Annotated in this window: 88 protein-coding genes, 1 tRNA gene and 1 pseudogene (2 of these 90 running past the window's edge); 45 read left to right on the forward strand and 45 right to left on the reverse strand. The window is 54.5% G+C overall.

Going from position 1 to position 115343, the window contains the following annotated elements; all coding sequences use genetic code 11:
* Positions 1-469, reverse strand: the 5' portion of a protein-coding gene (locus tag N655_RS0100505; RefSeq protein WP_044933729.1) for an efflux RND transporter periplasmic adaptor subunit. It extends 812 nt beyond the left edge of the window; only the first 469 of its 1281 coding nucleotides appear in the window; it begins with the start codon at positions 467-469; its stop codon lies beyond the left edge, outside the window.
* A 9-nt stretch (positions 470-478) separates the two neighbouring features.
* The gene (locus N655_RS0100510; RefSeq protein ID WP_238324406.1) at positions 479-1786 is read right to left on the reverse strand and encodes a TolC family protein; all 1308 of its coding nucleotides are present in this window, start codon (positions 1784-1786) and stop codon (positions 479-481) included.
* A 252-nt stretch (positions 1787-2038) separates the two neighbouring features.
* Between N655_RS0100510 and N655_RS0100515 the strand changes: the two genes are divergently transcribed.
* From N655_RS0100515 to N655_RS0100530, 4 genes are all read left to right on the forward strand, one after another.
* Positions 2039-3205: a Re/Si-specific NAD(P)(+) transhydrogenase subunit alpha gene (locus N655_RS0100515; RefSeq protein WP_026441419.1), complete on the forward strand. Its 1167-nt coding sequence runs from the start codon at positions 2039-2041 to the stop codon at positions 3203-3205.
* 21 nt (positions 3206-3226) lie between these two features.
* A complete protein-coding gene (locus tag N655_RS0100520) occupies positions 3227-3523 on the forward strand; it encodes an NAD(P) transhydrogenase subunit alpha part 2 (RefSeq protein WP_026441420.1) in 297 nt (98 codons plus the stop codon).
* The gene (locus tag N655_RS0100525; protein ID WP_026441421.1) at positions 3520-4914 is read left to right on the forward strand and encodes an NAD(P)(+) transhydrogenase (Re/Si-specific) subunit beta; all 1395 of its coding nucleotides are present in this window, start codon (positions 3520-3522) and stop codon (positions 4912-4914) included. Before N655_RS0100520 ends, N655_RS0100525 begins: the two co-directional genes overlap by 4 nt.
* A gap of 208 nt (positions 4915-5122) precedes the next feature.
* Complete coding sequence (locus N655_RS0100530; protein WP_026441422.1) at positions 5123-6469, forward strand: nucleotide sugar dehydrogenase; 1347 nt, start codon at positions 5123-5125, stop codon at positions 6467-6469.
* Between the two features lie 124 nt (positions 6470-6593).
* Here N655_RS0100530 and dinB read toward each other — a convergent pair whose 3' ends face one another.
* A complete protein-coding gene (gene dinB, locus N655_RS0100535; protein WP_026441423.1) occupies positions 6594-7664 on the reverse strand; it encodes a DNA polymerase IV in 1071 nt (356 codons plus the stop codon).
* Between the two features lie 339 nt (positions 7665-8003).
* On the opposite strand from dinB, the gene N655_RS16535 reads away from it, so the two are divergent.
* Positions 8004-8960 carry an OmpA family protein gene (locus N655_RS16535; protein WP_081823770.1) on the forward strand — a complete coding sequence of 319 codons (957 nt, stop codon included), beginning with the start codon at positions 8004-8006 and terminating at the stop codon, positions 8958-8960.
* Between the two features lie 253 nt (positions 8961-9213).
* Here the strand turns inward: N655_RS16535 and N655_RS20815 are convergent, their stop codons facing one another.
* Positions 9214-9351, reverse strand: a complete 138-nt coding sequence (locus N655_RS20815) for a hypothetical protein (protein WP_238324839.1) — start codon at positions 9349-9351, stop codon at positions 9214-9216.
* On the opposite strand from N655_RS20815, the gene N655_RS16540 reads away from it, so the two are divergent.
* Positions 9295-10434, forward strand: a complete 1140-nt coding sequence (locus tag N655_RS16540; protein WP_238324808.1) for a glycosyltransferase — start codon at positions 9295-9297, stop codon at positions 10432-10434. The two genes, N655_RS20815 and N655_RS16540, sit on opposite strands and share 57 nt — an antisense overlap.
* Here the strand turns inward: N655_RS16540 and N655_RS0100550 are convergent.
* On the reverse strand, positions 10354-10959 hold the full coding sequence (locus tag N655_RS0100550; RefSeq protein WP_026441424.1) for a haloacid dehalogenase: 606 nt from the start codon (positions 10957-10959) through the stop codon (positions 10354-10356). The two genes, N655_RS16540 and N655_RS0100550, sit on opposite strands and share 81 nt — an antisense overlap.
* Before the next feature lie 180 nt (positions 10960-11139).
* Here N655_RS0100550 and N655_RS0100555 point away from each other — a divergent pair, with 180 nt between their 5' ends.
* The 3 genes from N655_RS0100555 (at position 11140) to uppS (ending at position 14224) form a co-directional block, all read left to right on the forward strand.
* Complete coding sequence (locus N655_RS0100555) at positions 11140-11670, forward strand: helix-turn-helix domain-containing protein (protein WP_026441425.1); 531 nt, start codon at positions 11140-11142, stop codon at positions 11668-11670.
* A gap of 209 nt (positions 11671-11879) precedes the next feature.
* Complete coding sequence (locus tag N655_RS19575) at positions 11880-13328, forward strand: DUF3300 domain-containing protein (protein WP_162173460.1); 1449 nt, start codon at positions 11880-11882, stop codon at positions 13326-13328.
* 74 nt (positions 13329-13402) lie between these two features.
* On the forward strand, positions 13403-14224 hold the full coding sequence (uppS, locus tag N655_RS0100565) for an undecaprenyl pyrophosphate synthase (protein ID WP_238324409.1): 822 nt from the start codon (positions 13403-13405) through the stop codon (positions 14222-14224).
* On the opposite strand, the gene N655_RS0100570 is transcribed toward uppS, so the two are convergent.
* The 4 genes from N655_RS0100570 to N655_RS0100585 form a co-directional block, all read right to left on the reverse strand.
* Complete coding sequence (locus N655_RS0100570) at positions 14221-14718, reverse strand: cobalamin B12-binding domain-containing protein (RefSeq protein WP_238324410.1); 498 nt, start codon at positions 14716-14718, stop codon at positions 14221-14223. The genes uppS and N655_RS0100570 overlap by 4 nt on opposite strands.
* Positions 14719-14750: 32 nt before the next feature.
* Positions 14751-15329: a recombination mediator RecR gene (gene recR, locus N655_RS0100575; protein ID WP_081823491.1), complete on the reverse strand. Its 579-nt coding sequence runs from the start codon at positions 15327-15329 to the stop codon at positions 14751-14753.
* 130 nt (positions 15330-15459) lie between these two features.
* Complete coding sequence (locus N655_RS0100580; RefSeq protein ID WP_044933731.1) at positions 15460-16413, reverse strand: MBL fold metallo-hydrolase; 954 nt, start codon at positions 16411-16413, stop codon at positions 15460-15462.
* A 37-nt stretch (positions 16414-16450) separates the two neighbouring features.
* The gene (locus tag N655_RS0100585) at positions 16451-16780 is read right to left on the reverse strand and encodes a YbaB/EbfC family nucleoid-associated protein (RefSeq protein ID WP_026441430.1); all 330 of its coding nucleotides are present in this window, start codon (positions 16778-16780) and stop codon (positions 16451-16453) included.
* A 31-nt stretch (positions 16781-16811) separates the two neighbouring features.
* Between N655_RS0100585 and N655_RS0100590 the strand changes: the two genes are divergently transcribed.
* Complete coding sequence (locus tag N655_RS0100590) at positions 16812-18314, forward strand: leucyl aminopeptidase (RefSeq protein ID WP_026441431.1); 1503 nt, start codon at positions 16812-16814, stop codon at positions 18312-18314.
* Positions 18315-18356: 42 nt separating this feature from the next.
* On the opposite strand, the gene N655_RS0100595 is transcribed toward N655_RS0100590, so the two are convergent.
* Entirely contained in the window at positions 18357-18917 is a 561-nt protein-coding gene (locus tag N655_RS0100595; RefSeq protein ID WP_026441432.1) for a type 1 glutamine amidotransferase domain-containing protein, read from the reverse strand.
* Between the two features lie 166 nt (positions 18918-19083).
* Between N655_RS0100595 and pstS the strand changes: the two genes are divergently transcribed.
* Positions 19084-20160, forward strand: coding sequence for a phosphate ABC transporter substrate-binding protein PstS (gene pstS / locus N655_RS0100600; RefSeq protein WP_026441433.1), 1077 nt, complete (start codon positions 19084-19086; stop codon positions 20158-20160).
* 73 nt (positions 20161-20233) lie between these two features.
* Here pstS and N655_RS0100605 read toward each other — a convergent pair whose 3' ends face one another.
* Together N655_RS0100605 and N655_RS0100610 are read right to left on the reverse strand one after the other, a co-directional pair.
* Entirely contained in the window at positions 20234-21973 is a 1740-nt protein-coding gene (locus tag N655_RS0100605; protein ID WP_026441434.1) for an ABC transporter permease, read from the reverse strand.
* Positions 21970-23316 carry an ABC transporter ATP-binding protein gene (locus N655_RS0100610; protein WP_026441435.1) on the reverse strand — a complete coding sequence of 449 codons (1347 nt, stop codon included), beginning with the start codon at positions 23314-23316 and terminating at the stop codon, positions 21970-21972. Before N655_RS0100610 ends, N655_RS0100605 begins: the two co-directional genes overlap by 4 nt.
* Positions 23317-23651: 335 nt before the next feature.
* Here N655_RS0100610 and N655_RS0100620 point away from each other — a divergent pair, with 335 nt between their 5' ends.
* Positions 23652-24026 (forward strand): response regulator, encoded by a 375-nt coding sequence (locus N655_RS0100620; RefSeq protein WP_026441436.1) that lies wholly within the window; start codon positions 23652-23654, stop codon positions 24024-24026.
* Positions 24027-24044: 18 nt separating this feature from the next.
* Here N655_RS0100620 and N655_RS0100625 read toward each other — a convergent pair whose 3' ends face one another.
* The 4 genes from N655_RS0100625 to metG all read right to left on the reverse strand — a co-directional run bounded on the left by N655_RS0100625 (position 24045) and on the right by metG (position 28594).
* Positions 24045-25034 carry a polyprenyl synthetase family protein gene (locus tag N655_RS0100625; RefSeq protein WP_026441437.1) on the reverse strand — a complete coding sequence of 330 codons (990 nt, stop codon included), beginning with the start codon at positions 25032-25034 and terminating at the stop codon, positions 24045-24047.
* An 11-nt stretch (positions 25035-25045) separates the two neighbouring features.
* The gene (locus N655_RS0100630) at positions 25046-25546 is read right to left on the reverse strand and encodes a YajQ family cyclic di-GMP-binding protein (RefSeq protein WP_026441438.1); all 501 of its coding nucleotides are present in this window, start codon (positions 25544-25546) and stop codon (positions 25046-25048) included.
* Between the two features lie 40 nt (positions 25547-25586).
* Entirely contained in the window at positions 25587-26414 is an 828-nt protein-coding gene (locus N655_RS0100635) for a TatD family hydrolase (protein ID WP_026441439.1), read from the reverse strand.
* A gap of 170 nt (positions 26415-26584) precedes the next feature.
* Positions 26585-28594: a methionine--tRNA ligase gene (gene metG / locus N655_RS0100640; protein ID WP_026441440.1), complete on the reverse strand. Its 2010-nt coding sequence runs from the start codon at positions 28592-28594 to the stop codon at positions 26585-26587.
* Positions 28595-28732: 138 nt separating this feature from the next.
* On the opposite strand from metG, the gene N655_RS0100645 reads away from it, so the two are divergent.
* Both N655_RS0100645 and N655_RS0100650 read left to right on the forward strand, forming a co-directional pair.
* Positions 28733-30751 carry an arginine--tRNA ligase gene (locus N655_RS0100645; RefSeq protein WP_026441441.1) on the forward strand — a complete coding sequence of 673 codons (2019 nt, stop codon included), beginning with the start codon at positions 28733-28735 and terminating at the stop codon, positions 30749-30751.
* 57 nt (positions 30752-30808) lie between these two features.
* Complete coding sequence (locus N655_RS0100650) at positions 30809-32881, forward strand: S9 family peptidase (protein WP_026441442.1); 2073 nt, start codon at positions 30809-30811, stop codon at positions 32879-32881.
* Positions 32882-33067: 186 nt separating this feature from the next.
* Here the strand turns inward: N655_RS0100650 and N655_RS16550 are convergent, their stop codons facing one another.
* The 5 genes from N655_RS16550 to N655_RS16555 all read right to left on the reverse strand — a co-directional run bounded on the left by N655_RS16550 (position 33068) and on the right by N655_RS16555 (position 42786).
* A complete protein-coding gene (locus N655_RS16550; RefSeq protein WP_044933735.1) occupies positions 33068-35194 on the reverse strand; it encodes a glutaminase family protein in 2127 nt (708 codons plus the stop codon).
* Between the two features lie 269 nt (positions 35195-35463).
* Positions 35464-36150, reverse strand: a complete 687-nt coding sequence (locus N655_RS0100660) for a M48 family metalloprotease (protein WP_026441443.1) — start codon at positions 36148-36150, stop codon at positions 35464-35466.
* A 31-nt stretch (positions 36151-36181) separates the two neighbouring features.
* Positions 36182-37996, reverse strand: a complete 1815-nt coding sequence (locus tag N655_RS0100665) for a beta-L-arabinofuranosidase domain-containing protein (protein ID WP_238324413.1) — start codon at positions 37994-37996, stop codon at positions 36182-36184.
* A 53-nt stretch (positions 37997-38049) separates the two neighbouring features.
* The gene (locus N655_RS0100670; RefSeq protein WP_162173461.1) at positions 38050-39513 is read right to left on the reverse strand and encodes a tetratricopeptide repeat protein; all 1464 of its coding nucleotides are present in this window, start codon (positions 39511-39513) and stop codon (positions 38050-38052) included.
* A gap of 3 nt (positions 39514-39516) precedes the next feature.
* The gene (locus N655_RS16555; RefSeq protein WP_044933737.1) at positions 39517-42786 is read right to left on the reverse strand and encodes a TonB-dependent receptor; all 3270 of its coding nucleotides are present in this window, start codon (positions 42784-42786) and stop codon (positions 39517-39519) included.
* Positions 42787-42997: 211 nt separating this feature from the next.
* On the opposite strand from N655_RS16555, the gene N655_RS16560 reads away from it, so the two are divergent.
* The 3 genes from N655_RS16560 (at position 42998) to N655_RS0100690 (ending at position 46902) form a co-directional block, all read left to right on the forward strand.
* Entirely contained in the window at positions 42998-43231 is a 234-nt protein-coding gene (locus N655_RS16560; protein WP_238324415.1) for a FeoA family protein, read from the forward strand.
* On the forward strand, positions 43228-45117 hold the full coding sequence (gene feoB / locus N655_RS0100685; protein WP_026441446.1) for a ferrous iron transport protein B: 1890 nt from the start codon (positions 43228-43230) through the stop codon (positions 45115-45117). The genes N655_RS16560 and feoB overlap by 4 nt, the downstream gene beginning before the upstream one ends.
* Before the next feature lie 174 nt (positions 45118-45291).
* Positions 45292-46902 carry an ABC-F family ATP-binding cassette domain-containing protein gene (locus N655_RS0100690; RefSeq protein WP_026441447.1) on the forward strand — a complete coding sequence of 537 codons (1611 nt, stop codon included), beginning with the start codon at positions 45292-45294 and terminating at the stop codon, positions 46900-46902.
* Between the two features lie 77 nt (positions 46903-46979).
* Here the strand turns inward: N655_RS0100690 and N655_RS0100695 are convergent, their stop codons facing one another.
* From N655_RS0100695 to N655_RS0100750, 13 genes and pseudogenes are all read right to left on the reverse strand, one after another.
* Entirely contained in the window at positions 46980-47414 is a 435-nt protein-coding gene (locus tag N655_RS0100695; protein ID WP_044933743.1) for a DUF6526 family protein, read from the reverse strand.
* Positions 47415-47463: 49 nt separating this feature from the next.
* On the reverse strand, positions 47464-47790 hold the full coding sequence (locus tag N655_RS0100700; protein WP_026441449.1) for a hypothetical protein: 327 nt from the start codon (positions 47788-47790) through the stop codon (positions 47464-47466).
* A gap of 3 nt (positions 47791-47793) precedes the next feature.
* The gene (locus N655_RS0100705; RefSeq protein WP_081823492.1) at positions 47794-48249 is read right to left on the reverse strand and encodes a lipocalin-like domain-containing protein; all 456 of its coding nucleotides are present in this window, start codon (positions 48247-48249) and stop codon (positions 47794-47796) included.
* A 35-nt stretch (positions 48250-48284) separates the two neighbouring features.
* A complete protein-coding gene (locus N655_RS0100710; protein WP_162173462.1) occupies positions 48285-48527 on the reverse strand; it encodes an aldo/keto reductase in 243 nt (80 codons plus the stop codon).
* 69 nt (positions 48528-48596) lie between these two features.
* Positions 48597-49274, reverse strand: a complete 678-nt coding sequence (locus tag N655_RS16565; protein WP_049961162.1) for a tyrosine-type recombinase/integrase — start codon at positions 49272-49274, stop codon at positions 48597-48599.
* A gap of 47 nt (positions 49275-49321) precedes the next feature.
* Positions 49322-49441 (reverse strand): annotated as a pseudogene (locus N655_RS21130) (Arm DNA-binding domain-containing protein); the annotation flags it as partial.
* 304 nt (positions 49442-49745) lie between these two features.
* A tRNA-Gln gene (locus N655_RS0100720) sits at positions 49746-49819 on the reverse strand.
* A 118-nt stretch (positions 49820-49937) separates the two neighbouring features.
* On the reverse strand, positions 49938-50984 hold the full coding sequence (locus N655_RS0100725) for a 2-oxoacid:ferredoxin oxidoreductase subunit beta (protein ID WP_026441452.1): 1047 nt from the start codon (positions 50982-50984) through the stop codon (positions 49938-49940).
* A 4-nt stretch (positions 50985-50988) separates the two neighbouring features.
* Positions 50989-52839, reverse strand: a complete 1851-nt coding sequence (locus tag N655_RS0100730; RefSeq protein WP_026441453.1) for a 2-oxoacid:acceptor oxidoreductase subunit alpha — start codon at positions 52837-52839, stop codon at positions 50989-50991.
* 150 nt (positions 52840-52989) lie between these two features.
* Complete coding sequence (locus N655_RS0100735) at positions 52990-55374, reverse strand: DNA translocase FtsK (RefSeq protein ID WP_026441454.1); 2385 nt, start codon at positions 55372-55374, stop codon at positions 52990-52992.
* Between the two features lie 172 nt (positions 55375-55546).
* Positions 55547-56416 carry an undecaprenyl-diphosphate phosphatase gene (locus tag N655_RS0100740; protein WP_026441455.1) on the reverse strand — a complete coding sequence of 290 codons (870 nt, stop codon included), beginning with the start codon at positions 56414-56416 and terminating at the stop codon, positions 55547-55549.
* A gap of 129 nt (positions 56417-56545) precedes the next feature.
* Positions 56546-57541 carry a tetratricopeptide repeat protein gene (locus N655_RS0100745; protein WP_049961163.1) on the reverse strand — a complete coding sequence of 332 codons (996 nt, stop codon included), beginning with the start codon at positions 57539-57541 and terminating at the stop codon, positions 56546-56548.
* 72 nt (positions 57542-57613) lie between these two features.
* Positions 57614-59413, reverse strand: coding sequence for a DUF2339 domain-containing protein (locus N655_RS0100750; RefSeq protein ID WP_026441457.1), 1800 nt, complete (start codon positions 59411-59413; stop codon positions 57614-57616).
* 139 nt (positions 59414-59552) lie between these two features.
* Here N655_RS0100750 and N655_RS0100755 point away from each other — a divergent pair, with 139 nt between their 5' ends.
* Positions 59553-60110 carry a hypothetical protein gene (locus N655_RS0100755; RefSeq protein ID WP_026441458.1) on the forward strand — a complete coding sequence of 186 codons (558 nt, stop codon included), beginning with the start codon at positions 59553-59555 and terminating at the stop codon, positions 60108-60110.
* A gap of 33 nt (positions 60111-60143) precedes the next feature.
* Here N655_RS0100755 and N655_RS16570 read toward each other — a convergent pair whose 3' ends face one another.
* Positions 60144-60968: a hypothetical protein gene (locus tag N655_RS16570; RefSeq protein WP_044933746.1), complete on the reverse strand. Its 825-nt coding sequence runs from the start codon at positions 60966-60968 to the stop codon at positions 60144-60146.
* A gap of 100 nt (positions 60969-61068) precedes the next feature.
* Here N655_RS16570 and N655_RS0100765 point away from each other — a divergent pair, with 100 nt between their 5' ends.
* A complete protein-coding gene (locus tag N655_RS0100765; RefSeq protein WP_026441459.1) occupies positions 61069-62106 on the forward strand; it encodes an NAD(P)/FAD-dependent oxidoreductase in 1038 nt (345 codons plus the stop codon).
* Between the two features lie 31 nt (positions 62107-62137).
* On the opposite strand, the gene N655_RS16575 is transcribed toward N655_RS0100765, so the two are convergent.
* Positions 62138-63430 carry an MFS transporter gene (locus N655_RS16575; protein WP_049961164.1) on the reverse strand — a complete coding sequence of 431 codons (1293 nt, stop codon included), beginning with the start codon at positions 63428-63430 and terminating at the stop codon, positions 62138-62140.
* A gap of 219 nt (positions 63431-63649) precedes the next feature.
* On the opposite strand from N655_RS16575, the gene N655_RS0100775 reads away from it, so the two are divergent.
* From N655_RS0100775 to N655_RS19595, 19 genes are all read left to right on the forward strand, one after another.
* Positions 63650-65794 carry a M28 family metallopeptidase gene (locus tag N655_RS0100775; protein WP_026441460.1) on the forward strand — a complete coding sequence of 715 codons (2145 nt, stop codon included), beginning with the start codon at positions 63650-63652 and terminating at the stop codon, positions 65792-65794.
* A gap of 387 nt (positions 65795-66181) precedes the next feature.
* On the forward strand, positions 66182-68380 hold the full coding sequence (locus N655_RS19580) for a phage tail sheath family protein (protein ID WP_049961165.1): 2199 nt from the start codon (positions 66182-66184) through the stop codon (positions 68378-68380).
* Between the two features lie 36 nt (positions 68381-68416).
* Positions 68417-68944 carry a phage tail protein gene (locus tag N655_RS0100785; protein WP_026441461.1) on the forward strand — a complete coding sequence of 176 codons (528 nt, stop codon included), beginning with the start codon at positions 68417-68419 and terminating at the stop codon, positions 68942-68944.
* A gap of 42 nt (positions 68945-68986) precedes the next feature.
* Entirely contained in the window at positions 68987-69673 is a 687-nt protein-coding gene (locus N655_RS0100790; RefSeq protein ID WP_026441462.1) for a T4 family baseplate hub assembly chaperone, read from the forward strand.
* Positions 69670-70419: a hypothetical protein gene (locus tag N655_RS0100795; RefSeq protein ID WP_026441463.1), complete on the forward strand. Its 750-nt coding sequence runs from the start codon at positions 69670-69672 to the stop codon at positions 70417-70419. Before N655_RS0100790 ends, N655_RS0100795 begins: the two co-directional genes overlap by 4 nt.
* Positions 70416-71663 (forward strand): Pvc16 family protein, encoded by a 1248-nt coding sequence (locus tag N655_RS19585; protein ID WP_049961166.1) that lies wholly within the window; start codon positions 70416-70418, stop codon positions 71661-71663. Before N655_RS0100795 ends, N655_RS19585 begins: the two co-directional genes overlap by 4 nt.
* Positions 71660-73591 (forward strand): ATP-binding protein, encoded by a 1932-nt coding sequence (locus tag N655_RS16595; RefSeq protein ID WP_081823495.1) that lies wholly within the window; start codon positions 71660-71662, stop codon positions 73589-73591. Before N655_RS19585 ends, N655_RS16595 begins: the two co-directional genes overlap by 4 nt.
* A gap of 360 nt (positions 73592-73951) precedes the next feature.
* A complete protein-coding gene (locus tag N655_RS16600; RefSeq protein WP_044933748.1) occupies positions 73952-74554 on the forward strand; it encodes a hypothetical protein in 603 nt (200 codons plus the stop codon).
* A gap of 16 nt (positions 74555-74570) precedes the next feature.
* Positions 74571-74936, forward strand: coding sequence for a LysM peptidoglycan-binding domain-containing protein (locus N655_RS0100815; RefSeq protein ID WP_026441464.1), 366 nt, complete (start codon positions 74571-74573; stop codon positions 74934-74936).
* Positions 74929-76065 carry a hypothetical protein gene (locus N655_RS0100820; RefSeq protein ID WP_026441465.1) on the forward strand — a complete coding sequence of 379 codons (1137 nt, stop codon included), beginning with the start codon at positions 74929-74931 and terminating at the stop codon, positions 76063-76065. Before N655_RS0100815 ends, N655_RS0100820 begins: the two co-directional genes overlap by 8 nt.
* Before the next feature lie 9 nt (positions 76066-76074).
* Positions 76075-76581 (forward strand): phage baseplate assembly protein V, encoded by a 507-nt coding sequence (locus tag N655_RS0100825; protein ID WP_026441466.1) that lies wholly within the window; start codon positions 76075-76077, stop codon positions 76579-76581.
* 14 nt (positions 76582-76595) lie between these two features.
* Entirely contained in the window at positions 76596-76913 is a 318-nt protein-coding gene (locus N655_RS20150; RefSeq protein WP_081823496.1) for a hypothetical protein, read from the forward strand.
* Positions 76914-76921: 8 nt separating this feature from the next.
* Entirely contained in the window at positions 76922-77287 is a 366-nt protein-coding gene (locus tag N655_RS0100830) for a GPW/gp25 family protein (RefSeq protein ID WP_026441467.1), read from the forward strand.
* A complete protein-coding gene (locus N655_RS0100835; protein WP_026441468.1) occupies positions 77284-79746 on the forward strand; it encodes a putative baseplate assembly protein in 2463 nt (820 codons plus the stop codon). Before N655_RS0100830 ends, N655_RS0100835 begins: the two co-directional genes overlap by 4 nt.
* Positions 79743-82646 (forward strand): putative baseplate assembly protein, encoded by a 2904-nt coding sequence (locus tag N655_RS0100840; protein ID WP_026441469.1) that lies wholly within the window; start codon positions 79743-79745, stop codon positions 82644-82646. Before N655_RS0100835 ends, N655_RS0100840 begins: the two co-directional genes overlap by 4 nt.
* A complete protein-coding gene (locus N655_RS0100845) occupies positions 82643-84877 on the forward strand; it encodes a hypothetical protein (RefSeq protein WP_026441470.1) in 2235 nt (744 codons plus the stop codon). The genes N655_RS0100840 and N655_RS0100845 overlap by 4 nt, the downstream gene beginning before the upstream one ends.
* Positions 84878-84891: 14 nt before the next feature.
* On the forward strand, positions 84892-87405 hold the full coding sequence (locus tag N655_RS0100850) for a DUF6519 domain-containing protein (protein ID WP_026441471.1): 2514 nt from the start codon (positions 84892-84894) through the stop codon (positions 87403-87405).
* An 18-nt stretch (positions 87406-87423) separates the two neighbouring features.
* Entirely contained in the window at positions 87424-88344 is a 921-nt protein-coding gene (locus N655_RS19590) for a DUF6734 family protein (protein ID WP_049961168.1), read from the forward strand.
* A 92-nt stretch (positions 88345-88436) separates the two neighbouring features.
* The gene (locus tag N655_RS19595) at positions 88437-90800 is read left to right on the forward strand and encodes an eCIS core domain-containing protein (RefSeq protein ID WP_049961169.1); all 2364 of its coding nucleotides are present in this window, start codon (positions 88437-88439) and stop codon (positions 90798-90800) included.
* 7 nt (positions 90801-90807) lie between these two features.
* On the opposite strand, the gene N655_RS0100870 is transcribed toward N655_RS19595, so the two are convergent.
* Complete coding sequence (locus N655_RS0100870; RefSeq protein WP_026441472.1) at positions 90808-92853, reverse strand: phosphocholine-specific phospholipase C; 2046 nt, start codon at positions 92851-92853, stop codon at positions 90808-90810.
* Between the two features lie 182 nt (positions 92854-93035).
* Between N655_RS0100870 and N655_RS0100875 the strand changes: the two genes are divergently transcribed.
* On the forward strand, positions 93036-95441 hold the full coding sequence (locus N655_RS0100875) for a phosphoketolase family protein (protein ID WP_026441473.1): 2406 nt from the start codon (positions 93036-93038) through the stop codon (positions 95439-95441).
* Complete coding sequence (locus tag N655_RS0100880; protein ID WP_202900301.1) at positions 95438-96583, forward strand: acetate/propionate family kinase; 1146 nt, start codon at positions 95438-95440, stop codon at positions 96581-96583. Before N655_RS0100875 ends, N655_RS0100880 begins: the two co-directional genes overlap by 4 nt.
* Before the next feature lie 38 nt (positions 96584-96621).
* On the opposite strand, the gene N655_RS0100885 is transcribed toward N655_RS0100880, so the two are convergent.
* Complete coding sequence (locus tag N655_RS0100885; protein WP_026441475.1) at positions 96622-97077, reverse strand: GatB/YqeY domain-containing protein; 456 nt, start codon at positions 97075-97077, stop codon at positions 96622-96624.
* A gap of 106 nt (positions 97078-97183) precedes the next feature.
* Here N655_RS0100885 and N655_RS0100890 point away from each other — a divergent pair, with 106 nt between their 5' ends.
* Together N655_RS0100890 and serA are read left to right on the forward strand one after the other, a co-directional pair.
* Positions 97184-98398, forward strand: a complete 1215-nt coding sequence (locus tag N655_RS0100890; protein ID WP_026441476.1) for a pyridoxal-phosphate-dependent aminotransferase family protein — start codon at positions 97184-97186, stop codon at positions 98396-98398.
* Between the two features lie 119 nt (positions 98399-98517).
* Positions 98518-100116 (forward strand): phosphoglycerate dehydrogenase, encoded by a 1599-nt coding sequence (gene serA / locus N655_RS0100895; RefSeq protein WP_044933752.1) that lies wholly within the window; start codon positions 98518-98520, stop codon positions 100114-100116.
* Between the two features lie 78 nt (positions 100117-100194).
* Here the strand turns inward: serA and N655_RS0100900 are convergent, their stop codons facing one another.
* Positions 100195-100797, reverse strand: a complete 603-nt coding sequence (locus N655_RS0100900) for a nuclear transport factor 2 family protein (RefSeq protein WP_026441478.1) — start codon at positions 100795-100797, stop codon at positions 100195-100197.
* Positions 100798-100989: 192 nt separating this feature from the next.
* Between N655_RS0100900 and N655_RS0100905 the strand changes: the two genes are divergently transcribed.
* Together N655_RS0100905 and N655_RS16615 are read left to right on the forward strand one after the other, a co-directional pair.
* Positions 100990-101826, forward strand: coding sequence for an IclR family transcriptional regulator (locus N655_RS0100905; protein ID WP_026441479.1), 837 nt, complete (start codon positions 100990-100992; stop codon positions 101824-101826).
* Positions 101827-102059: 233 nt separating this feature from the next.
* Positions 102060-103109 (forward strand): sialidase family protein, encoded by a 1050-nt coding sequence (locus tag N655_RS16615; RefSeq protein ID WP_044933755.1) that lies wholly within the window; start codon positions 102060-102062, stop codon positions 103107-103109.
* Between the two features lie 86 nt (positions 103110-103195).
* On the opposite strand, the gene N655_RS0100915 is transcribed toward N655_RS16615, so the two are convergent.
* Positions 103196-106609: a TonB-dependent receptor domain-containing protein gene (locus N655_RS0100915; RefSeq protein ID WP_026441480.1), complete on the reverse strand. Its 3414-nt coding sequence runs from the start codon at positions 106607-106609 to the stop codon at positions 103196-103198.
* Positions 106610-106931: 322 nt separating this feature from the next.
* Between N655_RS0100915 and N655_RS0100920 the strand changes: the two genes are divergently transcribed.
* Positions 106932-108323: an APC family permease gene (locus N655_RS0100920; protein ID WP_044933756.1), complete on the forward strand. Its 1392-nt coding sequence runs from the start codon at positions 106932-106934 to the stop codon at positions 108321-108323.
* Between the two features lie 8 nt (positions 108324-108331).
* Here the strand turns inward: N655_RS0100920 and N655_RS16620 are convergent, their stop codons facing one another.
* The 5 genes from N655_RS16620 to N655_RS0100950 all read right to left on the reverse strand — a co-directional run.
* Complete coding sequence (locus tag N655_RS16620) at positions 108332-109486, reverse strand: DUF2845 domain-containing protein (RefSeq protein ID WP_049961171.1); 1155 nt, start codon at positions 109484-109486, stop codon at positions 108332-108334.
* Positions 109487-109591: 105 nt separating this feature from the next.
* Positions 109592-110656, reverse strand: a complete 1065-nt coding sequence (locus N655_RS16625; protein ID WP_049961172.1) for a CPBP family intramembrane glutamic endopeptidase — start codon at positions 110654-110656, stop codon at positions 109592-109594.
* Entirely contained in the window at positions 110653-111501 is an 849-nt protein-coding gene (locus N655_RS0100935; protein ID WP_026441482.1) for an acetyl-CoA carboxylase carboxyltransferase subunit alpha, read from the reverse strand. Before N655_RS0100935 ends, N655_RS16625 begins: the two co-directional genes overlap by 4 nt.
* A gap of 91 nt (positions 111502-111592) precedes the next feature.
* Positions 111593-115111 carry a DNA polymerase III subunit alpha gene (dnaE, locus tag N655_RS0100940; RefSeq protein WP_026441483.1) on the reverse strand — a complete coding sequence of 1173 codons (3519 nt, stop codon included), beginning with the start codon at positions 115109-115111 and terminating at the stop codon, positions 111593-111595.
* A 172-nt stretch (positions 115112-115283) separates the two neighbouring features.
* Positions 115284-115343, reverse strand: partial view of an inositol-3-phosphate synthase gene (locus N655_RS0100950; RefSeq protein WP_026441484.1) — the final stretch only. Its footprint extends 1269 nt past the window's final position; 60 of the gene's 1329 nt are visible here — the last part of the coding sequence; its start codon lies off the right edge, out of view — the gene reads right to left on this strand; the stop codon is at positions 115284-115286.

Below are 115343 nucleotides of genomic sequence, written 5' to 3' on the forward strand. Positions count from 1 at the left end.
CCGCAAAAAGCTGTTTACGACTCTTCACAATGCTCTGGTTGAGTTCCAGATTGGCTTTTGCCTGTGCGAAATCCAACTCGGCCTTCTGATAGTCTTCCGGGACCTGTGCTTTCGTCGCTGTCGCGTACGCTGCCTCGGCCGCGGTATAGCTGCCCTGATTGTCCAGGGCTGCAGCTTCCAGATCGCGGTTTTCGAGCACCGCAAGCAACTGCCCGGCCTTCACGTGTGATCCGCGCTGCACATAAAACTTCTTCACCGGCGCGCTGATCTTCGGTGCAATTGCAGCCTGCGCCAACGGAGCCAGCACAGCATCGGCCGTAATGTGCGCCGCCATCGGTCCAACTTCCGGATGCTCAGCCTGCACTTCAACCTCTACCTGAAGTGCGGCCTCTTTTTTTGCACAGCCGGCAAACGCCAGCGCGGCAACCAGAGTGACTGAGCAATATGTTTTTCCTGAGATTCTCAGCATCGTTTTCTCTTACAAGGTCCCTGTTAATGTCTGCAAATTCGCCAACGCCATCTCGTAGCGGACGCGCCCATCCTCGCGCGCATTTTCTGCCAGAGTCAGCGCATTCTGTGCATCCACCACTTCCAGCACCGTGGCCTCACCGCCTGTGTAGCGCATTTTGGTCAGCCGCAGACTGTCCGCAGCTGTCTGCACACTCTGGTCCAGTGAAGCAAGCTGGTTGTGTGCAGCCACCGCTTCGGAATAATACTCATCAAGTTCCGCAATCAGCCTGCGCTGCGCGGCCGTCAAAGCCACACGCGCTGCATCGCGGCGTATCTCGCTCTGCCGGACTTTGTGCTGCGTCGAAAGCCAGTCCCATACCGGAATGTCCACCGTCACCATCGCGGAGTAGCCCAGGTTATGCAGCCCATCCGGCCCGCGGACCGCAAACTGCGGCGCATCGATTCCATACATCGCGCTCACTCCCAGGTCCGGCAGATACGCAGCGCGCGCAGCCAATACCTCCGCATCACTCTGCCGCAACGCCGCAAACGCGCTCTTGATGTCAGGATTGTTTGCCGACGCTGCAGCTTCCACCTCGGCGCGCGTCGGTAAACCATCGCGGATCGGGGCCTCCTGGAGCACATACTGCGTGCGCGGGTCGGGAAAAAGCAGTACCCCCAGCTCCAGACGCGCTCTTTCTGCTGCAACTTTGGCATCTTCCAGGTCACGACGACGCTGCTGCTGCTCTAGCTGGGCCTTGATGACATCGGCATGGGCCGCCTCGCGCGCCGCCTCGCGCTTCTGCGTCAGGTCCACAAAGGCATCGGCCTCGCCAGCCGCCCGGGTGGCAACCTGCAATTTCTGGTCGGCGGAAAGAAGCCCATAGTAAAGACCCACCACTGTCGCCACCAGTCCTCTTCTTGCCACTTCCAATTGCGCTTCTGCAAATGCGGCGGCAGCATCGGCCCGCTTGATCTCAGCCACTCCGGCAAGCCCGACTGTCTCATTCACCACGCCCTGGCTTGTATATTCGTGGACTGCATTATTGGCAATAAAACGCGGAGTCGTAGTCCCCGTGCCGCCTTGAGTGTAAAGATACTGGTTGTGATAGACCGCATTCGGCAAAAGTGCCGCACGCGCAATCGAGCGGTCCAGCGCTGCTACTTTGCTGTCTGCCACGCTTGCGGCAAACGCAGGCTCATTGGCCTCGGCCCTTCGGATGGCCTCATCCAGGGTGATGGTGACCGGAGCAGTCACGGCCGTTTGCTGGGCATACAGCCCACATACAGACAAAAGCCCCGCCATCACCGCCACAAATCCTGCTCTGTAATTCACGCCCATCACCTTTTACCTTAATGTTCATAACCTTAATGCTTCGTGAAGGATATAAGACGAAAACAGCCTGTCGAATACCACTCCTTTTGAGGACGGTCTTTCCTTGTCTACCATGCGATGAAGAGGGGGAAACCTTTCGCCCAGTCATTCCATTGCTTTATTCCCCATAAAGATTTTTCTAATCTCATCAACGAAAACCTTGCCAAACGATAAATAAATTGAATACCTTGGCTGCCCAAGGAGAATTTTGGATTGCCTGGGACCCTTGGGATTCTGCTGGAGACCTTCCCTCAGGAACGCCGGGTAGCGCTCGTACCCCGCCAGTGCGAAGCGCTCAAAAAAGCCGGACTTGAGGTCATCATGGAACAGTCTGCTGGCGCTTCAGCAGGCTTTCCCGACGAACTATACGTAGCACGTGGTGCGCGCATCGCCAGCCGCGAAGATGTCTTTGAGCAGGCCGACATCATCGCCCAGGTGCGCTGTCTTGGCGCCAATCCTGAAGCAGGCCGTGCCGATCTCAGGAATTTCCGCCCCGGTCAGGTGCTCATTGGTTTCGCTGAACCACTCACGGCGATTCAGGAATGCTCCAGCCTGGCCAGTGCCGGAGTTTCCCTGCTTGCACTCGAGTTGATTCCGCGCATCACGCGCGCCCAGAGTATGGACGCTCTTTCCTCGATGGCCACCATCGCCGGTTACCGTGCCGTTCTTCTCGCAGCAATGCATCTGCCCAAAATCTTTCCATTGCTCATGACGGCCGCCGGAACCATCACTCCGGCCAAGGTCTTTGTTCTTGGAGCAGGCGTCGCCGGACTCCAGGCCATCGCCACCGCCCGCCGTCTGGGGGCCGTCGTCAGCGCATATGACGTGCGCTCTGCCGTCAAGGAACAAGTGGAAAGCGTCGGGGCAAAATTCGTCGTGCTGGCCGTGGAAGCGGAAGCTGCGGAAGACAAGGGCGGATACGCCAAAGCCCTCGGGGAAGACTTTTACCGCAAACAGCGCGAGCAACTCACTGAGGTGCTTCGCGAACAGGACGTTGTCATCACTACGGCGGCCGTGCCCGGGCGCAAAGCCCCCGTGCTGATTACCGCCGAGATGGTTTCTGCCATGCAGCCCGGCTCCGTAATCGTGGACATCGCCGCCGAACGCGGCGGTAACTGTGAACTCACCAGGGCAGGCGAAACCATCGTCCACCATGATGTGACGATCCTCGGCCCGGTCAACCTGCCATCAAGCGTCCCCAACCATGCCAGCCAGATGTTTTCGGCCAATATTGCCGCAGTAACCAAATTGCTGATACAGAACGGCAGTATCTCGCTCAATCTTGAGGACGAGATCATCCGCGAGGCCCTGGTCACACACCAGGGCCGCATCGTGCATCCGCGCGTCGCAGAGCTTGCAGCTTCAGGTGCTCCTGCTTAGCACGGACTTGAGGAGAAAGAAATGCCAGCAGATTTTATCTCAAATCTTTATGTCTTCATCCTTGCTGGATTTGTCGGCTTTGAGCTGATCAAGCGGGTATCACCGCTTTTGCATACGCCGCTGATGTCACTGACCAATGCCCTGGACGCCATCGTCGTCGTCGCGGCCATCATCATCACCGGGAGACACGGAACGCCTTTGACCACCACACTTGGGGCCATTGCGATCGCTGCCTCGTTCAGCAATATGGTCGGCGGCTTCTTCATCACAGACCGAATGGTGCGCATGTTCAAGTCCGGCGGAGCAAAAAGACCATGAACGCAGTGGCTATCGAGCAATATCTTCACTTCGCATACATCACCGCAATTGTTCTCTTCATCCTCGCGCTGAAATGGCTGAGCTCGCCTGTCAGCGCCCGCCGGGGCGTGCTCGCCGGCGAAATCGCAGCCGCTTTGGCCGTCCTTGCCACGCTGAACAACCCGGAAGTCGTGGCCTACAAGTGGATCCTCATCGCGCTGATGATCGGCGCCGGAATCGGCATTCCCCTCGGCATGGTGAAAATCACGGCGGTCCCGCAGCGGACGGCCTTGAGCCACGCTTTCGGCGCATTGTCGGCAGCCATGATCGGCATCGCTGAGTACTACGAGGGGCTTGACCATCTGACCCGCTTTGGTATGGGCGAGATTGCACTGGAAGTCATCATCGGCTCGCTCACCTTCACCGGAAGCCTCATCGCCGCAGGAAAGCTACAGGAAATCCTGCCCCAGCGTCCGATTGTCTATAAGGGACAAAACATTGTCAGCCTCTCTGTGCTCGCCGCGGCCCTGGTCCTTGCCATTGCGCTGGTCATCCATCCGCAGCATACCGCCCTGTTCGTCGCCATGGTCATCGTGGCACTGGTCTTCGGCGTCCTTCTGGTCACCCCCATCGGTGGCGCAGACATGCCAACTGTCATCTCTCTGTTGAACTCTTATGCGGGCTTCTCCGCTGCACTCCTGGGCTTTGTGCTGAACAGCAAGATGCTCATCGTTGCCGGGGCCCTTGACGGTTCCTCAGGATTCATCCTTTCGGTCATTATGTGCCGCGCTATGAACCGGTCATTCACCAACGTCCTCTTCGGAGCGTTCGGAACTGTCCAGACGACCGCAGTGAAAACCGAAGCGCGCCCCATCCGCTCCGCCAGTGCGGAGGAAGCAGCGCAAATCCTCGATGCTGCCCGCAAGGTCGTCATCATCCCCGGTTACGGGATGGCCGTGGCCCAGGCCCAGCACAAGCTTCGTGAGCTTTACGATGTCCTGAGCAAACGCGGTGTCGAAGTCAGCTTTGCCATTCATCCCGTCGCGGGGCGTATGCCTGGACACATGAACGTCCTTCTCGCCGAGGCCGATGTCCCCTACGACCGCCTGATTGAAATGGACGAGATCAACCCTGAATTCCCGCGAACAGACGTCGCCCTGGTCATCGGCGCCAATGACGTTGTGAATCCGGCAGCGCGGTTCACCAAAGGCAGCCCTATCTCCGGAATGCCTATCCTCAATGCCTATGAAGCCCGTACCGTCATGGTCATTAAGCGCAGCATGAGTCCCGGTTTTGCCGGAATTGATAATGACCTTTACTACCTGGACAAGACCCTGATGCTCTTCGGAGATGCAAAGGCCTTCGTCGGCAGTTTAATCAAGGAGCTGAATGCAGTGGCCGCAGGCGTTTGAAGCCCAAGACTCCCAGCCAGTGCAGGCTAGTGAGGTAAGTACCTGAAAATAAATTCTTTCCTATCCTAGTGGCAACAGGCCTCCACTCTCAGAGGCCCAGACATTTTTCTGCGAGCAGCTTGGCCATGATGGCATTCAAATTGCATCATGCACCGATATCCATGCCAGTCTGGCATGATATTTTGTGTGGTCTAAAGGAGTGGATTTCATGGCGACCGTACTTGCCGGCAGCGCCCGTCAACTGAAGGACAAAATTGCATCACGTAGCGCCCGTATCGGCGTCGTAGGCATGGGATATGTGGGTCTTCCCCTGGCTCTGCTGTTTAGCGAGGAACGTTTTCGCGTCACCGGGTTTGATATCGACCCTCAGAAGGTCCAGACCCTGAACAACGGTGGTTCCTATATTGTCCGTATTCCGGCAACGGAAATTCAGGCAGCGCAGGAAAAAGGTTTCCATGCGACCTCGGAATATTCCCAGATCCGGGAGATGGACGTCGTCATTATCTGCGTACCCACTCCCCTGAATGAATTTCACGAGCCGGACCTGAGCTTTATCCGCAATACGGCCCTGGCCATCGCCCCTGAGGTCCACGAAGGCCAGCTCATTATTCTGGAAAGCACGACCTATCCTGGCACTACAGAGGAGTTGCTTGTTCCCATCCTCGAAAAGGAAAACTGCCTGGGACTGAGTGTGGCGCGCAAACCCGGAGACAGCGGCTTTTACGTCGCTTTTTCTCCGGAGCGTGAAGACCCGGGCAATGACACCGTGGCCCGCCGTGATATCCCGAAAGTTGTTGGCGGTGTCGGTCCAGAAGCCCAGGAGCTGGCTTCGGCTGTATACTCAAGCATCTTCAACCGTACCGTTTCGGTTTCGTCCCCGGCGGCGGCCGAAATGACGAAACTGCTTGAAAATATCTATCGCTGTGTCAACATCGCCCTGGTCAATGAACTCAAGCAGCTTTGCCATCGCATGGGCATTGATATCTTTGAGGTCATCGATGCCGCCAAGACCAAACCCTTCGGATTCCAGGCCTTTTATCCCGGTCCGGGACTCGGCGGACACTGCATCCCGATTGACCCGTTCTATCTTTCCTGGAAAGCCAAACAATACGACTTCCAGACCAAATTCATCGAGCTGGCCGGCGAAGTCAACCTGGCCATGCCTTATTATGTCGTGGAACAAACCGCTGAGGCCCTTAACCGCCATAGGAAGCCTCTGAATGGCTCCAGGGTGCTCATCCTCGGAATGGCCTATAAAAAAGACATCGATGATCTGCGAGAATCGCCCTCACTGACCATCATTGAGCTGCTCCGGCAGAAAGGCGCAATCGTTGCTTACAACGATCCTTTCTTCCCCTATGTTGGCAAAGGCCGCCACTATCATCTGGACATGCACTGCACTCCTCTCGACGATCTCTCACAGTTTGATTGCGTCCTGATCGTGACTGACCATTCGGATTACGACTATCAGCGCATTGTCCGCGAATCTCAGCTTGTAGTCGATACACGCAATGCCACCAAAGGGATTTCTTCACCCAAAATCGTCCGGTGCTGAGAATACAGCGCAGGGGCATGGCAGGAATCATCCTATGGTTTCCATGCCTCTGCAGCCCGGAAAAGTCCAACCCTCTCTGCGGAAAGCTCCGGGCCTCCCCCAGCGTTTCCCTTGCTTCCCGTGGTCAGGCCCCGAAAAGTGCTGGCTGCTCCGGCATTTCCTCCGGCCCTCGGAAATTACTCAGGCCCACACCTGCCAACCGAAACCGCTGCCTGTCCCCCAGGCCGACGCGCTCCCTTAAACGAAGCGCAATCCGCGCCAGTTCGTCGCACGTGGCCAGAGGCCATGCCAGGGTATAACTGCGGGTGAGGATTTTGAACTCCGGGGTCTTCAGCTTCAAGACAACTGTGCGTGCCTGGCGAGGGTCCTTGCACGCCGCTGCCCAGACCTTTTCTGCCAGCCGGCGGACGACTGGTTCCATTTCATCAAGTGTCATGTCTCGCTCAAAGGTGTCCTCGGCGGAAATCGATTTGGTGGGCTGGTCAGTCATCACCGGACGATTGTCGATTCCGCGCGCCAGATCATAGAGACGCACGCCGTAGCGCCCGAAGCGATCTTCGAGGAAAGAAAGCTCTAGGCCCCTTAAATGACCAACCGTCCTCACCCCAACTTCTTCCAGACGCTTTTGCATGACTTTGCCCACCCCCGGGATGCGCCCAACTGGCAGAGGAAGGAGAAACTCGTCCACCTCCTCTGGCTGAATGACAAAAAGCCCGTCCGGCTTCTTCCAGTCCGAGGCAATTTTGGCCAGAAATTTGTTTGGGGCCACGCCGGCAGAGGCCGTCAACTGCAATTCCTCGCGGATCTGTTGCCGGATGACCTTGGCAACGCGCGTCGCCGTCGGCAGACCGGTTTTGTTCTCAGTGACGTCCAGATAAGCCTCATCTAAGGACAAAGGCTCGATTCTGTCTGTATGCCGCAGAAGGATGTCGCGCACCTGACGCGACACATTCCGGTAGCGATGGAAGTCCGGAGGAATGAAGATGGCCTCCGGACAGAGTCGCTCGGCCCTTGAGGAGGGCATGGCAGAGTGTATCCCGAATTTGCGCGCCTCATAGGATGCTGCACAAACCACGGAGCGGCTTCCTCGCCATGCAACAACGACGGGCCTTCCTCGCAGCCGAGGGTTGTCCCGCTGTTCTACGGAAGCATAGAAGGCATCCATGTCCACGTGGATGATCTTGCGGCGCTCCACTCCCCTATTTTCGCATTACTTTCGCCTAAGGCCATCTAGTTTTCTTGGCAATTGACACTTTCATGCGGTCGGCAAAGCAAGGGACCGTCGAGCAAAAATTTCCGGTAAGAGGGAAAAGTGACCATGTAAAAGTGCCGTAGTGGCCAAATGATGCGCCTGTGCCTGGCTGGACAAACTCGCCGGATGGAACTGCAAGTTACTCAAAATAAAGAGTAAAAGATTTCTTATCTCGATTTTCCTTACTTTGGCATCCGAACTGCTATTTGTTTCAGCGTAACGGGCGCTGCGCAGCATCCGGAGTGTGTTCGAGTAAATACGGTGACAGATATGGACAACAAAATGAAAGCAAGTTCGAGACTCGACCTCAGGGCATTTGCTGCGTTGCTTCTGGCTGCCAGCCTGGGCCTCCCTGCTTATGCTCAATCCAGCCAGCAGACCACTCCTGCTTCCAGCGCTCAGGTCCAGACGGGTACATCCGCAAATGGGATGAACCCCAGCGACAGCAGTACATACGCAACGGGCCAGCCCCTTTCGACAAAATCGAATGAAGGATTTTGGGGGCACCTGAATCCTTTTGCCCGTAAGAAATGGGTAAATCGCCAGTTGAATCCTGTAAAAGACCGCTTGAATGAGCTCGACCAGCTGACGGCAAAGAATGCCAACGACATCAAAGATGTAGACAGCAGAGCACAGGCAGGAATCCGACAGGCGCAAAGCACCGCCGATCAGGCCAATCAAACTGCACAGCAGGCCAATTCCACGGCGACACAAGCGCAAACTATGGCCCAACAGGCCAGCGATCAGTCCAGCAAGCTGAATACTACGGTTGCCGGTCTGGACCAGTACCAAAAGGTCAATGACACCATTATCCGCTTTCATCCTGGGCAAACCGTATTGAATGCCAGGGCCAAAGAGGCCCTGGACCAAATTGCCGAACAGGCGCAGGGTCAAAAGGGTTACATCATCGAGGTAGAGGGCCATTCGCCGGTGCGTGGGCAAAGCGGAATCCAGAGCTCACAGCGCATGGCGGATGCGGTCGTGCGCTACCTCGTCACCGAAAAGCAGATCCCGGTTTATCGCATTCATCAAGTTGCGATGGGCAACGCAAAAATGGAAACCGACAGTGGCGAAGCTATTTCTGGCAGCGCCGTGCGGGTTTCTACCATGCAAAACAGTTTAGCGGCCTTGAACTCGACATCATCGAATGCGGGTTCGCCGATTGGTGCGACGCAGCAGACTTCCGCGCAGCCCTCCCCTCAGGGTGCTGCGTCGCAGCCAGCGGTTCCACAACAATAAAGACCAGAAAAGGTCCGCAACCAAGCTCTCACACAACGAGAGAACCAAGGCAGATTGGCCCCTCCCCCGAGGGGCCCTTTTTTTTGCAAGATTTTTAAAATTTAAGCCCTTTATTCCTACCACTTTTGCCATCTTACTTTTTGAAGATTTCAAAAGTAACAACTTTTGATTCTCGAAGGTAATCAGATTATGTATCTTAAGGTAAGTCTGTGCGTTGTTTAACCAAGCAGACTGGGGACCCCCCGTGAGGACACTACATCTCATCCGCAGCATGAACCCCCAGGACGGCGGCCCGCCAGAAGTAGTCCGTCAGCTCTCGCAAAAGGTCGTTGACTTGGGAGATTCCGTTGAAATTGCCTGTCTTGACCATCCATCGGAAAGATTTTTGCAATCCCTTCCTTGCCCGGTGCATGCCTTGGGGCCAGCATCGGGGATCTATGGATATTCCGCCAAATTACCAGGTTGGTTGGAGCGCAACATCTTGCGTTTTGATCATTTGATTATTCACGGTGTCTGGCAATTCGTGACGATGGCAGGAAGCCGGGCCGCGTATGGCCGCATTCCCTATTTTGTCTTTGTCCATGGCGCAATGGATCCTTGGTTTAAGCGACAATACCCGCTGAAGCACCTGAAAAAATGTCTCTACTGGCCTCTGCTTTACCCAGCGCTCCACCGGGCAAATGCGCTGCTTTTTACCGGAACTCAGGAGAAAAATCTGACGACTGAAAGTTTCTGGCCTCATGCATGGCGCTCCCGGGTACTCACACTGGGAATCGACCCTCCGGAGGAAAAGATTGCTTCTCAGGTTGAGGCCTTTTCCTTGCATGTCCCAGAGGTCCGTGACCGCCGCTTTTTCCTTTTTATGGCCCGGATACACGAGAAAAAAGGCTGCGATCTGCTCATCCGCGCATTTGCACGTCTGGGAGCAGAGCATCCTGATGTGGACCTGGTCATGGCTGGTCCGGACCAGTCTGGATACAAAGCACAACTCCAGGAAATCGTGAGGCTGTGCGGCCTGGAACATCGCGTACACTGGCCAGGAATGCTTACAGGCGAGGCAAAGTACGGCGCCTATCGCAGTTGTGAAGCCTTTGTCCTTCCCTCTCACCAGGAGAATTTTGGCGTTGCCGTGGCTGAAGCGCTCGCTTGTGGACGGCCTGTTCTGATTTCCAACAAGGTAGAAATCTGGAAGCAGATTACCGATGAAGGGGCCGGGCTGGTGGACGATGACTCCCTGGAGGGAACGGAGCGGCTTCTGACCAGATGGCTAAGAATGGACACCGAAGAACAGCATCGCATCGCCAATCGGGCGCGCCCCTGCTTCGAGAAGTATTTTTCCCTTACAAATAGTGCGCGGATGCTTCAGGAAATCCTTGTCTCAGAGGCAAACCCGTCACCCAAGTCCCAGCAGCTGGGCATTTCTTTGCATGGCCTGGATACAAAAAGCGATGTGCGCTTCGAGCGGAACACCTAGTTCTTCCGCACCCTGGATGATGTCTGCACGGCTGACCGAGCGGGCAAAGGCCTTGTCCTTCAGCTTTTTACGGACCCCGGCCACTTCCACTTCATGAATGGACCGGGAAGGTTTCACCAGGGCGCAGGCGGTAAGAAATCCGGCCAGCTCATCGCAGGCAAAAAGCGCTTTTGCTAAATGTGTTCCACGTGGAACATTTGTATAGCTGGCATGTGCCAGAATGGCAGTTCGTATCTCCTCTGGCCATCCCTGCTCGGTTAGAATACGATGTCCTGTCCACGGGTGGTCTTCCGGAGAAGGCCACTTCTCATAGTCGAAATCATGCAGAAGACCCGTGACAGCGTATGTTTCTACCAGAGACTCCCGGGCCTCTTCTGTAAGCCCCAGAGCATCGGCTTGGCGCTCACCATAGGCCCGGACGCACGTCTCAACAGCCAGGGCATGTTTGAGCAGGCTGGGGGACTGGGTATATTCGTTCAGCAGCGTCCAGGCACGCTCTCGGCCATAAGGGTTTTTCTGGGTCATAGCATCTTTCTTCCTGTTTTTATACCGGAATTTTGGTTTTTTTCAGGCTTGACTCACATTTTTCACTTGACAATGCTGGTACATTGCCTGCATGGTAAACATGAGCCGTAAAGATTTTCAGTATAATGCCTGAATTTCACGGCCCGGACGCGCAATGCTCTGGCGCTCCGTAAAACGATTATGGCAACTACCTTAGCAACCGTTGAGGCACGCGAGGTACTCCGTTGCGAACACTGCGGTCTGGTGCAGTTCCGCACCTCGAATTCGATGTGCCGTCGGTGTCACAAACCCCTTGAAATTGAAGAGCCGGAAGCACTTGTCCCTCCCTTTTCCCATGACGCGCCCGATTGCGAAGAAGAAGGCATCCAGGTGGCGCGTGCCGTGCGGAATATCCGCCGTGAGCGGAAGCTGAGCCAGCGTCAACTTGCGGGAAGGATGCAGGTCCCGCGCACATACATCTCAAAGATTGAGAATGGCAAGGCAGTACCTACACTGTCCTCTTTGGAACGGCTTGCCCAGGCGCTGGAAGTGGACATCTGCGCCCTGTTGCGGGATGCGCGGAGTCGCCGTTATGAAGAAACGACAGCCATTCTGGCTGACCCCTTCCTTAAAGAAATTGCTCCTTACGTCAGCCGCATGGACGCTTATCAGCGGTCTATTTTTCTGAACCAGGTACGCGATATGGCCATGGGCCGGAGAAAGACTGCGTGACTTTGTAGAGATTTCAGGCCCCTTGGGCTTGGGGAAGCGCCCCGCAATTCCCGCCGCTTGACCGCATGGACAAAATGTGGACCTGTTCATGTTGTCTGTAAGCGGATTCCAGGGCCTTGATCGGCTCAAGATTCGGTTTCCTTAAGGGGAAACTATAGACCGGGATTAGTGTTCTAATGATTGAATGGCAGGGTCTTTGGGGACCTGTCATGAAGGTGAGAACAATGGTCCTGAAATGGAACGACCGGAAAGATTCTGGAAGCACGCACCGGTGGCTGGCGTTCATGCTTGCTTCTGCGATGTTGCTTACTGGAAACATGAAGCTTTTCGCGCAGGACGTACCTCCGCCACCTCCGGATGCACAGGACCAGCAGCAGCCACAAAGCAGCACCGACAGTAACCAGCAAATTCCTCAGTACGGAGCGCCGCTGCCGTCCGATAGTGAACAGCAGCAGCCACAAGAACAGGACCAGCAGACGGCCACTCAAGATCCGCAACAAGCAACGGCACAGCCGCTCTCTCCAGACCAACTGGACCAGCTCGTGGCCCCGATTGCTCTTTATCCCGACGCGCTTGTGGCCCAGATTCTGGCAGCCTCCACCTACCCGACGCAGGTGGTTGAGGCCTATCAATGGATACAGTCGCAAGGCAACGCATCGCCCGACCAGATTGCCTCCGCAGCCAACGCGCAGCCTTGGGACCCGAGTGTGAAAGCATTGACAGCATTTCCCTCTGTTCTGAAGCAAATGAACGACAATCTGCAGTGGACGACGGACCTGGGAAATGCGTACTACAACCAGCCGCAGGATGTCATGGATGCCGTCCAGCAGATGCGGCAGCGTGCGCAACAGGCTGGGACACTCACAGACACTCCGCAGGAGACGGTTGCGGAGGATGATGGAAATATTGAGATTGAGCCGGCAAACCCGGATGTAGTGTATGTGCCGGTCTATGATCCGTGGGTGGTCTACGGAACGCCACTGGTTGCATGGCCGGGTTACTACTACGCCCCTGCACCTGCATACATCGTTGGCGTTGGGTTTGGATGGGGCTTCCGGATGGGCTTTGCATGGGGTGTCCCATTGCGTCCCTGGGCGCCGTGGGGATGGGGATGGAACCGCTGGGGCTGCGGCTGGTATAACCGCACCGTGATCTATAACCGCACGACCTACATCACGCGCAGCACAACCGTCATCAACCGTGGTGTGAACCGTCCAGGATCGCCTCCGCTGCAGCTTGCCGGAATGCGCGGGTCCTTCATCAACCGCCCGCAGTTTGCAAACTATGCGCGTAACGTGGCCATGGGTGCACGTCCGGCCCCAGCAGCCATGGGAACAGGACGGCCAGGAATGCTGACGCAGCCAGCCAACCGTGTCAATCCGGGTGGAGTGATGCGGCCCGCTGCACCGGCAAACGGGTTCATGAACCAAAATCGGCCGGCCACTCAGAACATGCCACGGCCCGCATATCCTTCCCCGGACATGTACCGGCCATTGGCGCCGCAAGCGCCGGCGTATAACCGGCCCATGCCCGTCTACCGGGCACCACAAGGGAATGCACCCACATATCGTGCACCGGAATACCACGCTGCTCCTCCGCATGTGAGCGCGCCACCGGCACCCCATTTCAGCGGAGGCGGCGAACCTCATCACCGTTGATCTCTGTGGGAGAGGCGGCCGTGCCTGATTGCAGCAGCCACGGCCATGTGCTACGGTCGGATGAGAGGACAATCTTGAGCCGCATTCACGAGTTACTGCCGGAAGAGCTGGCCATATACCGCCGTCTTGACCCGGAACGCCTTCCGAAGCATGTAGCCATCATTATGGATGGAAATGGGCGCTGGGCGGGCAGACGCAGCCTCAAACGCTTTCTGGGACACCAGCAAGGTGCAGAGGCAGTGCAGTTTGTTGTGGAAACGGCTTCTCGGATTGATCTGCCATGGCTTACCCTCTACGCCTTTTCCCTGGAAAACAATCTCCGTCGGCCCAAAACTGAAGTGAATTTTCTGATGCGCTTGTTGAGCACATACCTCAACAACAATGTAAAACGCATGAACGACAACAACGTGCGCATCCAGTACATCGGCCGAATCCATGAATTGCCTGCTGAGGTGCAGGAACGGATGCAGTGGGCGGCCGAAGCCACCCAGCAGAACACGGGCACCGTTTTGACGCTGGCGCTGAATTACGGGGCCAGGTCAGAGTTATTGGATGCCTTCAAGGGCCTTTATCAGGAGATTGCACAGAGACACATCGGAATTGAAGACCTGACCGAACAGGACATCCAGAGGCACCTGTACACTGCTCATATGCCGGACCCGGACCTGTTGATCCGGACCTCAGGTGAGATGCGCATCTCTAACTATCTGCTCTGGCAAATCGCCTACACGGAAATCTTTGTGACGGCGCGGCTTTGGCCTGATTTTCGCGGCGTTCATATGCTGGAAGCCATTGAGGACTATCAAAGACGGGAGCGTCGCTACGGAGGACTGGGCGACGGCAGCGAGTCGGATGATGTGGCCTCCTTACCCGCCAATCAACTGGTGAACCGTTAGCTTCCTGCCTGCCTGGCAGCCGAGAAGAGGCCCCTCGGGCGAACATTGCTGCGAATAAAATCGACAATGGTTTCCAGCGAGGTCCCCGGGCCAAAGATGGCGCTGACTCCATGTTCTCTTAGAAAAGCAGTGTCCTGGGCCGGGATGGTTCCGCCGAGGACGACGAGGATGTCTTCGGCGCCGCGCTCTTTCAGCAAAGCCGTGATGCGCGGAACAAGAACATTGTGGGCGCCGGAAAGAATGCTCAGTCCGATGCAATCCACATCTTCCTGAATCGCAGCATTAACAATCCGCTCTGGCGTCTGGCGCAGGCCGGTGTAGATGACCTCCATGCCCGCATCCCGAAGCGCCCGGGCAATGACCTTTGCACCGCGGTCGTGACCATCGAGTCCGGGCTTGGCAACAAGGACGCGAATTGGAGCAGCACGCTCATCCATAGGAACGGAAAAGAATAACACATGGGCATGACCCAAGGCTGAGGCCCGGAGAACCATGCCCCCGCCATAGCAAGTTTCAGACTACGGACCTACATTTCGCGTCTTCCCTCAATGGCGCGGGACATGGTCACCTCATCGGCGTATTCGATGTCGCTTCCGGCTGGCACCCCAGTAGCGATGCGGGTCACGCGCACTCCGGCAGGGCGCAGAATACCGGCAAGATAGACTGCGGTGGCCTCGCCTTCTACTGTGGGAGAGGTCGCCAGAATGACCTCATCCACATTCCCCTGCTGCACACGGATAAGAAGATTCGCTGTACGCAGATGCTCCGGCCCAACACCATGGAGCGGAGACAGCGTTCCATGCAGGACGTGATAGACACCGTTATAGCTGCGCGTCTTCTCCACTGTTGCGATATTAGTCGGTTCTTCCACCACGCAAACCAGACGCTGATTGCGTGTCGGACTGGAGCAATAGACGCAGGGATCCGTATCGGTAATATTGTTGCAAATCGAGCAGAGCTGTAGTTTCGCCTTCAGGTCCCGAATGGCGCTGGCCAATGCCTCTGCATCTTCACTGCTTGCACGCAGGATGTGAAATGCCAGCCGCTGGGCATTTTTTGAGCCAATTCCAGGGAGTTTGCGCAGCTCTTCAATGAGCCGTGCCATAGGTTCTGCGAATCGTGACAAGGCAATCCCTCACCGCTGTTTTAACAGGATTCGGCTTGCTTTGCCACGACCTGAAACAAGATCACAAGCTTTCTCTTCCTGCACAAAGAAGAATCCCTCGTGAGGGAGTTCAGAGTGTCTGGTAGGCCAAAGCAGCAAACTGGTCAGGAGAAAGAAGGCCCTTGCCCCATTCCGCGTCGTATTTCGACGTAGGTCTGGCCGCTACCACTTCTTCTCTGCTCTTCCCGGAGGCCTTCAGCTTTTCTACTTTGTCGGCCACATCGGAGAGCATGGCTTGATATCTCTGCAAAGATGCCTTATCACCCAGCGGACCATGCCCGGGAACAATCTTAGTTTCATTGTCCGCCAAGGCCAGGCAAGTCTCAGCGGCGCGAACCATCCCGCGAAGGTTCCCGCCGGTACTGCCATCAATGAATGGATAAAACCCGTTGAAGAACGTATCTCCGGCATGAAGGACGTTTGCGTTCACAAAATGAATGTAAATGTCTGTATCCGTGTGCGCGGGCGGGAAGTGAACCAGGTGCAGCTCATCGTTGTTCAGGAAGATTTTCTGATGATCGGTAAATGTCTGCTGGGGGAGTGCAGCCGGAGGGTCAGGGGCAAAGTGCATCTGCATAAAAGCGATTTCCTGCGGAGTGGAGAGGCGTCTGCGCGTGTTTTCATGCGCAATGATGAAGACACCCGTGCTGTCATGCAGCGCTGCATTGCCATCGGTATGGTCATAGTGCCAGTGGGTATTGACCAGCAATTTCAGCGGGGGCGCATTCAGCCCTTGCAATGCTTCCCGGATATGCGGCGCAGCCGTGGAAGCACTTGAATCAATCAATAAAGTTCCGTCCGGGCCGGTCTGCGCCAGCATGTTGCCGCCGACGCCTTGCAGCAAAAAGAGATTTTCGCGAAGCTTGGTTACTTTGATTGGCGTGTTCGCTCCATCGTTACGGAACTGTCGTACCCTGTCAGGAACAGTCGTTGCAGCTTGTTGCGCCATGACGAAACGAGGGGCCGTGATCAGGCCCGCTCCTGCCAGGCCAGCCTGCTTGAGAAAGATTCTGCGCGTCACCATCCTTTGGGTCCCTTTCGAAATCAAGTTGTTTGCAAGTTTACAGCAACCCTGGGGGCAGATTCAGTCCACCCAGCATGGAGGAGGCCGCAGACTTGATGGCCTCGTCTGCACGGCGTCCGGCTTCGTTGAATGCAGCGGCGATCAGGTCTTCCAGCATCTCCACGTCGGCCGAACTGCCGCTAAGGCCGATGACGGCGCTGGGATCAATCGTTACCTTGAGGACCTGCTTCTGTCCGTTCATCTTTACTGTGACTGCTCCGCCACCTGAGGATGCTTCGACGATGGTCTGGCCCAGTTTTTCCTGTATCTGTTCCTGCATCTGCTTTGCCTGGGACAGCATTTCCTGAAGTTTCAAAGGATTGAACATTGCACGACTCCCCCTCCCTTAAACTAAAACCATGAGAACAGTACTGCAATGCGGCAATGCAGCCGGGACAGAAACTGAACTGCTGATCGTCTTCACTACAGACACCACAACAGAAAAAGATGCAAAGCCGGAAGTCACACTTCTGACTGAAGAACCCTCTCTCCGGCAGGCAGCGGCCCCTTTTCTGAACACGGGCGAATTTTCCAGTAATCCCAACGAAACCCTCCTGCTTCACGCGCCGCAGGGACTGCAAGCCAGGCGCCTGCTACTGGTCGGACTCGGGAAGGCTTCCAAGACAACCCTAAACCATGTACGCCGGGCTGCGGGAACAGCCGTCCGCTTCGCAAAAGCGCGGAGGCTGCGGAACCTGTGTATGGTTGCACCCGTTTCTGCCGCTTTTCAGGAAGGGGCCGAGAGGGCCATCGCTGAGGGTGCAATTCTTGCGGATTTTGATCCGGACACCTATCGCAGCGACCGCAAGGACCTGAGTATCGAGTCACTTACTGTCATTCTTGCTGAAGGCGCTGAACAACATGCCGCGGAAGAGAGACTACGTCATGGAGTGGTCCTTGCTGAGTCGCAAAACTTCACTCGCTCCCTGGTCAATGAACCCGGCAACCGGCTCACTCCGACGGTCCTGGGCCGGAAAGCCGCAGAGATGGCCAGCGAATGCGGCCTGAAGTGTGAAGTTTATGGTGCAGAAAAGCTGCATGAACTGAAGATGGGGGCGTTCTGGAGTGTGGCCCAAGGGTCGGATGAGCCTCCGGCGCTGATTGTGCTTACTTATGAGCCGGAAGGTGCTCAGCCAGGTCCTGTGCTGGGCCTGGTAGGCAAAGGCATCACCTTCGATACAGGAGGCATCTCTCTGAAGCCCGCAGACAACATGGAAAAGATGAAGTATGACATGGCAGGGGGCGCGGCGATGATCGGCGCCATGCGGGCCATCGCGCAATTGAAGCCAAAGGTAAAGGTCGTTGCCATTGTCTGCGCTACGGAGAACATGCCGTCAGGCAAGGCACAGAAGCCGGGCGATGTGCAGATTGCTATGTCTGGCAAGAGCATTGAGATCATCAATACCGATGCAGAAGGACGGCTGGTCCTCGCTGATGGTCTGGCCTATGCCAAACAGCTTGGAGCCACACATCTGATTGATGCGGCCACTCTTACCGGCGCTGTTGCGGTTGCTCTGGGCCAGATCAACGCCGGAGCATTTTCCAATGACGAAGAAACCTATCAGCGGTTTAGCAATGCGGCCAACAGAACAGGAGAAAAATTCTGGAGACTTCCGCTGGATGAAGAATACCGCGACCTGATCCGCTCCGACATTGCCGATATCAAGAACACAGGAGGCCGTTACGGCGGGGCCATCACAGCAGCCATGTTCCTGAAAGAGTTTGCAGAGGACACACCGTGGATCCATCTGGACATTGCCAGCATGGCATGGCTGGAGGAGGCAAAACCCTGGACGGCAAAAGGCCCGACCGGCGTCGGAGTACGCAGTATTGTCGAGTGGGTACGAAGCTACGCCAGATGAGGAGGTCGAGGGCCTCCCTCAGTAAGGCAGGCCCTGGTCCCTTTATGCTGCCGCGTGGGCACGGTTCTGGGTAAGAATTTCCATCACCGCTTTGCAAAAAGCAGGAATATCGTCCGGCTTTCGGCTGGTAATCAGATTCCCATCCACGGCCACCTGCTGGTCTACCCAATGAGCCCCGGCATTCTCTAGGTCTGTTTTCACCGAAGGCCAGGAGGTAACCGTTCGTCCTTTTACCACTCCGGCTTCAACCAGAAGCCATGGCCCGTGACAGATGGCCGCGATTGGTTTCCCAGAGGCTTCAAAGTCTTTCACAAATGCGACGGCCTTCTGGTCGGTACGCAGATGGTCCGGATTCATGACGCCTCCTGGAAGCAGGAGCAAATCATAATCCGAGGCCTTGGCTTCCGTGAGTGGCTTGTCTACCCTGACGGACCTGCCCCAGTCTTTGAGGTCCCATCCCCGAATTTCCCCTGCTTTTGGTGATATCACCTCAGTATGCGCACCTGCGGATTCAAGCGTCTCCTTGGGCCCGGTCAATTCCACCTGCTCGAATCCGTCCGTGGCCAGGATCGCGATTTTCTTTCCATGCAGAGTATCTGCCATCCTTCTCTTCCCTCCTGCGATTTTTCTTCGTGCTTTCTGAATAGGAAGAGCGCGGCCTGGAGATGAGTTGCCGCAAAGGTGCAAGCTTTGTGTAAAGAATGTAAATTTCTGTCAGGAAAGCATCCCGTCTGAGGCAAATAACAACAGATTGAACAGGAGGAAGCACGTGGACCCACATTCTTGCCGCAAACTGACCGCTGCGCTTGTAGCTGCAGCCATTTTCAGCATCACCGGATGCAAATCAAATACAGGAGACACGGGACAGGAAAGCGTCATGCTGTCCGGTGCCGGCAGCACCTTCGTTTATCCGGTGATGACGCGCTGGATCCAGGATTATTCCCAGCAGCATCCTAATGTGCGCATTAACTATCAGTCCATCGGCTCTGGCGGTGGAATCCAGCAGGTGAAGATGGGGACGGTGGACTTTGGCGCATCGGATGCGGCACTCAGCGATGAGCAATTAAAGGAAATGAAACCTGTGATCCAGATTCCGGAGTCGGCAGGACCTGTCTGCATCACCTATAACCTGCCGGACCTGAAGCAGCCTCTCCAGCTCTCGCCCCAGGCACTGGCCGCAATTTTTCTGGGAACCATTAAGAGCTGGCAGGACCCGGCCATCACAAAAGACAATCCAGGGGTGCAGATGCCGAAGCTGCCCGTCATTGTGGCGCATCGGGCCGATGGCAGCGGTACTACAAACATCTTTACGACGTATCTGGCCGCTGTGAGTCCGGAATGGCAATCGAAAGTGGGTAAAGGAAGCTCAGTGAGCTGGCCAGTAGGAGTGGGCGGAAAAGGCAGCGAGGGCGTGACAGGAAACATTCGCAACGCACCCGGGGCAATCGGTTATGTTGAGCTGACCTATGCGGAACAGAACCACCTGCCGGTGGCCAGGATCAAAAACCAGGCAGGAGCCTACATCGCGCCCACGGCACAGGCCACAACGGCTGCCATCAATGCCTTTACGAGTCAATTAGCGCAGGACCCGCGGACCCCGATCGTCAATCCGCCTGCTTCGGCAAAAGATGCCTACCCCATTTCCGGCCTGACGTTCCTCATTCTTCCCAAGGATGGTCAGGACAAGGAAAAACGGTCTGCACTCAAGAGCTTTGTGCAATATGTCATTACCGATGGTCAGTCCACGGCAGGATCTTTGAGCTATGCGCCTTTGCCCGACGGCGTAAAGCAATATGATCAGCAACAGTTACAACAATTGACTGCAAACGGCCTGCCGCTGCAATAAACGCAGATCTGCCGAGCGGAGGAAAGGAATGAGGGTCTTCATCCGATGCCTCCGCTCCCTCCTATTTACTTCTTTAGTCCAGACGGTATTTTGTTTCTGCCAGATGATATAACGGCCGCCAGACAAGTCGGTTGATGGTGACCACCATGAGGGCCATGATGATGGTGGCCAGCAACAGAACGGGGAAATTTCCGGCATCGCTTGCCGCACTGATTTGTGCTCCCAGCCCTGTGGTGCGCAAGGTCTGGTCTTTGAGGTGGAAATACTCGGCAATGATCGACGCATTCCAGGCGCCACCCGAGGCGGTGACCAATCCGGTAATGAGATAAGGAAAGATTCCGGGAAGGATGACCGTCGTCCAGCGCTGCCAGTTGGGAAAGCGGAAAAGTGTGGCCACTTCACGCATTTCTGAGGGGATGGCCATGGCGCCGGCAATCACATTGAAGAGGATGTACCACTGCGTCCCCAGCATCATGAGGGCCACTGACCCGATGCTGAGGCCCGCGCCAAGCTTCATCAAGCCGATAAGAATCACCGGAAAAAGGGCGGTGGCCGGAAAAGAAGCTGCAATTTGCGCCAGAGGCTGCGCAATACGCGCCAGCCTGGGATTGAAACCGATGGCGACGCCAACCGGGATCGTCCAGGCAGCCGCCAGCAGCAGCGAGATGTTGACGCGGAAAAACGTAGCAACAGCTCCCAGAAGAATCGTACCGACTTCACTGCGGGGGACTTGTTTGAGGAGCAGAATTGCCTTAAAGGCAGCAAAACAAACAACTCCCAGAACAACAATCAGCAGAAGCCAGGAGAGAAAGGCAGCGACCCTGGACCGCGGCTTTTGCTCAGAGGATGCTAACCGCTTTGCATTCCTGCGGGCCAGGCTGCGATAGATGCTCTCACTGAGCGGAACAAGAGTATGCCTTTGGATGGCTGCCAGCATGTTGGAGTGCCGTAAAGCGGCAAGCACAGGCGACTTGACCCGGTCGGCCGCTTCGACATTTTCAAATTTGAATTTGTCGGACCAGTCAATAACCGGACGCCAGACCAACTGGTCAGTGAGAACAATAATGGCGACCATGGTCAAAAGACCATAGGTCATGGCGAGTGAATTTCCTGTAGAAGCGGCAGTCTGTAAATAGGAGCCAAGTCCGGGCAGACGGAACTGGCGGTCTCCTACGGGGAACATCTCACAAACCATGAGGAAAAACCAGCCGCCCGCGACGGAAACCATCGAGTTCCAAACCAGTCCGATGGCCGCATAGGGCAATTCAAGCTGCCACAGGCGCTGCCAGCGCGAAAAACGGTTAATGGTGCAGGCCTCATGCAGTTCACGGGGGATGCTCTTCAGTGAGGAGTAGAAGCTGAAGGCCATGTTCCAGACCTGCCCGGTGAAGATGAGCAGAATCGCACCAAATTCAATCCCAAGCTGCCGACTAGGGACAAGCGACATCATGGCCAGCATCACTCCAGGAAGGAAGCTGAGCACTGGTATGGACTGCAGAATGTCGAGCGTAGCAATCATCAGCGCTTCCAGCCGCCGATGATAGGCAGCGATGTAGCCATAGACAACGGCAAACAACAGACTCAGCAGATAGGCCACGCCGATGCGCACCACCGAATAAAAGGCATACAAGGGCAGCATGCGTGGAGACTGCGAAATCTGCACTTCCGGAACTGCGCCGCTCATCCAGTAGTGAGCAATCTGAAGAACAGCATAAAAGCCGGCAAGCAGGCCGAAGGCCACGGTAAGGTCAAGAAAGAACGGCCAGGACCGCTCGACCACCAGCGAGCGTGAAAGCGTATAACGGACCTTCATGCACCCTCGCTTCCGTCTACAGTGGCTGCGGTCTCTTCGACCTCAGGCAGGACAAAACGCCGCCGGGTGGCGTCAAAATCAAACAGTTCGGCGTAGCGCCCCCAGTTAATGGCAGTCTCAAGCTGACGCTGGGTCTCTTCTTCGCTGAACTGCTCATCCAGCATGTCGAGGAAGAACTCTTCGGGTACGGTATGGTCGGATTTATTGTTGAGGGCGCGCGTGATCTGGCGCAACAGCAAAACATGGCCCAATGCTGCCTCCCGAAAAAGCTCCTTCTGGCGCAGGATTTCTGATTCGGCAAATTCGCGCCCCTCCGTCGTGATGGAAACATCGCCTTCTTCAACCTTGAGGAAACCAAGGAGCTGGGCAGCATCCACAATGGGCAGCAGGTCATCCAGTTCAAAAGCAAGCTCGTCAGCCAGACGGTAGACATCGGCCCGTCCACCAAAATCGATGATGATTTCGAGCAGTCCGGCAATGCCTCCGGGTCGAGCATGGGGCAGCATCTCATAGCGCATCTCACGCTGGTCCCGGATGCGGCGACCATCAACATGCAGACGCGGAACATCGGGAGTCACATCAGGCCGGGTAAGGACCGTGTAGATATAGTCCACCAGGCGAGTGAAGGCCGGGGTCTTTTTGTCTCGGGGATGCGGCAGGGCGACCTTGAAGTCGGTGCGCACATGCCCTGGGTTGCGTCCGAGCACAATGATGCGGTCTGCAAGCAGCACAGCCTCTTCAATATTGTGCGTCACGATGAAGATGGCTTGCGTGGGAATGGTCTTTTTCTGCCATAGCTCCAGAAGCTCGCTGCGGAGGTTTTCTGCCGTGAGCACGTCGAGGGCCGAAAATGGCTCGTCCATAAACAGGACCTCTGGCTCAACGACCAGGGCGCGAGCAAAACCCACACGTTGGCGCATCCCACCGGAAAGCTCTTTCGGATATGCGGACTGGAAACCGTCAAGTCCAACCGTGTCCAGAATCTTCAGGCTGCGCTCCCGGCGGACTTCGGGGTCAATCCCCCGGGCCTTCAGAGGTGCTTCGACGTTTTCCAGAACGGTAAGCCAGGGAAAGAGCGCGAAGCTCTGAAAGACGATAGAGACATTGATTTCTACTGAACCAATCGGCTTTTCGTGCCAGAAGACCTCCCCTCCCGAAGGTCTGGACAAACCGGAGAGCATCCTCAGCAGGGTGGATTTTCCGGACCCAGAGGGTCCCAGAAGGGCCACAATCTCGCCTGGCCAAATGGCAAGATCCGTTGGGGCAATGACCTGAATGCGGTTTTCGCTCGGCTGAGCGTAAAATTTCTCGACTTGCTGCGCTCGAATAATCGCTTCCGCCATTGCCAGGACCCCATTTACATTGGTGTAAACCTCTGAACGGGAGAATGCGCCCGCTCTCGCAGCGAAATCAGATTTCCACACAAGCAAAACTGGCATGAAATCTGTATGCTTTCATGATGCCTTTCGGCCGGGTGCCTGTGAGGATTTCCTCTGCTCTAAGTGGATAGAAATTCAGGAAGATGAAGCATCCTCCTGTCCTCAGCGTATCATCTTATGAGAAGGTTTTTATCCAGAAAGTTTCTTATTTTTCTGGCCAGTGGTGGCGGGAGATGTTTTTTTAACCGTCCGTAACAATTGCTTCCAACTTCTACCCAATCTTAGAGAGAGTCGGAGAGATGCACGACAACAAGCAGGCTAAACCTAAAGTCCTTGTGGCTGATGATGAACGTGTAATTGCTGATACTCTGGCCATCATTCTGAACCAGAGTGGATTTGAGGCCATTGCTGTCTACAGCGGAGAGAAGGCAGTAGAGATGGCAGAATCCATAAAGCCGGACATGCTGATCAGTGACGTCATCATGACGGACCTGAATGGGATTGATGCAGCCATCAAGATCCGCGCGATGCTGCCCTCCTGCAAGATTCTGCTCTTTTCCGGACAGGCAGCGACCGCCGACCTGCTGGATCGCGCCCGCAATCAAGGCCATGAGTTTGAGATCCTGGCAAAACCCGTGCACCCGCAGGACCTGCTGGCAAAGCTGAGGGCCTAAATAACAGCCTGGAGCCTGTTATTTCTCGCGGGCCAGGACAAAGTCTGGCACCCAAAGCAGCGCCCGTTTATAGTCGGAATCCGGAAGGCCGGAGAGGGCGGCCCTGGCCCTTTCCGCATAATGGAAGGCCACGTTCATGGCATGGTCCAGAGATCCGTTTCGGACGAGAATGGCCAGAATCTCATCATGTCTGACCCGGTTGAAACTGCGATCGGACAGCACCTTCAGGATGGCCTCGCGGTCCTGCGCCGTGCCATGTTCCAGGGAATGAATCACGGCCAGTGTGGCCTTCCCTTCGCGCAGGTCACTGGCAACCGGTTTGCCGAGGACTTCTTCGGTTGCCGTCAGGTCCAGGACATCATCTACGATCTGAAAAGCCATGCCGAGGGAATGCCCATATTCACCCATCTGTGCTTCGGCATCCCCGTTTTGGTTGGCCAGCACCGAACCGAGGCGCATGGAGACCTCAAATAGACAGGCCGTCTTACGGTAGATGAGATCGTTATATTCCTGTTCGGTGACGGGGCGGCCCAGTGTTTCCATCTGAAGCAGTTCCCCTTCCACCATTTGCTGTGTCAGGTTGATGAGCAGGTCGAGCACCTTGAAGTTACGCTCTTCCAAGGCCACGCGGAAGGCCTGCATGTAAAGCCAGTCCCCGGCAAGGACGCATTTGGCGTTGCCCCATGTAGTGTTGGCTGAGGGGCGGCCGCGGCGGGTATCGGCTGAATCAATAATGTCGTCGTGGACCAGCGTGGCCGTATGCACCATTTCGACGACAGCGCCCAGGCGCACCATGCCTGGTCCGGAATAGCCCTGCGACCGGGCCGAGAGCAAAAGAAGCGATGGGCGAATGCGTTTGCCACCGCCCTCACGCAGATATTCGGAAATTTCCGTAATGGCCTTGACAGAGGAGATGGCGTCCTCGCCAAACTCGCGCTCAATGGAGCACAGGTCATCATGTAGAAGATCGAAGACCTCTTTGGCCGTGGCAATGGTTGTCGTGCTCACTCGCTCTCCGTCTAGTTCGACCGGTAATTCGTAAACTGCATGTCAATACCGAGGTCCTTTGATTTCAGCAGGGCGATGATCTCCTGCAGAGTATCGCGGTCCTTGCTGGAAACACGCACCGTGTCCCCCTGTATTGAGGCCTGGGCCTTTTTTTTCGAGTCTTTAATGATGCGAACAATCTCCTTTGCCTTCTCGGTTGGAATGCCCTGCTGAAGGCTGATTTTCTGGCGTACGGTAGAACCCGCCGCAGGCTCTACTTTTCCATAAGTGAGCGCTTTGAGTGAGATGCCGCGTTTGACCAGCTTCTGACGCAAAATTTCATTGACTGCCTCCAGTTTGTACTCATCAGCAGAGGCAAGCTGGATCGTCTGGTCGCCTTCAAGATGGACCTCTGAGTGGGAGTCCTTTAGATCAAAGCGCGTGCGGACCTCCTTGACCGCCTGCTCGATGGCATTGCGTACCTCCTGAAGGTCTACTTTGCTCACGATGTCAAAAGAATTTTCCCCGGCCATGACCTCAGCTCTCTTTTCTTTGGATAAACTACGCCTGATTTCAGTGTGCCATGTATTGCGCAATATTGAAAAACCGATGAAAGTTTTCCGCCGTGCGAAAAGCAACTTCCTGGGAAGCAAGATGTCGGATTTCCGCCAGTTTCTCCGCTACGCCCACGACCCAGGCCGGCTCGTTGCGCTTGCCGCGGTTCGGGACAGGGGCAAGAAAGGGGGCATCTGTTTCAACGAGCATCCAGTCCAGCGGTACCTTTGCGGCCACATCCCGGAGAGGCTGGGCCTTCGGAAAGGTAATGTTTCCGGCAAAGGAAATAAGAAAACCGCAGTCCATGGCCCGTTTTGCGTGCTGCCACTCTCCGGTAAAGCAATGCAGAATGCCACCAAGTCCTTTGGGTGCCCACTCCTGCTCGATGATGGTCAAAGTGTCGTCCCAGGCATTGGTACTGTTCTCCGATGGACGGCAGTGGATGATGATGGGTCTTCTGCGCACGGCGGCAATTTCCATCTGCTGAAGGAAAACTTCTTTCTGTGTGTCGCGTGGCGAATGATCGTAGAAATAATCAAGACCGATTTCGCCACAGGCGATGACTTCTGGCTGTTGCAGCAGTCCATCAAGCCTGGAAAGAGCGGCCGCATCCGCAAGCTGGGCCTCATGAGGATGGACCCCAGCAGACGCAAAAATGCGCGGGGTATCCGGGCGTCCAGCGTAGGCCCGGCTGATTTCAAGCGCACGATGCATCGTATCTGGCCCGTCGCCTATGCCAATGGAGAGGACCGTGCGCACTCCCGCAGCCCAGGCGCGCGAAAGCATGGTATCGCGGTCCTCGTCGTAACGTGGGCTGTCGAGATGGGCGTGGGAATCTATAAACACTTGGACCTCTGCTGATGTTTCTACCGATTTTTCATTCCGGGCGAAAAGACCGGCTTTTCTTTGTCCAGCAAATTTCTCTGGGAACCATCACAAAAGCAGGTCTTGCCTCTTCACTATGCTCCGGGTCAGTATCGAAAAATCCGTTGTGACAATAAAAAATCACAGGACATCTACTTCAACCGTGCGCCCACCTCTACATCCTCCAGAAACCCGGCGAGCACGGGCCTTCCTTTTTCACCGAGCGAAGCTGCAACAATCATGCCATTTGATTCAAGGCCGCGCAGCTTGCGCGGAGCCAGATTGGCGACAATCACGACCTTACGTCCAATGAGCGATTCCGGCTCGTAGGCTTCGGCGATTCCGGCCAGAATCTGACGCTGCTCGTAGCCGAGGTCTACTTCTAGGCGTAAAAGCTTGTCGGCCTTGGGAACGCGCTCGGCGACCTTGATCTGCGCGACACGCAACTCGACCTTCATGAAGTCATCAATGCTGATTTTTTCATTCGTCTGAGCGTGGGTCGCGACCTGCCCTGCCGCCGCCTCTGCCCCTTTTGATTCTGCAGGGGCCGGCGCCACAGAAGGCTGCTCTTCGGGTTTGGGTGCGTTGTTTTTTTGTTCGATTTCCTGCATGTGTGTGATTGCGTCCTTTTCTGCGCGTGGGAAGACGGGGGAAAGTTCGCCCAGCCTTGTGCCGGGCTTGAGCCCTCCCCATTCGATGTTTTTTAGATCAGCTTGCTTGATGTCACCCAGGCCGAGTTGTGCCCAGACTTTTGCGGCCGCGTCGGGAATGATGGGATAGACCAGCGCCGTGATGATGCGGAGGGCTTCGGCTGCCGTATAGAGCACGTCTGCACGATATTGCTGCTGCTCTCGGTCGCTGATGTCCGTGCGGGCCTTCCAGGGCGCCCGAGACGTAAGAAAGCCGTCCACAGCGCCAATGAAGCTCCATAGTGTTTCCAGAGCACGAGAAAAATTCAGCGAGTCACATTCTTTGCCAAAATTTGCAATGTATGCCGCCGTTTCTTTGCAAAGACCAGCTTCGCATGGGGCCGCATCTGGGATGGTGCCTTCAAAATACCGCTGGACCATGGCCAGCGTGCGGCTAGCAAGGTTCCCATATCCGTTGGCCAAATCGCTGTTGTACCGCTGCACGAGCGCGTCGAAAGAGAAGCCGCCGTCCTGCCCGAAGACGATCTCACGCAGCAGGAAGTAACGCAGCGCGTCGGCCCCCAGGACTTCAAGAATCGTTTCGGCGCGGACGATGTTTCCGCGCGACTTCGACATTTTGCTCTCTTCAAAAAGCAGCCATCCGTGGGCGACGATGCTCTTGGGCAGAGGCAGTCCGGCTGCCATGAGAAACGCAGGCCAATAGACACAGTGGAAGCGGCTGATTTCCTTGCCGATGATGTGCAGGTCAGCAGGCCAGAACTTCTTAAACCTTTCCTGCTCTTTCGGGTCTTCGCTGCCCCATCCGAGGGCGGTGATGTAGTTGGCGAGCGCATCCAGCCAGACGTAGATGACATGCTTTTCATCGCCAGGGACCGGAATGCCCCACTTGAAGCTGGTGCGGCTTACGGAGAGGTCCTTAAGGCCGCTGCGCACGAAAGAGATGACCTCATTGCGGCGTGTTTCCGGACGGACAAAATCCGGGTTTGCATCATAAAATTCCAGTAGCTTACGCTCAAAGGCCGAAAGTTTAAAGAAGTAGTTCTCCTCGCTCACGGTTTCCGTCGTGCGCCCGCAGTCGGGACAAGGCGAGCCGGGAGGCGCGTCTACATAAAGCTCGTCGAAGACGCAGTACTGACCTGTGTAAGTGCCTTTGTAGATGTATCCGCTGTCTTTGAGCAGTGCAAAGAACTTCTGTACGGCGCGTTTGTGACGCGGCTCGGTGGTGCGGATGAAATCGTCATAGCTGAGGCCCATGCGGTCCCATAGGCCTTTGAACTCGGCAGCGACTCTATCGGTAAATTCCTGGGGTGCAATTCCGGCCTGGCGCGCTGAGCGTTCGATCTTCTGACCATGCTCATCGGTCCCGGTCAAAAACCAGGTATCGAAGCCGAGGGCACGTTTACGGCGGGCAATGACATCGGCAACGATGGTGGTATAGGCGTGTCCGATATGCGGACGCGCGTTGACATAGTAAATCGGGGTCGTCAGGTAATACTTGCCGGGGTTCGACATGCGCAGAATTCTGGATTTCGCTACTCTTTTCATCTTAGAACATACGGGTGCATTCCGTGTGTCCTGCCCGGAATGGGGGCGCATGGCTGATAGAATCAAGCAGGATACCGAACTTCTGAACTGGTCGATTCTTTCCACGTGTACCTGAGAGAACAAAAAAAACTGCTTGCCCGCCTGCGCGAGATTTTGCGCTTGAAATTTCAGATTGAACTGGACACAATCGCCATCGAGCAGCCGCCAGAGATACGGTTTGGTGAATATGCTCTGCCGATTGCCTTTGAGCTGGCGCGCAGGCTCAAAAAAGCTCCCCGCAAAATTGCCGAGGAGATTGTGGGGGAGCTGTCTCCGCTGGAAGGCTTTGCCGGATTCGAGGTTGCAGGCGCCGGGTACATCAACGCAAAGCTGGATCGTAGCCTTGCAGCACAGCAAATTGCTTCAGGAACCGAGGTCGAAACTCCGGAAGCTGCGCTACATGCGCTGGTAGAGCACACCAGCATTAACCCGAACAAGGCCGCCCATGTGGGGCACTTGCGCAATGCCATCCTGGGTGACACATTTGTGCGACTGCTGCGCGCGGCAGGACACAAGGTAGACGTGCAGAACTACATTGACAACACCGGAGTACAGGTGGCCGATGTGGTCGTGGGTTTGATGCATCTCGAAAAACTTTCGCTGGATGGTGTCAAAGCGCTGATGGCTGAGCTCGAACAGCGCGGCGAGAAAATTGATTACTATTGCTGGGACCTTTATGCACGCGTCTCACAATGGTACGAGGCAGAGGAAGGCGAAATACAAACCCGCAAACAAATCCGCCTGAACACGCTCCACGCCATTGAAGAAGGGTCCGGCGAGACGGCACAGATCGCCGACCTCATCTCTACTGCCATTTTGAGGCGGCACCTGGAAACCATGCTGCGGCTGGGCATTGAATATGACCTGCTGCCGCGCGAGAGCGAGATCCTTCATCTGCATTTCTGGAACCTGGCCTTCGCGCAACTCAAAGAAAGTGGCGTTCTCTACTACGAGAATGCGGGCAAGAACAAGGGATGTTGGGTGATGAAACGGGCAGGGAGTGCTGGCCGTACGGGCGGAGATGACGCAGAGAACCAAGCGGGACCTGGAGAAGAAAACGGTCCGGATGAAGATGCGAAAGTCATCGTCCGCTCGAATGGCACGGTAACGTATGTTGGCAAGGACATTGCCTATCATCTCTGGAAATTTGGTCTGCTGGGACGCGACTTCGCATATCGCAAGTTTTTCGAGTATCCGAGCCATACGTGTTGGATTTCTGCCGAACAGGGCGAAGCGGACCATCCGCACTTCGGCGGAGCGCAGGCCATTTACAACGTGATTGATTCGCGCCAGGCAGATCCGCAGGCCAACGTCATCGAGGCGCTGCGCGGACTGGGATACACGGAGCAGGCCAGCCGTTATACGCATTTTTCCTATGAGATGGTCGCGCTGACCCCGCGATGCGCCGAAGAACTGGGATACGAGATTCCTGAAGAAGACCGGGCACGGCCTTATATCGAAGTCTCAGGCCGCAAAGGCTTTGGCGTAAAAGCCGATGACCTGATCGACAAGCTCGTTGCCGCAACAAGGAAGGAAGTAGACGGCCGTCATCCGGAACTGAGCGCTACAGAACGCGAGCAGATTGCTCATGAAATTGCCGTGGGCGCACTGCGCTACTTCATGCTGAAGTACACGCGCAATACCGTGATTGCCTTTGACTTTCATGAGGCGCTGAGCTTTGAAGGAGAGACCGGACCCTATTTGCAGTATGCCGTGGTGCGCACACGCAGCATCTTCCGCAAGGCCGGCACCACACCCGAACAGGCACTGGCAGATTTCGCCGGCGTCGACACGTCTGGTTATCTCAGCGGCGAGGACGGCGACGGAATCTGGCAAGTGTGGCTGCGCGCCGCTAAAACATCACTGCTTCTTGATCAGTGCATCGCCACAGCGGAGCCTGCGTATCTGGCCAAGCACGCCTTTCAGCTTGCCCAAGAGTTCAGCAACTTCTATCGCAAACACCATATTCTGACGGAGCCAGATCCGCAGCGGAAGAAGTTTCTTCTGGCCACGGCTGCCGTTACGCAGCGCGAGCTCGTACGCTCCCTCGCCTGGCTCGGCATCAGCGCGCCAGAAGTCATGTAAAACTCATCGGTTTTCCTCTGGACCAGACTGTGCTCATCATCCGCTATCCTGAGAGTGATGAGCACGATCCCTTCGATAACCCCTCCTCGCGCACGCGCCAGCCGTAAGGAAACGACTGTGCACGGCCATGTTCTGGTAGATGATTTTGCCTGGCTGCGGGAAAAGGACAATCCGGAGACCATTGCCTATCTGGAGGCAGAAAATGCCTATACGGCTGCTGTGATGGAGCCAACGGCCGGGCTTCAGGAAAAGCTCTACCGCGAAATGCTCAGCCACATCCAAGAGACGGATGTCTCTGTTCCCTATCGTGATGGCGATTACCGGTATTACTCGCGCACCGAGGAGGGCCTGCAATATCCCATCTATTGCCGCAAACACCTGGACCTTGACGCACCGGAGATCGTCATCCTCGACGTGAACGAGCTCGCAAAGGGTGAGAGTTTTATGGCCATTGGCGCTTTTGCCGTCTCGGATGATGGCAACCTGCTCGCCTTTTCCAAGGACATAAAGGGCTTTCGCCAGTACACGCTGCAGGTGAAAGATCTGCGCACGGGAGAGCTTCTGCCGGAGCGGGTGGAACGTGTTGGCTCCATCGTTTGGGCGTCCGACAGTCGAACGCTCTTTTACACCGTTGAAGATGAAGTCCAGAAGCGCCAATACCAGCTCTTCCGGCATGTTCTGGGAACGCCGCACGAGCAGGATGTGCTCGTCTATGAGGAAATGGACGAGCGCTTCAATCTGGGAGCAGGCCGCACACGCGACCGCAAATACATCATTCTTGAATCTGGAAGTCATACCACCAGCGAAGCCCGCTTTGTCCCCTCAGATGGGCCGGAGGGAGAGTTTCGCCTGATTGCTCCTCGCCGGGAGAACATAGAGTATTCCCCTGAGCACCGCAACGGGCACTGGTTTCTTCGGATTAATGACACCGGGCGCAACTTTCGTCTGGTGACCACACCGGTGGAGAACTCTGCTCCCGAGGGCTGGCCAGAGCTGATCCCGCACAGACCTGATGTGATGCTTGAAGATGTTGAGTTATTCTCAGGATTTTATGTTACCTGTGAGCGAGAGAACGGTCTCCAACGTCTGCATGTCCATCGCTTTTCAGGAGCCGGAACGAACACGCTGCCTGCCCAGGAAATTGCCTTTCCGGAGCCGGTCTATCTTGTGTATTCTCATGTGAATCGTATCTTTGAGACCACGGTCTTTCGTTATGGCTATCAGTCGCTGGTAACACCCAGTTCCGTCTACGAATATGACGTGATGACTGGCGAGTCGAAGCTACTCAAGCAGCAGGAGGTACCCGGCGGCTTCGACCGGACCAATTATGCATCGGAACGCATCTTCGCTCCAGCGCAGGATGGAGTCAAAGTCCCGGTCTCGCTCGTATATCGAAAAGACATGTTCGAGCGTGGCAGGAATCCGCTTTACGTTTATGGATATGGATCTTATGGCTATTCGCTGCCGGTCGGCTTTAATTCAAACCGTCTCTGCCTGCTAGACCGCGGCTTTGTGATGGCCTACGCGCACATTCGCGGTGGCGGTGACCTCGGCAAACCCTGGCACGACGCCGGACGCCTGCTTAACAAACGCAATACTTTTACCGATTTCATCGCCGTGGTCGAACATCTGACGACGAACGGCTATGGCGACTCCACTCGTGTTGCAATTGAAGGCGGAAGCGCAGGGGGGCTGCTGATGGGCGCAGTGACCAATATGCGTCCGGAGCTGTTCCGCGCCGTCATCTCGCATGTGCCTTTTGTAGATGTCATGAACACGATGCTCGATGCTTCGCTGCCGCTCACGGTGCCGGAGTATGAGGAATGGGGCAATCCCAATGAGAGAGAATTCTTCGAGTACATGCTGAGCTACTCGCCTTATGACAACCTGGAAGCCAAGCCCTACCCTGCAATGCTGGTGAAGACCTCCCTCTATGACAGCCAGGTGATGTACTGGGAGCCAGCCAAATACGTGGCAAAGCTGCGTACGCTCAAGACTGACAACAATCACCTGCTACTGCACATAAACATGACCGCAGGACACGGTGGCGCATCAGGCCGCTACGATTATCTGCGTGAAATTGCCATGGACTATGCTTTTCTTCTGCGGGAGATGGGGATTGCAGCATAGGCTTCAGGGCGCAGGGTGCGTGTTTGGGCACAGTCCCGGAAGGTCCTGCTACTTGACGCTTTCGCGTGCAACCGACGCCAGAAGCACCGGGCTTTGTGCCCGCTGCTTCTGCGCGATGGACCAAGAGGATTCAGCCTGAACTCGACTGGTCGGGATAAAGCGGTCGGACCTGCATTGAAACAGGTCCTAGTGATTGGCCCCAGAAGGCGCCGCTTCGCCCGCTGCTTGCACCCATTTCTTCCACATTGCTGGATCGGCCAGCATTTTCATGTAAACGCCGCCAACAACGGATCGCGCTTGGAAGCCCACCTGCGTCCCGTCGGTGGTCTCAAACCAGTCACTCAGAGGCACGCGTGAGGGCGACTCGGTCATGTATTTATAGAGAGGGTCCGTAAGCGCGATAAAGTTTTTCTCGCTGCCACTCATGGTTGCTGTCCAGACGATCCAGTCGAGTTTGGTATAGGTTTTGCGATTGTCCAGCGGCAAACCAAAGCTATTCTGGTGCTTCAGATAGAAGGCAGTCTCCTGCTCGATAATCTGCGGCGCAAAAAGGTGCAGCCCAAGCACGCTGTCCCACACGAGATTGTATTTCTGGCTCCAGCTCCCAGGTTGATCAAAAGCGAGCTTGTAGTGGTCACCATCAAGGGCCATGTCTTTCCATTTTGCCGCCATCTGTGCGGCCAGTTTGTGGTATTGCTCCGCCTCCCGTTCTTTGCCCAGCATTTGCGCCAGTTGAGCATAGCTGCCCAGCGCTTCAATGGCCTTAATCGACAGATTCGTATTGTGAGGGAGATGTCCGGCGAAATCGTCCGTACTCAGTTGGTTTTCCGGATCCATGCCTTTTTCTTTGAGGTATTTGGCCCATTTCGTGAGAAGCGGCCAATATTTCTGGGCAAAGGCGGCTGAATTCTCCGCGTGGGCCAGGGCATTGGTCAGAATAATGAGGTTTCCACTCTCTTCCACCGGCATCTGGTCTTCTTCGGTGCGCTCGCCACCTCCATAGACCTGCCCGTTGGCCAGCGGATAGGTGCCCAGATCATGCGGAGCAAAGGGCCAGCGCCAGCGCGGAAGACTGGCATATTGCATCATGGGCTCAAGCTGTGCTTGCAGCAGCTTCGGATTCAGCAGCAGAAAAAACGGAGACGAAGGATACGTCACATCCACCGTATCAATACAACCATTGCTGAAGTTTTCTTTCGAGAAAAGGAAGGGAGTGCCATCCACATCGGCGACCAGCTTGTGGGCAGCGATTGTCTGGCGATAGGCAAGGGTGGCCAATTGCGCATAGTGTGTACCGCCCTCCTTTTCCAGATCCGACGTCAATTCCCTGTCAAACGCTTCAGCCTTTCTGCGCAGCTCCGACTCGTCGGCTTCAGCTTTTTCCAGCATCTCTGCGGTGGTCATTCCATTGCGACGCCAGTAGGCACGCAGACGGCGATTCAGATATTCGATGGAAAAACGATCATCATAAGCAATCATTAGATGGCGGGAAACGGAAGCGCTTCCAACGCTGCCCAAATCAAAGCGCACGGCAAGCAGCGGCAGGCCATGCTTTACCTGGCGCGGCATGTCGAGGTCATCATTCTGCGGAAGTGCTCCATTTTTTGCAAATTGCTCTCTGGCGCCTGCATCGGTTGCCGCCATGTCGAGTCCCTGCTGTGGAGGCACAGCAATGTAGAGCCATCCCCAGTCAATGCGCAGGTTGTCTCCAGACTTTTCAAGCACAGGTTGTGTGTTCGTCCCTATGCGCAGCGCCTGCATATCACCAATCCGCTCGCGCCCCCACACGACGGTATCGTCACCGGTGTTTGTGGCAAGCTGCGCGCTCGCATCAAAGTAGATCATGACTGCATGTTGCTGACTGTCCGTGGACCGGACATCCCAGCCCACATACGTGACAGGTCGCGACAACACATCCAAATCCTGCGGAAGGGCCGGTGTGAAGAAAGTCAAAGTAAGGTGAATCCCTGCATCTTCAAAATCATAGATTGTGCGCGTCGGCCAGATGGTGCGGGAAAGCTGCTTTAAGGCCGGCACACCGTCATCTCCGCGTTCTCCGCCCATAAAACGGTACGTCTTGCCATCGATGCGGACGAGTCCTGCCATCTGCTGTGGAGTACCTGTCCAGTGTCGGGTAGGACCGCCTGCCAGGTCATCATGAAACGACCACACGCTGAAGTAAGGATCATGCATCACCAGCGGTGTGGCAGGGGTCCGCACAGTAAGGGGTTCCTGTGCCGATGCGATATGGAAAGAAAGGCCCAGCAGGAAACCGGCAAGGACAGAAGCAAAGAAAGACCGTCGTAAAGTCATCCTTTTTTTATTACAGGATTTCCTGCATTGTGTAAACGCTAACATTCACCAGTCGCATGCTTTCCGTGTCGGGAGAGAGGAACATGGGGCATTTTTTGCCTTCCACGGGCAAGGGCTAAGCACTCGACCTAATTGTGCTCTTACCACATCCTGAACGTCCGGGGACGGCCTGTGTATCATGTGACCCAATACTGTAACGAATTTCGTCGAGTACTGAATGGCTGTCGGTGTAGCCAAGCTATCGGGTGAGCGAACGTGACAATGGGCTTTCACAGCCGTTTCAGATAGTTCAGGGCATCCTCTAGTTGAGGGAACAGTTTCTCATCTTCCTGAAACTCTCGCGAATGCACGCAACGTCTACCGCCGCGTACCTTTACTGGGTGTTTCAGATGCAGCATCTCGTGATACATCAGGTATTCGATGGCGTAGCGAGGTGTATTCTTTCGGTCAAAGACACGGCTAATCATGATGGTGTTATGGGCCGCGTCATAATGGCCCAGCAGACGGCGGGCCTTGTGTTCGCTCCAGGTAAGCAGAGGGCGTCCCATTAATCCATGAAAGAACCGCTGGTTAAGAGATTCAAAGACCTCTTCCAGGTCGTAGTATTCACCCTTGGCCGTGGAAATTTTCTTCCGTCCGCGCATTTGGCGAATGCGCTCGGTTTGCCGCATCACGTGTTCACTGGATGCGAAACGCCGATAGCGGGCTACATGCATCGGATCCAGCGGCTTGCGGTATAGCTTGGCCAGCAAGATATGAGCAATCGCCCGTAAGACTGACTCTGGCGCGCCCTCCAGCAGATCGGAAAGGCGCACCTTCAACTCGCCATTCCGCAGTCGGATCGTCGTATTCAGACCAGCAAAATGATAAAAATGCACATGAATTGGAGGAATAGGAGCCCGCGGCCGTAGCGCGCGGTACTCCTCATAAAACAATGGCAAAAGCTCAGAGCACACTCAAGCTGAGCGTAGCATAAAGGCTGCACCCTCAGGCAGAGACATCATGGTACAGCCTGTACCTCTCTGTGGAGATTGAGGCAAAAGGTTTCAGCGTCATGCGTTCCCCGCTGGTTTCCACCGTCCAGGCATCTGATCCGCGCGAAACCTGGGAAGCAGCCAGCAACTGTGCACGAGTAAGGCGGCGGTTTGCATCGCCGATGGCAAACAGGGCCAGTGGTCCATGGACAAGGGCAACCGTGTCCGGATGCTTGGTATCCACCTGTTCCAACACATTTGGCATGTCAAAGGAAACCTCAATCCGGTCTTCCTTCTTCCACTCTCGGTCCAACGGCAGAAACGCTCCCGGTTTCAATTCAGACGCCACGCGTTTACCGTTTACAGTCACAGATGTGTTTTTGCCTGCCCAGGCGGGAATGCGGAGTGCAACAACAAAGCGCGCCGCCCGGTCCGGATTGATTTCCAAGGTCGTTTCTGGAACGAGGGGATAGGAGGTTTGCTGGCGAAGCTGTATGCGGACCCCATTTTGTACCCAAGTTACGGTAGAAGGAACATATAAGTTGACGTAAATTCCCTGCCGATGCCGGAAGTAAGAGCTGATGCCATAATCAGCGGTAATCTGCGGAAAAGTGCCCGAGCAACACGGCCATTTGTCATGGTGATAGAACTTTGATCCGGAGTTGTTGTAGTCCGAATAGTAAAAACTGCTGCCATCTTCCAAAAGCGGTTTGGCCCCGAGGATCGTGTTATAGAGGACCCTCTCCATGCTGTCGCCGTATCTGCTGTCTCCGGTTACCCGCAGCAAATAGCGGGTAATCTTGAAGTGTCCGTAAGCTCCGCAAGGAGTTTCAAAGCTGGCATGAGTCCGTGTCAGGCTTTCGCCCATTTCTCCGCTGTCAGGGGGACGAAAGGTCTCGTCCGGGCCCCACCCGCCGGTGGCAAAGCTCTGCGTGCTGCGTACAAATTCAAATCCATTACGCGCGGCCCGCAGATATTTTTCGTTTCCGGTCACCAGGTAGGCCTGCATAGCAGAAGAAAAAGCATTTACATGGCTGTATGCGTGCTCGCCGGGCAGGACGTTCCGTCCCTCTGCCAGCGGATCGAAGTAGGTGTCGTCCTCAAGGAAACGCGCCGCCAGTTGTTTGTATCGCGCACCGGCACCGCGTTTATAGGCAAGATAGAAATTTTCCGGCAGGGTATAAGTCTCGTCCCAGGTAAAAGCAATGTTTTTGTGGGGCCTTTCCGCCTGCTCGCGACGATTAAGCGCCTTCTCCGGCAGAAAAGGCAGGACCGCATCCGTTGCTTTGTTGAGGACCGAGAGGGCCATTGGATCTGCGGCAAACTGGTGCGCGTCAATGAGTCCGCAGTTAGTTTTGTCAAAGGTATAGGCTGGCAGCGGATAATCCACATAGAACTTTTCGCTGACTGTTGCAGCATAACCTTGCACAAGACGATGTACTTTTTCTTGGGTCGGTTTTGAACCGGTCACGGCATAAGCACGGGCCAGAGCGGAAAGATACTGCCCAAAACTGTGACCGGGTACAAAGCCGGTCATATTTCGGGGTGGATCAAAGTCTTGTGAAAAGTTATACCACCCTCCCATGTCCTCACCGGGTGCTGGCAGTCCTGCCCGCTGGCGGAAGGGCTTAAGCAGTTTGTCCTCGTCCAGGGCCAGGAAGAAGGCGTGATTTGCTTGGAACTGCTCCAGCATGGGGCCCTCAAGCAGTTGAACCTCGGAGTAGTCAAACTGAGTAAGCTGCGGCGCAATGACGTCCTGGTTCGCGGCGCTGGCCAGGCTGAATGCGCGGGACTGCAGCATGGCTGATCCTGCTGCGGCTGCGCTCATCTGGAGAAAGATCCTTCTGGAAGGTCTGTACATGATGCACCTCGTAAATTCACCTAAGGTTGTGCTTCCTGCAGCAGATATTTTGTTCTTGCATTCTGCTGCGCGGTCTTGATTTGTTTTAGCCTGGCCACCAGTGCGTCTACCTGCTCTTTTTTCCCAAGACGTCGGTATGCCATCAGCTCCTGATACACGGCCGTGTCATCTTCGGGGTCCAGTTTCAGCGCGATTTCGGCATGATGGATTGCAGACGGCAGATTGTTGGAGCGCAGGTACAGCACGCTCAGCAGATCATGCGCCGGACGGTAGTCTGGTTCTATCGCGATGGCACGTTTCAATGCGGCGATGGCCTCTTCTATTTGCTGCGTTCCGGCATTGTCCTGCTGCGAGAGTGCTTCTGCATACAGATATTGGAGCAGAGGATCATCTTGGTGCTGCAATGCATGCTGCCGAAAGATCGTGAGCGCGGCCCCGTTCTGGTGCTTTTCGCTCTGCATCATGCCGATCGCGTCCTCTGCAAGAGAGAGATTGGGGTTGAGACGGTGTGCGCTTTCAAAATCAGCAATGGCGCCGTCAAACTGGCTAAGCTGTACGAGCAGTACGCCCCGCGCCAGATGAAGGCGTGCATCATTCGGTAACTGGGTAAGTCCTGCCGTCAGCATATCGATCCCTACCTGAAAAGACTGGTGGTTAAAAGAAATGGAGGCAAAGAGCAGATAGTTCTCCGGCTCTTTCGGGTTGGCAAGAATGGCCTGCCGCAACCATTGCACCGCGTCCGGAGTATCGCCCTTGTCTTCCGCGATTTGTGCAGCAAGTCGGAGGGCGGTGGCATCTCCGCCGGTTGAAGACAACAACGGTGAGAGGGCGTGGAGTGCGCCGTCGTAGTCCTTGTTCTTCCATGCGGCGTAAGCAAAGCGCATTCGGTCCTGTGCTGTATCGCTTTGTTCCAGCACGCGGTGGAAGAGGTCTTCCGCCTGCTGAGTATTTCCTGTTTGCAGCAAACAAAAAGCGTACTCCGTTTCCGCCAGCGGATTGACTTCGACCTGCCTGCCTCCTCTGGCAAAGTGTTCTACCGCATGGGGGCAGTCACCCTTTTTCCAGTCCAGGACACCCAGCATGGCATGTGTGGTTTCGTCCTCGGGACGCAGGGCAAGAATGGAGTCCAGCGTTTGCACGGCCTGGGGAGAATGTTCTGCATACTGGATCTGTGCCATCCCTTCAAGTGCCGGTAGAAAGCGCGGGCAGTATCCTAGGGCCTGCTGGAACGATGCCAGTGCCTGCTGCCTTTGCCCCAGATTGTCCTGTGCCATGCCTTTCACCGTGAGCCATCGGCAATCGTGCGGCGCAGCTTTCAGGGCCTGGTCGGCTGAAGCCAGCGCCGCAGAGAAATGATGCTGTTGAAGGTCTTGCATTGCGGAAGCAAAACGACTGTCTGCTCCCTGCGGCATGGCTGGGACCGCAGTCCAGAGCCATGCCGCGATCATAAGAGCAAAGCGTTTGTATAGAGGAAGCACTGTCACATTCTAGAAAACAATGTTCCCCCCAATCTGCAAAAATCTGGGAGTGTATTGGCTGGTGGCCTTTCCAAAATTGGCATCCGGCAAGTTGGTGTCCATTCCGGTCAGGTTCGGCCGGTTGAAAAGGTTATAGAACTCAAAGCGTAGCTGGAACGATACGGCCTCTGTGATGGCGGTATTTTTCAGAAGCGCAGTGTCCCACTGAGCAAACCCTGGACCACGGAAGGCGCTGTAACGCTCATTGCCCTCTGCTCCGAAGGTTGAGGGTGCAGTAAAGTTTCCAGCTGCAAAAAGTCCCTGAAGATAGTTGTGCCGTCCGGTCGAATAGTGATAGCTCACTACATCCGGGAAATCATAGTTGTCGCCATCTGCGTTGTAGTCGCCACTACCAGGGGCATATCCGATGAATTTTCCGCTGCTGTCCGTCAGAGCCTTAAATGCTGCATTGGTAGAGACTGTGAACGGATTTCCAGACTGAAGTATCGTTGTACCGCTTAACTGCCAGCCACTTCCAATCCGGCCCAAAGCTCCATGACCGCTGTTCAAAGAGGGGAATTCATAATTCCATGCCAGCGAAAAGCGATTGGGAGCATCCCAGATCGAGGGTCCGTACCACTGGTGTGGATTGATGTATGTCGGATACACCTGCGTGTCATCCTTTGAAGAAGAGTAAGTATATGCCGCCGTAAAGAATGCACGGGAAAAGCGCCCGCGCAGCGACAAGATCATGGCGTTATAGTCCGAGACCCGATCATTCTGCGTGTAGGAAATTGTGCCAAAGCTGGTATTTAGGCGGGTAGGGGCGGTGCTGTTGTGGATGATAAGGTCTCCCGGCAGTTCGTTAATGTCCTGGCCATAGCTCACGTTGTAGACCTGACCGCCGCCGGAAAGCAGGTCACGCCCATTGGCCCCGGAGTAAGAAATGCCGGCCACAAGGTGATTGGAAAGCTCATGCTCCAGCGATGCAGAGTAAATGTAGCTGACTGGGGAGCGCAGGTTCGGATCAATCCCGCCCACACCAAATTGCAGTCCGCTGATTCCCCCCTTTGCATCCAGTGTGTAGGCGGAGATGGAGGGAGCAGGGAAATTGAAAGGTTTTTCATTCGATGTCCCGAACCCAAAGACCGGTGCCGGTGTTTGGCCGCCATAAAAGGTGGGGAAGATGTCGCCAGGAGGATTACCACGGAATTCTTCCTGAACGTTCGCCAGTGTGGGCCAGTTATGATAAAAACCAGCACCTGCTTTGATAAGCCACTTGCCGTCCCCCGCCAGGTCCCATGCGAAACCACCCCTGGGGCTGAAGACATCTGTAATCGAGCGGTTCAAAGCGTGATGATGGCGGACGAGAACTCCATTGGCAATCTGTTCCTGCAAGGTCTGTCCGGGTCCGTAGTAGAAATTTGAGAAAGCCGTGTTTTGGCTGCGTGACCAGGGGTTGCCGAAATCGTCCCAGCGGAGACCATAATTAATCGTAAGGCGGGGCGATGCCTTCCAGGTGTCTTCCGCGAAGGCCCCATGCGTTATGCCCGCGGCATTCCAGTTCCATTGGTCTCTCTGTCCCGTCAATGGGTTGTAGGCCAATCCTGTTTCTGTGTAGACATTGTCCTGCGCCAGATCTAAGAGGCCATTGAACTGAAAAGTAGGTTGATCATACGGGCCATTAAAGATTTCTACGTCATCGCCAAATAGTCCCTCATAGCCAAACTTCAGCACATGAGATTTGAATGTATGCGTCAGCACGTCACGCCAGTGATAGTTGTGCTGAATAAAATCTCCCTGGGCAAACCCTGCACCAAATCCTGATCCGATGCCTGTCACATTGACCACAGGAACACTAAACAGGCCCTTTTGCGGCTCTATCCCTTCGACGCGCATCATGGCAAAGGCCGCTTCATTCAGGGTCGTGGGATTGAAAGTGTGCGTTTCATTGACTTGAATGGCATATTGGCTGAAGGTGCTGGTTGTATCAAAGGCCGCCCGTGGACTCACGCCATTCGTATTGAGGGTGGTGCGATAGAAGGTCCCATAAAGGCGGTCGTTTGCAAGGTCTTTGTCAAGCCGGAAGTTATATTGCGTGCCATTGCGATATGACGAAGATGTGAAATTTCCAGTATCAATCATTGCTGTGCTGCACGGCAGATTGTTGGTGGCCGCTGTACCGCAGGTGCCGGGGTATAACGAGCTCGCAGTTGCCGCTACTGTCACATTCGAAACGTTGCTTACTGGATAGCTGGCCAATAGCTTGGTCCCCACCGAATTGGGATAGGCTGCCTGCGCATAGGCAGTAAAGGCCGGGTCTTCAAACGACGTGGTATAACTGGTCGCTGCTGATGAGCGCAACGGTTCTATAGCAAAGAAGAAGAAGCCGGCTTTGTGGTGAGGCACGATCGGCCCGCCGATGGTGGCCGAGATGTTATTGCTGTGGAAGGGCGCATATTTGTGCGTAAATTCCGTTCCGGCAAAGAAGTTCTGGTAAGTGAAGTAGTCGCTGGCGTTTCCGTGATAAGTATTGCCACCGGATTTGGTCGTCATCGTCATCTGGATCGAGCTGGCACGGCCATAATCCACGTTATAGGTATTGGTCTGGATGCTGGTTTCGGCAATGGAATCGGGATTTGGCGTCATGTTCAGTACACCCGGTCGGATCGAGCTCGTCACATCCAGTCCGTCTACGACGTACATATTCCCTACGGCACCTTGCCCATTTGCGCTGGCATCTACCTGGGTTTCTGTGGAATAGTTGTCGCGGCCAGACCCCGGGCTACCATTACTGGTGACTCCGGTGCCCGTAACGCCCGGTGCAATCGTGACCAGTGAGATCATGTTGCGTCCGGCCAAAGGCAGTGTGGAAAGAGTTTGAGTAGACAACGTTTCCTGGAGGCGAGTGTCGGCCGTGTCTAGAACGGGTGTTTCCGTGGTGACCTGAATCGTTTGGGTCGCTCCTGCTACGGCAAGGCGAACGGGAAAATTCAGCACCTGGCCCGTTTGCAGCAGTAGAGTATTGTGGGTCTCTCCAAAGCCGGAGGCGCTTGCCGTAAGCTCATAACTTCCCGGAGCCAAACTGACAAACAGATAGACACCGGATGCATTGGAAACGGCCGTATGTCTTTCTCCTGTATCTGTTTTTGTCAGGACCAGAGTCGCATTGGGAACAAGTGAACCGGAGGGGTCCTGCACTTCTCCGGTAATGGACCCGCTGAACTGAGCAAAAGTGAATTTCGCAGAACTGAAGAGGGTAAGAATGGCAAGAAGACAGCCCCACGCTGTGCGTCTCATAGTGGTTCCTCCTGAAGAAATTACAATACTTTGGAAAACGTTTTCTAAATCGCTAAAAACTTTATTGGGATAAATTCACCCTTGTCAACCCCTTTTTTCATCAACAAGGGTTTTCCCTCTTTTTTAACAAAATCGAACTCGGATTGATTAAGTCCGATTTGCTGTATGATGAAAAAGGAGTCTTTAGTTTCGGGTTAAGCCATTGACTGCATTGAGTGAACTGCAAATCGGCGCAAGCGGTATCATCGAAACGCTGCATCTGCCCGATGAGATCCAGCACCACCTGATGCACATGGGTTTTATGCCGGAAGCGCGGGTGAGGGCGGTGCGCCGTGCTCCGGCCGGTGACCCAACGGTCTATGCCATTGATGGGATGGAAGTTGCTTTACGGCGCGACACGGCACGATGGATCCGTGTCCGGGAACTTGAGGAAGGGCAAGCATGAGCAGTTGCTGTACGCCAGCTACGGTAGAAGTGGATACCAGACCTCGGGTGGCCGGAAAGATCCACACGGTTGCTCTGGTTGGTCCACCCAATTCCGGAAAGTCCACACTCTTTAACCGCCTTACGGGCCTTCGTCAGAAAGTGGCGAATTATCCCGGAGTCACCGTTGAGCAGCACTATGGCAGGATGACCGGAATTGACCGCGGAGACCTGACCCTCATTGATCTGCCAGGAATTTATAGCCTCAACTCTCACAGTGAAGATGCGCGGGTCGCAGTAGAAGTGCTGCATGGTCGCATGCCAGGAGCGCCTGTTCCGGATGCTGTGCTGCTGGTGCTCGACTCGCTGCATCTGCAGCGGCAGCTCATGCTGGCTGCGCCTGTTCTTTCTCTGGGACTTCCCACCTTGGTTTTGCTCAACATGAGCGACCTGATGGAAACACGTGGAGGAGAAGTAGACACTCTTGCGCTTGCGCGGGAGCTGGGAGTTCCTGTAGCGAAGATCAGTGCGGCCCGTGGCACCGGACTGGACGCGATCCGGCATTTTCTCGATCAGAAGAGTGACTCGATGAAGGCAGCGGCCCCGCGGCTTGAATTGCCTGTGATGGGGAATCCACGTTCCTATCGGCAGTGGGCCACGGGAATCAGCACACGGACCAAATACAAGGCCCCTTTGTCCTCCGATTGGACGCGCAAGCTGGATGCCGTGCTGCTGGGCCGCGTGACCGGCCCGCTGTTTTTCATGGCCGTAGTCTTTGCGGTCTTTCAGGTGGTGTTTTCGATTGGGCGTCCGATGAGTGATGCGCTCCAGGACCTGCTGAACACCTCAGGCGACAAAGTGGGTGTTTTGCTGGGCAACGGCTGGTTGCAGTCGCTGTTGATTGATGGTCTCTGGAAGGGTGTGGCCTCTGTGCTTGTCTTCCTGCCTCAGATCCTGCTGCTCTTTCTCTTTATCGGGATCCTCGAAGACTCCGGCTATCTGGCCCGGGCCGCTCTGATTGCCGACCGGGTCATGCGTGCGATTGGATTGAACGGCAAAGCATTCATTCCCCTTCTTTCCGCCTATGCCTGCGCAGTCCCGGCCATTATGGCCACACGCACGATAGAAAATAAGCGCGATCGCTTTGCCACAATTCTGGTTACGCCGTTTATGACATGCTCTGCGCGGTTGCCCGTGTATCTGCTCATGATCGCGGCTTTTGTTCCGAACAAGCCGTTGCTGGGGGATTTCTTGGGATTGCAGGCAGCAGTCATGGTAGGGCTTTATGTGCTGGGGTTCCTGGCTGCGTTGTTTACTGCGCGCTTGCTGAAGTCTTCTATTTTGAAGGCGTCATCGGCGCCCTTCATTCTGGAACTCCCGCAGTATCGTGTGCCCACTCTGCGCTCTTTGGGGCTGCGGCTGCTGGACCGGGGCACAGTCTTTGTAAAGCAGGCCGGGACCGTCATTTTGAGCGTCATGCTGGTACTCTGGGTACTCAGCCACCTTCCTTTCCATGCCGATCTTTCCCAGAGTGTCATTGGTCGTCTGGGACAGTTCATCGAACCCGCCATCAGGCCGTTGGGCTTCAACTGGAAAATTGGCATCGGTCTGTTGAGCTCCGTGGTTGCCCGCGAGGTCATTGTGGGGACGCTGGGCAATCTGTACGGGGCCGATCCGGCAACACAGTCGCTGACTCTACAGGCCGCGCTGCGTCACGATCTTTCTCTTGGTGGGGCGATGGCGCTGGTGGTCTTCTTTGCCTTTGCCATGCAATGCACTTCTACGCTTGCTGTTGTAAAGCGCGAAACCAATAGCTGGAAATGGCCCGCTCTGCAATTCGCATACATGAGCGTGCTGGCCTATCTGGCGGCACTGGCCACCAATCTTCTGGTGACGCATTTCTTTTAGCAGTAGGGGCATTTTCAGTAAAATAGAAGTCAGGCTGAAGCGGGCGGACCGCTTTCCGGGATCATTCCACACGGCGGCGCAATTCTACTCACCTTCAAAATCAAGTGGAGGGTCAGGAGCACGTCTTGGACGCGAAGGTGATTTGCGCGCTCTTTCTTGAAACAGGAACATACGATGATTTCAGTCAACAATGTGACGATGCGCTATGGGTCGAAGGTCCTCTTTGAGGATGTGACCACAACCTTTACCCCAGGGCGGCGCTATGGACTTACTGGGCCCAATGGTGCAGGCAAGTCCACTTTTATGAAGATTCTGTCAGGTGAACTGGAGCCGCAAAAGGGCACAGTGGTACGCCCCAAGAAGATTGGCGTGCTGCGCCAGGACCAATACGCCTTTGATGCCTATCGGGTGATTGACACAGTCATCATGGGCAATCAGGCCCTTTGGGCAGCAATGGAAGAGCGTGATGCCATCTATTCCAAGCCAGAATTGACCGACGAAGACGGCATGCGCCTCGGCGAGCTTGAAGGAATTGTTGGAGAAGAGGACGGATACACTGCCGAAAGCGATGCGGCCATTCTGCTTCAAGGGCTGGACATCCCGGATAATCTGCATGAGCGCAAAATGGGCGAATTGCAAGGCGGGCAGAAGGTCCGAGTGTTGCTGGCGCAGGCCCTGTTTGGCCATCCGCAGGCGCTGCTGCTGGACGAGCCAACAAACCATCTGGACCTGGACTCTATCCACTGGCTGGTGGATTTCCTGCAAAAATTTGAAGGCACGCTGATTACAATTTCGCACGACCGCCATTTCCTGAACAGCGTCTGCACGCACACGGCAGATATTGATTACCAGACCATCATTACGTATACCGGCGGATACGATGACATGGTTCTGGCCAAGACGCAGGTCCGGGCCCGCCTTGAGGCGCAGAATGAGCAACGTGAAAAGAAAATCGCTCAGTTGAACGAGTTTATTGCGCGCTTCTCTGCAGGAACCCGCTCAAGCCAGGTGACCAGCCGTAAGAAGGAAGTGGAGCGGCTGCAAACAACGGAATTGGCAAAATCGAATATTCAGCGTCCCTATATCCGCTTTGATCAGGCCCGACCCTCTGGCAAGCATGTACTGGAGATTGAAGGGCTGAGCAAGAGTTATGGTAGCCAGACAGTCTTTACCGGATTCAGCAGTGCTGTCATGCGGGGTGAGAAGATCTGCCTGATTGGTCGCAACGGTCAGGGGAAGACGACCATGCTCAAGTCGCTGCTGGCAAGCGTTCCTGAACTTGCAGAAAAAGACTTCTCTCCTGATGCGGGTGCAGTGAAGTGGGGACACGAGGCGCAGATTGGATATTTCCCTCAGGACCATGCCGGCGTCATCGAGCATGGTATGACCGTGAACGAATGGCTCCATCAATTCGATCCTAAAGCCACGACGGAAGACATCCGTGGGATTCTTGGCCAGATGCTCTTTCGCGGTGAGGAGGGGTTGAAGCCCACAGCAGCACTTTCCGGAGGTGAAGCGGCACGGCTTATCTTCTGTAAACTGATGCTGCAAAAGCCGAACATCCTGGTTCTGGATGAGCCGACGAACCACCTTGACTTGGAATCCATCAATGCATTGAACATTGCCTTGCAGCGCTATGAAGGAACTGTCCTGCTGGTGACGCACGATCAGGACCTGATCGAGGAAGTAGGCACACGCATATGGCACTTCGAGAACGGAGCGATTGACGACTTCAAAGGACCATATGAAGAGTATGTGGCCTCGGCTGCGTCTGCGCGAGGATAGGACAAAGCGGTCCCTGCAAGGAAGGGACCATACCTCTTTCCCTCAGGGCGGGTAGGAAAGTCAGGCGCTTACACAGATCAGACGCGCCAATGGTCCGGGCGCCAGTGCTTAATTCTTTGTTTGATCTCTTTTGCTTCCAGATGATTTTTGAGGGTCTCTTCTACCAGAGCGGGAACTTCTTCATCGGAGGCGAAGCGCAGGGCCACGAGTTGACTTTCTCTTAACTCAGGAATCCGCGAGCGTAGAGGCTCTGACAGAAGTGCAGAAAGCCGCAGACGCTCTTCCAGGCGGATCAGGCGGTCCTGCACCTTCAGCGGGTTGATCCGGACAAGGAAAGCCATGATCAGCAGGGCCACGGCCATGATGAGCATCCACACAGCATTAGGATTCGGATGCCTGATGAGTAGAACAAGCGAATAGATCAGGTTAAGAATCAGTACCGGCACAAGGAAATAATGAAACGCCGGCTGTATGCGAACGTGGTTGGCGTAAGTTTGCGGTTTCTGGTCCATCGGACTCCTCATTTTACAGAAATTTCGGCCTTTTCACGTTACAGGACGTTCAAACCTTATACGGTATGCGTATCGGTTTGCGGCGCAAAAACGGCATCACAGCGTGTCCAAGGATGGTGCCGCTGAAAAAGGGTGAGAAATTCTGCTTGATTGTGACGGCGTTAGCGTAGAACTGCCCATGACTCGGGCTGAAGGTCGATTCCAGGTCCAAAAAATCAGCTGTGCTTCCATCACTGCATCGCGTGGCGTTTCCGGAGATACCAATCTGGGCTGAACATGTGGTGATCTGCGCCTGGGCTTCGTCTAGATTGCAGTTGGTGTTTGAGGTTTCGTTGTCCGCAACGAATTGCCAGATGAAAAGCAGCCGGGCAGGCACAACTCAGTAGCGTTCCCAAATGACCGACCAATGCTGACTGGGTTGGGTGGGCCGGATAATCATGTGCCGTCTGTCCGGAAAATCGTAACGCAGCGTCTCGCTTGTGCCGACGAGCTTCTCCCGGGTCGCCGATCCTTCAATGTGATAAATCAGTTGGTGTTTCCCCTCGTTAAGATCATAGGTACCAAACGTCGCTTCGTAGCCGTCGTGGACGAACTCATTCTGGAGAGATGTCTGCGGGTACATGAGCTGGACAGCGGCGTGACCGTCCTTTGTGTAGATCAGGATTCCAGTGGGATCCGGCGCTTCAGAAGGCTTGCCGTCCGGTCCTGGCGACTCAATGCGTACAAGGCGCCAAGTTCCAACGACCTTTGGCTGAGCAGGTCGCTGGACGTAAAACAACGTTGCTAGGATGCACGCCAAAAGCAGGGTGATGATTTTCAACGAGAGACGTTTCATCCGCAGAATCTCCTAACTTCGAACTGGAATGAGTCCTAACGGCCAACCAGCTTCTGATGGAACTCCGGATAGCGTGCACCCTCGATCCTGACCTTTGATAACGCCTCTTCGAGGGTTGCGACATCGGATTCGCTGAGTTGAACCTCAGCAGCACCAAGGTTCTCGTCCAGGCGATCCCGCCTTGTTGTTCCGGGAATGGGCACGATCCACGGCTTCTTTCCGAGCAGCCACGCGAAGACAACCTCCGATTCCGTGGAATTGATAGAGTATAGGTTCATTGGCGTAAAACAAATTCTTAGTCCCTTCGCCAACATGATCAATAGAGTCCCGGGAAGAGTATCCGCTCTTCAACAGTGGTCGGCCCATTCCCCACACCTGTGCACGACGGCTCCAGGGAAGACGAGCCTTCCGGTTCCCGTAAGCAGTTTCAGTGCCCGGAGCACTTCCACTGCCTGCCGCGATAAGGGCACGATGTGAGGCGTATCCATCTTCATCCGTCCGGCGGGAATGTCCCACCGAGCGTGTTCAAGATCGAACTCCTGCCATTCGGCCTCAATCAATTCAGAAGTGCGAACAAACGTGTATGCCAGCAGCCGCATAGCGAGACGAGTGAGTGCGTCGCCTTCATAGCCTTGCATCCGACTCAGCAAAGTCGGCAACTCCCTGGCATCCACACGGGCAACGTTCTTTGAATTGCGCTCGGCAAGAATGTCGCTCGGCTTGAAATCGGTAGCGGGATTACGACTGGCAAGGCCATGGGCAATCGCATACCGGAAGATCTGGCCCGCTGTCTCGTGCGCTCGCTTCGCAACATCTCTCGCACCCCGGGCCTCGATGGCGATCATCAGCGTGCGGATATCAGCGGCGTTCACGTAGTCAATGAACTTGTGTCCAAAAGCCGGAAATATGTCGGCTTCCAGGCGCCGCAGAACATAATCCGTATGGCGTGGTGATTTGCCGACGGCCCACCATTCCCACCACTTCCGGGCGATCTTCTCAAAGCTGCTTTCGGCTTGGCGCTGCACCGCCTCTGCTGCTCGCTGCCGAGATTCCGCCTCGGCTCGGCTCGGCGCTCCGCCATCGGATCAATTCCGGCCTCCAGCTTCTTGCGCTCGGCGAACTGTCGCTCACGCGCCTGACCTAAACTCACGATGGGGTATTCGCCCAGCGCCATCAGCTTTTCTTTCCCATCGAACCGATAGTGCCAGCCTCACCGCTTCGATCCGCCGGGATTAACCAGCAAGAAGAGACCGTCGCGGTCATATATCTTGAAAGGTTTCGATTCCGGCCTTGCATTACGGACGCACCTCACAAGTGGGGTATTCACGTCCTACCCCACTTTTAAGGGGATTGTACCCAATCCGTACCCCACTTTTTTTGTGGCTGCAAACCCACCTTGGCGCACGTTTGCGAACAAATAATCAATGTAAATTATTGATTGTATTGGTAATTTTGAGTTGCAAGTAAGTTCGGAGAGGTACGGGGAAGTCCGTGATTGGCTGCCCCCCAGGGATTCGAACCCCGATATGCTGATCCAGAGTCAGCTGTCCTACCATTGAACGAGGGGGCAGTACAGAAAATTTCAGGCTGGCCTTCCTTATAGTAAAGGCTCCCAGGAATATGGTCAACCTGACGACAAGGCCGCAGAGTATGCACCTTGCGGCCTTGCCTCTTTCACATCTTGGGAATTACTTCAGCTTTGCCATGATCTCATCGAGCACCTGCTTCGAGGGACGCACGCGCTCCTGCGGAAGCGTGCCCAGCGGCTCATCTACCAGATTCAGCAAATCGGTGAAGCTTGGTTTCTGAGTGTCAATGTAAAAGACACCGGTCAGGACCTCGCCCCGAGCACTGGCTTCCATGAGCGCTTTTACGGCAGCAACGCGGTCGGTCGGATTGTAGTCCTCGTGCAGCTTGCGCAGCCGCAGATGCGAGCCATCGTGCATCGTCACGTCGTAGGTCGAGCCTGCATCGTAATCAATGCTGATGTCCTCAAAGTGCGGGACAAAGCCTACTTCGCTGATGGCCTCCTCATGCTCCTGCATGTACTTGTAGCTCTTGGTTGATCCTTCGTGATCGTTGAAGGTCACGCAGGGCGAGATGACATCGAGCATCACCGTGCCTTTATGCGCGATGGCCGCCTTTAGCATTGCCAGGAGCTGCTTTTTGTCCCCAGAAAACGACCGTCCCACAAAGGTCGCACCGAGCTGGATAGCAAGGGCGCAGGTGTCAATGGCAGGAAGGTCGTTGATGACTCCCGTCTTCAGCTTTGAGCCAATATCTGCAGTCGCTGAGAACTGGCCTTTTGTCAGACCATATACGCCGTTATTCTCAATGATGTAAATGAGCGGCAAGTTGCGACGTAGCAGATGCACGAACTGTCCCATGCCGATGGAGGCGGTATCGCCATCGCCGGAAACACCAAGTGCCAGCATCGTCTTGTTTGCCAACAGTGCACCCGTGGCCACTGAAGGCATCCGTCCGTGCACGCTGTTGAAGCTGTGCGCACGGGAAAGAAAATAAGCCGGGCTTTTAGAGGAGCAGCCAATGCCAGAAAGCTTCATCACACGCTCAGGCTGGACGCCCATTTCATACATCGCGTCAACGATGCGTTCAGAGATAGCGTTATGTCCGCATCCGGCGCAGAGCGTGGTCTTGCCGCCGCGATATTCAAGGATGGGCAACCCGAGGCGGTTCACTTTTGGTGCGGGGGCTGGTGTTGCTGTTGTTGCCATGGTTTTAGATTCCCTCCTGCAGCACGAATTCATCGGTGATGGAACGCGCATCAATCGGCAGACCATTAAAATGCCGGATTGAACGCAGTTTGACCGCATCTTCCGCAGGCAGATCGAGCTTGAGAAGGCCCAGCATCTGAGCGTCGCGGTTCTGTTCCACGATGTACACACGGTCGTGGGAGGCAACAAACTCGTGGATTTCTCTGGTGAAAGGAAAGGCGCGAATGCGAAGATAATCCGTCTCTACACCATATTCAGTGCGGAGCTGGTCACGGCTTTCCAGAACAGCGAAATCCGAGGTGCCATATGCAATGATGCCAACCTTCGACTTCCCTGTTTGCACAATTACAGGAGGAGGGACGTGGGCCCGTGCTGTCTCAAACTTACGGTTCAGGCGCTCCATCAGGTTCTGATAGTCGTCCGGACGCTCGGTGTAAAGGGCCTTTTCGTTATGTCCGCTGCCGCGAGTAAAGTAAGCGGCTTTGGGATGGTCTGTGCCAGGAAGGGTACGGTATGGAATGCCGTCTCCATCCACGTCCTTATAGCGGGCAAATTCGCCCAGACGCTTCAGGTCCTCCGCTGTGAGCACCTTCCCACGGTTCATGGGCTTTTCCGGATACTCAAACGGATCTGACATCCAGTTGTTCATACCGAGGTCAAGATCACTGACGACGAAGACTGGTGTCTGGAATTGTTCGGCCAGATCGAAGGCGGCAATGGAGAAGTCAAAGCACTCTTTTACGCTGCCGGGAATCAGCATCAAGTGCTTGGTATCCCCATGCGAGAGATAGGCAATCGAAAGGATATCTCCCTGTGCTGTGCGCGTAGGCAACCCCGTCGAAGGCCCGACACGCTGAATGTCAAAGATGACTCCAGGCAGCTCAGCGAAGTAACCGAGCCCGGCAAATTCTGCCATCAAGGAAATGCCAGGGCCGGAAGTCGCCGTCATCGAACGTGCGCCAGCCCATCCCGCGCCCAGTACCATACCAACTGCGGCCAGTTCATCTTCTGCCTGGACAACAGCGAATGAAGCCTTACCATCGGGCTCAACACGATATTTCTTCAGGTAGTCAATTAACTGCTCGACCACAGAAGAAGAAGGTGTAATTGGGTACCAGGTGACAACAGTCACCCCGGCGAACATTGCGCCCAAAGCCGCGGCAGCATTGCCATCAATGATGATCTTACCGTCTGTCTCATGCATGCGCTCGAAAACAAACGGGTCCTGCTTGGTAATGGACTGCGCGGCGTAGTCAAAACCGGCGCGAACAGCCGCCAGGTTCAGATCGGCGGCCTTCTGCTTTTTGGCAAATTGGCGGCGGAGGGCGGTTTCAACCGCTTGCATATCGAGAGAAAGCAATTGCGCCACTACGCCAACATAAATCATGTTCTTGACCAGCTTGCGCAGGCGTGCTTCAGGACATACAGCGGCTGTGAGTTTGTCAAAGGGAACGGGGTAACAGACGACGTCTTCGCGGTATTGTTTGAGGTCCAGCGCCTCTTCGTAAATCGCTACTGCTCCGGCCGGCAAAGAAAGAACATCTTCCTTGGCTGTCTCCGGATTCATCGCAACCAGGATGTCAATTTCTTTTTTGCGGGCGATGTAACCATATCTGCTGGCGCGAATGGTGTACCAGGTAGGCAGTCCGGCAATGTTCGACGGGAAAAGGTTCTTGCCGCTTACAGGAATGCCCATAGCAAAGATGCTTCTGAGCAGAACACTGTTTGCCGACTGCGAACCAGAACCGTTGACCGTTGCTACCTGGATGCTGAAATCATTGACGATACGCTTGGAAGCGTCACGCGTGAGTGCGCTGGCGGCCTGTTGGCCTAGCGCAACATCTCCTGTCGCCATTGGGCGAAGTTCCCTTCAATGTGAAAGTGGAAAGATACAAATCTTTCACATTTCATTATAGACGGCATAAACAGGAATGGATGCTTTCCTGTCTCTCAATGGGAGATTTTGCATTTTAGTGGCAAAAAACAGAGCGTGAACGGAAGATTTTTAGTCGCGCATGGCCTGTTCTACTTCACTTAGCCAATCCGGCGGCTTGAGGATTTCGCGGGGTTTAGACCCCTCTGCCGGACCGACAATTCCGTCCCGCTCCATCATGTCAATCAGGTGCGCTGCCCGGCCGTACCCGATACGAAGGCGACGCTGGAGCAGAGAGGTCGAGGCCTTACCAAACTCCAGTACCAGCCGGACAGCATCCTCGTAAAGCTCGTCATTTGCATCTGTGCCATCGTCCTGCAGGTCAGGATCGCGGCCCTTCTCATCCTTGGGTGATTCCAAAAAGCCCTGCACATACTCAGCTTCGCCCTGCTTCTTCCAGAACTCGGTAACGGCAGAGATCTCCTTTTCCGTGACAAAGGGCGCATGGACCCGCTGTAAACGAGAAGTCCCTGGCGGTAGAAAGAGCATATCTCCCCGTCCCAGCAGGGATTCAGCGCCATTGGAATCCAGAATTGTGCGGGAATCCACCTTGGTCGCCAGACGGAAGGACATGCGTGTGGGGACATTGGCTTTAATGAGACCAGTGATCACGTCAACGGAAGGCCGTTGTGTCGCCAGTACCAGATGGATTCCAACCGCGCGGGCCATCTGGGCCAGACGAGTAATGGATTCTTCTACATTGGCCTTGTCGAGCATCATTAAATCTGCCAGCTCATCAATGATGATGACAATGTAAGGCAGTGGCTTCTCTTCGGTCTCGTTGTCAAAGAGACTCGGGGTCCCATTTTCAAACAGCCTGTTGTACTGGTCAATATTGCGTACGCTGCGTGAAGCGAGCAGCTTGAGCCGCCGTTCCATCTCGCGGACAGCGTTGCGCAGGGCATTGGCCGCAAGTTTGGGCTCAGTAATGATCGGCGTAAAGAGGTGGGGAATCCCCTCATACATCCCGAGCTCTACCCGTTTGGGGTCCACCAGAATCATGCGCACCTGTTCCGGTGTGGCTTTATAAAGCACGGACATAATCATGGCATTGATGGCCACGGATTTGCCGCTTCCAGTGGACCCTGCAATCAGGACATGCGGCATGGTGGCAAGGTCGGCAACAACAATGCGACCGTTGATGTCCTTCCCCATAGCCAGTGTGAGCTTGCTTTTGGAAAGAGCAAAGTTTTCGGCCTCAATGACATCCCGCAGCCAGATGGTTTCCCGCTCGCGGTTCGGCACCTGAATACCTACTGTGCTCTTCCCTGCCATGCGCTCAATCAGAATGCTTTCAGCACGCATGGCAAGACAGAGGTCGTCTGCAAGACCCGTGACTCTGCTGTACTTTACGCCCGCTTCCGGCTTGAACTCAAAAGTAGTCACCACGGGACCGGGGTTGATCTGCGTTATCTGCCCGTGGACCTCGAATTCGGCGCATTTTTCCACCAGCACACGGGCTTCTTCGCGCAGTTCGTCTTCGCGAACAACCTGTGTTTCCTCACTCCGGTGCAGCAATGTACTTGGGGGCAGGCGATATCCATTGTGCGATTTAGGAGTGACTGTTACCTTATGGACATCTGCATCAGCCCGTTCTTTGACGGCAATTTCCGGTTCTGGATTCGCATCGGGCACTGTCGCGCGAGGCATTTGCTCCCAGACGCTTTTTTGCAAAGGTGCAGGTTCGTCGGCCATCTCAGCAAAGCCCGCCGTGCGACGCTCGGGGCCTGTTTCTTCGACGGAGACAGCGGGCCTATCCTTCTGGATAGCTTTCATGCCTTTCGCAGCCTCTTTCTCCCGACGTCTGGATTCCTCTGTGGCCTTTCTTTGCTGGCGGAGCCGGAGGCGCGCTTGCCGCCAGTTCGCAACGCGGTCACGCCATGCCATGAAAAATGCGAGCCGTACGGAAACCCATTCGCGCGCGGAGCTAAGGCTGAAGGCCGTGGACAGGTAAATCGCCATGGCCACCATGGCGATGGTGAAGATGCACGCCCCGGGGTAATTCAGATAATGAACCAACGTATCGGCAACCAGAAGCCCAGTCAGGCCCTCCAAAGGCAGCCCATGCAAAAACCTGGGATGGCCTGGCACCAGTCCAAAAAGCGCGGGAAGAAACAGCAAAATGAGGACTGCACCCACAAACTTGACCCACCAAGGACCAAGGGGCAGAGAGCGTATCCAGGTCCAGCCGATGGCTACCATCAGCAAAGGCACACAGAAGGCGGCAGCGCCTTCCATTTGCAGCAAAAGATCACTGATGTAAGAGCCCACCAGACCCGTCCAGTTTTGCGGACGGGCGGCAGGACTGCCAACCATCGTGTTCCAGGAAGGGTCCGTCGGATGGTAGGAAATGAGTGCCAGAAGAAGGAGGCCCGAGGCCACAAGCACCATCAACCCGATCATTTCGTTCAGGCGGCGGTTGCGCGTCGGTGTCAAAACGAGTTTCAGGGGCTTCATTGGAGACACTGGTATCTGTCGGTTCTAACCCCAGAGCAGTTACATTATCCCAGACAGAGAAGCCTGCTTGCTGTGAAAAGTTGAAGGGGGAACCCAGTTGAGCAGGATGCCCCCGTTTGCCATGCAAGAAAGCGCCCCGTTTCGGAACCAGCCCGGGATCCTTGCTTCCAGTTCAGGCCAACCTGGCCCCAAAGAAAAGCAGCAGAATGCCCAGGAGAATCCGGTAGATAGCAAAAGGCACAAACCCATGCTTGCGTACCCACTGCAAGAACCACTCCACCACGCCGAGCGCAACAAAAAAGGAAACAACGAACCCAATACCAAGCACGATCCAGCCATGCCCAGTCATGACCAACGGAGCTATCGCATCCGCACCCTCAGCATGCTTAGGATGAAGTGTTTTCAGCAGGTCATAGCCTGTCGCCGCAATCATCGTAGGGATCGAAACCAGAAAACTAAATTCGAGTGCCGATGGTCGATCCATGCGAACAATCTGTCCGGCGGCAATGGTGGACATCGAGCGAGATGTTCCGGGAAAGACCGCCGAAAGCACCTGGCAAAGCCCAATCCAGATGGCCTGAAGCAGCGACATCTGCTCAACATGCCGGGTCACCGGCTCGCTTCGGGTACTCCATTCGTCAACCGCCCACATCACAACCCCGCCAACCAGCAGTGACCAGGCCATGACCTTGAGGCTTTCCAGATGTTTGCCGATGACTTTGGTAAGAAGAAATGCCGGAATGGCTGTGCAAACAAATGCAACCAAGGTCAGCGTCAGCGGATGGTTCCACGCAGTGCGGTCCCTTTCTTCGCCTTCCGGAAATGTACGTAAAAACTCAATAATGCGTCCTGCAAAAACCAGCAGCAATGCCAGGATCGCTCCGAGCTGGATCACGATGGTGTACATCTTCCAGTAAGGATCGCCCAGACTTATATGTAAGAGTGCTTCTGTGATGCGCAAGTGCGCAGTTGAGCTGACAGGAAGGAACTCCGTCAAACCTTCCACGATGCCGAGCAGAACTGATACCAGATAATCGTTCAAACATCCTCCAGAACTCGAAACATACAAGCCCATATTGCAGCGGGCAATGCGGTATGCGCCTCTGCGGCCACCCGAATCTTCCCTCTGTTTTACTTAATTCAACATGAATCAGCTGCAGAAAACAGCAGTTTATTGTTCCTGGGACCCGTAGATGGGGATCTTTTGTTCCATCATAAATACCAGGCCAGCGGCGCGTGCCGCGTAATCGCTCTGCGCGTATTTACTTTGCAACCGGGCAGAAAGATCTCTGGCTTTTGCTCTTGCCTCTTCAGCTTTTTTGTCGTCCTGATCAGCCTGATACATGTCTCCTGCCGAAGCCTCTCGCCATGCTGCCTGATACAAAGCCTGAGCGGCGCGGGGCGAATCAGGATATTCGTCGGCGTATTTGACAAACAATTCTGCCTCCTTTTCGGGGCATTTTGCGGATCCCTGCCAGTCTCCGCAGATCTTGTTGTCAATCATGTCATAGGCTGCCAGAGCGGCCCAGCGCGAGCGCGGATAAAGTTTGATGATCTTTTTCATCTCGCTTTCATCAATCTGCTCGCGAAGATATGCCTCCTTTTCATGTGCTGATGGCAAAGAAAAGGCATCCGCTTTCTGCAATTGCCAACGGATGTCCGCAGCCCTCCACATTGCCTCAGGGGTACGCGGGGACTGGGGAAACAGCTCTGCCACCATGCGGTAAAGTCCTCGTGCACTTAAGGCTGCTCCCGGCGGGGGATGGGGCTCACTGGCCTGCAATTCCATCGTTGCGGCGGCGCCAAAAAGTATTTCGTCCCCGTGAGGAGTCTGGGCCGTCACAATACCCTTGTCAATCAGCCAGCCGGAAACAGGTGGTGTATTGCCCTCGTTCCCGAACACCGGCACGTCCTGCTCATGAACGATGGAAACATCCGTATTGGCAAAAACGCGAAGCCATTTTCCGCTGCGTTCGGCAACGACCATCTCGCGCCCAGGCTGTATGGTAGCAACACGAGCAGCAGACTCATCAGCCTCTACATAAAGCTTTGCAGGATAAACACAGGTCGCTTTGGCCGCGTCAGGAGGAGGTGTATTCTTCTGGCTGAAAGCCGCTACTGTAGTAAACAGCAGGAAAAAAGCACATAGCTGTATTTTGTTTCCCATGATGCTTATTGGACGGCACCGTCCCGCTTCCAGTTTAGGGCAGAGACCAAGACAGCACCACTCCAGACCACATCACTTCCCTGTCGGGCCCTGTCGACGCAGATTCAGCCAGTTGCGCTGATAAACAAAGCTGACGGCAAGCAGGAATGCTCCCAGTCCCAGAAAACTGAGGACACGATATCCCTGGCTTAGTTGGCTTGTGTCCACAAGAAAGACTTTGCCAATACTTCCCGCGATAAAGACCAGGGCCTGCCAGCGCAGAAGCGCGGATTGTCTCCAAAACCCAAGAGCGAGCAGGACAGCTCCAAAAAACATGGTCCAGGCCGAATAGGTGAACTGGGCATACATTCTGTGCAGGCCAAAGCTGTCCCATGCATCCTGGCCCCGCCCCTGCCAGTAAAAGTGGATTTGCAGGCAGACAGCAATCATGACAAGCATATTGACAGCGATAATTGAGCCTGCCGCAATTTTGGCCCAGGATTTGTCTTGTCCTCGCTTCGTCTCGACCGTTGCAATTCTCGCAACCATGCCAAAAGCGGCAATTCCGGCAAGATAAGTGGCAAATTGCGCATTCAGAATCAAGGTGGACCCGGTCGACGGGTTCAGCAGAACCAAAGCGAAGAGACCTATTGTGAGTATCCCTACTGAAAGATAGCGAAGCAGCAAGATTGCTTGGCGATGTGCCACCCATAGAAGTGCTGCACCCTCCGCCAGCCATCCAAGCGGAATCCAGCGTCCGCACGCTTTCAGCGGAATCGCGATCGTGAGGAAGACAACAGCGATCGCCTGATGGACGGAATCCAGAAGGACTGAACCTTGTTCTATCTTCTGCCTTATCGGGACCTTCGCCAAGACAAAGTAGAAGAGCGCCAGAAAGACTGCTGCCCATGGCCGAACCCAATTTCGGCCGGAATGATCGAGCAGCACGTAGAACTCGAAGGAGCCCAGTGCTGCATTGACCAGCGGAAGTAGTAGCAGAAGAAATTGGCCTTGAAAGAGCCGGGAATTTATACCTGCTGCTCCCTCTTTGGACATCAGAGCGGGGGCCACCGCGAATAAAACAAAAAAGACCGCCGAAAATAAGACCGTAATTCCAAACTTCGGGTCTTCATAAAATCGGAGATACCAGACAATTCCGTAAAAACCAGTGCCAGCAAACGCCAACAATATAAGCCGCGTCCAGGGGCGCACGAAAATCAGCCCCAGCGCAGTAAGGTCCAGAAGCAAAAGATATCCGAATAACACCAGCTCGTGGTCTTCGTTGTTTGCAAGCAGCAGCGGTGTGGCCAGTCCGCCCACCATAGCATAGAGAGCCAGCAATTCCGCGTTCTGGAACCAGGACATGAATCCATTACAAACAGTCACCAGCAACATTCCTGTGAAGGCGACTTCCACAGGAAGAAGCTGATAAATCGTACATGCCGCCCATAAGGCCAGGTAGAGGATTCCGCTGCCGATGGCCTTAAGTGAGTATGCAAATGCTGAATAGCCTTTGCGGCGAAAACGTTCTGACCAGAGAATGATTCCGGTCCCGGCCATCAGACCAATGACAATGCGGATTCCGGGTCTAATCCAGTGATTGTCCATCGCAAACTTAAGAAACCACGCCATGCCTATCAGCACCGCGAAGATTCCGATGCGATTAAAAACCTGCGCGCCAATCCGGCTTTCAAGGGATGCGCCTGCGCTGGAGGTGCGTTTTTTTGCTTCTACTGCGGCATCCCCAGACGTGGCCATGCGCGCCTTTGGTTCGAAGATATCGGATGGCGCTCCAGGGTCTGTGGCAGCAGATTTTTGCAACTCCTCCAGCCGCGAAACGCGGGCCGTGAGTTCCTGGATCTGCTTTCTTAATGCGTCGAATTCCTGGTCCATCCGTTTTGAATCTACCTCAGAAAGAAGTCCTGATGCGCATGCAGACTGTTTTGCTCGTCTGGGCCACTCAAAAATGCTTGGGCAAAACGAATGTATGATTCGTGCTCGCTGCGATAGAATGCGACACACGGGCTAAAAAATGGATGCAACCAAGCGTGCTCTGCTTATTGTTCTGGCCGCGGCCATCATCGTAATGGCGATCATCGCCGGCTATGTTTTTATTGGCGAAAAACCTCCCGCCGCTGCCGGAGAAATCGTGAAACTGGACGTCGTCCCGATTCACAGTCAACTGCGCATCGGAGAGGGCGCGCAGGGGCTTCAGGGGGGCATGGATACCTACGATCAGCTTCTGGTGCTTGCGCAAATCAGGATACAAAACCAAGCAAAGCTTCCTCTTTTTGTCAGAGAAATCTCGGCCAGCCTTGAGCTCGGCAACGGGGACCTGCTGCAGAGCACAGCCGCAAGCAAAACCGACTTCCAGAGTGCCTTCGTGGCTTATTCGCAACTCACGCCTTTCCGGGGGGAACCATTGCCTTCAGACCTCACGCTTCAGCCTGGTCAGGCCTGCGAAGGACTGGTGATTTTCCACTACCCGGTGACCAAAGAGCAGTGGGACGACCGCCACAGCTTCCATGCCGTGGTTTCTTTTCAATACCAGAAAGACCTTTTGCTTCCCTGGCCTCCCGGAAAAAGATAGCTAACCCCATGTCTTCCAATTGCCAGTAAATTTTCAATGTCCCGGATTCACCGGCACTGGAGCGCTCTTCGGGGTAGAGATATACCCCTGCACCTCATTCTTACTGATATTGTTCACCACCAACTCGTACAGATAATTGTCCTTGCCAGTGTAAAACTGTACTGGTTCGTTCAGGCCGCGGTCCTTTTTCTCGATCTTCTTGTCATCTGCATAAACATTTAACGTGTAGCGGCTGTGCTTAGGATCGGCCTTTCGCAACTCAAGTGCAACAGTAGAGACAGCCTGGCGCTGGCCTTTATGCAGAGTGAATTCATAGTAGTTGCGATCACCTTTATGCTTCAGAATCTCCAGCTCATCATGGTTTTTTGCAATCAGTCCGCTTTGGATTCCGAGGTCTCCCTTCATGCTCTGCAACTGGGCCTCAGTATTCTGTAACTCGGTCTTGGTTTGCGCAACGTCAGTTTTTACGCTGCCCACATCAGTCTTCACATGAGACACGTCGCTCGATACGGCCCCAATCTGCTGTTTCGTAGCAGCCTGCTCACTTTCCAGCCGCTTGGCATCCTGGTCTTGACGCCGCATCAATTCCTGGGCCCGGGCTTCGAGTTGCCGCTGCGTCAGCCCTACGGAATCTGAGGTAATCTTCAGCTTCGCATTGGTCTCCCGCAATTCTGAAGCCAACTGATTTCTTTCCTGCTGCGCCTGGAGAAGCTCCGTCTCTGCCCGGGCCAGCCGGTTGTTCAACGAGTAGCTCCAGATGAGCCCTCCTGCAGCGGCCAATCCTGCCAATACCAGCAATCCGAAAAAAATACCGGAGAAGCTGCGCTGCTCTCCATGAACTTCAGAACCTTCATCCATCGTTCTTTCCTTTCCAAAGGGGGCCTGTATGCAGAGACTACGCGACTCTATAGACGGGAGTAAACAGTTTTTGGCCTCAGTCTGGTCATAAAATAGTGGTATGGACGGAGTGGATGTCATCATTGCAGGGGCAGGAATTATTGGCCTTTCCACTGCGCTGGAGTTGGCTACACGCGGCGCCAAAGTTACCGTACTGGAGCGGAAGGCTGCCATGCAGGAAGCATCCTGGGCCGCTGCCGGCATGCTGGCAGCTCACGACCCGGAAAATCCGCCCCAATTGAGACCTCTTTCCGAACTAAGTATTCGGCTTTATCCGCGCTTTCTGGCCCGGATCGAACAGCTTTCCGGGAAAACGGTCCCGTTACGGACCAGTGCTACCCTCCAGCAAAGCCATACAGGTGGTATTCCTCCTGAGGAAATCGCCAGAGTTGTTCCCGATTTGAACGATGTCGGAAGGCAGTTCTGCTGGCTTGAAGAATCCAGCCTGGATCCGCGCGATCTATGCGCGGCTTTACCCCTGGCGGCCCTCGCGGCGGGAGTAAAACTGATAGAAAGTACGCCGGTTAGTGGTGTACAAGCTTCTTCCCACGGCATCGAGGTGGCGACACCAGACAACCGCTATTTCTGCCATGCTTTCCTGAACTGCTGCGGCGCCTGGGCCGGAGCCATAGCAGGTTACTCGGTCATTGCGCCGCGCAAAGGGCAGATGGTTGTTGTTCAATTGCCCCCTGATCTGCATCTGGATTTTGTCATCCGCACAGCAGAACTCTATCTTGTGCCTCGCGGAGACGGTCGGGTCGTCATTGGCGCAAGTGTAGAAAGTGTGGGCTACGACAAAACCATACACCAAGACACGATTCAGGCGCTTTTACAAAAAGCTGCTCATTTGTGGCCTCCAGTCCGCAACGCCCGGATTGTCGAGACATGGGCCGGGCTTCGGCCAGGTTCTCCGGACGGACTCCCGGTATTGGATACCTGGGGCGGTAAAAATTGCTGGATTGCCAGCGGCCACTTTCGCAATGGAATCCTGCTGGCACCGGCAACGGCTCAGCTGATGTGCGAACTTGTCCTGGGAGAGAAGCCAAGCCTGGATCTCTCGCCTTTTCATAGCGACCGGTTTACTGAGGTTTGTGCCTGAATTCCCTTCCGCTCGATGCAGCCGTCTAGCCCTAATCGAGGTCCCTGAGTGCTTTGGAGCCTAGATAAAAGCCGGTGTAAGAGACCATCCCCAGAAGGGTCATCAGCGCAATGGCCCGCTCTGTCAACATGTGGCGAGACATCACCCCGACGAGAAAACAGCCTATGGGAGGAAGTCCGAGAAAGCTGGTTGCATAGATGCTCATTACACGTCCGCGCATGGCATCGGTGGAAAGCTGCTGCATGGTGACGTTGACAGTGGAAAGGCTAATGATCATGCCCAGTCCCTCACAAAAACACATGGCGGCGGAGAGTGCAAACGTCTTTGAGCAACACAGAACCAAAACCGCGGCCATGACAAACAGTCCGGCAAAAACAATGATCTTGCCCCGCCAACGAATACACCCAAAGTAAGCGATGATGCCTGCTCCGGTCAGGGCCCCGACCCCAGAACAGGCCATCAGAAGGCCCAAACCACGTTCTCCAGCATGCAGAACATCTCTGGCAAAATATGGAATAAAAGTAATGAAAGGCAGTAACAAAAGACTTGCGCTCATAATCAGCAGTACGACTGCTGTCATTTCCGGAAAATTTCTAACATAGGCAATGCCATCACGCAGGCTTCTGAAGACGCCCTCATGCCGCTGCCCTTTCTCTTCCGGATAACTCATCTTATGCAACGGCCACAGCACGGCAAGAAAGCTGATTGCATTCAGGAAAAAATTTCCCGCCATACCAATCCAGGCCATGGCATAGCCACCCAGTGTAGGTCCCAGAATCCGCGACAGATTGAACTGCGCCGAATTTAAGGCAATCGCGTTGGACAGGTCTTCTGGTGGCACCAGGCGCGGCACCAGCGCCTGATAAGTAGGGGCATTAAGTGCATTTGCGATTCCATTACAGAACGCAATGATCACAAGCTGGCGAATGGTAATGATCTTCAAGTACGTCAGCAAAGCCAGCACAAAGGCAAAGAACATCTGCGCCGCCTGCGTCCCCATCAGCAGCTTCCGTTTGCTGACCCGGTCTGCTATGACCCCGCCAAAAAGTGTAAATAGCAAAAAGGGAAACGATGCAGCGAAGCCCACCATTCCTAGCCAGAATGAAGAATTGGAAAGCTCCAGCACCAGCCAGCCCTGGGCCACATTCTGCATCCAGGTACCGACGTTGGACAGCAGGCAGCCGCTCCAGAAGAGGCGATAGTCATCATTGCGAAGGGCGCGCAAAATGGCAGGCCACTGCCGGCCCGCGACCGGCAAATCCATGACCAGGTCAGCTTTAAGCTCTGGGTCCAGCGTTATTGGAGCGCCTTGTTTGGAGGACAAAAGCCGCTCCTTTCTTTCCCTTTATTCTGGTGAGAAGTCATGCTGCTGTTGTTGCCGGCTCCGAAACGCTGCCCTGTGTTTCATAGAAACCGGGGCACGTAGAAACAGCTTTGATGTGCCGGATTACACAAGCCATTTCTTGCATCCCATCGGGTCTTTGAATAGTGTAAGCTGTCACTTTCACCGTCATTTCAAAACTGGCTGTTAAGGAGCAGAAATTTGAACTTACGCGCCTTTGCTGTCTGCTTTCCAGTGTCCCTGTTTATGGCCTCTGCCTTCGCCCAGTCCATAGCTCCCCCATCTTCGCTTTTTGGTTATCGGGATTTCTCGGCCCAGGCCAGAATTGATGAAGAATTTCTGGCGGTGCCCAGTGCCAAGCTGGCGGGAGAAGAGTTGAAAGTACTGACTGCTGCACCCCACATTGCCGCATCCAAAGAGGACCATGATACTGCCCTCTACGTCGCCAGCAAATTCAAGGCCGCTGGTCTGCAAACCGAAATCATTCCATATAAGGTTTGGCTGAATCTGCCAAAACAAATCAGTGTTACCGCCACGGATGCCAACGGTAAGACTCTGATGTCTGGTCCTACACGGGAACATGTAGATGGAGACCCCTACCAGGACGACCCTCGGGTTGTGACTGCATTTAACGGCTCCTCTCCTTCAGGAGACATCACGGCTGAGGTCGTCTATGCAAATTACGGACGGCCCGAAGACTTTAAAAAGCTGGACGATCTGGGCATCAGCGTAAAAGGAAAGATTGTCCTCGTCCGGTACGGACAAAACTTCCGCGGGGTGAAGGTCTATATTGCGCAGCAGCGCGGAGCAGCCGGAGTCATCATTTACTCAGATCCAGCTGACGACGGATATTACCGCGGCGACACGTACCCGAACGGCCCCTGGCGCCCTGAAACCGGCATTCAGCGCGGCGCGGTACAGTACTTATTCAAATACTCCGGGGACGCCAGCACTCCTGGCATCGCCGCAAAGCCTGATCTTCCGGAATCCCAGCGCATAAACCCTGTGACAGCGCCAAACATGCCGCAGATCCCCGCCACCCCTCTCTCGTATCATGATGCAGCGCCTATTCTCAAAGCACTTTCCGGACCAGCAGTGCCTCAGGGTTGGCAAGGGGCGCTTCCTTTCACCTATCACATCGGTCCAGGCGGCGTGAAGGTCCACATGGTGCTTAAGCAAGACTTTGCATATCGCACCATCTGGGACGTCATTGGAAAGATCAAGGGGACAGAGTGGCCGGAGGAATGGGTGATCGCCGGCAATCATCGCGACGCCTGGGTCTATGGCGCAGTGGACCCAAACAGCGGTACGGCTGCCATGCTGGAGGCCGTACACGGTATCGGCCAGCTATTGAAGTCGGGCTGGAAACCAAAACGCACCCTGATCTTCGCCAGTTGGGATGCTGAAGAAGAAGGTTTGATTGGTTCAACGGAATGGGCAGAAGAAAATGCCGCCGCTCTCCAGCACGCTGTCGCTTATTTCAATACGGATGTAGGTGTTTCTGGCCCCAACTTTGATGCCGCAGCAGTGCCGTCCCTCAAGCAGTTTATCCGTGAAATTGCCAAAGAAGTGCCCAGCCCTCACGGTGGTACTGTTTATGACCAATGGAGGAAGAGTGAAGCTGAAGAAGCGTCCCGTCGACGCTTGATGAATGAAAACCCAATCCATCCGGCAGCACGGGAAACAGAGGTGCGGGTAGGAGATCTTGGCAGCGGATCAGACTATACACCTTTTATTCAGCATCTTGGTGTGCCTTCCACGGATATCGGCTCTCAAGGGCCCTATGGGGTCTATCATTCTGTTTTTGATAACTACAACTGGTTTGTCAAAAATGCAGACCCTGATTTTGCCTTTGAACAGCAGCAGGCACGCATTTTCGGACTTGAGGCCCTTCACATGGCTGATGCTGATGTTCTTCCCTACGACTACATAACGTATGGAAAAGAACTTACAGAATATCTAAGCGCAGCCAGGAAAAAAGCGGAAGATGAAAAAGTCTCCGGACTTGATTTTTCTCCGGCACTCGCCGCAGCACAAAAATTCATCTCGGCCGCTGAGGCCGTCTACCAGAAGCAAAGAAGCATTCCTTCTGACCCGCAACCATTGAATGCGCAACTTCGGCAGGTGGAAAGTGACTTGCTCTCGCCAGCAGGACTTCCCAATCGCCCTTGGTTCAAACACACCATTTACGCACCTGGCGAGTACACCGGATATGCCGCTGTTGTCATTCCTGGTGTGAATGAGGCCATTGACGCAAAAGACAGCGCACGGGCCTCTGCCCAGCTCACCATCCTCACGGAAGCCATCAACCGTGCTGCCAATACACTGGAAGCAGCCGCGCGTTAAGCTTGTGATACTGCACCATACAACGGTGGTGCAGTATCACAGATCTTTTATTTCCCTTTCTAGAAGCCCCAAGGTCAATTGCATCTGAGTAAACCTGCCCTCCTTTGCAAATCTCCGCATAATTTTTGTAACGATCCGTCCTGACTCCCACTATTCAGACAACAAGAGCCGACGTCCCTCACCACATATGCCGCGTCAAAACCCAACTTCGAATGCATTGCAATTCGTCCTTTCACGAAATTCGCAAATTTTTATCTTGACTCGAACAAGTGAGAGGACTATAAGTCAGGCGCGGTGCCAAAGGCTCAGTTCTCTGTTGCTTCTACTCCCTCCTCACCCTGCGGCAAAACGGTCAAAACCGAACAACTGTGAGAAAGGCCGGTGCTTATGTCCACGACATATACCTACCCCGGTGTCTACATACAGGAGCTGCCAAGTCCTGTTCATACGATCAGTGCAGTAGCCACATCTATCACGGCGTTTGTGGGCTACACAGCGCGCGGTATGGATAACCGCGCAGAGCAAATTTTCAGCTTCTCTGATTTTGAAAGACTCTTCGGCGGGCTTGCTTCCGACAGCGAATTAAGCTATGCCGTGCAGCAGTTCTTCCAGAATGGAGGCGCGGAAGCCTGGGTTGTCCGCGTGCCCAAGCATGGGGCCACCGGAGCAAATGTGGCCTTTGGCGGTATGACATTTACTGCTCTCAGCAGCGGCATATGGGCCAATGGCGAAGTGCTGCTTGATGTGGATTACCAGGGGGTAGACCAAACGTCAGACACCACGGCCTTCAACTTGACCATCACTGACCTGACCACCGACACGGTAGAGTATTTTCCAAACCTTTCGCTTAATCCGGCCAAAAGCAACTTTGTCACGGCAATCATCAATGATCCCGACAATGGCTCACAAATTGTAAATGTCTCCGTGGTCAATCCGGCACCGACTACCCCGCCTGCTGTGACTGGGATCGTCGGCGGGGCGCTCTCCATTCCCTCAGTACTAGTCACATCCAGTCAGCAGGTCCCTTTGCCGGGAACGGTAGGTGTGAAACAGAACCAGACGCTGGCGACTGCTTCTGCCCCTGCCAACCTTCAGTCCTTGCGCGTAGGACAATATGTGCTCTTCAGCGGTGATCCTGGAACTCCTTACCAGGTGACTGGCATTTCAGCATCAGCAGGCACTTTCACTCTGGGCGCTCCATATGGCAAAGCCGATGATCCAGCAGCGACAGTGAAGGTGATCAACGGTACGGCGAATACCGATTACGCTCTGGTACTGACTACAACCAAACCTGCTCCGGCTGCTCCTTTACCGCTGACCATCACGGTCATCCCAAACAACAGCACGATTCCACAGACCATTACCGGGCTGGCCACGCTCATTCAACAAAAACTGAATGCAGCGCTTGCTCTTCAGATGCCTGGCGCTTCAGCAACATGCAGCGTGGTCAGGAGCGGCACTACAGGGCAGGCCCTTCGTCTAAATGTGTTGCTGCCTGAAAATCCAGATGCTGTTGTCAGCATCTCTGGAGGCTCCGCTGCCGGTCTGCTGGGCTTTCCAGGAACAGCCAATGCAGCACATTATGCACTCGGCACGGGCAATTCCGGATTCGGATCTGAGACCAGCTCGACAGCCGGAAGCGATGGCTCAGACCTTCCTCATACCGGGGACATTATCGGAGACGAACTCAGCTTCACGGGCCTTTACGCATTGAACCGTGTGGACCTTTTCAACCTGCTGAGCATTCCCGATGCTACACGGGCTGCAAGCGGCGACCCTTCCTCGCTCGACCCTAATATTGATTCCAATGCCATCTATTCTGCTGCCATCGCGCTATGCGATCAGCGCCGGGCTTTTTTGTTGATTGATGCACCACCGAACGTCAATACAGTTCAGTCAGCGGTAGACTGGAAAACGACCCACCTGGCTGTAACCGATGCTAACGGTGCAGCCTTTTTTCCCCGCTTGCGTTTGCCTGATCCACTCAACAATTACCAATTGCGGACATTTGCTCCCTCCGGAGTTGCGGCAGGTGTCTACGCCAGAATTGACAGCGCACGAGGCGTGTGGAAGGCCCCCGCCGGGACCGAGGCCACACTCAGCGGCGTACAAAGCATGGTTTATAAACTTACCGATCCGGAAAACGGCGTGTTGAACCCTCTGGGTCTGAACTGCTTTCGCACCTTTCCCATCTATGGATCTGTCTTGTGGGGCGCGCGCACTCTTGTAGGTGCGGACGCTCTTACCAGCCAGTGGAAATATGTTCCCGTGCGACGCATGGCCCTCTTCCTGGAAGAAAGCCTCTATCGCGGCACAAAGTGGGTGGTCTTTGAACCGAATGATGAACCGCTATGGGCGGCGATCCGTCTGAACGTTGGCACATTTATGCACGACTATTTCCGCAAGGGAGCCTTTCAAGGACAAACCCCTGACCAGGCCTACTTTGTAAAGTGCGACAGTGAAACCACCACGCAGTCCGACATTGACAATGGAATCGTAAATATCCTTGTAGGATTTGCACCTCTGAAACCGGCAGAGTTTGTAGTGATCCAGATTGAGCAGCTTGCTGGACAACTCCAATCGTAAGACCAGCGCAGCTTTTTTAAGACTGAGGAGGAAGCTATGGCAGAGTTTGTTGTCAACGCACAGCGTTTTGATCCATATAAAAACTTCAAGTTTCGCGTAAAATGGGACGGCCAATATGTCGCTGGCATCAGCAAAGTTTCGTCCCTCAAACGCACCACTGAAGTAGTTAAGCACCGGGAAGGCGGTGACCCCAGTACAAGCCGCAAGTCGCCCGGACGCACAGAATACGATGCCATCACACTGGAACGCGGCGTGACGCATGATCCCGCATTCGAAGCATGGGCTGCGAAAGTTTGGCAACTAGGTGCAGGTCTTGGCTCCGAGGTCTCTCTCAAAGACTTCCGCAAAGACTTGATCCTCGATGTCTACAACGAAGCCGGCCAGCTCGCCATGAGCTACAAAATCTATCGCGCCTGGGTCTCGGAATATCAGGCACTTCCCGATCTTGATGCCAACGCAAATGCGGTCGCCATCCAACACATCAAGCTGGAAAACGAAGGTTGGGAACGCGATACATCCGTGACCGAGCCAACAGAGCCGAGCTTCACTTCGACGCGGGCATAGACGACACCCGCACACGGCAATCGCTGACATGGAGGCAGGATCATGCTTGCACTTACTGGCGAACTGTTGCTATCAGCCTGGGAAAAGGGCCTGGCAGAGCACGACATTGATCGAGCTTTGAGTATGCTTGCACTCGCCTTGCCAGAAACCAGTCGCGATTCGCTGGCGGAGCTGCCCATTGCAGAGCGCGACATATTGCTGTTGCAACTTCGCGCCATCACCTTTGGGCCTTGGCTTCAAGGGTTCGCCTCTTGTTCCAGTTGCGGGACTTCCCTTGAATTCTCGCTGTCTATAGAAACGCTTCTTGAGCGCAACGCCCAAAGCTCAGATGAAATGACCCAGGACCTTCATTTACGCCCAGTGAACAGCAAGGATCTGCTGGCAATACTCTCTGCATCGGATGTTGCAGATGCAGAAAAGCGACTGCTCTCCCGCTGTCTGGTCTCGCAAAGGATCGATACTCCCGTATCCCCTGCAACTCGCAAAGAATTTGAATTGCTGAATTCGGCTGCTGAAATGTCTTTTGCACTCGATTGCCCCAATTGCTCAAAGCATGAAGTAGTTGCATTTGATATTGCCCGCTTTCTCTGGGCAGAAGTACAGCGTACAGCCACACATCTGCTGAGTGAAATTCACGTGCTGGCCAGTGCGTACGGCTGGAGCGAATGCGCCATTGCAGCCATGGCCCCCCGTCGTCGTATGGCATATATGGAGATGCTGAACGCATGAATGACCTTTTACATCGCATGGTCCAGAGGACACTCAAGCTTGCTCCAGTGATTCAGCCAGTTCCAGTGTCCCGCTATGAACCTGCCTGGACCGCGAGCAATGATCTGCTGGTCCTGAACGAAATGCGGACAGATCAGTATCAGCCCCAGTTACATGTTGGTAAAAGCATTTTTCATCAAGCAAAGACCAGAGAAGAATGGCCACCTCAAGGCATTGCAGAGAGGTCTTCCGAACAGACCACCTTTTCTTCTCTTAAAGAGGCTGAAATTGCAAATTCAGCAGTCCTACGGTCTCCTGCTGCGGAAACATCGGCAAATTCCCACTCAACACCACAACAATACCTCGAACCTTCAGCTTCGCTCAGAACACGGGAGCAGCTTCATGCCTCTCGCGCTCAGCAGATCGCTTCCCACACTGAAGACAATACGAAGAATCCGGCACATACTCCTTCGCTGGGACGTCTCAAAGAGGACCTTTCTACGCCGGCGCTTATTGCCAAACAACGCCTTCCCAAACATCAAGACACTTCAATTCAGCACCGACAGGGACTCAGCCCAGAAGATACCGGCAGCCATGACCAACACATGTCTGCTCCTTTATCTGGCGTCCATGAAATCAACATCTCGATCGGCCACATTGAGGTACGCGTCCCGCCCGCGCCTGAAGCTGCGCGTAAGTCGTCTTTCCGCCCGGGTCTATCTCTCGATAGCTTCCTGAACAATAAGAAGCCGGGAGCGCGGTCATGAGCGACTATCTGGCTGTGGGAGGTGTAAGCGCCGTGCTGCGATCTCTGCTGACAACAGCGCTGGCCGTCGGCGGACCTTCGTCTATTCTTGGTGCTCCGATGAGCATCACTGCCACATCGCCGGACCTTGTTCCAACAGGCACGAATGAACACCCTCGTCTGAACCTGTTTATGTATTACGCCAGCCCGAATGCGGCATACCGCAACTTCGATCTCCCCGCATATGATTCAGCAGGCCGCCGCGTCAGCAACCCTCCGCTTGCGCTTGATCTGCACTATCTTCTCACTGCATACGGCAGCACGCAGTTTGATCCCGAAATCCTCCTGGGTTGGGCCATGCAGGTCTTTCATGAAATACCCATCGTGCCGAGGGAAGTTGTGCAAGATGCGCTCACCGCTCTCGGAACTGCAACACCAGAAAACAAACTGCTTTCTGCAAGCACACTCGCCAATCAGGTTGAATCGCTGCGGATCACACCCGAAGCACTCTCGAACGACGACATCAGCCGCCTCTGGATGGCCTTTCAGACCAACTACCGCCCAACAGCTTCTTACCTCGTTACAGTCGTTCTGATTCAGGAGACTCAAGCAGTGAAGTCGAATTTGCCGGTGCAGACGCGAACCCTCACTGCGCTTCCTTTCCAACCTCCCGTCATCGACAGTATTACGCCTGACACGATCGCACCAGGAGAAATGCTCACGATTCAAGGAAGCAATTTTCTGGGTGATGCTGTTGCCGACACTTTAGTCGCCTTCGACCAGGGTGATCCTGTTACGGCCGATACAATTCAGGCCAATCTGGTCCGTGTGAAAATTCCAACCGGGCTGCAAGCCGGCGGACGAACCGTACGCATTCTGCGGAGAGTCAGCTTTGGCGTACAGACGGACCCACACAAAGGATTTTCCTCGAATCTGGCTGCCTTTTCCCTCATACCCACAATCAGCTCGCCTCCCGCAAGCATAGCTGCCGGATCAACACTTACCCTAACAATTGTCCCTTCTGTTGGCAGTACGCAGAAGGCAATTCTGTATTTGGGAGATTCAGCACTCCCCCTGGATGACCGGCCAGCAACAGGACCTGCGACATCAACTACGCTAGCATTTCCCATTCCCTCCGGATTTACCGCCGGGACTTATCCGCTGCGGGTGAGTATCGATGGAGCAGACAGCAGGATCACACTCGATAACACACCAGGCAGTCAGACCTTCGGCCAATTCCTACCGCAGATCAAGGTGACGCCATGACTACGGTTACGCCGGAAATACAACTCACTCCTCTGGCCGAATTGCTCGATCGGGTCTATAGAGCAATGACACATAACCTTGTCGACGACCCGTTTGTCGAAACACACCCTCAGAAACCACCCGCAAATACCACAACGTGTCTCGCTCTGGAGCGTCTGACTCAGGCATTTGGCCTTACTCCATTCGAGCGCGATCTTTTGTTGTTGTGCGCAGGCGCAAGCCTCGAAAGTAGGTTTGCTAAAGCATTTCCTGCCATTCACGGCGACGCACACGCTACATGGCCTACTTTTGGATTGGCGCTGGCCCTGCTCGATGACCCGCATTGGAGCGCCGTCAGCCGTGTGCGTCCGCTGCGCTATTGGAAGCTTATCGAGGTTGCTCCGAATCATGCCTTGTTAAATGCACCCCTGCGCATTGACGAGCGCATCCTGCAGTTTCTACTTGACGCGCCCGCGTGCGATGAGCGTCTGGAGCCATTCTTTCGCCCAGTTCCGCTGAAAGAGTCTACACATCGATGCTCTGCAGAAGCTGTCCGTCATGCAGCCAGCCACTGGAACGGATTTCAGGGGGATAAACTTCGCCCTGTTCTCGTGGTTGGTGGCAATGACGACAGTCGCCAGTTGGCTTATGAACAACTGTGCGATGTAACTGGACTGCGTCCGTATATTTTCGACGCAGCCGCTGTTCCTGCTTCGCCATTTGAACGCGACCAGCTCGCCCGTCTGTGGACACGCGAAGCCGTACTGATCGGCGCCGCACTCTACATCAGGACTACGTCGATTGAAAATACGCGCACTCTGCAGGCATTTCTCGATTTGTTGAGGACTCCTGTGGCCATAGAGGTGCCACACGGATCACCAGCGGAACAACTTGAAGGACTGCGAGTGTATGTCCCAACCCTTGATGCGCGCAAGCGCAAGGAACTTTGGGTAGAAGATCTGGGGCCCCTGGCTTCAGAGATGAATAGCCATCTCGACCGTCTTGCAGAATATTTTCAATTCGATGAGCAGGCAATCCACACGGCGGCCATGCAGGCACATAGCATGATGCTTGCTGCCGAAGACCCTGATCCTGCTCAGATCACCTGGCGCATCTGTCGCGAGCATGGTCGACGTTCGCTGGACATGCTTGCCCAACGCATTCCGTCGCATGCGCAGTGGGACGATCTTGTACTGCCTGCATCGCAGATGGAAACTCTCCGACAGCTGACTACACATGTCCGCCAGCGCGCTGTCGTACATGATGCCTGGGGATTTGCAGAAAAACACGCGCGCGGTCTCGGCTTAAGTGTGCTCTTTGCAGGGGCAAGCGGTACGGGCAAAACCATGGCGGCAGAGATCCTTGCTGCAGAGCTTGATCTTGATCTTTATCAGATAGATTTGTCTGCCGTTGTCAGCAAATACATTGGAGAAACCGAAAAAAACCTCCGCCGCATCTTCACTGCTGCTGAGCAAAGCGGTTCGGTGCTTCTCTTTGACGAAGCCGACGCACTCTTCGGCAAACGAAGCGAAATCCGTGACAGCCATGACCGCTATGCCAATCTGGAAATCAGCTATCTGCTGCAGCAGATGGAGTCCTATCACGGCATTGCAATCCTCACTACCAATATGCAACAAGCGCTTGATTCTGCATTTCTGCGCCGCATCCGTTTCATCGTGCAGTTTCCGTTCCCGGATGCAATTGCACGACGGCAGATCTGGGAGCGAATCTTCCCGGCAACAACACCGCGGGGAAAGATCAATTTTGAACATCTTGCACAGTTAAATATCTCGGGCGGGACCATTCGTAATATCGCCATCCATGCGGCATTTCTTGCTGCTGAGGATAACTCTCCTATAGAGATGCGGCACCTTCTTACCGCATCGCGTACGGAGTATCAGAAGATGGAGAAACCACTGAGCACGGCAGAAACGCGAGGTTGGGTATGAATACCCTACAGACACCACAAACACAACCAGCTACAAAGATCAACTTTCGCATCGATCGACTGACACTGGGAAACTATTCGCCCGCAGACCAAGTTCGTTTTACCAGAGCGCTTGAAAGAAGGTTGCGTGATTACGCCTCCTTAGCGCTTGCTCAAGACTGGTCAACTGTAACAAGCATAGGACGCATTGATACAGGGACATTACCTCCTGGGTCCACTCCTGAACAGACCGCCCGTCATATAGCGCGAAGAATTTTTCTAAAGCTGCGACCTGACGTCCCAGCCACGTTGCTGGCCCTGAGCGGTGCTAAGAAAACAAAGCACCTTCCTTCGTTTGAAGGACGCAACAAGGAGAACATCCATGCCTGACATTTCACCGATTCTTCGTAAAGGTGCCATCCTTTCGGTTGACCCCAACACAGGCGTGCCTTTAGGAAAGATTCTGCTGCAATACAATCCGGATTCCATTACTCGTTCGCTGAAACCGCAAAGTGTGGGGGAGCAGCCGGACCGCACGGAGGTGTTACGTCTGAAAGGTCCGCCGATTGAGACCATCAAGTGCGAAGCAGAAATTGACGCAACCGACCTGCTGGCGCAGGGAGATGCGAACACACTCGCATTTGGCATTCAGCCACAGCTCTCAGCTTTAGAGTTACTTGTCTATCCATCCAGCGATGTTTTGATCGCAAATGAAGTCCTTTCGCTACTCGGCACAATTGAGATCCTTCCAATGGAATCGGCGCTGACACTCTTTGCCTGGAGCAAGAACCGCATCACTCCGATACGCATAACAGACATCGAAGTGATGGAAGAGGCCTTTGATCCGCAACTCAACCCAATTCGCGCCAAAGTCACGCTCAACATGCGCGTACTGAATGTGAATGATGTTGGCTTCCTTACGCCAGCAGGCGCGCTTTATATGGCATATCAGATCGGCCAGGAAACCATGGCCCAATTGTCGTGATGAAACGGAGACCAGGATGGACACTGCACTTTCCTCGCTTATTCAGTCCGCCGCCGGAAACGGTACAACCACGAACAATAACAGTCGCTATTATGGCGCAGCAGTAAAGGCTCTTACGCTAGCGAACGGCACGCCTGTCAAATATCTGGCACGCCGCATTCTTCCGCAGCCGGGCATTTACACGTCTATCCAGAACTATGTCGTTGTAGATGGAGACCGCCTGGACAATCTTGCATCAAAATTTCTCGGCGATCCCACGCTTTGGTGGGTGATCTGTGACGTAAACGGCACCAGTGATCCAGATGAATTGACTGCACAGGCAGGCCGCACAATTGTGATTCCTCTCGCAGCTGGAGTTCCTGCAGGAGCACGCAATGGCTAGTGGACTCTACCTCACGCTGCTAACAGGGCCGATGGTCCCTCTCCCTGTGCCCAAGCCTCTCATTGATGCGCTTACGTCAGTGGAGATAGAGGTGTCTGCCACAGGCCGCAGTGGTTTTCAGTTAACTTTTACACTGTCAGATAATTCACTTCTGCAGACCTTCTTTCTGCTGACGGCCAACTCCCCTGTCCCTTTATTGCGCGTGGTCATTGTTGTCACGCTGGGCGGGCTTCCGCAGGCCATTATGGACGGGATTATTGAGCACCACGAGGTGGTTCCTGACGCAATGCGCGGCTCCTCAAAGCTGGTTGTCAGTGGACACGACCTCTCCGCCATGATGGACCTGGTTGATTTTACTGGTCTACCTTTTCCAGGCATGACGCCAGACCTTCGTGTGCTTACAATCCTCGGCAAATACGCCGCTTTCGGCATTGTTCCCGAAGTCATGCCGGTCATCACGCCAGACATCGAAGTTCCCGTTGAAAGAATACCCACGCAAAAAGGTACTGATTTTGCCTATATCAATCAGCTTGCGCAAGAAGCAGGCTATGTCTTTTACGTCCAGCCGGGGCCTGTGCCCGGAACAAGCCAAGCGTATTGGGGACCGCAAGTCAAAGTCGGGGTCCCACAGCCAGCGTTGAACGTAAACCTTGATGCATGGACCAACGTAGAGAACCTCACATTCCATTACCAACCCAAAGACGCAGTGCTGCCAATCGTGTATATCCAAGAACCGACCACAAAGGCCACCATTCCGATTGCGATTCCACCGATAACACCGCTCAATCCTCCGTTGGGACTGGCGGTTGCGGCCCCACAAAAAATTGAACCGTTGACCGACACAGCCAAAGCGTCTCCCGCCCAGGCATTGATGCGGGGCATGGCCAAAGCCTCCGATTCGGCAGACATTGTTACAGGCGAAGGTTCGCTCGATGTATTACGTTATGGGCAAATTCTGAATGCGCGCAGTCTGGTCGGAGTCCGCGGAGCCGGACCGGCCTTCGATGGCCTGCATTACGTCAACAGCACCAAGCATTACATCAAGCCTGGGGAATATAAGCAGGACTTCACACTGCGCAGAAATGCGCTGATTTCAAATGTACCGCTTGTTCCAACCATGCCGTTTTAGGAGTCTAGGATGGCAAAATACTACGGCAAATATCGTGGAATGGTGCTTGACAACATTGACCCCATGCAAATGGGCCGCTTAATGGTACAGGTCCCGGATGTGTCCAACATTCTTCCCTCTACCTGGGCCATGCCGTGCCTTCCGTTTGCGGGCATCCAATCGGGAATGTATGTCGTGCCCGCCATCGGCTCCGGCGTCTGGGTCGAGTTTGAGCAAGGCGATATTGATTATCCGATTTGGGTGGGTTGCTTCTGGGGATCAGCATCAGAAGTTCCATCGCTCGCACTCGCTGCTCCTCCCGTACTACAACAGATCGTTCTTCAGACCACGGGCCAGAACACATTGATGATCAGCGATGTACCCGGACCTACGGGAGGAATCCTGCTCAAGTCAGCAACCGGGGCCATGATTTCCATCACCGATACCGGAATCACAATCAGTAATGGGCAAGGTGCAACCATTGCGATGACTGGCCCCACAATCACCTTCAATGAAGGCGCTCTGGAAGTGGTTTAGAAAGGAAGATTGCAATGCCGGGTTTTCTGGTTCAGCAAGGAGCTACAGTGATGTGCAGCCACGGCGGACAGGCACAGCCAACTGCACCGAATCCTTCCGTAACGATGAATGGTATGGCGTCACTACTCCTTACGGGCCCCTGGGTCATTACTGGATGTCCGCTGGTACCGCCCCCCATTCCGCCTTGTGTGACGGCGCAATGGATTACAGGCACAACCCGCGTGACTTCTTTTGGTCAGCCGCTTTTAGTACAAAGCGGCACTTCCATCTGCGTCCCCACGGGAACTCCGTTAATTCCCGTAGTCACCCAGACACGGGTCACTGCCATGTGAGGCAAACAATGAACCTTGCTTTTCCCTATCGATTCGATCCAACCGGCCGAACAGCACAGACAGATGCCGCCTCGCACATCCGTGACATGATCGAGCAACTGCTTTTCACTTCGCCCGGAGAACGCGTCAACCGCCCCACCTTTGGTACTGGGACCGCACAGCTTGTCTTTGATCCGAACAGCGATGTGCTTGCTGCGGCGCAGCAGCAGGTCATCCAGGCATCACTTCAGCAATGGCTCTCTGATCTGATTCGCGTACGGTCCGTTATTGTCACAGCAGAGGATGCAACATTACTGGTCACCGTGCAGTACACCATCATTCAGTCGCAGCAACAGCAAACTCAACAGTTCGTATACGGCGGAGGAACACCATGATCTATTTCTGCTCCCAGAAAAACCGCCGCGCACTTGTGCTCCAGGACCCTTCGCTTAACGGCATTGATTTTCTTGAAGTGATCGACAGCCCATGCGGGAAAAAACTCGCGCTCACCATGCTGAAAGATGCGCGTGGTCTTTCTCTTACACCTTTGCAGATTGCTGTTTCAGGCGGTCCGGACAGCGCCGCCATCAGTGCCATTGCTGTTTTTCCCGGAACAGACGACCAGCCCAATGTAATCACTGTCATGCTGAATCACACAGGAGATTTCTCTACTTACACGCTTTCGCTCGTTGCATCTCCAGGATCCGCAGAACCACCTACGGGCTTCGATCCGGCACTTTCCACCGTGACATTTTCTTTTAAGGCCGGATGCCTCAGTGCTGCCGATTGCGCTCCAGACAACTGCTGTGCACCCACAGTCACACCTTCTCCTGACATCAACTATCTAGCTAAGGATTACGATCGCTTCCGCCAGGTGATGCTCGACCGGTTGGCCACTTTAGTTCCAAGATGGTCTGAGAGCCATGTTCCTGATATCGGCATTGCGATGGTCGAAACGCTGGCGTATGCCGCCGACCACCTTAGTTACCAACAGGATGCGGTCAGCACAGAGGCATACATTGGCACAGCCCGCAGCCGCATTTCTCTGCGTCGTCATGCGCGGCTCGTAGATTACTCCATCAACGAAGGTGCGAATGCACGGGTCTGGGTGGCCCTTACAGTATCCGGGAATACAATTTCGCTTCCTCAGGGCACTCTCTTTTATGTGTGTACGCCAGGACTTCCCGCGTCTGCAAAACCCGAAAGCGCTGCCGCACAGCAGCTTGAAACGAGCGCGCAGCCTGTTTTCGCCAGCATGGCGGATGCAACGCTCTGTAGCGAGCAGAACGAAATGTACTTCTATACCTGGAGCGACACGAACTGTTGTCTGCCTTCCGGCGCAACGGAGGCCACCCTCACGGGGACCCTCACGAGCTTAGCTCCAGGTGCAGTCCTTATCTTTGAAGAGGTCGTCGGTCCCCAAACAGGAAACGTAGCCGACGCCGATCCTACACACCGTTGGGCCGTACAACTTATCCGGGTTGAGTATGAATTTGAAAACACGTTTCTGCTCGACCCGTTGACGCTCCAGCCCATCACGCGCATCTGGTGGATGCAGCAAGATGCGCTTCCTTTTCCACTGTGCATCTCTTCTGCGTTTGTGAATGACGAGGGAACGACCATCTCTGTCTCCAACGTCAGTGTGGCGCGCGGTAATATTGTTCCTGCTGACCACGGCGTCTGGCTTGACGCATGGGAAGACCTTGGCGAAGTCCCGGCCGCGTCTTCAGCACCAAATCCAGCAACCACCTGCAGTTGCTCCGGGCAACTTGCTCCCCCAGGAAAACAGCCACGATACTACCCGGAGCTAGCACATTCGCCGCTTACTTTTGCGTTGGAATATGATGCTTCGGCTCCGGCCTCAACATTTCTCGCTCCACCTCCGTCTACGGTTGCAGCACAACCACAGATTCAGATTCAAAGCGATGATGGTCAATCCTGGACGATTCCATCACCTCCTGATCTGCTTTCCAGTGATGACAACGAACGCGTCTGTGTGCCCGAAATCGAGCAAGATGGGAGCGTCTTTCTGCGTTTTGGAGATGGACAATACGGCATGGCTCCGGAAACCGGGCAGCGTTTCCGTGCAATGTACCGCATCGGAAACGGCAGCACGGGGAACATCGGGCGTGACACGCTCGCGCATGTCATCACACCAGTGCCCGGCATCACTCGCGTGCGCAATCCTCTGGCTGCGGCAGGCGGCGTAGACCCTGAAGACATGGAGCACATCCGGCAGTATGCTCCCTTCAGCTTCCAAACACAATTGCGGGCAGTGACCGAAGATGATTATGGCGCACAGGCAATGACCATCCCAGACGTAGGTGAAGCACGCGGCACTTTACGCTGGACAGGAAGCTGGCACACTGCATTTGTCTCCGTTTCACCTGCCACTGCCGTATCTCCTGCCCTTATCACCGCTGTGAAAGACACTCTCAACACGCGGCGCATGATGGGGGTCGACATTGAGGTAGAAAGCGCAAAGATCATTGGCTTGCGTATTGAAATGGAGATATGCGTCGCGTCAGACCACTTCCAGAGCGATGTGGAGGAAGCGCTCCTTCACCTGTTCATCACCGGAAATCAATGCAGTGGAAAGCCAGGTCTTCTCAATCCAGACAACTTCAGCTTTGGGCAGACGGTCTATGCCAGTCCGTTGGTTGCTGCAGCACAATCGGTGGAAGGCGTTATTTCCGCGACGCTCACAGTATTTGAGCGCATGGATGATCCATCACCCATCGGAGTTACACAGGGTTACCTCTCCATGGGGCGTCTTGAGATTGCCCGTTGCGACAATGATCCGGACCGCCTCGATCACGGCATCTTCATTTTGCACATGGATGGTGGCAAATGAACGGGGAGTGCATCATTCAGGAACAACAGCTTTGTGGCTGCTGCGAAGGTATCAGCATTGAGACCCCGCAGATCATCAACAACCGTCCTGCTCTTTCAGAGATTGTCTATCGGACGGGAACATACAGCAGCTTTCGGGCCAGCCTGCTTGCCTCACTTTCAAATCCTGATTATCCGGCCCTGGCCCTGCTGCGTACTCGTAATTCCTCTGATTTTTCCATTGCCTTGCTCGATGCATGGGCTGTGGTCTGCGATATTCTCACCTTTTACCAGGAACGCTTTGCCAATGAGGCATATCTGCGTACTGCGATGGAACAGCGGTCTGTGTTTGAACTGGCCCGCCTTGTAGGATTCGTGCCTTCCCCGGGAGTTGCAGCCTCTGATGTTCTCGCTTTCACGCTGAGTAACACTCCAGGCTCGCCAGACAATGTGCTTATCCCGGCGGGGACTCGCGTACAAAGTGTTCCAGGTCCCGGTGAAACACCGCAGGTCTTTGAAACGTCGTCAGACCTGACTGCCGTCATTGCATGGAATGCACTTCCGGCACAGACTGTTCAACCCTGGGTATTGAACGCGGGCGATACAAGCACCTGGATTGAAGGTACTGCCAACAACATTCAAGTTGGCGATGCATTGTTATTTGTGAGCAACGCCGCGGGCACGTCCACATCTCCAAATGTTGGCGATGTGCGTTATATCACCAATGTTTTGATTGACGCGAATTCCGGGAAGACACAGATTACATGGAATGCTCCTTTTGACGGCCCTTCTGCTAATTCCGCAGACACTGACTTTGCGAACGCTCTGGACCAAAATGCATCCGCCATAAGCCTATATGTTTTCCGCAAGAAAGCTGCGCTTTATGGAGTACAGGCACCAGCGATGGCCTTACTGCCAAACGGTAATAACACAGGAATCGATCCGACCAGGATCAAAGGCTACGTCAGCGGTGGGAGTGACTGGGACTTCACCAAAATCTATAACAACGACGGCCGAATCAATCTCGACGCATCTTATTCCGGCCTGGATTCAGGACAATGGGTAATTCTCACCGGACTGGGCTATACATCTTTTTTTCAGATCAGTGCTGCGCCGGTTGAGTCCAACCCGAATGCTTTCACCCTCAATGCAAAAACAACCCAGCTCACTCTGACTCTGGGTGAGATTCTTACTGGAAACAGGTCGTTCTCAACGCAAACAGTTGTGGGCAAGTTTGTAAGCGAAACCCGCGACATCACAGCGTATGTCCAGAGTGTACAGTTATCTCCTGCCACGCAACCGCTCATTGCCTGGGACCTCGATAGCAAATACACAAAACAAGCCGGAATGCTTACGCCGGTTGAAGGCACAGTTCTTTCGGTCGTCGGAGGGCAACAGATCGCTTCCGGTCAGCCCATTGGGGTCTTCGGAAAACGCCTGCGACTGCAGGTAGCCTCAGGCTCAAACGCGATCTTTACCCCGACATATGCAGCAGCAACACTGCAGGTTTCCGACGGACAAATTTTTCTTGTAGATAGCTTTCCACCTGCAGTTGACCCTGCCACCGGAAGCTCGCTCTGGAGTGTCATTACTCTCAGCGGCATTCCGGGATCGCTGCTGGCGGACAAGATCACTCTGCTTCCTTCTGATGCTGCGGACCCAACTGTAAGTGAGGCGGCACTCGTGCAGACGCCTTCTGTCCAAGGCGACATCACCTCTCTCGCACTTCTACAACCTCTTGCGCGCATCTACGACCGCACCACGGTCACGGTGAATGCCAATGCGGTGGATGCAACACATGGCGAAACTGTCCAGGAAATTCTGGGCAATGGTGATGCAAGCAACGCTGCGCTTGAATTTACGCTCAAGCAGGTCCCGTTAACCTATGTCTCTGCGCCAAAGGGAAACGGCTCTCAATCCACGCTTCAGGTCTGGGTAAACAATCTGCAATGGCAAGAAGTCCCGAACCTTCTCTCGTCCGGCCCGGCCGACCGTGTCTTCGTAACTCGCGTAAATGCAGCAGGCAAAGTGGTTGTGCAGTTTGGAAATGGCGTGAATGGCTCGCGCACGCCAACCGGACAGGCCAACATTCGCGCTGTATATCGCAAAGGAATCGGCAGCGCCGGGATGGTGCAGGCTGGGAAGCTTTCACAGCCGTTGGACCGCCCGCAGGGCCTCAAGTCTGCCATCAACCCAAGTCCAGCATCCGGAGCGGCCGATCCTGCATCAGCCGATGACGCCCGCACCAGCGCGCCACTACCTACGCTCACGCTCAACCGCATCGTCTCGCTTGATGACTACCAGAACTACGCTCTTGCTTTTGCTGGAATTGCGAAGGCCCTTGCCACATGGACATGGTTCGGCAATACGCGCGGCATCTACCTCACCGTGGCTGGAGAGAATGGCGCAGTGCTTCATCCCGACGACGACGTCATTCATCATCTTGTGCAGGCCTTACGCACGCAGGGCAATCCATACGTACCCTTAAAAGTCGTCTCTTATTCGCCAGTACTTTTCCGCTTTGCGGCACAAATTCGTGTTGACAGCGACTACTTGTCTTCGCTTGTACTCTCCAATATCTGGCAGAACCTGACAGAGGCATTCTCCTTCAGCACCCGCCAGCTCGGTCAAAATGTCGTGGCGAGCGAAATCATCGAGCTGATCCAGCAAACTCCCGGAGTAGTTGCCGTCCAACTTCAGTCGCTCGGCCTGAGCAGCGAACCACTCTCATCCATCGTCCCTCCTGTACTCTGCGCCTCTTCACCTGCAATGCGGCTGCGTGTTCCTATTTTCAGATTTCCTTTGCACCGGTTCCCGGCGTCGCAATTTCTGCACGCTACCCAGTTCAACCAAACACCGCAGCCCGCGCAGATGTTGCTACTCGATCCAGTAACCTTCAGCAATCTTGGAGTGTGGTCATGAGCCTTGACGCAGAGCAACTGTACGCCTTGCTGCCCGCGGTATACCGCACACGCGATGCTGCCGCAGGAGGCCAGCTTCAATCGCTCTTTGCTGTTATGGCGCAGCAGGCTGCGATCATTGAAGATAACATCGAACAGCTTTACGATGACCAGTTCATCGAGACATGCGCGCCATGGGTGGTCTCCTATATCGGCGACCTCATTGGGTACAACTCTATTTATGATGTCGCGGCGGCAAACATTGCTAGCCGCGCGGAGGTTGCCAATACCATAGGCTATCGCCGCCGCAAGGGAACTCTGATTGCGCTGGAACAAGTAGCAAAAGACGTATCTGGCCGTGAGTCTGTCGCCGTTGAATACTTCCACCGGCTCATCACCACGGAAAGCATGCGTCACGTGCGATCGCACCACGCAGCTACCGTCAACCTGCGGTACGAAGACCAAATTGAGAAACTCAACACGGCATTCGACACACAAAGTCGCACAACGGATGTACGCCGCATCGCTCCGCGCAACCGGGTCGTAAGCGATCCGAACACGACGCCACTTGAGATTGCCCTGCATGGCCCTGGACGCTTTAACATTCCCGATATTGGTATCTGGCTGTGGCGTTGGCAAAGCTGGCAAATCACCAATGCTGAGGCATTTCCTCTCGGCAAAGGACGCTACATGTTCAGCGCTCTCGGACAGAATATACCGCTTTTTTCGCGACCCACGGTTCGAGCCTCATTCAGCCGTCTCACCACGCGCATGGATGTGCCGCAACCCGTTACACGACGCGAATTTGGCAAAGATCCCAGGGCCTTTTACGGAAGCAGCATGGAACTCTTTGCTGATGGCCAACCTTTGCCTCTTTCACAGATTGTCTGCTGCAATCTTTCTGCATGGACTGCTACGCCAGCCGGGAAAATCTCTATCGATCCGGAACTTGGACGTATCCAGTTCGCCGACGATCTTCTGCGGCCACAATCTCTGCGGCTAAATTACTGCTACGGCTTTCCGGCCCCCTTGGGTGGTGGGCCGTATGACCGATCCGCCAGCTTGCCCCGCCTCAATCCCATGAAGCTGCCTTTCCTTTGTGTAGTAGGATCACAGGAAACACCAACGCTGGAAGCAGCCATTGCACTGTGGAACCAGCAGGCACCAGGCACCACGGGGCTTATTATTCTGCCTAATTTTGAGTCCTTCACAATAGACCTGACCGGAACAAATGCTATCCAGATTCCTGAAGGTGGACAGCTTTCTATAGTAGCGGCGGAAACCCATACTGTTGCTCCACAAGACGTGACCTTTGCCAATTCACGCACTACTCTGTCTGGAAACATTACAGTCAATGCTGCCTCAACAGGACAGCTCGTCCTGAGTGGCCTCTGGATTGCCGGCCAGCTTTCCATCACAGGCTCGGCTGCAAGTGTCCAGCTTATGGACTGCACTTTCGTTCCTGGTCTTGCGCTTAACACGGACGGCGAACCCCGGGCCCCGGGCGAACCCAGCATTTTTATTCATGCAGTAAACACAATCCTCTCACTCACCCGCTGTATCTCCGGCCCAATTGCTGCTGCCCCCGGCGGATCCACACGAATCTGTTCCAGCATTGTAGACAGCACCTCACCATGCTGTGTTGCCTATGCGGGAAGTGACCTCGCCTCCCCTGGCGCAGACCTTCATATCGAAGACAGCACCATCATCGGCAAAGTACATACTCGCACGATGAGCATGGCATCGAATACCATCTTCTACGCACGGCTTGCACGACGCGACCCGTGGCCTGCACCCATCTGGTGCAGCCGTCAGCAAACCGGCTGCATGCGCTTCTGCTTTGTTCCTGCGAATTCCATCACCCCGCGCCGCTACAAATGCTTACCCGCCGATGCTGATAGCGAAGCAGCACTCAAACCGCAGTTCATCACGCGCCGCTATGGCGATCCGTCCTATATGCTCCTTAGCGGCCGAACCCCACTCGCCATCTGGCAAGGCGCAGACAACGGCTCGCAGATTGGCGCGTACAACCAGATCCAGGAAACCGAAGCGGTCCGCAATGTGCAGTTGCGTGCCCCTGAGTATCTTCCCTTTGGTCTTGAAAGCGGAATTTTTCTCATTCCCTCTCGTCCGCTTGCTGAACATCCTCTGCCTCCAACTCCGTCCTATTACGGGCCACAACGCGCCATGACATGTTGCGAAGACGAGGCCGAGGAGCATGGTTTCACAGGTATTGGCGCAAATCTGATTTAAAGCAGGTGCACGTTATGAAAGGCGACTTCAGCCGTATCCGATTCTCACCCAAGAAGCAGTACACAGCCGTACTCGAGCAGCAAGGGCGCGTGGCCCTTGACGCCGACTCGAATGAACAGTGCGCCATTCACGACTATCTTCGGCGCACAGAAACCGTTGACGTGATTGGAGACTATGGCGCCCCAGCCAATGAAGCCGGCTTCGCCATCACCGTGGACAGCTCTACAGGTGAGATCTTAATTGGCACAGGTCGCTACTATGTGCAAGGGTTGCTGTGCGAGAACAAGGACAGCAGCCTCACCCTGAGCACGCAGCCATTTCTGATAGATCCCAATCTCAACGAAAGCGAGATGCTCACGGAACTGCGCCGCTCCCAGGGACAGGCATCCATTCGCATCTTCCTTCAAGTATGGCAACGCCTGGTCACTGCACTTGATGATCCCTGCCTGCGAGAACCTGCTCTCGGGCAGGCTGATACGACTGCCCGTCTCCAAACGGTCTGGCGCGTAGTGGCTTCTCTCACCAAGCCGGCTACAAACACGAGTGCCCCATCACTCACTCAACGTGCTCTTTCTCCTGTGCTCGGGACCGTAGTCGATCGGCCCGTTTCCAGCGTTACGCCTGTTGGAACGCGACCCGTGAGTGTAGGTACAGGCGGAACTGGAGCTGCTACGGGCACAGCTCCTGTTTCCACCGGTGCAAGTACGGGTACAACCGGAATTCTGCCCATCCATGTGCTTACCTGCTGCGAGCAGATGTACTTTCAAACAGTTGATGCCAGCACTGGCAAACTCAGCGCACAGACTAGTGGGGGATCTGATACCTGCGGATGTCAGCCCATTCCTGCTGCTGGCTACCGCGGTCTTGAAAACCAACTCTATCGCGTTGAAATCCACCATGGCGGTGATGAAACCGCCGCCACGTTCAAATGGTCTCGCGAGAACGGATCTGTTGTTTCCGCTGTTCTTGGTGTTTCCGGCGCAAACGTACAGGTAGACAGCCTGGGTCCTGACGCAAACCTGGGTTTCCAGCCCAACCAATGGGTTGAAATTTACGATGATACATACCTCTTCGGCCCAACACCCAATCAGCCCGGCAATCTGTATCAGATCCAGAGCATTGACCCGTCCTCCAATTCCATTACGATGTACACCACTGTCTCTCCTGTGGATACGCTCCACAACGCGCGCATCCGCCGCTGGGACCAGATGTCCGCCTCTGCCACCTCCAACGGTATTCCTCTTTCTTCCGGAACGTGGCTTGACCTCGAAAATGGCATTCAGATCAGCTTCGCCGAGGGTACTTATCAATCTGGTGATTACTGGACCATTCCTGCCCGTACTGCCTCAGGCCAGATTGACTGGCCGCCCTGCGACAGCGATGGTGCGTTATGGCAGCTTGCAAAAACGGTCCGCGTCCATTCAGCCCATCTTGCCTGTATTCACTGGGACCAGAAAAAAGAAAGCTTCCAGGTAGAAGATTGCCGCCGTTTCTTCTCACCATTGACTGCTCTGACCGCTCCGGTCTCTCCGCAGGCGATGCACGTCACTCAAATCAGTTGGACAAACGATGACATCGTCACCCTTGACCAGCTTGTCGCCAGCGGCCTCACTGTCACATTGGACGGCAGCCCTTCAGGACCGATCAACAGTGCAAACTTTATCGTCGATTTTGAAATCGCTGCGCCACCGGCCAATACGGATGCCGCGAAAGAGTTTGCTGCCGTATTTCAAAGGGCGGTATTTGAAGGTGCACCTTCTACCATCCTGCGAGGCATCACCATCACAGATTCCCTCATCACGGTGAATAACAATACGGTCCTGTGGCAATTGCCTTATCTTGAATCGGGCTACGCGCAGCGCGTTACGGTCCTGTATCTGAATGCGTTGCTGGCTGCTGGAGCCCCTGCCGGATGGTTTGCCCGCGCTCGCGTCCGCCTGATGGGTCGCACTATTTTTTCTGGCAGCACCGGAAACCAGCTTTTCCTTGATGGCCAGAGCTATGGGCAGGCCGCACTCCGCGCCGATGGGACCACGCCGCGCGTTGATCTGCAGCTGCCTTCAGGAAATGATGAGAAAGCCAGTGATTTTGAAAGCTGGTTCTATGTGGCCCCGACGTTATTGCTTTCTTCTCTAACGATAAATTACCCCGCTCTTACCGTGACCATTAACTCAAACAACCAGGTCACGGGCGTAACTTCCAGCACCGCAGCAGGAGTTGCACCACAACCCGTTACACCTCAGGCGACGCTTACCGTCAATTATCCAGCCATCGCCGACACCACTGTTTCTCTTGCACTTACGGGAGCCACAGGTGTTGGGACCATTGCGAGCATCCCGTCAACAGTCACAATCAAAAGAAACACAAGCAGTGTCATCATCCCCATCTCTGTGCTTGGCAATCCCGGGGCCAGCACAACAGAAACCTTCCAGATGACAGCGTCCATCACCTCAGCAATCGGGCAGGCCTTTCAGCAATCGGTCTCATTTTCTGTAACCGGCGTACAGCCCAACATAGTGATTCAGTAGAGCAAAAGGAATAGAAACATGCGTGCTGTCTGGTCATTCTGGAGCAAACCCTTCCTGGCCGCCAAAGGACGGATATGGAAGACGCAGTTTCATCATTTGCTCTCCTGGGGACTCTCACTCCGCCTCGCGCGTAAGCATTATCCCGAAACAGTGCTTGTCACTGACCGGGCAGGAAAGTCTCTGCTCGTCGACCACCTCGGCCTGACCTTTGCACACGTCTCCACTGAACTGGACCGCCTGCGTCATGCTGATCCGTCTTTTTGGGCGTTAGGCAAGCTGGTTGCCTATAGCATTCAAGACCAGCCTTTCCTTCACCTGGATACAGACGTGTTTCTCTGGACACGGCTCCCTTCCTCCATGGAACAGGCCCCGGTTTTCGCGCAATGCCCCGAACAGCACTCCATAGATCAGCATTACAGCCCACGCACCATCGAATGCTTATTCGACCGTCACCAGCTATCACTGCCTGCCGAATGGGAATGGTCGCGTTCCCGCTGGGAACGCCATTTCCGTGAAGAAAATTGCGGTATCCTCGGTGGTGTAAACACGGCCTTCTTGCGCGATTACGCCACAACTGCCTTGAGCCTCATCATGAGCCCGAATCATGCATGCGCCTGGGCTCAAATCCATGAGAAAGATGGATTCAATCAGATCCTGGAGCAGTTCTGGCTCTCGGCTTGCCTTGACTATCATCGCTTCATGCCAGACTCAGAATATCCTGGGCTCTATGTGCGTCATCTTTTTCCATCGCTCGACGTCGCACTACGTCCCGGACAAGCAGAGCGCACCGGATTTACACATCTGCTCGGCGACGCTAAACAAAGCGCCTTTGTTACAAAGCGCCTGGAAGACCGCATGCTGCATGAAGACCCAGATCTCTACCGCCAATGCGCGCGCTTGGGACAGAACGACCACTCCCACGCATGGAGTCTCTCATGAAATCTCTTTCTTCATTAATGAGAAAACAGGGCCCTTCATCTCTTCGGTCGCACAGTTCGAGCAATCAAACAGCAGACAAGCCATTTCTGCCATTGGAATCTCAACACGCGCAGCCATGCATTTCTTCGGATTCCGGCAAGCTTCCCCAATCGGTTGCCCACATCACGCTCGCACCGCTAGGCCAACCGCTGTTGCGCAAGCTCGCTATAGGCGAAACCACCGATCCTCTTGAAGTAGAAGCAGACCGTGTGGCCGACCGGGTCCTACGCATGGCGGACCCAGCCCTCCCTGCAACTGTGCATCGTTCGGCACCTGTCCTGCGCCGCAAATGTTCCTGTGAGAACAGCGGTACAAAGTGCAAGGAATGCGAAGAAGCCGAGCACAAGAAAAAGCTTCATCGTAAGGCTGCAAATACAACTACTCCAACAGAAGCCCCACCTATCGTCCATGATGTCCTGCGCTCTCCTGGTCAACCGCTCGACCCCGCCACCCGCGCCTTTTTTGAGCCGCGTTTTGGCGTGGACTTGCGCCACGTACGCATCCACAATGATGATCGCGCCTCAGAATCAGCGCGTTCCGTCAACGCGCTGGCATACGCCGTCGGAAACAACATTGCCTTTCAATCGGGCACGTACCGTCCCAACTCATCCGATGGCAGGAGGCTTTTGGCGCACGAATTGGCCCATGTCGTCCAGCAAGGCACCCTCGCCTCGGCATTCACCCTCCGTCGGACTCCCGAGGCGCCACAAAAGCGGAACGAGTCCCGCTCTGCAACGCTCGATTTACCTGATGGAGGCACCGTCTCGGTGACCCGTACCTTTCACGATTGCCCCTGTTCTGAAGTCGCCGATACCAGAACAGGTGTCTTTTACAATCCCGATCTCGACAGCCTTGCGATTGCTTACCGCCACTGCCATGGTGAAACAACTTTTGACACATATCTACGCACGGCCACTTCGTTCTCACAAGGTACTACACCTACCGGTGACGCGCGACTCGGCATTGATGTAAATGTCTGGGGCAAAAACCTTCAGGGACGCCTCATTGTTGAGGCCGTAGGCGCAAACCAAAGCTCAGGTATTTCAGGGTCCGGCATCGGTGGCCACGCGCGCATTGATTTTCAGGGTGGTAAATGGCAGGTCAGGCTCGAATCGCAATACATACGTCAGCTTTCCCAACTCTCTCCAGAAACCAATCCCAACCAACTCGAAGTCAATCTGGGTGGACGTTATGGCAAATATAGTGTTGAATTGAGCGGCAAAGACTTGCTTTCTCCTACACGCGACATCACTGGGGCCGGGTGCTATGCTCTCTCAGATAGTGTTCGCCTCTGCGGCACGATTGACGTGCAGGAAAGATCAGGCGGGCAAACCCCTCAGGTCACACCAGGCGTCTCCCTTCGGATACCGTTCGGCGAAGGTGCGCGTAAGGAACGCTGCTCGCAATGCCTCTGCCCTGCTCCAGCAAAGCAGTTCTCCTGCATGAAACATGAGAAAGCCGTTCCTCCACACCTTATTCCTCAACCGGTGACGGAAGAGTATCGCTACTATTTCGCATATAACAAGACCACTCCATCGGAGGAGGAATACTTGCGGAATGCCTCTGAAACAAATATGGAAAAACTGAAGACAGAAGCGGCGAAGCCTGGCTACCAGATCACCGCAATCACTGGCCACGCCTCTCCGGAAGGAGATGAACGTAAGATCAATGATCCGCTGGCACTCGCGCGGGCAAAAAAGACAGCCGAGATTGTCGCTTCCGTAATCAATGCAGTCCCAGGAGGAAAAAGTTACAGCCTGCCCAAACCCTCCATAGGCCGATCAGAGTTGCTCGGACGCAATCCAGCTCCGCCTTCTCCTCATTTGCGCGATGCAATTGTGGCTTCAGGCTTGCACTCCGCAGAGCAAGTTACTCCGATGCTCATCGGCAAGGAAATCCTGCGAGACGACCTGGCGCCAGAGTTTCTTGATCTTTTTAAGCGCACCACATCCGATGAGTGGATGCAGCTCTTTGGCCTGAGCACAGATGACCCCATACGACCGCATATTGAAGAAGCAGTCAATACCTTCATCGCTTCTAACGGGAAAGGCCCGCGTCCCTGGGAGCGTGTCTTCCGGCCATTACGCTTCGGCGCCGTCACTGTCCAGGGAACCGAGCAGGTCCCCGATCCAAAGGACAAAGGCAAACCCGCCCAGGATGTCACCCTAAGCAAGGAAGAATGCAATGCTTTTGGAAAACTGGCGGAAGACAAAGGCCTCTTGGGTCCAATTGACGAATCTGCTCGCCGCCCCTCCAGCACGGATGCACAAACTGATGAGTCCTGCTGGGGACTCAAACCGTCACAGGACGATATCAATGCCGGCTGCGATTACAGCCTTCCAGCAGACTTCAAGGCTCCCGCACCCTCTGCGCCCTCTTATGCTCCAGACCGTTTAGGCGGAGATGGCGGCAACTAAAACAGGATTACGCCTGATTTTTCCCGATTGCTGGATCGCTCACGCTGTCTTTCCCGGCTTCAAGGTGCCCAGCCAGCTGATGACGGAGACCCGATCCATTACCGGACAAAATGATGAAGTCGTACCAGCCATGCGTCTCCTTAAGGTGCCAGTGCTTATGCCAATCCTTGCCTGGATGCAGTGAAACATCTGTGCTCTGTTTGGTATAGGCATTCAGAATTCGTATCTCACACACCTGGCTTCCCCGATTCCGCAGATGCAGTGCCACCCGATTGCCTGCCGCATCATACTCCAGCGAGCTTTCGAGTCCGTCGGTTACACTGCCCTGAAAACTCCGGAAGAAGCCATTCGGTCCGTAGACAGAAAGATCGTATGAGTTCGCCTTCCAGTCATCGCTGAGTTCCTGTTGCGGTCCAACAGTGTAGGTCCTGGGCAGATGCGCTCCCATTGCGGAACGCACCTGAAGCACGGCGGCAAGTTTGCCTGTATTCCGGAAATGGAGACGAAAGACTCCATTATTTGCATCTGCTTCACCAAATACATGAATTTCATAGGGGAGGGATCGCGCTGGCCGTGTTCCAGGCTCCTGCACCTGTATCACCTGCTCTACTGGCGGTGCGGGCTTATAGTCTGGATACCTCCTGTTATCCGGCGGCCGGTAAGCAATCGTGCTCGGAAGAGAAATCATTGCATGATTCGGAGATTGAAAATCGAACGCTGATGTGAGGTCTCCACAAACAGCCCTGCGCCACGGAGTGATGTTCGGCTCCTCCACTCCGAAACGTTGCTCCATAAAGCGAACCATTGAAGTGTGGTCGAAGACCTCAGAATTGACCCATCCCCCTTTACTCCACGGCGAGATTACCAGCATTGGAACGCGCACTCCCAACCCATAAGGCCCTTTTGGATATTTTGCATCTCCAGGGAAAATTTCGTGGACCGTGTCTACCGCCGAGAGACCGTACTCGCGTGAAAGCGGTGGCGTTGGCGGAACCATATGGTCAAAGAACCCATCATTCTCATCGTAGGTAACAAAAAATGCTGTTCTGCTCCAGACCTCTGGATTTGCCGTCAACGCATCAAGTACTTGCGAGATATACCACGCCCCATAATTTGCTGGCCAGTTGGGATGCTCAGAGTATGCCTCTGGCGCAATTACCCATGAAACCTGTGGCAGGGCACCAGTCCGTACATCTTCGCGGAAAATATCAAAGAGTGTGCCGCCGGACGAGATGTTCGTTCCAGTCTTCGCCCGATTGTGCAGCGGATGCCCTTGGCCTGCATTCTGATAGCTGCGGAAATACAGCAGTGAGTTATCACCATAATTTCCGATGTACGGGTCTTTCGCACTTCCCCATTCATTCTTTTCATCAAGACCCGTACCAATGTCCTGGTAGATTTTCCAGGTGATTCCTGCCTTCTCCAGCCGCTCCGGATATGTTGTCCATAGATATCCCACTTCTGAGTTGTCGATTGCCGGGCCATTGCCCTCGCCATCATTTCCAACCCAGCCTGTCCACATATGGTAACGATTCGGGTCCGTCGGCCCCATCAAAGAACAATAGTAGGCATCGCAAATCGTAAAAGCATCAGCCAGCGCATAGTGATAGGGAATATCGCTACGGACCAGATATGCCATGGTGGTTGGGCCTTTGCTGGGCACCCATCGGTCATGGTGACCCTCATTCCATGCAGTATGTGTCGTGGTCCAGTCGTGGGGCAGGTCTTCCAAAAATTGAAGTCCAAGGTTCGGCGCTCCGGGATGGAACGGTAGTACATGGCCCTCGCCATGCGACTGATACCAAACCGGCCTTCCGTTTGGAAGCACCACGGCACGCGGATCGCCAAAACCGCGCACTCCGCGCAGTGTTCCAAAGTAGTGGTCAAAGGAGCGGTTTTCCTGCATCAGGATAACAATGTGCTCAACATCAGTGATGTTGCCGTTGCGGTGGTTCGCAGGAATTGCAAGCGCCCTCTGGATACTGGCAGGAAATGTGGCGCTAAGTGCGCCAGTGGTAAGAAGTTTAAGAAACGTCCTTCGGTCTGTCGGCATGGATTGCACCTGCTCACCAGAATAGTAATGAATTGTTTCAAAGCAATAACAGAACAAAGTGAAAAGCATGTGGCAATACAACAGCCCCCTGCGAAGAAGCTGTTTTTGTGAAAAGCTATAGAGGCTGGCTGCGCGGTAGAAACGAACCGCATCCAAAATGCTAAACGGCAGGAGATCTTCCCATGACAAGCACAGACTTCACAGTTCTGCCCTCCGTCCCTGCGACACCAGCTTTATCTCAGGATGAGGTAACTCGTATCGATGCCTACTGGCGTGCCTGCAATTATCTATGCGCGGGGATGATTTATCTGTATGACAATCCTCTGCTGCGCGAGCCCTTGCGTCCGGAACACATCAAAAGGCGCTTGCTGGGTCATTGGGGTTCTGATCCGGGACAAACCTTTCTGTGGGTACATCTGAATCGCCTAATTAAGAAACTTGACCTGAACATGATCTATATTTCAGGCCCAGGACACGGCGCGCCAGCTACCCTGGCCAATGCGTACCTGGAAGGCACATATTCGGAGATCTATCCAGATAAGAGCCAGGACGAAGCCGGAATGCGAAAGTTCTTTCGTCAATTCTCGTTTCCAGGAGGTATCGGCAGCCACTGTACTCCAGAAACTCCTGGCTCAATTCACGAAGGAGGAGAGCTTGGTTACAGCCTGTCTCATGGGTTCGGCGCTGCCTTTGACAATCCAGATCTGATTGTTGCCGTATGCGTTGGAGATGGTGAAGCCGAGACCGGCCCTTTGGCCACATCCTGGCATTCAAATAAATTCCTCAATCCCATACGTGACGGAGCAGTGTTACCCGTCCTTCATCTGAACGGCTATAAGATCGCGAACCCGACCATCCTTGCACGAATTTCAACAGAAGAACTCGATGCCCTCTTTCGCGGCTATGGATACACTCCCTATGTCGTCGCCGGGGACGATCCCTATACCATGCACCAGCAAATGGCGGCCACTTTGGAGCAATGCATCACTGAGATCCGCGGCATTCAGATGCAAGCCAGATCCAGTGGAAAAGCAGAGCGCCCGCGTTGGCCGATGCTCATCCTGCGCTCTCCCAAGGGATGGACCGGCCCCAGGGAAGTGGACGGGCACAGGGTTGAGGATTTTTGGCGGGCGCATCAGGTACCGGTGCTGGACGTTGCGGAAAATCCAGAACATTTGCGCATCCTGGAAACATGGTTGCGCAGTTATCGCCCCGAAGAGCTGTTTGACGAAGAAGGTCGCCTGATTGCTGAACTACGGGAATTGCCTCCAAAAGGCATGCGCCGCATCAGCGCTAATCCGCATGCGAATGGTGGCCTGTTGCGTAAAGCGCTGGAACTTCCGGATTTCCGCAACTATGCGGTCTCAGTATCCGTGCCCGGAACTACAGAAGCATTCCCGACTGTTGTATTGTCCCATTTCCTCCGAGATACGCTTCGCAGGAACATCAGCAACTTTCGCATCTTCGGGCCAGATGAAACGGCATCGAACAAACTTCAGGCCGTTTACGAAGCAAGTAAGAAGACCTGGCTGGCATCCTACAAACCAGAAGACGCGGACGGCAGTGAATTAGCGCTCGATGGTCGCGTAATGGAGATGCTGAGTGAACATACTCTGGAAGGGTGGCTTGAGGGTTATCTGCTGACCGGCCGGCACGGGTTCTTTTCCACTTACGAATCGTTCGTGCATGTCATTGATTCAATGTTTAATCAGCACGCAAAATGGCTGGAAGCCAGCAAGCGCGAATCATCGTGGCGCGCACCGATCTCGTCTCTCAATCTGTTGATTACCTCGCTTGTCTGGCGGCAAGACCATAATGGTTTTACCCACCAGGACCCCGGTTTTCTCGATGTGGTCACGAACAAGAGCGCAGAAGTTGTCCGCATCTATCTTCCGCCAGATGCTAATTGCCTGCTCAGTGTGGCCGATCATTGCCTCCGGAGCGTGAACTATATCAATGTCATCGTCGCAGATAAACAATCGCATTTGCAGTATCTCGACATGGATGCAGCCATCAAGCATTGCACAAAGGGCATTGGCATTTGGGACTGGCCCAGTACGGACGAGGGTGAAGAACCCGATGTAGTCATGGCCTGTGCTGGAGATATAGCAACGATGGAATCGCTGGCCGCCACTGCCATCCTGCGCGAACACTTTCCAAAACTGAAGATTCGTTTTGTCAATGTTGTTGACCTTTATCGTTTACAGCCTGACACCGAACATCCGCACGGACTTTCCGACCGCGATTTTGATTCACTCTTCACAAAAGACAAACCCATCATCTTTAACTTCCATGCCTATGCTTCGTTGATTCATAAGCTGACGTATCGTCGTACCAATCACGGCAATCTGCACGTACGCGGCTATAAGGAAAAAGGCAATATCAACACACCTCTGGAGCTGGCCATACTCAACCAGGTGGACCGCTTCAACCTCGCCATTGATGTGATCGATCGCGTGCCGCAATTGCAGGCCAAGGGGGCGCGCGTCAAAGACTGGCTCAAGGACCAGATCATCGAAAACATCAACTATGCGCACCATTACGGCATGGATAAACCGGAAATCAGCAACTGGAAGTGGCCGCTGTGACTGACTTTGTCCTCGCAATCAACAGCGGATCGTCCTCTCTTAAGTTCGGCCTCTTTGCTGAAACGAATGGTGACGAAACGCCTTTTTTGCAAGGTGAAGCTGAAGAGATTGGCGGCACAGATAGTAGATTGTGGCTAAAAGATGCCCAAAACCATACTCTCATGAATGAGGGCCTGCCACTTGCTACGCAAAGCCTTGCTCTGGATGAAGCGGTAAAGGCCTTGCGGCGATTTACCCCAAACGCACGGCTCGCGGCAGTAGGACATCGCATCGTCCATGGCGGCCCGCTTCTGCGTGAGCACCAACGCGTTACCGCTGAGCTGATTCATAAGCTGCAATCAGCGCTACATTTTGCTCCGGTGCATATTCCGGCCTCCATTGCACTGATTCAGGCCACCGAAACACTGCTTCCTGAAGTCCCGCAATATGCATGTTTTGACACGGTCTTCCATCGAACCATGCCAGAAACCTCCACTCGATTTGCCTTGTCCGACGAGATGTACAAGAAAGGAATTCATCGCTTTGGATTTCATGGTTTGTCTTATGAATCCGTACTCCACCAGATCGGTACAGATCTTCCCTCGCGCGTGGTATGCGCACACTTGGGCAGCGGAGCGAGCTTAGTTGCTTTGCGTCATGGCCGGTCCATAGACACCAGCATGGGCCTCACTCCCACCGGAGGGATTCCCATGGCAACACGCTCCGGCGATCTCGACCCTGGCGTGCTGCTTTTTCTGATGCGGACAGAACAGAAAAATGCAGACGCTTTAGAAACACTGCTGAATCATAAAGCCGGACTAAAAGCCCTCTCTGGTGGAGAAACCGATATGCGACAACTTCAGACGCGGGCAGAACAGGGTGACTCAAAAGCTGCCCTGGCGATTGATATTTTTATCTCTTCCGTGCGCAAATACATTGGCGCCTACGCTGCGGAGCTAGGCGGTCTCGACCTGCTCATTTTTACCGGCGGAATTGGTGAGCATAGTCAATATGTGCGCGAACGAATCTGCGATGGACTGGATTTCCTCGGCATTCGGCCTGAAGCATCAGGTCGATACTCCAAAGTGAAAATTGTACCCAGCCAGGAAGAGGCCCAGATTGCCCGCCTATGTCGCCGATTGTTGCGGTCGGACGCAGGCTGATGTTGGCTTAGATTGCGCGGGCCACTGCTTGACCAGGTTCAGGCCCCGGCCAGCCGCGCCTTCACCACCTCGCTTACCTGTTTTCCGTCAGCGCGAAGTCCAGATGCCTGGATTTTTGCCTGGACGGCTTTCATCGCTGTGCCCATGTCTTTTGGACCAAGATTTTGTCCCGCGAGTGCCTCCTCCACCAGATTTTTGATCTCTTCTTCACTGGCGGATTTAGGCAGATAGCCTTCAATGACCTTGATCTCTTCTTCTTCTTTTTGAGCAAGCTCAGGCCGATTCCCTTTCAGAAACTGATCAATGGATTCACGGCGCTGTTTAATCAACGTTGTCAGTACCTGCTGTGCCTCCGCATCGGTCAAGGGGGCGCGCTTGTCTATCTCTTTGTTCTTCAGTGCTGTTTTGACCATGCGCAGTGTGGAGACGCGCTCACTCTCGCGCGCCTTCATGGCTGTCACAGTGTCTTTTTCAATTTGTTCGATTAGGGGCATGTGTCTCCTGTTCGGGAACGAGGCCTAAAGAAGGCCCAAACCTTTCATTATAGAAAGAAACGCGTTTTAAAGCCTCTGGCTACAATGAAATTGAGGATTCCCCACAATGATACGCAAGACGCGCCTGTTCACTCCTGGCCCCACACCGCTGCTGCCCGCAGCACAGTTCGCCATGGCGGCCGCAGATATTCACCATCGCACGCCGGAATTCCGTGCTCTCTATCAGCGCGTGCTCGACCAGTTGAAGATTTTTGTCGGTACAAAAAATGACGTGCTGCTTCTGGCTTCGTCCGGTACCGGCGCGATGGAGGCTTCGGTCTCCAACCTCACCTCGCCCGGAGACCGCGTACTCGTGCTCTCTGCCGGAAAATTCGGCGAACGATGGGAGGCCCTGACCAAGGCCTTTGGCTGTGTGGTGGACGTGGTAAAAGCCCCGAACGGGCAGACCTTCAGACTTGAGGACGTACGCTCTTCACTCAAGCCGGAAACCCGTGCTGTCTTCATGCAGGCCACCGAATCTTCAACCGGGGCCCGTCATGATGTGAAAGGGGTTGCCGAATTGTTGAGGTCAGCAAACAGCGATGCTCTGCTGGTTGTGGACGCCATCACCGGACTCGGCACGACGCACTTTGACATTGATGCCTGGGGCGTGGACATCCTCATCGGTGGGTCCCAGAAGGCCGTCATGATTCCTCCGGGCCTGGCCTATCTCAGCGTCAGTGACCGCGCCTGGGCCGCGATGGAGACATCGAAAAACCCACGCTACTACTTTGACCTCCGCAAAGAGCGCAAGAACGCGCAGAAAGGCGAGTCGGCCTATACTCCTGCTGTTGCTTTGATTGCCGCCATGGGTGCTGCGCTCGATTATATTGCTGCGCAAGGCGGAGGCGACCTGGCCGCAGGACGAAAAGCGCTGGTGGATAATGCGGAAACCTGCGCAGCCATGACGCGCGCCGCCGTTGAAGCACTTGGATTGAAGCTGTTTGCTCCTGATGCTCCTTCCGCTGCGGCAACGGCCATTCTGCCACCTGCCGGTGTAGATTCCGGCGTAATTGTTAAGGAACTCAAATTGCGCTTCGCTGCCATTGTCACAAACGGACAAGGTGAGATGAAGGGGCAGATATTCCGCATCGCCCATATCGGCTTTTTTGACTACATGGATACGATTGCAATTCTCGCCGCACTGGAGCAGGTGGCGGCGTCCGCTCTGAATCTGCCCGGATTCGAGTTTGGAAAAGCTGTAGCCGCGGCGCAAAAAGTGTACGCCGAACGCACCGCCAGGAAAGTTGAACCGGCGTTGGAAGCAGTGGGCGCCCGGTAGTTTCAGTGAGTCTGAAAACTTCGTCATTCTGACGCTGAACGGATGAGGCAAAAAGCTCAGCATCCTTAAAAACGCATGTCCTTTTGGTCGTCAGAATGACTGCATACCTCAGGAGCACAATGAAGATTGTTCTAGCCGAAAAAGTTTCTCCCGCCACCCTGGCCGTATTCAAGGCTGAACCAGATTGGCAGATTCTCACCCATGACCAGATTTACGACCTTCCAGCTGCACTGTCTGATGCCGACGGCCTGGTCGTCCGCTCCGCTGTTCAGGTCGATGACGCCCTGATGGCGGCAGCTCCCAAATTGCGCGTCATCGGACGCGCCGGAGTGGGCGTGGATAATATTGATGCTGAAGCCGCAACGCGTCGCGGCATTGTCGTCATGAATACTCCTGGCGCGAATGCAGTGGCTGTTGCCGAGCTGACCCTGGGCCTGATGATTGGCCTGGCGCGTATGGTCCCGAAGGCCAACGCCTCGATGCATGCCGGAAAATGGGAAAAAAAATCTCTGCAAGGTTCTGAGCTTCGCAATAAAAAGCTCGGTATTCTCGGCCTGGGACGTATTGGTCTTGAAGTTGCACGCCGCGCCCGCAGCTTTGGTATGGAGTTAATTGGGCATGACCCGTTTGTCTCTGCCGCTGTAGCGCGTGAAAATGCCATTCGTCTGGTTTCTCTGGACGAACTTTTTAAGGAGTCCGATTATCTTACACTGCACGTAGGACTCACTCCACAAACAGCGGGCATCATCAATGAGAAGACCATCGCCAGCATGAAAAAGGGAGTGCGCATCATCAACTGCGCTCGTGGTGAGCTGATTGTGGAAGAGGCCCTCGCCGCGGCCCTAAAGACCGGCTACGTTGCCGGGGCCGGTCTGGATGTCTTTCATCAGGAGCCCCCCAAAAATTCGCCCTTTTTCGGCCTTGATAACGTCATTCTCACCCCCCACATTGCCGGATCCACGGCAGAGGCCCAGGAGGCCGTGGGAGTACAGATTGCCCTTCAGGTCCGCGAGTATTTGAAACTCGGCGTCGTGCAAAATGCCGTCAACCTGCCCTCGCTTTCTCACGAAGAGTATCTTGAGATAGCACCTTACATCCATATGGCTGGACGCCTCGGTACCTTTCTTGCGCAATTTTCTCAAGGGAGCATCGAGGGCATTCAGCTTTCTTACAGTGGTCGCATTGCAGAAGCCAAGACCGACCTTGTCCGCAACAGTGCTATCGCCGGCATACTTGGCCACTCTGAAAACGTGAACCGCATCAACGCTGCGGCCGTTGCTCAGGAGCGAGGCATCCGAATTCATGAGGAAAAGAAAGAAGCCGCTTCAGGCGGCGCCGGGAGCGTGCTCAAACTGACCCTGCATACCTCTTCATCCGACGTAACAGCGAGCGCCACTGTTCTGCATGGAAATTCTGCGCGCTTGCTGAGTCTCGATGGCATCGACATCGAGGCCCCATTGCAGGGCACCTTACTGACCATCCATAACCGGGACGTTCCAGGTGTTATTGGCCGCGTGGGTACAATTCTGGGGGACCACAGGATCAATATTGCCAACTTCGCCCTGGGGCGTTCTGATCGCAGCCACCGCATTCCCCAGGGCAACGCTCTTGCTGTTGTGCAAATTGACGGAAGCGTCACTCCCTCTGTGCTTGAAGCATTAAAAAATGTCGAAGCGATCCTTCAGGTACATCTGGTGAATCTGGACGACGCAAAATAAAGGACCTGCGCCAGCGGAGTTCTTCTCCTCTGCTGTCTATAATCTCGTACTATTCAGGCCCGCACAGACGGGCCCTTTTTATTGGGGCTGCTGACTCTGGTCCGTGGGCGTTGCAGATTCCTCACCTTTGTGTAAAAACGGGATATGGAAAGGCAGCTCTGCATCGCTCTTTTTCTTTTCGGCCTTCTGCCTGCCCGGAATTTGCTGTGCCACCTGGGTCCGCTGGGCGTTGATGCAGAGCCAGTTGGATCGGACACGCTGGAATACATGCGTAAAGATTCCGCGCTCTTCTATCGGGTTCCCATTCTCTTTGTGACGGAGAATGTATGTTCCATTCACTACTGCCACGTCTCCCAGCATTCTTACACTGACAACCCGCTGCTCCATGCTCACTGGATCCACACTCCGCTGGAAGAGCGCAGCAATCTGCTGGTTGCGTGTTGTCACTTCGCCATTGGATGAAATCCCAACATAAAGCGGGGAAAGCAGCAGCTCTAGCCCATACTGGTCGCGCTTCACTACTGCTTCACTCCACTGGTCTTCCAGCTTCTGCATCTCTTTGATCTCAGCGCTCTGGGCCGGATTCGCAGTCGCCTGCGTGACCGCCTGGGCCAGCATTACCGGTCCTCCGGCGCAAACCAGTGGCAGCAGCAATATCGTACGAAAAAGATTTAGCTTCATATGGAGATCGGGGGCTTCTTTTGATGATATCGCCTTCTCTTGATTAGACGAAACCAAGCAGCAAATTTACGGGGTTAACCAATTTTCTTCTCTGTTCTCGTATGTTTCAGACAGTCGGGCGATAAAAATGCCATAATATCCGAAAAGCAGATTTTTGAAAGTGACTTTCAAATTTCAAGAGGATCTCTCGTTATGCCAGTTCAGGAAGGGAAAAATAAAAAAGTAACGCGGCGCCGTCCAAAACATACAGCCAACAACACCTTACGGGAATCAGACCGCTACCAGTCCCGAGCCGTGACGCGAGCCCTGGATGTCCTTGAACGCTTTCCTGATGAAACTACGGCTTTTTCTCTGAAAGAGCTTTCACAGCAGACAGGCCTGCCAGAGTCGTCCCTCTTCCGGCTGCTTGTCACACTGGAATCTCGCGGATATCTCCGTCAGGATGCTGACGGCGCTTATCGCATTTCGGAGCGTGTCCTGCGCGGAAAGTTGTACGAACGCGCATCGCTGGTACGTGAGAGGATCCATCCACTGTTGCAGCAGATCGCGCGCTCCTGTAATGAAACCACGAGCCTGGCGTATCTCTTCGGCCATCATATTCTGGTACTTGACAGCATTGAGAGCTTCCATGACATTCGTGTCATTAACCGCATAGGCCGAGTGCTGCCTCCCTACGCCAGCTCTCTGGGAAAAGCCATCACCGCATTTCAAGACCGGGCCACAATTGATCGCATTCTTGATGCGTATGGAATTTTCCCCCGCACCGAACGCACCATCACCGATCATCGTGCCATCTTTGAAGAATTTGAAAAAGTCCGCAGACAGGGCCATGCCTTTGATCGGGGAGAAGCCACAGAAGGCGGTGTATGCATCGGCGCTCCCATCCTGGAAGCCAATGGCAAGGTCGAGGCCGCCATCAGCATTTCTGTCCCGGACATCCGTATGGACAAATCCAGGGAACACGCGTTGGTTGAAGAGCTCGCGCAGGCCACACAACGAATGGCGGTCCTGCTTCAAAGTTTTCGGTAGGCCTTGTCCATTTGGAACAGCACTTTGTCTCAAGCGTCTTCAATCCGGTCCGCAGCACAAATGTCGTTGGACAAGGCTGAACACCAGTTTTGAATTGAGATTGTATGTGGCTTCGGTTCATCCTGCTAAGTTTGTTATTTCCTCTACCAGGCTGGTCGCAGGACCCTGCATCCAACCTCCTGCACCTTCGTCAGCAATACTTCAGAGACATAGGTCATCCTCTAGACGGCCGTATGCGTAAAGAAGCTGATGGATTGCGTTCTGCTTATCTTGTTCCTCTCTTTGCCTCCAGCCATGCCGCCAACCTGCTTTCACTCAGAAATGGTGATTTGCTTTGTTTCTGGTTTAGTGGTCACTGGGAAGGCGATTCAGGAGTTGCCATTGTCATGTCCAGGCTGGCTGCGGGAAGCTCGGGCTGGAGCAGGCCTGTTGTCGTAGATCAGAGTGAGGGTGAATCCTACCAGAACCCGGTCGGCTTTCAGTCCTCCGATGGTGTCATCTGGCTTTTCCATACCACACAGCCCGCTGGAAAAGGCGAAAGCCTGTCTCGCGTCCTTGTGCTTCAATCCAGAGATAACGGAAAGACATGGAGCCGGCCGAAAGTCCTCTTTGATACGCCCGGATCATATCTTCGCAATCCTGCGCTGATTGGGCCAGCCGGTGATTGGCTGCTGCCCATGTACTTCACCAGCGCCGGAAATGGGGGAGACACGAAAACGGACCATCCTGCCATAGCGGTCTCCGGCAATGAAGGCAAGACCTGGAAGATCTGCGAAATACCTGACGCCAACTCCCGAGTACAGCCCAGCATTTTTTACGATCCTGGGAAAGGATATGTTGCCCTGCTGCGTAGCCGACGAGCCGATCACATTTACCGTAGCACTTCGGCGGACGGTTGCCACTGGACTCCACCGGTAGCCACCAGCCTGCCCAACAACAACGCTGCCATCCAAGCACTTCGACTTCCCGATGGCCACATACTGCTCGCCTTCAACAACACTTCCGCAGAGATGAAAGACGGCAGAATGCGCACCGGAGCGCGTAAGCCATTGACTCTGGCACTCTCCAGTGATGACGGCCTGACCTGGAGCGCGTTCCGCGATCTCGAACCGGGACGCTCAGGCGTCACGGATATGAGCAAGGTTCCCGGCCGAGAAGAATATTCGTATCCTGCGCTTGCTCTGGGTCATGACGGACGCATTTATGTTGCTTACACATTTCGCCGGGAAACAATCAAAGTGGTGTCACTGCCTGAAAATTGGTTGACCGCATCGGTGCACTGAACTTATCTCGACTCTTGTGCAAAAAAGAAACCAGCCTGCATTTCTGCAGGCTGGTGGAGGCCAAGTGATGCAAGCGAAAACACGGATCAAAAGTTCAATTTCAATGCCAGTTGCAGAATGCGCGGATCCCGGTAGGAAGTGACCTTTCCAAACAGGCTGGATGTGTAGGAGGTACTGATGCCGTCTGGATTGGTGTGGTTGAAAACATTCGATGCTTCCGCCCGGAACTGCAGGTTCACACTCTCAGTGATCTTCGTGTTCTTATGGAGTGCGAGATCGCCTCTCCACAGTCCTGGGCCACGTACGCTGCCCGGATGGGAATTGCCTGGCCGCGCTCCTGTCGGACATGTGGTCACACCTCCTACTGTGGGACAAACCTGGGCATAGGCGGAAGTATTAAACCAAGGCTGAATACCATTGTTATTATGAATCCGCACGCCATTGGCGCTTGCCTTATTCGGATTCCCAACCAGGTCTGGACGCCCACTCGCGGCACTATTGCCATCCAGCACGCCTTGTCCGGCGGGGTCATTCAATACCCCCGTAACTGTGTAAGGTAGGCCGGAATAGACATAGCCAATGCCTGTGAAGCCCCAGCCTCCAAGTGTGTGTCCTGCAAAGCCACTCTGGCTCTGGAAGAAGGGCAAATCATAAACAAAATTTGCATTAAAAATATGGGTTCTGTCATAGCGCGCAGGACCGTATTCTGCCGCGAGATTATATGTGTTCTGCGCTGGAGAAGTATCATTGAATGCATTGGTCATTGCTTTTGACCATGTATAGTTCAGGTTTAACTGCGAACTGGCACTGAACCGCTTTTGCAATGCAACTTGCAAACCGTTGTAGTTTGACATGTACTCCGTAATTTGCGTATTGATCGCGTCGTATCCCTTGTAAGGACGGATGTAATTCAACTGCTGCGTGGTCTTGCCGCGGGTGGGAGGTCCTGTCACGCCATAGGGCGCCAGTGCCGTCACATAAGCTCCCGGCAAAGGCTGGTTCAGGTCTATTTCTCCTAGCAAATGCCGGCCAACAGCACCATAATAACCAACATCGAACAGCCACTGGGAAGGAAGCTGATGCTGAACATCCAGACTCCATTCCTGAGCATAGGGAATGTGCCAGTTGGTGGAAACCGCCGCCAGAGGAGAAGGATAGCTCGAAACTAACGCTGTACCTCCCGGGTTGTCCAACGAGGTGGGTCCCAGAGAAAGGCTGTTGACAAACGGCGGGTTGGTAAAAACATTGATCTCATAACGGCTCACCGCAGAAGAATCGAAAAACATTCCATAACCCGCGCGGACTGAAGTCATGCCTTTCCCTGTCGGGTCCCATGCCAGACCAAAACGAGGGGCAACGTCCAGCGTATTTTGGTTGTTGATCGTGCTCCCAAAGGGTGACCCATTTCCGCCAATAATGATGCCATTCAAGGGAGTTCCGGTGGCCGCCAGCTTGCCCGTGTATGGGTCAATCGGAGGTGCCCCGGCGGAGCTGAATGTGGCTGGGTCAAAGTTTGTCAGGTGGTTGTTTGCGTCCGTGGGCTGTCGAAACAAAGAATACCGGAGTCCATAGGACAGCGTCAGGTTTGATTTCACCTGATACGTGTCCTGCGCATAAATTTCCCACTGCTGCTGTCGAATGACTGCCCGGAAATCCTTCGATGCCTGCCCAAAGGAGCTAGCATTTCCTGTCAGGAAATTTGCCCACTCCTGATATTCGCTGTTGGTCCCATTCGGTGCTTGAGTGGGAAAACCAAAATTCCCCTGGTTCCCCGACGCCGAATTCTCATCCTTCTGATACCAGTTGTAGGTCACTCCGAACTTCATGGAGTGTCGGCCCACGATCTTGGCCAAGTGATCAAAAAGATTGTTGTTGTCATTAAAGTCCCGATATTGACCACGATCAGAAATACTGCTGAAGTACGTGTAACCAAGTACTGGCGCAACATTCAGACTCGAAGCGTACGGCAGTTTGATCGCCGACAAAATATCTGGAGAATTTTTCCCTGCTGTGAGCCCAACCGGAGAACTCAGGATCCCGCCGTGGGAATAGTTGTATCCCGCATCATTAATCAACGTGGGCGAAATTGTATTGGTAGCATGAATGATGAAAATGCGTCCCGGTGAGTTTGTCGAAGAAGTCGCGACCCCGGGCAAGGCACTTCCGATAAACAGGCCTCCCGGCTCTGTCGTGGGAATTGTATCGTTTTCAAACCTTCCAAAGATCCTGAAGTTAGGACTGAAAACCTGGTCAATCCTAACGATTTCCTGGTGGAAATTAAAGATGTTCCGACCAATGGAGGTCAGAGTACATCCGCCTGTACAGTTTGGATTATCGGGCTGTGGCAGCTTGCTAAAAATGTCCTTGATATACGCCTGTGCAGCGGGCGAGATGTTGGTCACCTGAAATCCCTGCTGCACGCACGTTCCTCCGGGTGCACTCCACTGGACACAAACCGGGGTCGAAGATGCGGAGAGATCGCCGCGCAGCTCTGCTACGCTGGGCACATTGGCCAGAAAGTTCGTATAAGTGATGACGCGTCTGGCCTCCTCTGAGAAGAAGAAAAATGTTTTGTCATGCCAGATCGGGCCGCCAATCGTCCCTCCAAAGTCGTTATAGCGTAATGGTGGAATCGCAATGTGTTTTCTGTTGTTAAGGTATGTGTTGGCATTCAGAACATTGTTTCGGAAAAATTCATACACGTCCCCATGAAACTGGTTTGTTCCGGCATTGGTGATGACATTGATTTGTCCGCTGGAACTGCGGCCAAACTCCGCGTTGTAGTTACTGCGTTGGACGGAGAACTCAGCAATCGAATCCACACTGGGATACGCAAGAAGCGTGAGATTGGCGCCCCTGTCCACATTGTCCGCACCGTCAATGTTCCATGTGTTCTGGGTGGGCCGGCTTCCGTTGATGGAAAAGTTGATCTGATTGGAAGTGCCGACAGGATTGCTCGCTCCAACATACAACTGGTCCGAGGCCAGACCCGTAGAAACTCCCGGCATCAAGGCTACAAGCTGCTCATAATTTCTTGTCGTTAAGGGCAGCTCGCGGATTTGCGTTCCACTGATTACCGTCTGCGCCTGAGCACTCTGCAAATCCACCTGTAAAGCCGATGCTGATACGTTCACCGTCTGCTGCGTACTTCCGGGCTCTAGTACGATATCCACGGTCAGGTTTTGGTTCACATTCAGCTTTAAATTGCTATGGTCCGCTTTCTTAAAGCCGGGAGCTTCAGCGCTCACCGTGTACGTCCCGACAGGCACAAATGGGGCCGTGTACTCACCGGTAGAATTGGTTTTTGCACTGAACACAACAATGTTCTGGGCAGAATTGGTAACAGTAATCGTCGCATCCGGAACCACGGCTCCTGAGCTGTCCCTTACCGTACCTGTAATCGTGCCTGAAATGGTTTGTCCCACAGCGATGGCTGTGGTGACCATTAGTAAGACCCCCACAAAGAATGGCTGATAGCAGCGAAATGAAGAACGTTTCATTTTGTGCCTGACCTCCCCAATCATCTTTCGAAAAATTTCCGCTTAGGCTGGAGCTGGACCGTAATTTTCTCTTGGAAACCAACTATCGGCTGCTGGCTGGTCGTTCGTCAAGAAAAAAATCTATACATCTATAAGACCGGACTGCTACTACACTTTTTACAGAAAGGACCCACTGCCTGGGAAGATGCACAAAAGAAATTTATGCTTGCCAGAAAAGTAGCGATGGCCCCTCATTTCTCCCTTCGCATTCCATTTTTTTGCGACTGTATATATCTGCTGAATGCTTTCCACCCGTTACACTAGCCAAAAACGGAGCTCATCTTTGCTGCCAGCAAACCAAAAAACATCTCCCAGTGGCGATCTGCCTCGCGTCCTGAGTGCTTCTCATGCAACCGCCATCGTTGTTGGCACCATCATTGGCAGCGGAATCTTTCTGGTCCCTCACGAGATGGTACGTGCAGTTGGCTCCTCCGGACTCGTCTATCTGGCGTGGTTCACCGGCGGCTTGCTTTCCCTCTTCGGGGCCATGACTTATGCCGAACTTGGCGCCATGATGCCTTATGCCGGAGGCGAATATGTCTATATACGCAAGGCATATGGGGACTTGCCCGCTTTTCTGTATATGTGGACCTGGTTCTCCGTTGCCAAACCTGCATCGATAGCCAGCGTAACCAGCGGACTGGCGCGGACGGTGGCCATCTTCGGCCCTCTGAGCTGGCTGGAAACTCCTGTATTTCACAGCTCCCAGTTTCTTGAGTGGTCGCAGATCTTTGCCATCGCTGCTACCTGGCTTATCACGGGTCTTAACTATCTCGGCATGAAGAAGGCCGGTGACTTTCAACTTTTTTTCACCTGGCTGAAGGGCGTTCTGATCGTAGTCATTGTCGGCTTCTGTTTTGCGTCTCGTGCGGGAACTCTGACCAATTTCCACACCCAGTTCACCGGCGCCCAGGGAGGTTTCGGCGGCTTCATGGTCGCAATGATTGCTGTTCTGTGGGCCTACGATGGCTGGAATGACCTCACGATGGTTGCAGGAGAAGTCCAGCGTCCAGAACGCAGTCTGCCGATTGCTCTCATTTTTGGACTATTCGTCGTGGGAGCGTTGTATATGGCCACCAACGCCGCGATCCAGTATATTCTTCCCGCTGCGCAGATCGCCGTTTCTCCTCGTCCTGCTGTTGCTGCCATGGACGTTGTCTCGGGTCATCCCGGGGCCGTCCTGGTCTCAGCCGCCATGGCGCTCAGCATCTTCGTGACCCTGAACGGCACCATTATGTCCGGGGCCCGGATTCCATTTGCTGCCGCGCGTGACCGGCTCTTTTTTCAGAAGATGGCCCACGTGCACCCGCGCTTCCAAAGTCCCTCTACGTCGCTCATCGTTCAGGGGCTGTTAAGCACATTGCTGCTGCTGGCCGTAGGACGCTTCCAACAGCTCTTTGAACTCGCCATTTTTTCCGAGTGGCTTTTTTACATGATTACGGCCACGACCATCTTTGTTTATCGCAAGCGGTATCCTGATGCGCCACGTCCTTATCGTGTGTGGGGATATCCCGTGTTGCCTGCACTGTTCATCACAGCTTCTGCGATTTTACTCTACTATTCCTACGCAGAAAATCTGCGCAATTCACTGATTGGGACGGTTATTATCGCTTCTGGAATTCCGCTCTTTCTCTGGCTCCGCAAACAGTACGCCGTCCCGGCTCGCATTTCGTAGGACCGACTTCATTGCGGAGGCATCACAGGCCCCTGTTGCTGGGAAGGCGGAGGCGGCAGCGGCTCTACCTTCGGTTTCTGGTCCGTGTCCTGAGGAAACTGCACAGGTCCCATCGTGGGATGGTTTTTATCATTGTCCTGAGGCAGAGTTTCTCCCGGCTTGCGCAGCGTCGGCGGTGCCTTGGGTGCCGACTGCTGGGCAATCGCGGTGGGATCCTGGTCTCCCATTTTTACTTCGTGCACATTGGGAGCAGGAGTGGTGCTCCAGTAATCTCCCATTTCATTTTCTGTACGGATGACGGGGGGCTTTCCCACCTCTGCAACTTCGACACGAATCACGCGGTTGCCATTGATCCGCACAAACTGTACTGGCTGGGGGGCTTCTCCGTAAATCCACTCCTCAAACGGTGTTTGCCCCTCGCGTTCGCGGACTTTTTGCTGCGGCGGCCCGAGTGCATAAAGCACCATTTGCGTACTCATTCCGACCAGCACATGATGGTCCAGAATCGCCTTCTTCAAGAAAGGAGGAAGCGTGTCGGTATAGGCCTCCACTGGCGACTTCACACCAAAACCCAATACCGGCGCCAGCAGCGCCTCTACCTGTTGACCGGTAATTTCAGGCACATGATGGTCAAAAACCAGCGTTATCCGCGACCCGACCGGCTCCGGACCACTGTCCTGCACAACCGGCGTCGTATCATAAGGGTCCATTCCAATCGATACGTGACGCAGCCATTTGTGCTTCGGGTCAGGACCGCCATTCAGCAGTAAAACAATGCTGTCCCCCTTGATCTTCACATCGGTAATCACACAACGATCGCCTGGCTTTGCCGACATGCCTTTCTCCTGAATGACATTGACATAGTCGGAACCGCTGGGGCTGAGCGCACCATTTGCATGGAGCACCAGCGTGGCCCGCGGTAAAGGGCGCATCGCAAACCCTTGCTCTGCCGTGAGAAAACGGACCAGTTCCTGTCGTCCTCGCTCGGTAATGGGCTGTTCGGGAAGCAGAACATGGGTGGGATGAAAGTCCAGATAACGGCCTTCAATCTTTTCCGGACTTACGGTGAAAACCTGCGCTGGTCCAATGCCAGGTGCAATAAGAAGAAACAGAACTCCACCTGCCAAAACTCGCAACAAATACCGGGCTGCGAATCCCTGCATGTCGGGCCTCTCTGCTCTGGTTTACAAGCATGGCGCGAATTTACCGGGATTGCAAGTGCTGGAGAGGGTTCTTCGTAAATTCTGTTTTGAACAGGGAAAATCGAATCAGGATGGAAATTCCGTCTTCTGCTCCGGTCCATCCAAAGTTTCCTGCTTGACTGGCCCTGATTGCAAGTTTGCTCCAGTCCCGTTTCCGGAGGAAGAGGTCGGTGCGATCTGGACCAGTTGTTGCCTGCTCTGCGCTTCATGTACACCCATGGCAGCCTCATGCTGGCGACGCGCTATGGCATCAATGTCCACAGGAATGCCCCCGGGAACAATGACCGGCTGAGCGTATCTGTGTGCATAATCGCGCGTTACCTTCATGAGCGCGATCATCAGCAGGAACATTACAAGGATGGCGATTGCACTTCCCTCCGGTCCCCGGTCACCTCCTGTAAGCCATGCCGGACCTATGGTATTGGAAGAGATTACCGGACTGAACTGACTCGTTCCTTCTATGGGCAGGCCGAACAAAAGGGCCAGACAGGCATTCCAGGCAAAGTGCAGTCCCCAGGCGAGCCACAGGGCCCGGGTGCGCAGATAGGCCAGCGAAAGCACCCACCCAAACAATACTGCAACCACTACGCTTGCTGCGGTCGCATCCGTATTTGTGAGATGGACGGCCACATAAAGCAATGGCATGAGCATGGTTGCCAGAGCGGGTCCGATGGATTCGATAAGCCTTTGAAAAGGATAGCCTCGAAATGCAATTTCCTGCGCTAGCGACATGACCGCAAGTGTGGCCACATGCACAAAGAGCAGAAGGTACTGATGACTTCCCTTCCAGAAAGTAATGACCAGGCTTCCGAAGATGGCCACCGGAACAACACAGGCAACAACTCCTGCCCATCCCAGAGCAGCGCCCAGGGCAAATTCCCGCTGCCATCCCTCCCGGCGGACCAGGCCCATTTCCCGCAGAGGATCGCTTTGATGCTGCGCTGCGTAGCCCATGCCTGTGTAACCAATACACAGGAGGAAAAGCAGCAGCAGATTGCTTACTAAAGGAAACCAGTCGCCTGAACTGAGTCCATTCGCTGCGCGGAGCGACACCTGCTGCGCGAAAACATAATAAATGGCTGCAAGCGCAAACCAGCTAAGGGAGCTGAGGCGTCCTTTTGCGGAAGTCATGAGGAATAGAACTGCGCAATGTTGCGAAACTTCGTAAAGCGCTGTTGAAGCATGGTTTCAACCGGCATGGCCTTCACTTCACCAAAATGCCACTTCAGCTTTTCCTTTAAGAATCGTGCAGATGCTTCAGCATCAGTATGGGCACCCCCGTCAGGCTCAGGGACGACATCATCTACACAGCCAAGTGCCTTTACATTCTCTGCCGTCAGTTTCAGCGCTTCTGCCGCCTGTGCCCTCTTCGATGCGTCACGCCACATGATGGATGCGCAACCCTCCGGCGAAATGACTGAATAGATGGCGTTTTCCAGCATCAAAACACGGTCTGCAACAGCCAGCGCCAAAGCGCCTCCTGACCCTCCCTCACCAGTGATCGTGGCCAGAATGGGAACACGCAGGCGGGCCATCTCCCGCAGGTTGCGCGCAATGGCCTCAGCCTGCCCGCGCTCCTCAGCGCCAATACCGGGATATGCCCCTGCCAGATCAATGAACGTAAAGACTGGACGTCCAAATTTTTCCGCGAGTTTCATCGCACGGAGGGCCTTACGGTAGCCTTCCGGGTCTGGGGAGCCAAATTTTCGCTGCACCCGCTCCTTGACCGTGCGTCCTTTCAGGTTCCCGATGACCATGACTTCTTCACCGTCAAACCGCGCCATACCACAGGACATCGCCGGATCGTCGCCAAATGCCCGGTCGCCATGGATCTCGCTGAAATCGGTGAAGATGTGTTTTATATAGTCCATTGGATACGGACGCTGAGGATGACGCGCCAGCTCCGTTTTCAACCACGCCGCAGGCACCGATTCGGCCGCCTGCATCTGTTCTACTTTGCCTGCCTGCTCAGTCATAGGACAATGCAAATCTTACTGTTTGATTGTATGGATTGGCAGGCATCTGCACAAATGCACCTGCCCACCTCGCTTCCTGTGCAGCGGGCGGCTAATCGATGGCCTGCACCATTCCTCGTCCCAGCAGTTCCTCACAGCGGTCGATAAAAGCGCGATCTGCACCCACGCTCAGACCGATTGGTTCCAGCATGACGCAGAACTCACCGGCCTGCTCAAGATTGAGCATTAACTTTCCCGGTCCCGGGGAAGCAAGAATCGCCTGTTTCAGTTCTGCTAAAGTAGCATCGCTTGCGCGCTCCAGAGGAATCCGGATACGAACATTCTGCGGAAGCCGCACCTTCACATCTTCCAATGCCTGGATGGAGGACACACAGAGCTTCGGCGCGGCGTCTTCTTCGGCGCGAAGCTGCCCGCGCACCAGCACGGGCACTTCTATCTTCAGCACCTCTTTCAGCCGCTCATAGTCTTTTGGAAAACAGATCAGATCAATCTTCCCGGTCGTGTCTTCCAGTGCCGCCTGCGCATAAAGCTCGCCAGAACGTTTGGACTTTGCCACTTTCAAGCCAACGATCATCCCGGCAATGGCCGTCTCATTCTCCGGTGCCTGCCCGCGGCGGCCATTCCCGGGAGCAGGCTTCATCTCAAGAGCGGTGGCAGTATCAATCACGCCCGGCAGGTTACGCAGCTTCTCAGAATATTTGTCCAGAGGATGTCCCGAGACAAAAAATCCTAGTACTTCTTTTTCTGCCTGAAGCCGCTGGTGCTCGTCCCAGTCTGGAACGTTCGGCAAGGCATCCGTCGATGACGCGACTGCCGGATGGTTATCGAAAATCCCAAACAGTCCGTGTTGTCCTGCCTCCCGATCCCGCTGCGTCTTTTGTGCCCGCTCAATGGCTTTGTCAATTGCGGCCATCAATTGCGAACGGCGCCCAAAGGAGTCGAGTGCTCCGGCCTTGATCAGCGACTCCAGGACTCGCTTGTTCATCAGCCGCAGGTCTATCTTTTCGCAGAACTCCCAGAAAGAAGCAAACTTCTTGTTCTCTGTTTCCAGTTCCTTGCGCGCCAGCAGAATCGAATCAATTGCATTGCGACCGACATTCTTGATCGCGGTTAAACCAAATCGAATTGCCTTACCATGCGGGGTAAAATCAGCATCGCTGAAAAGCACATCCGGAGGTTCAACAGGAATCTCCATCTCGCGACATTCCTTGATGTACTTCACGACGTTCTCCGGCTTGGAGATTTCCGAAGTCAAGAGCGCCGCCATAAACTCCACCGGATAATGTGTCTTCAGATATGCCGTCTGATACGCCAGCAGGGCATATGCAGCCGAGTGCGACTTATTAAAGCCGTACCCTGCAAACTGCTCCATCAGGTCAAAGATCTTTGTAATTTTGTCCTTAGGAAAGCCCTTTTCCAGCGCGCCAGAAACAAAACGGTCCCGCTGCTTGGCCATCTCCTCGGGAATCTTCTTGCCCATCGCGCGCCGCAGCAGGTCCGCTTCTCCCAGCGAATAGCCTGCGAGCACGTTGGCGATTTGCATGACCTGCTCCTGATAGACGATGACGCCCAGCGTCTCCTTCAGGATCGTCTCCAGCTCAGGCAGCTCATATTCAACCTTCCTGCGGCCCCACTTGCGCTCGATAAAATCATCGATCATTCCACCCTGGATGGGGCCCGGACGGTAGAGTGCGTTTAAGGCCGTCAGGTCTTCTACAGATGTGGGTTTGTAGCGCCGCAGCACATCACGCATCCCTCCTGATTCAAACTGAAAGACCCCTGAAGTCAGCGCGCGATGAAAGACCTTCTCATAGGTCTCCTGGTCGTCCAGCGGAATCGTTTCTATATCGAGCTTCTGCCCTTGGTTTCGCTCAATCATCTTCAGGCAATCATCAATGACCGTGAGTGTGGTCAGGCCCAGAAAGTCCATCTTGAGAAGGCCCATCTTTTCCACGGCCTTCATGTCATACGCCGTAACGATTTCGTCGTTCTTGCTGCGAGAAACCGGCACCAGATCTGTCAGGGGACGTGGTGCAATCACAACTCCTGCGGCGTGGACACCTGCCCCGCGCACCAGTCCTTCGAGCTTCTTCGCTGTATCAATCAGTTCTCTGACCTGCTGGTTCGTATCGTAGGCCTCCTGCAATTGAGGCGAATCCCGCAAGGCCTGCTCAATTGTTACCCCAATGGTCGTCGGCACCAGCTTCGCGATACGGTCCACATCACCATATGGCATATCGAGCGCACGGCCCACGTCTTTGATGGCAGCCTTTGCCGCCATCGTATTGAAGGTGATGATCTGCGCCACCTGCTCGCGGCCATACTTTCGTGTAACGTACTCAATCACCTCACCCCGCCGGTTCATGCAGAAGTCAATATCAATGTCCGGCATGGAGATACGCTCCGGGTTCAGAAAACGCTCAAAGAGCAGCTCATTCTGGAGCGGATCAATATTTGTGATCTCCATCACATACCCAACGAGCGATCCTGCCGCAGACCCTCGACCTGGTCCCACAGGAATGTTGTGCTCACGCGCATAGCGGATGAAGTCCCACACGATCAGGAAATAACCGGGAAACTTCATTTGCTTAATGATGGCAATCTCACGCTCCAGCCGCGCTTCGTACTCAGAAATCGGATGCCGCAGCAGACCGCGGTCCTGCAGATGCCGGATCGAGGTTTCAAGCCTTTTTTTAAATCCTTCGCGACAGACGTGCTCAAAGTAGCTGTCAATCGTGTGCCCCGGCGGTACAGCAAACTCTGGAAATGGATTGTCTACTTTGCTGAGCTTCAGACTGCAGCGCTCAGCAAACTGCATCGTGCGGCTCACTACCTCCGGAGCATAGGAGAACAGCTTCTCCATTTCAGCCGCAGTCTTTACATAAAACTGGTCAGAGTCAAACTTGAACCGCTTAGGATCATGGATGGAAGAGGCCGTCTGCACACACAGCAAAATCTCGTGCGCATGAGCATCATCATCGCAGAGGTAATGGCTGTCATTGGTCGCCACCAGAGGGATGCCCAGTTCTTTTTCCAGCCGGAACAGATCAGGATGGATTTTCTTTTCCAGCTCCAGCCCCTGGTCCTGGATTTCCAGAAAAAAATTTCCCTTACCAAAAATGTCCTGATATTGCCCGGCAACCGCCTTCGCTGCCTCGTACTTGCCGGCCATCAGGTTCTCGCACAACTCGCCCGCCAGGCAGCCTGAAAAGCCAATTAACCCTTCAGCATGTTCTGCCAGATACTTCTTGCTCACCCGAGGCTTGCGATAAAAACCATGGAGCGAAGCCTCGGAAGTAATCCGCACCAGGTTGCGGTACCCTTCTTCGTTTTCCGCCAGCACGAGCAGATGGTTATAGTCATCACCTTGCGGATCATCTCGATGGTCTTCCTTTTTGCAGATGTAAAGCTCACAGCCCAGAATCGGCTTTATACCGCGCTTCTTGGCCGCTTCAAAAAAATGTACCGCCCCGTAGATATTCCCGTGGTCGGTAATCGCGACTGCCTTCTGGCCAATATCAGCGACGCGGTTGACGAGTTTTTCCACATCACAAGCGCCGTCCAGAAGCGAGTAATCCGTATGTAGATGCAGGTGGGTAAATTCAGCCATGAGTATGGCTCTATTTTAGTTCCGTCAGGCCTCACGATCGGGCGAAGTAAAGGCGCAAAGCGGGGTATCGATGAGGAAAAGCAGGGCAGAAATTCGTCCGTGTACACACCCGGAAAAGAAAAACGGCAGGCCGTCCTTGCCTGCCGCCTGTTGCCTGAAAATTTCAGGCTCTTCAGTCATAGTATTCCAGTCCAAGATGAGTGATTAAATCTTCACCCATGATGTGCCGCAG

The sequence above is a fragment of the Pseudacidobacterium ailaaui genome, from assembly GCF_000688455.1.
GTDB classification, from domain to species: domain Bacteria; phylum Acidobacteriota; class Terriglobia; order Terriglobales; family Acidobacteriaceae; genus Pseudacidobacterium; species Pseudacidobacterium ailaaui.

Excerpts from the sequence above, each read along its gene's own strand:
- N655_RS0100690 (WP_026441447.1), top strand. The coding sequence starts at position 45,292 with ATGATTTCAGTCAACAATGTGACGATGCGCTATGGGTCGAAGGTCCTC.
- N655_RS0100935 (WP_026441482.1), bottom strand. The coding sequence starts at position 111,501 with ATGACTGAGCAGGCAGGCAAAGTAGAACAGATGCAGGCGGCCGAATCG.
- N655_RS16595 (WP_081823495.1), top strand. The coding sequence starts at position 71,660 with ATGACTACGGTTACGCCGGAAATACAACTCACTCCTCTGGCCGAATTG.
- N655_RS0100815 (WP_026441464.1), top strand. The coding sequence starts at position 74,571 with ATGGACACTGCACTTTCCTCGCTTATTCAGTCCGCCGCCGGAAACGGT.
- N655_RS0100530 (WP_026441422.1), top strand. The coding sequence starts at position 5,123 with ATGGCGACCGTACTTGCCGGCAGCGCCCGTCAACTGAAGGACAAAATT.
- recR (WP_081823491.1), bottom strand. The coding sequence starts at position 15,329 with ATGGCACGGCTCATTGAAGAGCTGCGCAAACTCCCTGGAATTGGCTCA.
- N655_RS0100820 (WP_026441465.1), top strand. The coding sequence starts at position 74,929 with ATGGCTAGTGGACTCTACCTCACGCTGCTAACAGGGCCGATGGTCCCT.
- N655_RS0100845 (WP_026441470.1), top strand. The coding sequence starts at position 82,643 with ATGAGCCTTGACGCAGAGCAACTGTACGCCTTGCTGCCCGCGGTATAC.
- N655_RS0100790 (WP_026441462.1), top strand. The coding sequence starts at position 68,987 with ATGCTTGCACTTACTGGCGAACTGTTGCTATCAGCCTGGGAAAAGGGC.
- N655_RS0100885 (WP_026441475.1), bottom strand. The coding sequence starts at position 97,077 with ATGCCCCTAATCGAACAAATTGAAAAAGACACTGTGACAGCCATGAAG.
- N655_RS0100605 (WP_026441434.1), bottom strand. The coding sequence starts at position 21,973 with ATGAAGGTCCGTTATACGCTTTCACGCTCGCTGGTGGTCGAGCGGTCC.
- N655_RS16600 (WP_044933748.1), top strand. The coding sequence starts at position 73,952 with ATGCCTGACATTTCACCGATTCTTCGTAAAGGTGCCATCCTTTCGGTT.
- feoB (WP_026441446.1), top strand. The coding sequence starts at position 43,228 with ATGAGCAGTTGCTGTACGCCAGCTACGGTAGAAGTGGATACCAGACCT.
- N655_RS0100595 (WP_026441432.1), bottom strand. The coding sequence starts at position 18,917 with ATGGCAGATACTCTGCATGGAAAGAAAATCGCGATCCTGGCCACGGAC.
- N655_RS0100875 (WP_026441473.1), top strand. The coding sequence starts at position 93,036 with ATGACAAGCACAGACTTCACAGTTCTGCCCTCCGTCCCTGCGACACCA.
- N655_RS0100590 (WP_026441431.1), top strand. The coding sequence starts at position 16,812 with ATGAGAACAGTACTGCAATGCGGCAATGCAGCCGGGACAGAAACTGAA.
- N655_RS0100695 (WP_044933743.1), bottom strand. The coding sequence starts at position 47,414 with ATGGACCAGAAACCGCAAACTTACGCCAACCACGTTCGCATACAGCCG.
- N655_RS19585 (WP_049961166.1), top strand. The coding sequence starts at position 70,416 with ATGAGCGACTATCTGGCTGTGGGAGGTGTAAGCGCCGTGCTGCGATCT.
- N655_RS0100835 (WP_026441468.1), top strand. The coding sequence starts at position 77,284 with ATGATCTATTTCTGCTCCCAGAAAAACCGCCGCGCACTTGTGCTCCAG.
- N655_RS0100705 (WP_081823492.1), bottom strand. The coding sequence starts at position 48,249 with ATGAAACGTCTCTCGTTGAAAATCATCACCCTGCTTTTGGCGTGCATC.
- N655_RS0100555 (WP_026441425.1), top strand. The coding sequence starts at position 11,140 with ATGGCAACTACCTTAGCAACCGTTGAGGCACGCGAGGTACTCCGTTGC.
- N655_RS20150 (WP_081823496.1), top strand. The coding sequence starts at position 76,596 with ATGCCGGGTTTTCTGGTTCAGCAAGGAGCTACAGTGATGTGCAGCCAC.
- N655_RS0100840 (WP_026441469.1), top strand. The coding sequence starts at position 79,743 with ATGAACGGGGAGTGCATCATTCAGGAACAACAGCTTTGTGGCTGCTGC.
- N655_RS0100825 (WP_026441466.1), top strand. The coding sequence starts at position 76,075 with ATGGCAAAATACTACGGCAAATATCGTGGAATGGTGCTTGACAACATT.
- dnaE (WP_026441483.1), bottom strand. The coding sequence starts at position 115,111 with ATGGCTGAATTTACCCACCTGCATCTACATACGGATTACTCGCTTCTG.
- N655_RS16550 (WP_044933735.1), bottom strand. The coding sequence starts at position 35,194 with ATGACTTTACGACGGTCTTTCTTTGCTTCTGTCCTTGCCGGTTTCCTG.
- N655_RS16625 (WP_049961172.1), bottom strand. The coding sequence starts at position 110,656 with ATGACTTCCGCAAAAGGACGCCTCAGCTCCCTTAGCTGGTTTGCGCTT.
- N655_RS0100785 (WP_026441461.1), top strand. The coding sequence starts at position 68,417 with ATGGCAGAGTTTGTTGTCAACGCACAGCGTTTTGATCCATATAAAAAC.
- N655_RS0100550 (WP_026441424.1), bottom strand. The coding sequence starts at position 10,959 with ATGACCCAGAAAAACCCTTATGGCCGAGAGCGTGCCTGGACGCTGCTG.
- N655_RS0100890 (WP_026441476.1), top strand. The coding sequence starts at position 97,184 with ATGATACGCAAGACGCGCCTGTTCACTCCTGGCCCCACACCGCTGCTG.
- N655_RS0100620 (WP_026441436.1), top strand. The coding sequence starts at position 23,652 with ATGCACGACAACAAGCAGGCTAAACCTAAAGTCCTTGTGGCTGATGAT.
- N655_RS0100525 (WP_026441421.1), top strand. The coding sequence starts at position 3,520 with ATGAACGCAGTGGCTATCGAGCAATATCTTCACTTCGCATACATCACC.
- N655_RS0100630 (WP_026441438.1), bottom strand. The coding sequence starts at position 25,546 with ATGGCCGGGGAAAATTCTTTTGACATCGTGAGCAAAGTAGACCTTCAG.
- N655_RS0100900 (WP_026441478.1), bottom strand. The coding sequence starts at position 100,797 with ATGAAGCTAAATCTTTTTCGTACGATATTGCTGCTGCCACTGGTTTGC.
- N655_RS0100650 (WP_026441442.1), top strand. The coding sequence starts at position 30,809 with ATGAGCACGATCCCTTCGATAACCCCTCCTCGCGCACGCGCCAGCCGT.
- N655_RS0100735 (WP_026441454.1), bottom strand. The coding sequence starts at position 55,374 with ATGAAGCCCCTGAAACTCGTTTTGACACCGACGCGCAACCGCCGCCTG.
- serA (WP_044933752.1), top strand. The coding sequence starts at position 98,518 with ATGAAGATTGTTCTAGCCGAAAAAGTTTCTCCCGCCACCCTGGCCGTA.
- N655_RS0100750 (WP_026441457.1), bottom strand. The coding sequence starts at position 59,413 with ATGGACCAGGAATTCGACGCATTAAGAAAGCAGATCCAGGAACTCACG.
- N655_RS0100585 (WP_026441430.1), bottom strand. The coding sequence starts at position 16,780 with ATGTTCAATCCTTTGAAACTTCAGGAAATGCTGTCCCAGGCAAAGCAG.
- N655_RS0100745 (WP_049961163.1), bottom strand. The coding sequence starts at position 57,541 with ATGGGAAACAAAATACAGCTATGTGCTTTTTTCCTGCTGTTTACTACA.
- N655_RS16615 (WP_044933755.1), top strand. The coding sequence starts at position 102,060 with ATGCGTAAAGAAGCTGATGGATTGCGTTCTGCTTATCTTGTTCCTCTC.
- N655_RS0100580 (WP_044933731.1), bottom strand. The coding sequence starts at position 16,413 with ATGGTGACGCGCAGAATCTTTCTCAAGCAGGCTGGCCTGGCAGGAGCG.
- N655_RS0100850 (WP_026441471.1), top strand. The coding sequence starts at position 84,892 with ATGAAAGGCGACTTCAGCCGTATCCGATTCTCACCCAAGAAGCAGTAC.
- N655_RS16535 (WP_081823770.1), top strand. The coding sequence starts at position 8,004 with ATGAAAGCAAGTTCGAGACTCGACCTCAGGGCATTTGCTGCGTTGCTT.
- N655_RS19580 (WP_049961165.1), top strand. The coding sequence starts at position 66,182 with ATGTCCACGACATATACCTACCCCGGTGTCTACATACAGGAGCTGCCA.
- N655_RS19590 (WP_049961168.1), top strand. The coding sequence starts at position 87,424 with ATGCGTGCTGTCTGGTCATTCTGGAGCAAACCCTTCCTGGCCGCCAAA.
- N655_RS16620 (WP_049961171.1), bottom strand. The coding sequence starts at position 109,486 with ATGCAGGGATTCGCAGCCCGGTATTTGTTGCGAGTTTTGGCAGGTGGA.
- N655_RS0100755 (WP_026441458.1), top strand. The coding sequence starts at position 59,553 with ATGGATGCAACCAAGCGTGCTCTGCTTATTGTTCTGGCCGCGGCCATC.
- N655_RS16555 (WP_044933737.1), bottom strand. The coding sequence starts at position 42,786 with ATGAGACGCACAGCGTGGGGCTGTCTTCTTGCCATTCTTACCCTCTTC.
- N655_RS0100610 (WP_026441435.1), bottom strand. The coding sequence starts at position 23,316 with ATGGCGGAAGCGATTATTCGAGCGCAGCAAGTCGAGAAATTTTACGCT.
- N655_RS0100725 (WP_026441452.1), bottom strand. The coding sequence starts at position 50,984 with ATGGCAACAACAGCAACACCAGCCCCCGCACCAAAAGTGAACCGCCTC.
- N655_RS0100520 (WP_026441420.1), top strand. The coding sequence starts at position 3,227 with ATGCCAGCAGATTTTATCTCAAATCTTTATGTCTTCATCCTTGCTGGA.
- N655_RS19575 (WP_162173460.1), top strand. The coding sequence starts at position 11,880 with ATGAAGGTGAGAACAATGGTCCTGAAATGGAACGACCGGAAAGATTCT.
- N655_RS0100710 (WP_162173462.1), bottom strand. The coding sequence starts at position 48,527 with ATGAACCTATACTCTATCAATTCCACGGAATCGGAGGTTGTCTTCGCG.
- N655_RS0100830 (WP_026441467.1), top strand. The coding sequence starts at position 76,922 with ATGAACCTTGCTTTTCCCTATCGATTCGATCCAACCGGCCGAACAGCA.
- N655_RS0100905 (WP_026441479.1), top strand. The coding sequence starts at position 100,990 with ATGCCAGTTCAGGAAGGGAAAAATAAAAAAGTAACGCGGCGCCGTCCA.
- N655_RS0100915 (WP_026441480.1), bottom strand. The coding sequence starts at position 106,609 with ATGAAACGTTCTTCATTTCGCTGCTATCAGCCATTCTTTGTGGGGGTC.
- N655_RS16570 (WP_044933746.1), bottom strand. The coding sequence starts at position 60,968 with ATGGATGAAGGTTCTGAAGTTCATGGAGAGCAGCGCAGCTTCTCCGGT.
- N655_RS0100870 (WP_026441472.1), bottom strand. The coding sequence starts at position 92,853 with ATGCCGACAGACCGAAGGACGTTTCTTAAACTTCTTACCACTGGCGCA.
- N655_RS0100570 (WP_238324410.1), bottom strand. The coding sequence starts at position 14,718 with ATGGTTCTCCGGGCCTCAGCCTTGGGTCATGCCCATGTGTTATTCTTT.
- N655_RS0100795 (WP_026441463.1), top strand. The coding sequence starts at position 69,670 with ATGAATGACCTTTTACATCGCATGGTCCAGAGGACACTCAAGCTTGCT.
- metG (WP_026441440.1), bottom strand. The coding sequence starts at position 28,594 with ATGTCGAACCCCGGCAAGTATTACCTGACGACCCCGATTTACTATGTC.
- N655_RS0100765 (WP_026441459.1), top strand. The coding sequence starts at position 61,069 with ATGGACGGAGTGGATGTCATCATTGCAGGGGCAGGAATTATTGGCCTT.
- N655_RS0100730 (WP_026441453.1), bottom strand. The coding sequence starts at position 52,839 with ATGGCGACAGGAGATGTTGCGCTAGGCCAACAGGCCGCCAGCGCACTC.
- N655_RS0100665 (WP_238324413.1), bottom strand. The coding sequence starts at position 37,996 with ATGAGCGCAGCCGCAGCAGGATCAGCCATGCTGCAGTCCCGCGCATTC.